The organism is Streptomyces sp. NBC_01450, from assembly GCF_036227505.1.
Lineage (GTDB): Bacteria > Actinomycetota > Actinomycetes > Streptomycetales > Streptomycetaceae > Streptomyces.
In genome coordinates this window covers 1-115,343 of sequence record NZ_CP109481.1, presented here as the reverse complement: position 1 = coordinate 115,343, position 115,343 = coordinate 1, and the positions used below count along the sequence as shown (strand labels likewise).

At 69.8% G+C, this 115,343-nt stretch carries 97 protein-coding genes and 6 pseudogenes (1 of these 103 running past the window's edge); 51 read left to right on the top strand and 52 right to left on the bottom strand.

Annotated elements, in window-relative coordinates; all coding sequences use genetic code 11:
• The 7 genes from OG568_RS48645 to OG568_RS48615 all read left to right on the top strand — a co-directional run.
• Positions 1-693, top strand: partial view of an AfsR/SARP family transcriptional regulator gene (locus OG568_RS48645; protein ID WP_329529785.1) — the end only. Its footprint begins 2,184 nt before the window's first position; 693 of the gene's 2,877 nt are visible here — the last part of the coding sequence; its start codon lies off the left edge, out of view; it ends in the stop codon at positions 691-693.
• 44 nt (positions 694-737) lie between these two features.
• The gene (locus tag OG568_RS48640; protein WP_329529784.1) at positions 738-947 is read left to right on the top strand and encodes a hypothetical protein; all 210 of its coding nucleotides are present in this window, start codon (positions 738-740) and stop codon (positions 945-947) included.
• A 348-nt stretch (positions 948-1,295) separates the two neighbouring features.
• The gene (locus tag OG568_RS48635; protein WP_329529783.1) at positions 1,296-3,221 is read left to right on the top strand and encodes a RiPP maturation radical SAM C-methyltransferase; all 1,926 of its coding nucleotides are present in this window, start codon (positions 1,296-1,298) and stop codon (positions 3,219-3,221) included.
• On the top strand, positions 3,203-3,793 hold the full coding sequence (locus tag OG568_RS48630) for a DUF5825 family protein (protein WP_329529782.1): 591 nt from the start codon (positions 3,203-3,205) through the stop codon (positions 3,791-3,793). The genes OG568_RS48635 and OG568_RS48630 overlap by 19 nt, the downstream gene beginning before the upstream one ends.
• Positions 3,794-3,836: 43 nt before the next feature.
• The gene (locus OG568_RS48625) at positions 3,837-4,178 is read left to right on the top strand and encodes a hypothetical protein (RefSeq protein ID WP_329529781.1); all 342 of its coding nucleotides are present in this window, start codon (positions 3,837-3,839) and stop codon (positions 4,176-4,178) included.
• A complete protein-coding gene (locus tag OG568_RS48620) occupies positions 4,171-5,118 on the top strand; it encodes a hypothetical protein (RefSeq protein WP_329529780.1) in 948 nt (315 codons plus the stop codon). Before OG568_RS48625 ends, OG568_RS48620 begins: the two co-directional genes overlap by 8 nt.
• Positions 5,115-5,897, top strand: coding sequence for a class I SAM-dependent methyltransferase (locus OG568_RS48615; protein WP_329529779.1), 783 nt, complete (start codon positions 5,115-5,117; stop codon positions 5,895-5,897). Before OG568_RS48620 ends, OG568_RS48615 begins: the two co-directional genes overlap by 4 nt.
• Positions 5,898-5,927: 30 nt before the next feature.
• On the opposite strand, the gene OG568_RS48610 is transcribed toward OG568_RS48615, so the two are convergent.
• The gene (locus OG568_RS48610; RefSeq protein ID WP_329529778.1) at positions 5,928-7,241 is read right to left on the bottom strand and encodes an MFS transporter; all 1,314 of its coding nucleotides are present in this window, start codon (positions 7,239-7,241) and stop codon (positions 5,928-5,930) included.
• 382 nt (positions 7,242-7,623) lie between these two features.
• Positions 7,624-8,838 carry an RNA-guided endonuclease InsQ/TnpB family protein gene (locus OG568_RS48605; RefSeq protein WP_329529777.1) on the bottom strand — a complete coding sequence of 405 codons (1,215 nt, stop codon included), beginning with the start codon at positions 8,836-8,838 and terminating at the stop codon, positions 7,624-7,626.
• A gap of 50 nt (positions 8,839-8,888) precedes the next feature.
• Between OG568_RS48605 and tnpA the strand changes: the two genes are divergently transcribed.
• The 4 genes from tnpA (at position 8,889) to OG568_RS48580 (ending at position 12,551) form a co-directional block, all read left to right on the top strand.
• A complete protein-coding gene (tnpA, locus tag OG568_RS48600) occupies positions 8,889-9,317 on the top strand; it encodes an IS200/IS605 family transposase (protein WP_329529776.1) in 429 nt (142 codons plus the stop codon).
• A gap of 208 nt (positions 9,318-9,525) precedes the next feature.
• Complete coding sequence (locus OG568_RS48595; protein WP_329529775.1) at positions 9,526-10,332, top strand: DUF6461 domain-containing protein; 807 nt, start codon at positions 9,526-9,528, stop codon at positions 10,330-10,332.
• A gap of 300 nt (positions 10,333-10,632) precedes the next feature.
• Entirely contained in the window at positions 10,633-11,217 is a 585-nt protein-coding gene (locus tag OG568_RS48590; RefSeq protein ID WP_329529774.1) for a GNAT family N-acetyltransferase, read from the top strand.
• A 593-nt stretch (positions 11,218-11,810) separates the two neighbouring features.
• On the top strand, positions 11,811-12,551 hold the full coding sequence (locus tag OG568_RS48580) for a class I SAM-dependent methyltransferase (RefSeq protein WP_329529773.1): 741 nt from the start codon (positions 11,811-11,813) through the stop codon (positions 12,549-12,551).
• Positions 12,552-12,671: 120 nt separating this feature from the next.
• Here the strand turns inward: OG568_RS48580 and OG568_RS48575 are convergent.
• Positions 12,672-13,396: pseudogene (locus OG568_RS48575) on the bottom strand (transposase); the annotation flags it as partial.
• Between the two features lie 336 nt (positions 13,397-13,732).
• Between OG568_RS48575 and OG568_RS48570 the strand changes: the two are divergent.
• Entirely contained in the window at positions 13,733-14,233 is a 501-nt protein-coding gene (locus OG568_RS48570; protein WP_443077499.1) for a hypothetical protein, read from the top strand.
• Between the two features lie 333 nt (positions 14,234-14,566).
• Here the strand turns inward: OG568_RS48570 and OG568_RS48565 are convergent, their stop codons facing one another.
• The 3 genes from OG568_RS48565 to OG568_RS48555 all read right to left on the bottom strand — a co-directional run bounded on the left by OG568_RS48565 (position 14,567) and on the right by OG568_RS48555 (position 17,360).
• Positions 14,567-14,857, bottom strand: coding sequence for a hypothetical protein (locus OG568_RS48565; protein ID WP_266638831.1), 291 nt, complete (start codon positions 14,855-14,857; stop codon positions 14,567-14,569).
• 230 nt (positions 14,858-15,087) lie between these two features.
• Entirely contained in the window at positions 15,088-16,530 is a 1,443-nt protein-coding gene (locus OG568_RS48560; RefSeq protein WP_329529771.1) for a dihydrolipoyl dehydrogenase family protein, read from the bottom strand.
• 359 nt (positions 16,531-16,889) lie between these two features.
• A complete protein-coding gene (locus OG568_RS48555; protein WP_329529770.1) occupies positions 16,890-17,360 on the bottom strand; it encodes a VOC family protein in 471 nt (156 codons plus the stop codon).
• Between the two features lie 243 nt (positions 17,361-17,603).
• Here OG568_RS48555 and OG568_RS48550 point away from each other — a divergent pair, with 243 nt between their 5' ends.
• The gene (locus OG568_RS48550; protein WP_329529769.1) at positions 17,604-18,179 is read left to right on the top strand and encodes a TetR/AcrR family transcriptional regulator; all 576 of its coding nucleotides are present in this window, start codon (positions 17,604-17,606) and stop codon (positions 18,177-18,179) included.
• 104 nt (positions 18,180-18,283) lie between these two features.
• On the opposite strand, the gene OG568_RS48545 is transcribed toward OG568_RS48550, so the two are convergent.
• Both OG568_RS48545 and OG568_RS48540 read right to left on the bottom strand, forming a co-directional pair.
• Complete coding sequence (locus tag OG568_RS48545; RefSeq protein WP_329529768.1) at positions 18,284-18,808, bottom strand: alpha/beta hydrolase; 525 nt, start codon at positions 18,806-18,808, stop codon at positions 18,284-18,286.
• Positions 18,809-19,121: 313 nt separating this feature from the next.
• Positions 19,122-20,006 (bottom strand): winged helix-turn-helix transcriptional regulator, encoded by an 885-nt coding sequence (locus OG568_RS48540; RefSeq protein ID WP_329529767.1) that lies wholly within the window; start codon positions 20,004-20,006, stop codon positions 19,122-19,124.
• Between the two features lie 128 nt (positions 20,007-20,134).
• Here OG568_RS48540 and OG568_RS48535 point away from each other — a divergent pair, with 128 nt between their 5' ends.
• Together OG568_RS48535 and OG568_RS48530 are read left to right on the top strand one after the other, a co-directional pair.
• Positions 20,135-21,391, top strand: a complete 1,257-nt coding sequence (locus OG568_RS48535) for an MFS transporter (RefSeq protein ID WP_329529766.1) — start codon at positions 20,135-20,137, stop codon at positions 21,389-21,391.
• A gap of 409 nt (positions 21,392-21,800) precedes the next feature.
• A complete protein-coding gene (locus OG568_RS48530; RefSeq protein ID WP_329529765.1) occupies positions 21,801-22,823 on the top strand; it encodes a hypothetical protein in 1,023 nt (340 codons plus the stop codon).
• Between the two features lie 318 nt (positions 22,824-23,141).
• On the opposite strand, the gene OG568_RS48525 is transcribed toward OG568_RS48530, so the two are convergent.
• The 4 genes and pseudogenes from OG568_RS48525 to OG568_RS48515 all read right to left on the bottom strand — a co-directional run bounded on the left by OG568_RS48525 (position 23,142) and on the right by OG568_RS48515 (position 27,251).
• On the bottom strand, positions 23,142-23,396 hold the full coding sequence (locus OG568_RS48525) for a hypothetical protein (protein WP_329529764.1): 255 nt from the start codon (positions 23,394-23,396) through the stop codon (positions 23,142-23,144).
• A complete protein-coding gene (locus OG568_RS48520) occupies positions 23,393-24,595 on the bottom strand; it encodes a DUF6493 family protein (protein WP_329529763.1) in 1,203 nt (400 codons plus the stop codon). The genes OG568_RS48525 and OG568_RS48520 overlap by 4 nt, the downstream gene beginning before the upstream one ends.
• 70 nt (positions 24,596-24,665) lie before the next feature.
• A pseudogene (locus OG568_RS61710) lies at positions 24,666-24,827 on the bottom strand (LuxR C-terminal-related transcriptional regulator); the annotation flags it as partial.
• A gap of 252 nt (positions 24,828-25,079) precedes the next feature.
• The gene (locus OG568_RS48515) at positions 25,080-27,251 is read right to left on the bottom strand and encodes a TerD family protein (protein WP_329529762.1); all 2,172 of its coding nucleotides are present in this window, start codon (positions 27,249-27,251) and stop codon (positions 25,080-25,082) included.
• Positions 27,252-27,496: 245 nt separating this feature from the next.
• On the opposite strand from OG568_RS48515, the gene OG568_RS48510 reads away from it, so the two are divergent.
• Complete coding sequence (locus tag OG568_RS48510) at positions 27,497-28,141, top strand: hypothetical protein (protein ID WP_329529761.1); 645 nt, start codon at positions 27,497-27,499, stop codon at positions 28,139-28,141.
• 21 nt (positions 28,142-28,162) lie between these two features.
• Here OG568_RS48510 and OG568_RS61705 read toward each other — a convergent pair.
• Positions 28,163-28,333: pseudogene (locus OG568_RS61705) on the bottom strand (ISL3 family transposase); the annotation flags it as partial.
• 568 nt (positions 28,334-28,901) lie between these two features.
• On the opposite strand from OG568_RS61705, the gene OG568_RS48505 reads away from it, so the two are divergent.
• Positions 28,902-29,258: a hypothetical protein gene (locus OG568_RS48505; RefSeq protein WP_329529760.1), complete on the top strand. Its 357-nt coding sequence runs from the start codon at positions 28,902-28,904 to the stop codon at positions 29,256-29,258.
• Between the two features lie 116 nt (positions 29,259-29,374).
• Here OG568_RS48505 and OG568_RS48500 read toward each other — a convergent pair whose 3' ends face one another.
• Complete coding sequence (locus OG568_RS48500) at positions 29,375-29,794, bottom strand: hypothetical protein (protein ID WP_329536654.1); 420 nt, start codon at positions 29,792-29,794, stop codon at positions 29,375-29,377.
• 198 nt (positions 29,795-29,992) lie between these two features.
• On the opposite strand from OG568_RS48500, the gene OG568_RS48495 reads away from it, so the two are divergent.
• Positions 29,993-30,697, top strand: a complete 705-nt coding sequence (locus OG568_RS48495; RefSeq protein ID WP_329529759.1) for a TetR/AcrR family transcriptional regulator — start codon at positions 29,993-29,995, stop codon at positions 30,695-30,697.
• Between the two features lie 140 nt (positions 30,698-30,837).
• Here the strand turns inward: OG568_RS48495 and OG568_RS48490 are convergent, their stop codons facing one another.
• Both OG568_RS48490 and OG568_RS48485 read right to left on the bottom strand, forming a co-directional pair.
• A complete protein-coding gene (locus OG568_RS48490; protein ID WP_329529758.1) occupies positions 30,838-31,260 on the bottom strand; it encodes an SsgA family sporulation/cell division regulator in 423 nt (140 codons plus the stop codon).
• A gap of 281 nt (positions 31,261-31,541) precedes the next feature.
• Positions 31,542-32,036, bottom strand: coding sequence for a hypothetical protein (locus tag OG568_RS48485; protein ID WP_329529757.1), 495 nt, complete (start codon positions 32,034-32,036; stop codon positions 31,542-31,544).
• A gap of 244 nt (positions 32,037-32,280) precedes the next feature.
• Here OG568_RS48485 and OG568_RS48480 point away from each other — a divergent pair, with 244 nt between their 5' ends.
• Together OG568_RS48480 and OG568_RS48475 are read left to right on the top strand one after the other, a co-directional pair.
• The gene (locus tag OG568_RS48480) at positions 32,281-33,276 is read left to right on the top strand and encodes a hypothetical protein (RefSeq protein ID WP_329529756.1); all 996 of its coding nucleotides are present in this window, start codon (positions 32,281-32,283) and stop codon (positions 33,274-33,276) included.
• Positions 33,269-33,763 (top strand): hypothetical protein, encoded by a 495-nt coding sequence (locus tag OG568_RS48475; protein WP_329529755.1) that lies wholly within the window; start codon positions 33,269-33,271, stop codon positions 33,761-33,763. Before OG568_RS48480 ends, OG568_RS48475 begins: the two co-directional genes overlap by 8 nt.
• Before the next feature lie 192 nt (positions 33,764-33,955).
• On the opposite strand, the pseudogene OG568_RS48470 reads toward OG568_RS48475, so the two are convergent.
• The 4 genes and pseudogenes from OG568_RS48470 to OG568_RS48455 form a co-directional block, all read right to left on the bottom strand.
• Positions 33,956-35,272: pseudogene (locus tag OG568_RS48470) on the bottom strand (MFS transporter).
• Entirely contained in the window at positions 35,269-35,925 is a 657-nt protein-coding gene (locus OG568_RS48465) for a winged helix-turn-helix domain-containing protein (protein WP_329529753.1), read from the bottom strand. Before OG568_RS48465 ends, OG568_RS48470 begins: the two are co-directional and overlap by 4 nt.
• Before the next feature lie 513 nt (positions 35,926-36,438).
• Positions 36,439-37,224 carry a DUF5995 family protein gene (locus OG568_RS48460; protein ID WP_329529752.1) on the bottom strand — a complete coding sequence of 262 codons (786 nt, stop codon included), beginning with the start codon at positions 37,222-37,224 and terminating at the stop codon, positions 36,439-36,441.
• A gap of 578 nt (positions 37,225-37,802) precedes the next feature.
• Positions 37,803-38,561, bottom strand: coding sequence for a PIG-L family deacetylase (locus tag OG568_RS48455; RefSeq protein ID WP_329529751.1), 759 nt, complete (start codon positions 38,559-38,561; stop codon positions 37,803-37,805).
• Between the two features lie 203 nt (positions 38,562-38,764).
• Here OG568_RS48455 and OG568_RS48450 point away from each other — a divergent pair, with 203 nt between their 5' ends.
• Positions 38,765-39,097, top strand: a complete 333-nt coding sequence (locus tag OG568_RS48450) for a hypothetical protein (protein ID WP_329529750.1) — start codon at positions 38,765-38,767, stop codon at positions 39,095-39,097.
• Between the two features lie 573 nt (positions 39,098-39,670).
• Positions 39,671-41,215, top strand: a complete 1,545-nt coding sequence (gene rox / locus OG568_RS48440; RefSeq protein WP_329529749.1) for a rifampin monooxygenase — start codon at positions 39,671-39,673, stop codon at positions 41,213-41,215.
• A 229-nt stretch (positions 41,216-41,444) separates the two neighbouring features.
• On the opposite strand, the gene OG568_RS48435 is transcribed toward rox, so the two are convergent.
• The 3 genes from OG568_RS48435 to OG568_RS48425 all read right to left on the bottom strand — a co-directional run bounded on the left by OG568_RS48435 (position 41,445) and on the right by OG568_RS48425 (position 43,544).
• Positions 41,445-42,374: an ADP-ribosylglycohydrolase family protein gene (locus OG568_RS48435; RefSeq protein WP_329529748.1), complete on the bottom strand. Its 930-nt coding sequence runs from the start codon at positions 42,372-42,374 to the stop codon at positions 41,445-41,447.
• Between the two features lie 139 nt (positions 42,375-42,513).
• Positions 42,514-42,753, bottom strand: a complete 240-nt coding sequence (locus OG568_RS48430) for an ATP-dependent DNA ligase (RefSeq protein ID WP_329529747.1) — start codon at positions 42,751-42,753, stop codon at positions 42,514-42,516.
• A 35-nt stretch (positions 42,754-42,788) separates the two neighbouring features.
• Positions 42,789-43,544 (bottom strand): transposase family protein, encoded by a 756-nt coding sequence (locus OG568_RS48425; protein ID WP_329529746.1) that lies wholly within the window; start codon positions 43,542-43,544, stop codon positions 42,789-42,791.
• 278 nt (positions 43,545-43,822) lie between these two features.
• Between OG568_RS48425 and OG568_RS48420 the strand changes: the two genes are divergently transcribed.
• Together OG568_RS48420 and OG568_RS48415 are read left to right on the top strand one after the other, a co-directional pair.
• Positions 43,823-44,266, top strand: a complete 444-nt coding sequence (locus OG568_RS48420; RefSeq protein WP_329529745.1) for a hypothetical protein — start codon at positions 43,823-43,825, stop codon at positions 44,264-44,266.
• A 186-nt stretch (positions 44,267-44,452) separates the two neighbouring features.
• Positions 44,453-47,470: an AfsR/SARP family transcriptional regulator gene (locus OG568_RS48415; RefSeq protein WP_329529744.1), complete on the top strand. Its 3,018-nt coding sequence runs from the start codon at positions 44,453-44,455 to the stop codon at positions 47,468-47,470.
• A gap of 109 nt (positions 47,471-47,579) precedes the next feature.
• Here the strand turns inward: OG568_RS48415 and OG568_RS48410 are convergent, their stop codons facing one another.
• From OG568_RS48410 to OG568_RS48390, 5 genes are all read right to left on the bottom strand, one after another.
• Positions 47,580-47,984 (bottom strand): hypothetical protein, encoded by a 405-nt coding sequence (locus OG568_RS48410; RefSeq protein WP_329529743.1) that lies wholly within the window; start codon positions 47,982-47,984, stop codon positions 47,580-47,582.
• 268 nt (positions 47,985-48,252) lie between these two features.
• Complete coding sequence (locus OG568_RS48405) at positions 48,253-49,560, bottom strand: aminotransferase-like domain-containing protein (RefSeq protein WP_329538229.1); 1,308 nt, start codon at positions 49,558-49,560, stop codon at positions 48,253-48,255.
• A gap of 74 nt (positions 49,561-49,634) precedes the next feature.
• Complete coding sequence (locus OG568_RS48400) at positions 49,635-50,762, bottom strand: alpha-hydroxy acid oxidase (RefSeq protein WP_329529741.1); 1,128 nt, start codon at positions 50,760-50,762, stop codon at positions 49,635-49,637.
• Positions 50,759-51,856 carry a 4-hydroxyphenylpyruvate dioxygenase gene (hppD, locus tag OG568_RS48395; RefSeq protein WP_329529740.1) on the bottom strand — a complete coding sequence of 366 codons (1,098 nt, stop codon included), beginning with the start codon at positions 51,854-51,856 and terminating at the stop codon, positions 50,759-50,761. Before hppD ends, OG568_RS48400 begins: the two co-directional genes overlap by 4 nt.
• Positions 51,857-51,969: 113 nt before the next feature.
• The gene (locus tag OG568_RS48390) at positions 51,970-52,182 is read right to left on the bottom strand and encodes an MbtH family protein (protein ID WP_329529739.1); all 213 of its coding nucleotides are present in this window, start codon (positions 52,180-52,182) and stop codon (positions 51,970-51,972) included.
• Between the two features lie 965 nt (positions 52,183-53,147).
• Here OG568_RS48390 and OG568_RS48385 point away from each other — a divergent pair.
• Entirely contained in the window at positions 53,148-54,200 is a 1,053-nt protein-coding gene (locus OG568_RS48385; protein WP_329529738.1) for a helix-turn-helix transcriptional regulator, read from the top strand.
• A 55-nt stretch (positions 54,201-54,255) separates the two neighbouring features.
• Here the strand turns inward: OG568_RS48385 and OG568_RS48380 are convergent, their stop codons facing one another.
• Positions 54,256-54,789 (bottom strand): hypothetical protein, encoded by a 534-nt coding sequence (locus tag OG568_RS48380; protein ID WP_329529737.1) that lies wholly within the window; start codon positions 54,787-54,789, stop codon positions 54,256-54,258.
• A 1,099-nt stretch (positions 54,790-55,888) separates the two neighbouring features.
• Here OG568_RS48380 and OG568_RS48375 point away from each other — a divergent pair.
• Positions 55,889-61,033: a non-ribosomal peptide synthetase gene (locus OG568_RS48375; protein ID WP_329529736.1), complete on the top strand. Its 5,145-nt coding sequence runs from the start codon at positions 55,889-55,891 to the stop codon at positions 61,031-61,033.
• Complete coding sequence (locus tag OG568_RS48370) at positions 61,030-68,292, top strand: non-ribosomal peptide synthetase (RefSeq protein ID WP_329529735.1); 7,263 nt, start codon at positions 61,030-61,032, stop codon at positions 68,290-68,292. Before OG568_RS48375 ends, OG568_RS48370 begins: the two co-directional genes overlap by 4 nt.
• Positions 68,293-68,964: 672 nt before the next feature.
• On the opposite strand, the gene larC is transcribed toward OG568_RS48370, so the two are convergent.
• The 5 genes from larC to aroF are packed head-to-tail and all read right to left on the bottom strand — an operon-like array spanning position 68,965 to position 74,609.
• Complete coding sequence (gene larC / locus OG568_RS48365; protein ID WP_329529734.1) at positions 68,965-70,257, bottom strand: nickel pincer cofactor biosynthesis protein LarC; 1,293 nt, start codon at positions 70,255-70,257, stop codon at positions 68,965-68,967.
• The gene (gene larB, locus OG568_RS48360) at positions 70,258-71,058 is read right to left on the bottom strand and encodes a nickel pincer cofactor biosynthesis protein LarB (protein WP_329529733.1); all 801 of its coding nucleotides are present in this window, start codon (positions 71,056-71,058) and stop codon (positions 70,258-70,260) included.
• Complete coding sequence (larE, locus tag OG568_RS48355) at positions 71,048-71,995, bottom strand: ATP-dependent sacrificial sulfur transferase LarE (RefSeq protein WP_329529732.1); 948 nt, start codon at positions 71,993-71,995, stop codon at positions 71,048-71,050. The genes larB and larE overlap by 11 nt, the downstream gene beginning before the upstream one ends.
• A 6-nt stretch (positions 71,996-72,001) precedes the next feature.
• Positions 72,002-73,537 carry an isochorismate synthase gene (locus OG568_RS48350; RefSeq protein WP_329529731.1) on the bottom strand — a complete coding sequence of 512 codons (1,536 nt, stop codon included), beginning with the start codon at positions 73,535-73,537 and terminating at the stop codon, positions 72,002-72,004.
• Between the two features lie 16 nt (positions 73,538-73,553).
• Complete coding sequence (gene aroF / locus OG568_RS48345) at positions 73,554-74,609, bottom strand: 3-deoxy-7-phosphoheptulonate synthase (protein WP_443077917.1); 1,056 nt, start codon at positions 74,607-74,609, stop codon at positions 73,554-73,556.
• Positions 74,610-75,145: 536 nt separating this feature from the next.
• Here aroF and OG568_RS48340 point away from each other — a divergent pair.
• From OG568_RS48340 to OG568_RS48315, 6 genes are all read left to right on the top strand, one after another.
• Entirely contained in the window at positions 75,146-75,817 is a 672-nt protein-coding gene (locus OG568_RS48340) for a cyclase family protein (protein ID WP_329529729.1), read from the top strand.
• Positions 75,814-77,070, top strand: coding sequence for a DUF362 domain-containing protein (locus OG568_RS48335; RefSeq protein WP_329529728.1), 1,257 nt, complete (start codon positions 75,814-75,816; stop codon positions 77,068-77,070). Before OG568_RS48340 ends, OG568_RS48335 begins: the two co-directional genes overlap by 4 nt.
• 169 nt (positions 77,071-77,239) lie before the next feature.
• Positions 77,240-77,392 carry a hypothetical protein gene (locus tag OG568_RS48330; protein ID WP_329529727.1) on the top strand — a complete coding sequence of 51 codons (153 nt, stop codon included), beginning with the start codon at positions 77,240-77,242 and terminating at the stop codon, positions 77,390-77,392.
• Positions 77,393-77,611: 219 nt separating this feature from the next.
• Complete coding sequence (locus tag OG568_RS48325) at positions 77,612-78,223, top strand: helix-turn-helix transcriptional regulator (RefSeq protein WP_329529726.1); 612 nt, start codon at positions 77,612-77,614, stop codon at positions 78,221-78,223.
• 424 nt (positions 78,224-78,647) lie between these two features.
• The gene (locus OG568_RS48320) at positions 78,648-80,003 is read left to right on the top strand and encodes an acyltransferase (RefSeq protein ID WP_329529725.1); all 1,356 of its coding nucleotides are present in this window, start codon (positions 78,648-78,650) and stop codon (positions 80,001-80,003) included.
• Between the two features lie 287 nt (positions 80,004-80,290).
• Positions 80,291-81,670, top strand: coding sequence for an IS1380 family transposase (locus tag OG568_RS48315; RefSeq protein WP_329529724.1), 1,380 nt, complete (start codon positions 80,291-80,293; stop codon positions 81,668-81,670).
• 173 nt (positions 81,671-81,843) lie between these two features.
• Here the strand turns inward: OG568_RS48315 and OG568_RS48310 are convergent, their stop codons facing one another.
• The 6 genes from OG568_RS48310 to OG568_RS48285 form a co-directional block, all read right to left on the bottom strand.
• Entirely contained in the window at positions 81,844-82,254 is a 411-nt protein-coding gene (locus OG568_RS48310) for a hypothetical protein (RefSeq protein WP_329529723.1), read from the bottom strand.
• A complete protein-coding gene (locus OG568_RS48305) occupies positions 82,251-82,922 on the bottom strand; it encodes a hypothetical protein (RefSeq protein WP_329529722.1) in 672 nt (223 codons plus the stop codon). The genes OG568_RS48310 and OG568_RS48305 overlap by 4 nt, the downstream gene beginning before the upstream one ends.
• A 77-nt stretch (positions 82,923-82,999) precedes the next feature.
• Positions 83,000-85,015 carry a hypothetical protein gene (locus tag OG568_RS48300; RefSeq protein ID WP_329529721.1) on the bottom strand — a complete coding sequence of 672 codons (2,016 nt, stop codon included), beginning with the start codon at positions 85,013-85,015 and terminating at the stop codon, positions 83,000-83,002.
• A complete protein-coding gene (locus tag OG568_RS48295) occupies positions 85,012-85,884 on the bottom strand; it encodes a hypothetical protein (protein ID WP_329529720.1) in 873 nt (290 codons plus the stop codon). Before OG568_RS48295 ends, OG568_RS48300 begins: the two co-directional genes overlap by 4 nt.
• Before the next feature lie 59 nt (positions 85,885-85,943).
• Positions 85,944-86,513, bottom strand: a complete 570-nt coding sequence (locus OG568_RS48290) for a Crp/Fnr family transcriptional regulator (RefSeq protein WP_329529719.1) — start codon at positions 86,511-86,513, stop codon at positions 85,944-85,946.
• A 129-nt stretch (positions 86,514-86,642) separates the two neighbouring features.
• Entirely contained in the window at positions 86,643-87,086 is a 444-nt protein-coding gene (locus tag OG568_RS48285) for a Pycsar system effector family protein (RefSeq protein WP_329529718.1), read from the bottom strand.
• A 205-nt stretch (positions 87,087-87,291) separates the two neighbouring features.
• On the opposite strand from OG568_RS48285, the gene OG568_RS48280 reads away from it, so the two are divergent.
• Positions 87,292-87,816, top strand: a complete 525-nt coding sequence (locus tag OG568_RS48280) for a DinB/UmuC family translesion DNA polymerase (protein WP_329529717.1) — start codon at positions 87,292-87,294, stop codon at positions 87,814-87,816.
• Positions 87,817-88,094: 278 nt separating this feature from the next.
• Here OG568_RS48280 and OG568_RS48275 read toward each other — a convergent pair whose 3' ends face one another.
• Positions 88,095-89,408 (bottom strand): XRE family transcriptional regulator, encoded by a 1,314-nt coding sequence (locus tag OG568_RS48275; protein WP_329529716.1) that lies wholly within the window; start codon positions 89,406-89,408, stop codon positions 88,095-88,097.
• A gap of 223 nt (positions 89,409-89,631) precedes the next feature.
• Here OG568_RS48275 and OG568_RS48270 point away from each other — a divergent pair, with 223 nt between their 5' ends.
• Genes OG568_RS48270 through OG568_RS48245 form a run of 6 tightly spaced genes read left to right on the top strand, consistent with a single transcriptional unit; the run spans position 89,632 to position 95,104 of the window.
• On the top strand, positions 89,632-90,549 hold the full coding sequence (locus tag OG568_RS48270) for a dTDP-4-dehydrorhamnose reductase family protein (RefSeq protein WP_329529715.1): 918 nt from the start codon (positions 89,632-89,634) through the stop codon (positions 90,547-90,549).
• Complete coding sequence (locus OG568_RS48265) at positions 90,546-91,745, top strand: SIS domain-containing protein (RefSeq protein ID WP_329529714.1); 1,200 nt, start codon at positions 90,546-90,548, stop codon at positions 91,743-91,745. Before OG568_RS48270 ends, OG568_RS48265 begins: the two co-directional genes overlap by 4 nt.
• 16 nt (positions 91,746-91,761) lie before the next feature.
• Positions 91,762-92,427, top strand: coding sequence for an RraA family protein (locus OG568_RS48260; protein WP_329529713.1), 666 nt, complete (start codon positions 91,762-91,764; stop codon positions 92,425-92,427).
• A gap of 10 nt (positions 92,428-92,437) precedes the next feature.
• The gene (locus OG568_RS48255) at positions 92,438-93,502 is read left to right on the top strand and encodes a DUF2332 domain-containing protein (RefSeq protein WP_329529712.1); all 1,065 of its coding nucleotides are present in this window, start codon (positions 92,438-92,440) and stop codon (positions 93,500-93,502) included.
• Positions 93,503-93,519: 17 nt separating this feature from the next.
• Complete coding sequence (locus OG568_RS48250; protein WP_329529711.1) at positions 93,520-94,296, top strand: sugar phosphate nucleotidyltransferase; 777 nt, start codon at positions 93,520-93,522, stop codon at positions 94,294-94,296.
• Entirely contained in the window at positions 94,271-95,104 is an 834-nt protein-coding gene (locus OG568_RS48245; RefSeq protein ID WP_329529710.1) for an alpha/beta hydrolase-fold protein, read from the top strand. The genes OG568_RS48250 and OG568_RS48245 overlap by 26 nt, the downstream gene beginning before the upstream one ends.
• 17 nt (positions 95,105-95,121) lie before the next feature.
• On the opposite strand, the gene galE is transcribed toward OG568_RS48245, so the two are convergent.
• Together galE and OG568_RS48235 are read right to left on the bottom strand one after the other, a co-directional pair.
• The gene (gene galE, locus OG568_RS48240; RefSeq protein WP_329529709.1) at positions 95,122-96,117 is read right to left on the bottom strand and encodes a UDP-glucose 4-epimerase GalE; all 996 of its coding nucleotides are present in this window, start codon (positions 96,115-96,117) and stop codon (positions 95,122-95,124) included.
• Positions 96,118-96,165: 48 nt separating this feature from the next.
• Positions 96,166-96,648: pseudogene (locus tag OG568_RS48235) on the bottom strand (nSTAND1 domain-containing NTPase); the annotation flags it as partial.
• A gap of 244 nt (positions 96,649-96,892) precedes the next feature.
• Here OG568_RS48235 and OG568_RS48230 point away from each other — a divergent pair.
• Positions 96,893-97,327, top strand: coding sequence for a hypothetical protein (locus OG568_RS48230; RefSeq protein WP_329536653.1), 435 nt, complete (start codon positions 96,893-96,895; stop codon positions 97,325-97,327).
• 46 nt (positions 97,328-97,373) lie between these two features.
• Here the strand turns inward: OG568_RS48230 and OG568_RS48225 are convergent.
• Positions 97,374-97,460: pseudogene (locus OG568_RS48225) on the bottom strand (ATP-binding protein); the annotation flags it as partial.
• Between the two features lie 6 nt (positions 97,461-97,466).
• On the opposite strand from OG568_RS48225, the gene OG568_RS48220 reads away from it, so the two are divergent.
• The 8 genes from OG568_RS48220 (at position 97,467) to OG568_RS48185 (ending at position 105,415) form a co-directional block, all read left to right on the top strand.
• A complete protein-coding gene (locus OG568_RS48220; protein WP_329536652.1) occupies positions 97,467-97,712 on the top strand; it encodes a hypothetical protein in 246 nt (81 codons plus the stop codon).
• A gap of 65 nt (positions 97,713-97,777) precedes the next feature.
• Positions 97,778-97,966 (top strand): hypothetical protein, encoded by a 189-nt coding sequence (locus tag OG568_RS48215; RefSeq protein ID WP_329529707.1) that lies wholly within the window; start codon positions 97,778-97,780, stop codon positions 97,964-97,966.
• Positions 97,963-98,349 (top strand): DUF6415 family natural product biosynthesis protein, encoded by a 387-nt coding sequence (locus tag OG568_RS48210; protein ID WP_329529706.1) that lies wholly within the window; start codon positions 97,963-97,965, stop codon positions 98,347-98,349. Before OG568_RS48215 ends, OG568_RS48210 begins: the two co-directional genes overlap by 4 nt.
• A gap of 691 nt (positions 98,350-99,040) precedes the next feature.
• On the top strand, positions 99,041-99,265 hold the full coding sequence (locus OG568_RS48205) for a hypothetical protein (protein ID WP_329529705.1): 225 nt from the start codon (positions 99,041-99,043) through the stop codon (positions 99,263-99,265).
• A gap of 572 nt (positions 99,266-99,837) precedes the next feature.
• Positions 99,838-100,182, top strand: coding sequence for a phosphotransferase (locus OG568_RS48200; RefSeq protein WP_329536222.1), 345 nt, complete (start codon positions 99,838-99,840; stop codon positions 100,180-100,182).
• Between the two features lie 126 nt (positions 100,183-100,308).
• Entirely contained in the window at positions 100,309-102,216 is a 1,908-nt protein-coding gene (locus OG568_RS48195) for an AAA family ATPase (RefSeq protein WP_329529704.1), read from the top strand.
• 533 nt (positions 102,217-102,749) lie between these two features.
• Positions 102,750-103,802: a hypothetical protein gene (locus OG568_RS48190; RefSeq protein WP_329529703.1), complete on the top strand. Its 1,053-nt coding sequence runs from the start codon at positions 102,750-102,752 to the stop codon at positions 103,800-103,802.
• A 362-nt stretch (positions 103,803-104,164) separates the two neighbouring features.
• On the top strand, positions 104,165-105,415 hold the full coding sequence (locus OG568_RS48185; protein WP_329529702.1) for a hypothetical protein: 1,251 nt from the start codon (positions 104,165-104,167) through the stop codon (positions 105,413-105,415).
• A 389-nt stretch (positions 105,416-105,804) separates the two neighbouring features.
• Here OG568_RS48185 and OG568_RS48180 read toward each other — a convergent pair whose 3' ends face one another.
• On the bottom strand, positions 105,805-106,770 hold the full coding sequence (locus OG568_RS48180) for a hypothetical protein (protein WP_329529701.1): 966 nt from the start codon (positions 106,768-106,770) through the stop codon (positions 105,805-105,807).
• A gap of 258 nt (positions 106,771-107,028) precedes the next feature.
• Between OG568_RS48180 and OG568_RS48175 the strand changes: the two genes are divergently transcribed.
• Entirely contained in the window at positions 107,029-108,339 is a 1,311-nt protein-coding gene (locus OG568_RS48175) for a serine/threonine-protein kinase (RefSeq protein WP_329529700.1), read from the top strand.
• Positions 108,340-108,347: 8 nt separating this feature from the next.
• On the top strand, positions 108,348-108,497 hold the full coding sequence (locus OG568_RS48170; RefSeq protein ID WP_329529699.1) for a hypothetical protein: 150 nt from the start codon (positions 108,348-108,350) through the stop codon (positions 108,495-108,497).
• A gap of 252 nt (positions 108,498-108,749) precedes the next feature.
• Here the strand turns inward: OG568_RS48170 and OG568_RS48165 are convergent, their stop codons facing one another.
• The 7 genes from OG568_RS48165 to OG568_RS48135 all read right to left on the bottom strand — a co-directional run bounded on the left by OG568_RS48165 (position 108,750) and on the right by OG568_RS48135 (position 114,888).
• On the bottom strand, positions 108,750-109,712 hold the full coding sequence (locus tag OG568_RS48165) for a hypothetical protein (RefSeq protein WP_329529698.1): 963 nt from the start codon (positions 109,710-109,712) through the stop codon (positions 108,750-108,752).
• An 835-nt stretch (positions 109,713-110,547) separates the two neighbouring features.
• The gene (locus tag OG568_RS48160) at positions 110,548-111,330 is read right to left on the bottom strand and encodes an IS630 family transposase (protein WP_266624874.1); all 783 of its coding nucleotides are present in this window, start codon (positions 111,328-111,330) and stop codon (positions 110,548-110,550) included.
• Positions 111,219-111,689 carry a helix-turn-helix domain-containing protein gene (locus tag OG568_RS48155; RefSeq protein WP_266624875.1) on the bottom strand — a complete coding sequence of 157 codons (471 nt, stop codon included), beginning with the start codon at positions 111,687-111,689 and terminating at the stop codon, positions 111,219-111,221. The genes OG568_RS48160 and OG568_RS48155 overlap by 112 nt, the downstream gene beginning before the upstream one ends.
• A gap of 140 nt (positions 111,690-111,829) precedes the next feature.
• Complete coding sequence (locus OG568_RS48150; RefSeq protein WP_329529697.1) at positions 111,830-112,873, bottom strand: DUF1259 domain-containing protein; 1,044 nt, start codon at positions 112,871-112,873, stop codon at positions 111,830-111,832.
• Between the two features lie 341 nt (positions 112,874-113,214).
• Positions 113,215-113,457 (bottom strand): hypothetical protein, encoded by a 243-nt coding sequence (locus OG568_RS48145; protein WP_329529696.1) that lies wholly within the window; start codon positions 113,455-113,457, stop codon positions 113,215-113,217.
• 341 nt (positions 113,458-113,798) lie between these two features.
• Complete coding sequence (locus tag OG568_RS48140) at positions 113,799-114,320, bottom strand: hypothetical protein (protein ID WP_329529695.1); 522 nt, start codon at positions 114,318-114,320, stop codon at positions 113,799-113,801.
• 196 nt (positions 114,321-114,516) lie between these two features.
• Positions 114,517-114,888 carry an ankyrin repeat domain-containing protein gene (locus tag OG568_RS48135; protein ID WP_329529694.1) on the bottom strand — a complete coding sequence of 124 codons (372 nt, stop codon included), beginning with the start codon at positions 114,886-114,888 and terminating at the stop codon, positions 114,517-114,519.
• Between the last annotated feature and the right edge of the window lie 455 nt (positions 114,889-115,343).

Genomic DNA, 115,343 nt, shown 5'->3' with positions numbered 1-115,343 from the left:
GGACAGGCAGGTTCCTACCGCGGTCTGGGGCTGGCGCTGGACCGGCTGAAGCGCCCGGGGCCGGCCCGGGAGCACTACCTGCGGGCACTGGAGCTGTTCGGCACACTGGGCAGCGACGCGGGGCAGGCCCGTACACATCAGCATCTCTCGCGGATGTCGGGGGCACAGGGCCGCCCCCAGCAGGCGCTCGAGCACGCGTACCGGAGCCTGGAGCACTACCGGAGGGCGGGCGACCGGGCGGGACAGGCCGCGGCGTTGAACCACATCGGCTGGCGGCAGGCCAACCTCGGCGACCACCTCGGCGCGCTGGCACACTGCGAGCAGGCCCTTGAGCTCGCGCACGAGGCCGGGGACGTGGACGGGCAGGCCCACATCCTGGACAGTCTGGGCTACATCCATCATCACCTGGGCCGGTACCGGCTGGCGGTCGACTGCTACCGGCAGGCGGCGGAGCTGTTCCGCGCCACCGGCGAGCGCCGCAGCGAGGCCGCCTGTCTGCTCTGCCTCGGCGACACACATCGCAGCGCCCACCAGCCCGACGCGGCCCGCGGCGCCTGGACCCGGGCCCTGTCCCTCACCGGCGAACTCGGCCTGCCCGACGACGACTTCCTGCGCGCCGAAATCCTCGACCGCCTGAGCTCCGCGGCCACCTCCGGCAGGCCCTCCGGCCACATCCCGGTCCTGCCCCAGTAGGCCCGGGCAGCGGACCGGCCGTTTCGGGCCTGCGGTTCCGCTGAGTGGAACAGGGCACGACAGGCCGTTCCACGCCCGCCACACTCTCGGAGAGTTACGACGTGCTGGCGCTGTTTTCGCACCTTTCGAGTGCCGGTTCCATCGAGCGGCGGAGGGGAGGGAACATCATGGAGAAGACCGTCGTGGAGAACGACCCGCAGATCGACGATCCGGATTCTGCCCTGGTCACAGTGGGAGTCAGCGTCAGTTTCTGACGCTGTCCGGAAGGACCCGACCGCATTCCCGGGGGGTCCATCAGACGCTTCCGGTGCAACCCGAAGATCCGGTCGCACCGGAAGCGTTCAAAGAACATCGGCATGGCAGGGCCACCTCGTCGGGGCGAGCCGAATGCCGTGCCCGCCCTGTCACCATCGAGCGGCCGGGGGAGGAGCGCCATGGAGAAGACCGTTGTGCACAACAATCCGCAGATGGAAAACCGTAAAGACGTCGATTCGACAGTGATATCGGTGATGGTGGTAGTCAGCTTCTGACCAGCGCGGCCTCGCTTCCAAGCCTTGCTCCGTGCTTCCGCCCGGGAGACACGGGCTCACGCCGGAGGGCATATGAAGATCACGCTGGTCTGCATGCCGTGGGCCACGACAGCAACCCCTTCGCTCGCACTCGGGATCCTTTCGCGAAGGATCGCGGACACCTTCCCGGAAATCGAGACGAAGACCGTATACGCCAACATCGAGTTCGCCGACTGGATGGACCAGCAAGGAGGACTCGGCGCCCCGGAGTTCAGCTTTTTCTCCCTGCACAGCTATTTTCTGGGATGCGGCGACTGGGTGTTCTCTTCCGCCCTCTACAAGGACCCTTCGTGGCGGGTCGACGAGTTCACCGCCGGATTGAAGGGAAAGATCACGGACAACCAGTTGGAGACATGTCTGCGACTGCACCGGATCGTTCCCGATTTCATTGAAGCCACCGCACAGCAGATCGTCGCCGACGGCCCCGATCTCGTGGGCGCGACCTCGACGTTCCAGCAGAACGTGGCGTCACTCGCACTGCTGCGCCGGATCAAGGAACTGGCCCCCGGCACGACGACCGTCATGGGCGGAGCCAACTGCGACGGCCCGCAAGGGGAGGCGCTGCACCGCAACTTCGACTTCCTCGACTACGTCGTACGCGGCGAGGCGGAGCGGACGTTCCCCCAACTTGTCGAGGCCCTTCGCACCGACGGCGAGCCGGACACCTCGCACATCCCCGGCCTGTGCCGGCGTGACGGCAGCGCCAGCGTGAGCAACCCCTCCACCGAGCGGCTCCTGGCGCCGTCCGAGATCCCCGCGCCCGACTTCGACGCCTACTTCGAGCGCCTCAGGCGCTCGCGCGTGCAGTCCTGGTACGAGCCGGTGCTCGTGGTCGAGGGCGCGCGCGGCTGCTGGTGGGGCGAGAAGCACCACTGCACGTTCTGCGGACTCAACGGTTCGGCGATGACCTTCCGCAGCAAGAGCCCGCACACCTATCTGGAGGAGATCCTCACGCTCGCCGGGCGCCACCATGTGCTGGACTTCTACGCCGTGGACAACATCCTGGAGATGTCCTACCTCGACTCCGTCCTGGACAAGCTCGCCGAGGCCCCCTTCGACCTGCGCATCCAGTACGAGGTCAAGTCGAACATGAAGCTGCCGCAGATCGCCCAGATGCGCGCGGCGGGTGTGGTCAGCGTCCAGCCGGGCATCGAGAGCCTCAGCAGCCGCGTGCTGAAGATCATGGACAAGGGCGTGAGCGGCACCCACAACATCCGGTTCCTCCGGGACGCCGAGACCCACGGGCTGTCGGTGGCGTGGAACTACCTGTACGGGTTCCCGGGTGAGACCCAGGACGACTACCTGCCCCTCATCGAGCAGTTCCCGGCCCTGTACCACCTCCACCCCAGCACCGGAGCGAACAGGATCGCGCTGGAGCGTTTCAGCCCCTACTTCGACCGCCCCGAGCTGGGCTTCGCCGACCGGCGCCCGAACCCGCAGTACCAGATCACCTATGACCTCCCGGAGGCCGAACTGACCGATCTCGCCTACCTGTTCGACACCCCCGCCCAGGGCATTGACCGCAAGCTCGCCGAACGGCTCGCCGAAGCCCTTCAGGAGTGGGCCGACAACTACATCCGCAGCAGCCTGTCCTACGCCGACCTCGGTGACCGCATCACGCTCACCAACTCCCGGCCGGGCTTCTCCTGGCGGTCCATGACCCTGGAGGACCCCGTCGAGGCCGAACTGTTCCGCGCCCTGCACGACCCCAGGTCCGTCGCTCAACTGGTACGCCGCACGGCCCAGGCCGGCCGCGCCTGGGACGAGAGCCGCGTCGAGGCCCTGCTGGGCGACTGGCGACGACAGGGGCTGATCTTCGTCGAGGCCGACCGTGCCGTCCACCTCGCCACCGAGGACGAGAACCAGTTGCTGTGCCGCATCCGGCGCGACTCGCAGAGCGGCGGACCCGAGCTGGCCCTGGAACTCGCCGAGGAGCCCACATGCGTGACGATCTCCTGACCCCGCCGTCCACCACCGCGGACGGCTCGCTCCCCACGCGTCAAGTGCACGACCTGTACGCGCGCGGCGTGCGCTACGCCGAACTCCACGAGCCCGTCAACCTGAGCTCGCCCACCCCCCGCGATCTGCGCGCCCTCGACTTCGTCCGGGTCGCCACCGCCCGCGGCCTGCTGGTGCGCTGGCAACTGCGGGCAGGCCGGCGCGCCGATCCGGCCCTGACCGCACGCGACCTGACACACCTTCAGCCCCCGGCCTCCCTCGACGGCGCCCGCCCGGCCGAACGTCTCACCGAGTGGCGCAACCGGTTCTACATCGGCCGCTGCGTCTGGCGCCGAGGCCCCGGCTTCGTACAGATCCGCGACCGGCGGGACGGAGTACTGCAACGCTTCAACCTGCTCCAGCCCGCATACGTACAAGCGGTGACCCTGCTGGAGCAGCAGCAGATGAGCGGCGTCGATCCCGATGTCCTCGTGGCGCTGCGCGCCGAGCACCTCGTGCTGGACTTCGGCGGCCTCGACTGGTGGGCTCCCTGCCTCATCGACCGGTGGCCCGTCCCGTCCATGGTCCTGTGACCGGTGCCCCCACCTCCTGACCCGACCACCCGAAGGAGCCGGCATGGTCAATGACGTCGCGGCCGCGGTCCTCGCCTGCGGGGCCGTGGCCTGGCTGGTGTGGCGCGGGTTCTTCACCGCACCGGGGTCCTTCGGCTCCTGGGCGATGTTCTCCCACATCGGCGGCTACCGCGCCCGGCTGCACGACGTACGCGACGGGCGGCCCGTCTGCCCCTGGGAGTACGAACTGCGCCAGGACCACTTCGGCTCCGCGGACGCGCTCGCCTCGCTGGTGCGCTACCTCGATGAGGAACACGGCCTGCGTGTGGTCGGGGACGGCGTACTCCTGGTGCCTTTCGGCCACATCAGGATCGCGGTCAGAAACGGCAGGATCGTGCGTGCATGACCTGGTGGCGACCGCTTTCCCGGTCCACGGCACGGCGGCCGGACCGGCGCTGTGCTGCTTCCGCCTGATCCTGGCAGCCGCCCTGCTGTGGAAGATCACCGCCGACCACGTCTACGGCATGGCACGGTTCTTCGACCTCCACCCCAAGTCACTGGTGCGCTGGCGCTACGAGCAGGACGACATGGCCGTCAAGGTGCTGCTGAGCCCCACGGCGTTCAAGGTCTTCTACACCGCCCGGGCCGTGGCGATGCTGTGTCTGCTGGCAGGGGTGCTCACCCCGCTCGCCGCGGCAGTCGTGGCCGCCTGGTGCATGTTCGAGTTCACCTTCGACCGCAAGTTCAACACCCTCTTCCTGGGCATGATGTGCGTCCCCTTCGTCTTCGCCTCCGGGGCCGACGCCTATCTGAGCCTGCAGTCGCTGCTGGACGCCCCCTCCCCGGCCGCGTTCTTCGACCCCGCGCGGGCACCCGCGCCAACAGGACCCTCCTGGCCGCAGGCCGCCGCCGTCGTGCTGATGTTCCAGGTGTACTGGAGCAGCGCCTGGTTCAAGGCCGCCTCCCGCCAGTTCACCAGCGGGGACACTCTGCAGAAGATGTTCGAGCAACTGGCCGCTCTGCGCGACGAACTGCCCCCGGGACGGCGCGAATACTATTTCCCCGACTGGTTCACGCGCCGTGTCGCCACCGCCGACCCCGCGCTCGCCGCCCGCCGCTGGCTCCTGCCCTCACTGGCGACGATCGCCGTGGAGGCCGCGCTCCCTCTCCTGCTGATCTTCCCGGCCACCTGGCCGGCGGGCGCACTTCTCGGCCTGCTCACACACGCCGCCTTCACCGCACTGCTGCCCAAACGCCTCGTACCCTTCAGCCTCGCCTCGGTGGGCACCTATGTGCTCTTCCTTCCGCAGCACACGTTCGTGACCCTGATCGGAGGACTGACGTGACGGACCAAGCGGCCTGGGCACCCACCAGCTTCGGCGCCCGCGCGCACGACTACGACCGACTGCGCCCCGGCTACCCCCTCGAAGCCCTCACCGAGACCCTGGCCGCCCTGGGCGCCGGCCCGCCGGGTACCGCACTCGACATCGGATGCGGAACCGGCAAGCTCGCGGCCGCGCTGACGACGCTCGGCCACGAGGTCACCGGGGTCGAGCCGGACCCACGGATGGCGGAGGTCGCCTCGGCAGGCGGGCTGGCGGTCGAGGTCGGCGCGTTCGAGACATGGGAGCCGGACGGCAGGCGGTTCGACCTGGTGGCATGCGGCCAGGCCTGGCACTGGCTGCGCCCCGGACAACGGACACAGAAGGCAGCACGGTGCCTCGGCGCGAGTGGCCGGATCCTGCTCGCCTGGAACTTCGGCTCCTACGCGCTGCGCGACGCGCCCCGTCTCAACGAGGTCTATGCCGCTGTCCTCCCCGGCGGCCTGCCGGCCGGGCCGGGCGGCCGGGTCTCCCTGTCGGAGTCCGACCTCGACGGCTACGCCGAGGAACTGCGATCCCACGGATTCAGGCACGTGACCCAGACCGCCGTGCCCTGGCAGACCCGCCTCACCTCCCGGCAGTTCTGCGAACTGCTGGCCACCGAGAGCCGCCACCTCGCCCTGCCCGAGGCGCTGCGGCGGCGGCTGCTGAGCGAGGTCGCCGCCTTCCTCGACGCCGAGAAAGGCGGCGAGATCGGCGTCGACTACACCTGCCTGGTCGTGGGAGCGTCCGCCGCCGGGTGACGCCGCCGAGCCCCGGCCCGGCGGCCCGTCTCACACGACGCTCTGCCCGTCCGGGTCGGCGCGGGACTCCGATTCCCCGCCGCCCTCCGGCGGCTGGCCCAACTGGCGCACGACCGGCACGACATGGTTGGCGACCGCCAGCAGCGCCAGGCCGACGGCGATGGCGATCAGAGGGACCTGGACTCCGAGACCGTCCGCCAGCGCGCCGCACACCACCGGGGCGAGCCAGCCGCACGACTGCGAGGCCATGTTCGCCGATGTCATGACGCGTGCGGTCATCGCGTCCGGAACCATCGCCACCATGCCACTGGCGAACACGACGTTCAGCGGAGTCACGAAGAGGATGCTCGCACCCAGACACAGGGCCGCCAGCCACGGCCGGGACGCCAGCAGCACGATCCCGCCGACGCCCGCGGCGACCATCCAGGAGACGATCAGGATGATCCGGTAGCCGGACAGGCGTCGCACGACCCATCCAGCGGCGAGCGCGCCGCCGAGACCGCACGCGGTGGCGATCGACTCGGCCGCGCCGATCTGCGAGGGCGACGCGCCGTGGTGCCGCAACGTGACGACGAACATGAAACCGATTCCGGTGAAGAACAGGTTCATCAACGCCATCCACAGCAGTGCGTACCGCAGGAACGCGCTGCCCCGGATGAACGCCAGCCCCGCGCCCAGGTCGCGGCGCAGCGCAGGGCGGCCGGCGGACCGCTCGGTGGCGTCGGGTCCCAGGGGGGTGCGCAGGAACAGGCAGGCGAGGGCGACGGCCCCGAAAGACAGGGCGTCCACGAGGAACGGCGCCCAGCGCGCCCATGAGAACAGCGCCCCGCCGAGCGGTGCTCCGGCCAGCTGGGCACCGTAGTCACGTGCCTCGACCCGGGCGAAGGCGGTCCTGACCTGTGACGCGGGGACGATGCGTTTCACCAGCGGTGCCGCCGCGCCGGCGAACGCCGCCGACGCCAGACCCTGCACCAGCGCCACAACCGCGATCAGCGGCAGCCACAGGCGCCCGGCGGCCACGATCCCGAAGACGACACCCATGGCGGCCAGTTGGACCAGTGAGGACCCGATCAGCAGAGCACGTCTCGGATAGCGGTCGGCGGCCACCCCCGCGGGCAGCAGACCGGCCACCAGACCCACACTGCCGCAGGTACCGACACCCCCGGCAGCGGCGGCGGACCCGGTGGAAGCCAGCACCAGCAACGGGAACGCCAAGGTGGAAACACTGGTGCCCAGCCTCGACACCGCCACCCCGGACCACCAGATGTTGTAGTCCCGGTTCCGCCACAGCGGGGTGGGCTCCGGCCCTTGTGGATCGGCTTTGCGTCCGTCGTGTTGGGCCACGGTTCAACGTATCAGCCGCCCACCGAAGCGTGTCGACCCGCGAGCAGACAAGAATGGCCCAACTGGCCTTAGAAGGAGGCTAGTTGGCCGAATTGGTCACCGCATCCTCGGCGCGGGCGGCGGAGCCGTGGAGCAGGCTGAGTCCCGGCTCGGCGGCCTCTTCACTTCAGCGCCCGAAGCCGCTTTGTGAGACTGGCGGGCGGCGTCGCGACCCGCTCCGGACGCGGGCTCACCCGAACGCGCGTACGTGTCGGCGGGGCATCGGCAGCGGGGCGTGGTGAGGTGATGCGGGCGGCGGCAACCGGGCCGGGAGCGCCGGCTCGCCGCCCGTCTGTTCCTTGTCGAGGTGACTCCTCCCCCGGCTGAAGCCGGGGGCTTCTCGTTACGCCGGGTTGGCGTCGCGACGGACCAGCCCGGCCCGTAGAACGTTGAGTGCTCCCACCGTGTCGGCGTGCGCGTGGTGGCCGCAGGCGACGCAGTGGAATTTTTCCTGTGTGGGCCGGTTCTCCTTGGCGGTGTGCCTGCATGCGGGGCAGGTGCGGGAGGTGTTGCGGGGGTCGACGGCGATCACTTCCCGTCCGGCGCTTTCAGCCTTGGCGTGCAGGATCGTCAGGAACACCCCCCATCCGGCATCGTTGATCGACTTGTTGAGTCCGGCCTTCGCGGCGGCCCCGTTGGGCAGGAAGGTGCCCGGCCGGCCGGGGTCGGGTTTCGGTGCGGGGGCCTTGCTCATGTTGCGGATCTTGAGGTCTTCGTGCGCGATGAAGTCGTGTGCGCGGACCAGGCCGAGCGCGGTCTTGTGCGCGTGGTCGAGCCGCTGGCGACGCACCTTGCCGTGCAGCTGGGCGACCTTCTCCACCGCGCGCCGGTGGTTGGCCGTGCGGTCCTTCGCCTTGCAGCGCGGGAACCGGGACAGAGCCTGCTGCGCTGCTTCGAGCTTGGCGGCCGCACGGCGGCCGTGGCGCGGGTTGGGCACGAACCCGCCGTTCGAGTCGGCGAGGAAGCTCGCGATGCCCAGATCGATGCCGGCCGCGGAGCCGGTCGCGGGCAGCGGTTCGGGCTGGCCCTGCTCGGCAGTGACCACGACGAACCACTTACGGCCCTCGCGTTTCACGGACACCGTCTTGACCTTGCCGACCACGGCGCGATGCTGGTTGACCTTGACGTGGCCAACGCCCTGGAGACGGACGCGGGTGACGGGGTCGTGCGGGGTGGAGTCCCACCGGCAGCCGTCGCCGTCCTTGGGGAACTCGACCGCGTCGAACCAGTTCACCCCACGAAAGCGCGGGTAGCCGGGCGTGTCGCCGGACTTGACCCGGCGGAAGAACGCGGCGAACGCCTTGTCCAGTCGGCGCAGTGTCGCCTGCTGCGAGGAGAACGACCAGCGGCCCTGACGTTCCGGGTCGAACGCCCGGATCTCCTTCAACTGAGCGGACTGCTGCCCGTACTTGACGCTCGTCTTCGACACGTGCCGGTAGGCGTCGCGGCGTTCCTGCAAGGCCCCGTTGTAGAGGGAGCAGTGATCCCGCAGCATCTCGCCCAGCGCCTGCCCCTGGCGGACGGTGGGCCGCAGGAGGAACTTGTACGCACGGATCATCCAGCCCACCCCCTCCGGCCAGGTTCGCTTGATCCTACTACACTTGGCGTATGTCACCACGCTGGGAACCAGATCCCGATATCCGACGGGGAAACCATGTCATCTACAACCTGCATGCCCACTTGGTGTTTGTCACGAAGTACCGGCGAGAGGTCTTCAACGACGAGATGCTGACGCGCTGCGAGGCGATCATGCGGGACGTGTGTGAGAGCTTCGGCGCCCAGCTGCACGAGTTCAACGGCGAAGGCGATCACGTCCACCTGCTCGTGCACTACCCGCCGAAAATCGCCCTGTCCAAGCTCGTCAACTCCCTCAAGGGCGTCAGCTCCCGATACCTGCGGGCGGAGTACACCGGCCGGATCAACCGGATCGGCACGGGGTCCGTGTTCTGGTCCCCGTCGTACTTCGCGGGGTCCTGCGGCGGCGCACCGCTGAGCATCGTCAAGGACTACATCGAGAACCAGAAGCGGCCAGTCTGACCGTCATCCCCGAAGACGCAGAGAACTCCGGCGCTTCGCGCCTCCGGATCAAGGATCGCATTCCCGCCCGGTCTGAAGGCCGGGATTCCCTGCGAAGATCAGGCGATGGGGAGCGTTCCTGTACGGCGTACTCAGATCCGTTGCCGTGACGGCCGAGGACGTACGAGGCGGGGCGGTCTTGTCAGTGGCAGCAGGCAGACTGCGGTGCATGACATCGGTGACCGCACATGACTATGCCTGGATACGTTCCTCTCCGCTGTTTCGCTACGCACTTGAGACCGGGTACACCCTGACCCTGGTGCGGGGCGTCGCCCCGAGGGAGGTGCTGCGGGTGATGGAGGCGGAGCCGCAGGGCACATGCACAGGAGCGGACGCGCTGATCGGGCGGCAGGATGAACTGCTCGCCCCGACGGACTACTGGGACGAGTCCTTCATCGCGGGCGCGTTCACCGTCCCGGGCGAAGGTGGCGACTGGACGCTCGTCCTGCACGTAGGAGACGGGGGCATGGGGATGCAGCCGCGCTTCCTGGAGGCCCTGTCGGCCGGCGGGTGCGCCGCGGTGCACTCCAGCAATGGAGGCAAGCCCATGCACTTCTTCCACTGGTATGAGGACGGCGAACTCCGGACCACCTTCGAGTGGCCCACAGACAGGGGCGGCAGCACGCCCGATGCCCTCAACTCGGCGATGCGTGACGTCGGTTTCGAACTGTCGGACGACGAGGGCGAGACGAACGGGCGCGTCGACACCAAAGCGGCGGTCTTCGCCCTCGCCGAACGTCTGACCGGGGTTCGGGTGACGGAGGAACTGCTCCGGGATGCCGAATACCAGCTCGGGCATGTACCCGAGGAGCCCGCCGAGGAGTGGACCAGCATCGTCATCGACATCACCGACGCCCACGGGGAACCCTTCTACAAGGAAGTCACCCGCGACGAGGTCGAGCTCGCTACGGCCCGCGCCCGCGCCCGCGCCGTAGAACCGATCGTCATCCGCGGGCCTTCATCGCCCACTACCTGACCCGCGGTCTCGTTTCCCACGGCTGCGAGGCCTTGCCGTCCGGGTCCGGCCCGGCAGTTCGTGGCCAGTTGCTTCGCGCCGGCCATCGACGACGCCTTGCTGGAGCGGCTGTTCCTTGCAACGATTTACGTCCTTGAAGTCGAGAACCAGCAGCTGCGAGAGCAGAGCCAGCCCGGAGACACGGTCCGGCCGATCCCCAATAGGCGCCGTCCGCAGCCCGTCCGTTAGGGCGTGTCCGGCCGATCATCGCTGTCATGCCGGACCTTGACGAGTGGGGCAACCGCCGGGTGACCATGGCTTATGACTCGCGCCCTCTCGACGCCGTCCGTCATCACCCCAGGCTTCCTCGCCGCCTCTCCGCAGCCCGTGCTTACGGCTGCCCGAGGCCTGCTGCTACGGCCGTGGAGAGGGGCCGACACGCCAGCATTCCTCGCCGCGTACCAGGACGAGGAGATCCGGCGCTGGCACACGCGCCGCCCCGCATCCGAGGTCCAGGTGCGGGAGTGGTTCGAGGCCTACCGCCAGGACTGGGAACACGAGAAGGGGGGCCACTGGGCTGTCACCCGTGACGGCGGCGACGTGCTCGGCCGGATCGCACTGCGTGGCATGGACTTCGACGACGGCACTGCCGGTGTCGCGTACTGGACACTTCCGGCCGCCCGCGGTTCCGGCGTAGCCACGCTCGCCCTTGCGGCGCTCACTACCTGGGCCGTGGATGAAGTCGGCTTTCACCGCCTGGAACTGGACCACTCGACCCGAAACCAAGCCTCATGCCGGGTCGCCACAAGAGCCGGCTATCGCCTGGAGGGCACCAAGCGCAGCGCCGCTGTGCACGACGACGGCCGACACGACATGCACCTGCACGCCCATGTACGGGGCGATTGAGTCTGTCCAGACGATCGGTGGGACAGGCTCTGGCCGTCAGCCGATGCCGCCTGCCGCGAGCCGCGGTCGCCCTGCTGACGCAACGGGCCTTCAAGATCGGGATGATCACCCTGTCCGACCGTCACCAGCAGTTCCGCCGCGGCGAACAACTGGGTCTGACGGGCCGGGCGGGGTGTCGAGCACAGCGGCGAACGTTTCGAAGACACGAGCGGCAACGTCGGGTACCAAGAGTGAGCACGCATGCAGCACCACTGCATTCGGCCTCGCCGGCCCCAGGCCCTTGCCACGGACCGCCACTGGGCGAACCTCACTGCGCCCCTGCGGATCCTGGACTGGGAGGGCTGGGGCCAGGCTCCGCAGGGCTTCGAACGTTGCGATGCTCTACGCCTACTCGCTGCTGCAGCCGTCCACGGCGGCCCGTGTCCGCACCGTCTTCCCGGTCCTGGGCAGTCCGGCATAACCTCACCCTCGCCGACCCGTTCCGGAACTGGCCCGAGGAACTCCGACGCTGTTGCCCGTGAGAAATTGCCAATACCTGTGGATGGTTCACCGGCAGCGGCAGATGGTCATGGGCGAAGCGGCATACTGTCGTCGTGACGACTTATGACGGCATTGGTGCGACCTACAGTCAAACCCGACGACCGGATCCCCGGGTCGCTGTCAAGATCCACACGGCGCTCGGCAGTGCTGCGACGGTGATCAACGTAGGTGCCGGCACCGGCTCCTACGAACCGCCGCAAACGGTGCTGGCAGTTGAACCCAGTTCAGTGATGATCGCCCAGCGTCCGGCCGGATCCGCGCGGACCCTGCAGGCATCCGCGGAGTCGATCCCTCTCGCCGACGACTCGGCCGACGCGGTGATGGCCCTCCTGACCGTGCACCACTGGACCGACCTGGAAGCCGGTATCGGGGAACTGCTTCGGATCGCCCGGCGGCGCATCGTCATCTTCACCTGGGACCAGATCACATTCCGCAGGTTCTGGCTGGTGGACGAGTACCTGCCGGAGGTAGCCGCGTTCGACGACACGCGGGCCGTCGCGGTCGACCGGCTGGCTGCACTGCTGGGAGGCGCCCGCATCGAGACGGTTCCAGTCCCGCATGACTGCACCGACGGATTCGGCGCCGCCTTCTGGCGCCGACCTGAGGCCTACCTTGATCCGGAAGTGCGAGCCGGCATTTCGATGCTCGCCCAGACTGGCGAGAAGGTCCTCCGTCCGGGTTTGGCCCGGCTGTCCGACGACCTGTCTTCCGGCCTGTGGCACGAACGTCATGCCGACCTCCTCGACCGCGAAACACTCGACGTCGGCTACCGCCTTGTCATTGCCGACCTGTAGGAACAGGTGAGCGACCCGACTCCACACTCAGGTAGGCGCGGGCCTTCAAGTAGGGAATTGTCAATACCGTGAGGGTGGTTGAGGTCGGTCATGCCGCGAGGGTCTCGGGGCGTTCGGCGGATTCATCGTGCGCAGGTGAACCCAGTGCTCGGCCGGGAAGTCGTAGAACGCCGGCAGTTCGTCAACGTCGTCGGTGATCTCCCGGGCGGCCTTGGGCCACTTCGCGCCGTACGTCTCTCGAACGCGGCGACGGCCTGGGCCGACGCAGGCAAAGCATTGAGGACATCGGCCGTTTTGTGAACCCAGCACCGCTGGTGGCGGGTTTCGGGGAACACCTCCGCGAGGGCCTTGCAGAAGCAGATCCTTGGTGCCGTCCGCGCGCACGCCCACGACGACCAGGACGCAGGACTCGGCCAGGCGGATGCGCAGGTGGATGCCGTCGGCCCGGACGTAGACGTAGTCGCTGCCCGTCAGGTCACGTTCGCCGAAGGCCCTGTGGTCGGCCTGCCAATGGCCGGTCAACCGAGTGACCGTGGCGGGCGTGAGCCCGGCCGAGCTGCCGAGGCACTGCTCGAGCGCGGGCGCAAAGTCGCCGGCGGCAGCATCTCGCTGATCTATGGGGACTTGCGGCACCAGGGCGGCAGGATCGCCGAGGAGAACCGCTTGTGCTCACGCGTGGCCTCGTCGACGCGCTTGTCGTTCACGCGCGGGGCCTTCACCTCGGTTGTCCCGGCGGCGGTGGTCACCTCCCGCGGCTGGTGGTGGCTGTTGCGCACCATCAGACGGCGGCCGTCCTTGTGGCGCTGGTCGGCCAACTCGGCTGTGTTCGCGTCGACTTCGGCTCGATCACTCGGGAAGGTACGCCCTTCGCGTGCTCCCCGAGCCCCGAGCCCCGAGCCCCGAGCCCCGAGCCCCGAGCCCCGATCCGCAGGTCCTGAGCATTGCTCGTTGCCCGCGTTTCCTTGAAGTACTGCTTGATCGCACAGCGGTGAGCCGCTGTCACTCGGGCGTTCCGTGCGGGTTCGATCGGATGATCGGAGTGTTGATGCGGAGTTACGGCGCGCGAGCGGCAGGGCAGTGCGCCTGATGCCATATCGCGCCCCTGAGTGAGAAGTTCGTTGGGCAGAAGGTGCGGACAGGGTGCAGGGGTCAAAACCCCGATCCGGAAGGAAGCCCTGTTGATGAAGCACCATGCCACTCTGACGGCGTGCGCGTCCCTGCTGGCTGCTGGGATGCTCGCAGCGGCAGTGCCCTCTGTCAGCGCTGATCCGGCGAAGTACCCTACGCACGAAGCCGCCGCGCAGCAGCTCAGGCAAGCGGGCATCACCTGGTCCTCGTCCGGTCGCTGCAGTGACCGGAACAGGAGCACCTGTACCTCCTTCACGCAGATCAACAAAGCCACCATCGCGGGTGTGATCGCGTTCAAGAAGGCCAGTAGGTGCACGGTGAACATCACCGGTGGTACGGAGAAGGGACATTCGCCGGGCACCTACAGCCACTGGAACGGCTACAAGGTGGACGTCAGCCCGAACCAGTGCGCGGACAACTACATCATCGGCAACTTCCGCTACGCGGGACGGCGGGGTGGTGACAACGCGAAGATGTACAAGTCCCCGGCAGGCAACGTCTACGCCAGGGAAGGTTCCCACTGGGACATCCTGTACTACAACGGCAACCGGTGAGACGAGTGAGGGTCCGGCCACCAGGGCCGGACCCCCATGTGCGGCGATGGTGGCGGTGTCCCGACCGTTCGGCGGGATCCGGCCCGAGTCGGGTTCGATCATGCGGTTGCTCATGCGCGGCGACGTGGTCTTGCCGTATCCGGAGGGCCCCATCAGGACCGGATCCGTCCTGACCCGGCCTCGAAGCTGAGGTCGTTCAGGGCCAGGGCCCCGTCAGGGTGGTCCCTGCTCACCGGTTCGAAGCGGATTGTCGCCCTTCCTCGCGCGGGTTCGGGACCGCAGCCCGTGGTCGTATCGCCACGTGCACGCCCTCCCGTGAGAGTCGATCGCGCATTACCGATGACCGAGGTCGCCGTAGTGGGCGAACAGCGCCAGCTGATCTTGGATCCAGGGGTTGAACGCCAGCAGCTGGCCCTGTACCCAGGGGTCGAGGCGGTGCTGTGCGACCTGGCCGCTGTCCAGGCTGGTGGTCTTCGTGTCCGCGGTCACGACGACCCGGGCGGGAGTGAGCCCGCCATCGGGAAGAGTGGCCGCCGCCGCGGAGCCGCCGGTGGCGAGGAGTGTGCCTCCGACGAATACCGCGGAAACGCTCGCGGTCGCGATACGCCGCATGAGCTTCTTCATGGTCTTTCCTCCTTGCAGTGTCCGCCGCTCATGGTTGCGATGGCGGACCTGCCGTTCTTTAGGCGCTGTCAAAGCTACGCATCGACATGTAGTTGAACAATGAACTAGTGTGGTGAATGAAATCACCTGAATGTTGAGGAATAGGAGGGCGATGTCCTGAAGGGGCGCTGAGTGCGGAATCGTTCGATTGGCGCGCCTGCGGCAGGGGGGCGCGGGCGGGCCGTAAATGCTCAGCCGCGGTAGGTCTCCAGCAGCCGCAGCCAGACTTCGCCGAGGGTGGGGAAGGCGGGGACGGCATGCCAGAGCCGGTCGAGGGGTACCTCGCCGGCGACCGCGATGGTGGCTGAGTGCACCAGTTCCCCGACGCCGGGGCCGGCGAAGGTGACGCCCACCACGGTGTTGCGGTCGGTGTCGATGAGCATGCGGGCCCGGCCGCGGTAGTCCTCGCCGTACTGGTGGGCGCCGGCGACGCGGGCGAGGTCGTAGTCGACGACCTCGATGCGGCGCCCGCTCTGCTCGGCCTCGCGGCTGGTCAGGCCGACGGAGGCGACCTCGGGGGTGGTGAAGACGACCTGGGGGACGGCCGCGTGGTCGGCGGTGGCGACATGCGCGCCCCAGGGGGCGTCGTCGATGGGCTCTCCCTTGGCGCGGGCGCCGATGACGGTGCCGGCGATCCGGGCCTGGTACTTGCCCTGATGCGTCATCAGGGCGCGGCGGTTGACGTCGCCGACAGCGTAGAGCCAGCCGCCGTCGACGCCGATGACACGGAAGGTGTCGTCGACGGTCAGCCAGTCGCCGGGGGTGAGACCGACGGTCTCCAGGCCGACGTCGCGGGTCTGCGGGGCGCGGCCGGTCGCCAGCAGGATCTCGTCCGCGGCCAGCTGTCCGCCGTGGGAGAGCGTGATCCGCACCTCGCCGTCCCCGCCGCCCTCGCGGGCCATGGAGGTGACGGTGGTGCTGAAGCGGATGTCGACGCCCGCTTCGCGCAGTCCGTCGGCGACCAGTTCGCCGGCGAACGGCTCCATCCGCTCGAGGAGCCCGTTCTCGAGGACCAGCATGGTCACCTGGGAGCCGAGGGCCTGCCAGGCGGTGGCCATCTCGACGGCCACCACACCACCGCCGACGACGGCGAGGCGGCCGGGCACCTTGTCGGCGCTGGTGGCCTCGCGGCTGGTCCAGGGGCGCACGGTGTCGAATCCGGGGATGGGGGGCAGGGCGGCGCGGGTGCCGGTGGAGACGGCGACGGCGTGCCGGGCGGTCAGGGCGATGGTGTCGCCCTCGGGGGTCTGCACGGCCACCTGCTTGGGGCCGGTGAGGCGGCCGTGGCCGCGTATGAGGTCGACGGAGACCGAGTTCAGCCAGTCGACCTGGTCCTCGTCCTTCCAGTACGAGGACATCTTGTCGCGGTGTGCGAGGACCGCCTCGACGTCCAGCGGACCGGCCACCGCCGGGCTGAGTCCGGGTACGCGGCTCGCGTCGGCACGTGCCACCACCGGCCGCAGCAGCGCCTTGCTCGGGTCGCAGGCCCAGAACGAGCACTCGCCGCCGAGGAGTTCGCGCTCCACGATCACGGTGCTGAGCCCTGCGGCGCGGGCGCGTTCGGCCACGTTCTCGCCGACCGGACCCCCGCCGATGACGATCACGTCGTAGGTGCGGGGTGTCTCGTTCCTCACTGCTGCGTTCCTCACTGCTGCGTTCCTCACTGTTTCGTTCCTTATTGCTTCCGTGACTCGGTCGGACACTCCGGCGGCCGCGGCCCATTGCCGACCGCGCTTGCCGTTCCCCGCCGCCGGACGGCCCCGGCGGCCAAGCCATCTCTCGGCGCCCGCGGCGCCCGCGGCGCCCGCGGCGCCCGTTCGGCCGGCGCGGGCCCGTGTCCGCCGGGCCGCCGGGCGGCGGAGAGCAGGCTTGCCCTCGCCCTGCGGTGTGGTGCCGGCCTTCGGCCCGGACCGCGGGAACCGCTGGGCCGGACCGGCTGCCATCCGGCCGGACACGGCCCGTTGCAGCGCTTGGACGGTGGCTTGCGGGGTTGTCAGCGGCCGGGGAGGCGCTGCGAGATTTCCTGGAGCACCCAGCCGTTGCCGTCCGGGTCGCTGAAGGTGAGGAAGGAGCCGTAGGAGGCGCGCTCGGGGTGCAGGCCGGCCCGCCGCTCCTGGCCGGGGCCGCGGTGGGTGACGTCCCCGTCCTCGTGGCCGTGGAAGAGGCCGCCTGCGTCGTGAAAGATCTCGCTGACCTCGATGCCGCGGCCGGCGAGCTCCGCGCGGGCCTCCTCGATGTCGGAGACGATGAGGTACAGGCCCTGGAACGAGCCGGGTGCGATGGGTGTCATCCCCTCGCCGAAGATGATCGAGCACTCGGAGCCGGGCGGCGTGAAGTGCACCACCCGGATGTCCTCGCTGGCCGTGTGGTCGACGTCCAGGCGGAATCCGACCTTCTCGTAGAAGGCCTTGGCCCGGTCGATGTCGGAGACGGGCAGCACGATCATTTCGAGCTTCAGATTCATGGGGGGTGTCCTTGTTTCTTGACGTCGATGGATTACGCCCAATGCGTCACCGGTTCGACAGGTAGTGGTCGCAGCCGGAGTGCCTCGCCGCACCCGGCTGCTGCGGCGGACGGCGGTGACGGCCGGAGGGGGACTCGTCCGCCGCCCGCGGCGCGGGATAGGCTTATTCGGATCGGTGGTCCATATACCCGGACCACTGATCCGAATATATGGACCACTGATCCGAATAGTCAAGGGGGACAGATGCGGGCCGACGCCAGGAAGAACCGCGATCACCTGCTCGCAGTAGCGGGCACCGCCATCGCCGAGCAGGGCGTCGACGTGTCACTGCGCGACATCGCGCGCAGGGCCGATGTCGGACTCGCGACGCTGCTGCGTCACTTCCCGACGCGTGAGGCGCTGCTCGATGCCCTGCTCCATACGAGCTTCGACGAGCTGACCGCTAAGGCAGGCGCCCTCGAAACGTCCAGCTCGCCCGGCGATGCCCTCGTCACGTGGCTACGCGACTGCGTCGCGTGGACAACCGAGTATCGGGGCGCGGTCGTGCTGATGGCAGCCGCCATCGAGGACACCGAGTCCGCACTCCACGCTTCGTGCGTCACTCTGCGCGCGGCCGGTGCGCGGCTCCTCACCCGCGCCCAGGCCGCGGGCATGGCGCGGGCCGACATCGACGGCGTCGATCTGTTCGCGCTGGTAGAGGCGCTCGCTTGGCTCGGCGATCAACGCTCGCTCGCGCCACGTGCCGATCACCTCTTCGACGTCGTCGCAAGCGCGATCCTGACCGGCACGGCGAGCAGTGACGCCGAGGGGGAACGCTGACCTCGCGCCCGTGGCTGAAATCGTCGCGCACGCGGACCGGCGAACCCGGCCGCGCGCTCGGCAGGAGCGGGTCGACGCCGAGTTCGCCAAGGCGGTCAAGGCGGTCAAGGCCACCGGCATCCCAGTTCCCCGTCTGTCCGGGCGATCTTGTCCAGTGATTTCTCACAACCGAGAGAGCCGATGAAGCGGTCCAGTCGTGAGACGGCTTGCTGCGATACGTCAACGGATCCCGCGGCGTCGTCCGCGAGCTCCAGGGCGTGATCCGCTGAGGGAGCCTCCAGGACGTCGTGCCGTAGGGACTCGGCGATCCGTGAATCCCGCAGGTTGTCGGCGCTACCGCCGATGAGGAGAGTCGGCGCTTTGGCTCGCGGGAGAGCACGGGCCACATGGTCGGTGGTCAGGACAGGAGTGAGCCAGGCTGCCGCGATGTCCCGATCGGCTGCGACGCCGCAGGCGAGTGAGCCCAGGGACTTGCCGACGAGGAGGCGGCAGGCTCCTGCCCCGGCGTCGATGGCCTGGGTGACTTGCCGCTCCACCCACGCGATCCGGTCGTCCACGGTGAACTGTGGGAAGTCATCCGGGACCTGCCACCACAGCTCTTGGACCGTCCAGCCGTGCTGGAGCGGCACGCCACGAGCGAAGTGCTGCAGCGGCCTGGCGGGCGAGTAACCGACGCCGGTCGGTTCCCCCCTCCCGCGCCATCCGCGGAGCCGCGATCGACGCCCTGCTCACCGACGCCGAGAAGATCACCAAGAAGATCCCTGGGTGTGGCTCCTTTGCGGGGACTGCGGGGACTGCGGGGACTGCGGGGATCAGGTGCACGGCACGGCAGGCCCCGTCAGGTGCGGAGCAACTCCGGGGGACGGCTGGCGGGGTGGGAGCGGCTGTCGCCGTGACGGACTCGGCGGGCATGCCCGGGGCTGTCCCCGCGCCCGCCCCTCTTCAGCGCCCCGCCGCCACCCGCCGTACCACCGCCAGCGCCTCGCGCACTGCCCCCGGGATGTCCGTCACCGGGAAGCGCGCCTGGCGCACCACGCGTTCGCGGTCCACCACCAGCACCGCCCGCTTCAGCCGCAGTGCCTGCCCGGCACGGAACACTGGTAGCCGCAGAGCGGCGGCGAGGCGCAGGTCGACGTCTGAGAGCAGGGTGAAGGGGATGCCCTCCTCGACCGCGAACACCCGCTGCTCGTCAGGACGTTGAGTGCTCACGCCGCGCACCTCGGCGCCCGCCGCGCGGAAGTCGTCGTACGCGTCCCTGAACAGCCGGTTTTCCAGTGTGCAGCCGATGGCGCCCGGGATGTCGGCCCAGCCGTCCGGCAGCGGGCCGGGGCGACCGGTCGCCGGGTAGCAGAACAGGACGGTGGCCGCGGCCTCGGCCACCGGGTCCAGCGGCTCACCGTCCCGGTGCCCCGGCAGTTCGAGGCGCGGCAGCCGCTCGCCCACCAGGCCCGCCACCCGCAGCGCCTCCGCACTCTCCTCGTCGGCCGTGCCGCTCAGCGAGCCGTCGCCGAGCAGCCAGCGGTCCGCCCAGTCCTGCATCGAGAGCAGCACGGGCAGCAGCCCCCGCCCGCTCTCCGTCAGCCGGTACTCGTAGCGCACCGGGCCACTCTGGTACGGCACCTTCTCCAGGACCTCCGCCTCCACCAGGTGCGCAAGACGCTCGGTCAGCACCTTCCGGGAGATCCCCAACTCCTCCTGAAGCGCGTCGAACCGGTGGTGCCCGCGTGCGGTCTCCCGAACCAGGAGCAGGCTCCACCAGTCGCCGACCACCGCCGCCGCCTGCGCGATCGCACAGGCGGCGTCCCGCTCGGGCACCGACCTGACCATGGGTCTCCTGTCTTGCGGATACAACGTCCGGTCTTTGAAGCCATCTTGCGCCATGAGGTCAGTTCCGGATAGGAACTCAATCGCAGCATGTAAGTTCCCATAAGAGACTCACGGGGGATGGGCGCAGTATGAGCGAGACACCGACGGTCCCGGAGCGCGATCGCCGCAGCACCCACCACACGACCTCGCCCCCGGCCGTCTTCTGGCGCTACTGGGCCGCTGCCACCGTCAGCGACGCGGGCACCGCCGTCACCGCCCTGGCTCTGCCCCTGGTCGCCCTCACAGTCCTCGACGCCACCGCGCTCCAGGCCGCCCTGCTCGCCGCCGCCGGACAGATCTCCTGGCTGCTGCTCAGCCTCCCGGCCGGAGTGATCGCCCAGCGCGTCCCGCTCCGCCGCCTCCAAGTCACCCTCGATCTCGTACGGTTCGTCGCCGTCGGATCCCTCCCGCTCGCCTGGTGGCTCGACCGGCTCAGCTACCCGCACCTGTTGCTCGCCGCGCTGGTCACCGGCGCCGCGACCGTACTCTTCGACATCGGCAACTCGACCTTTCTGCCCGCCATCGTCCCGGCCCGGCAACTCGCCGACCGCAACAGCCTGATGTCCGGCACGCACGCCGTCACCGAGACCGGAGGGCCCTCCGGGGGCGGCCTCCTCGTGCACGCCGCAGGCCCGGTCGGCGCGCTCCTCGTGGACACAGCCAGCTACCTGCTCTCCGCCGTGCTGCTGCGCACCCTCCCCGAGCGCCGTCCCGCCGCCCGCACCGGCGACGGCACCCTCCGGCTGATCCGCGAGGGCTGGACGTACGTGACGCGGCACCCAGTGATGCTGCCCTGCATGCTCTGGGCCACCGCCACCAACTTCGTCTGCGCCGCCCTGGTCGCCCTCACACCCCTCTACCTGGTCCGTGAGGCCGGACTGACGCCCGTACAACTCGGCATGGTGCTCGCCATGGACGGAGTCGGCGCGCTCGCCGGATCCGCCCTGGCGGTCCGGCTGACCCGTCGGTTCGGCACCGCCAGGGGGCTCGTCGGGACCGCGCTGGCCGGCGGAGCTGCCGCCCTGCTGGCCCCGCTGACCACGTCCGCAGCCGACGCATACTGGTTCGCCCTGGGCAACGCCGGCTTCGCCTTCGGCGTCGTCATCGGGTCGATCACCACCCGCACCCATCGCCAGACCGAGTCCCCGCCCGAGCTCCTCTCCCGTGTCATGGCCACCGTCCGCTTCATCTCCTGGGGCGCCCAGCCGGTCGGCGCCCTCACCGCCGGCCTGCTCGCCACGTACGCGGGGACGCACGCGGCCCTGTGGACGGTGTGCGCAGCCGCGCTCCTGCCGCCGCTGTACCTGCTCGCGGTCCCGGTGGGCCGCCGCCGGGACTTCGCCTGACGCGGTCCTGGAGCCGGCGTGTTCTTCGTTCGACACCGCGCCGACGGCGCTCATGCGCCGCTGCGGGCCGGTGATCGGCAAACGGCAGGTCGAGGACCCGGCTGGCCGTCCAGGCCGCGGTGGATATCGGTGCCTTCTGCCGGGCCCGCATCCCCGCGCCGTGCACCGCCAACACGCTGCTGGTGCTCCCGGCCGACGGCAAAGGCATCGTGAGGCGGCCCGACGCCCTGCGGTCTACGACGCTGAACCCGCCCCCGGCGTCCACACGACGTGACCCCGCCCGGGCGGCGGCCACGGCAGCCGCACACACCGCCCGGCCCGATCTCGTCGAGGCACCGCACTCCCTCAGGCAAGGGTCAACATCCTATATTTATGGCGGGAGTTGGCGTCGGCAGCGGGGCGGGGCAACGTGAGTCACGTCGAAACGGGCTATCCCGAGCGGCAGCTCGACGATGCTGTCGAGAAGCTGCGCGGCGGGCAGGGCGCGTCGGCTCTGGTGAGTGCCGAGAACGGGCTTCAGGCCTGGCTGGAGCGTTTCGAGGACAATGACCCGTTCACGGTGGACATGGCGAGGGCACTCTCACAGCACGCTGAGGTGCTGCACCGCTGGGGCGATCCCGACCTCGCGGTGGGTGCCGCGGACCTGGCGATCCGCACCTTCCTCAACCGGCGTGACGAGATCAATGGAACTGCCGCCGCACGCACGAGGTATGTACCCGCCTTCATGAAGGCCGGACTGATCGCCGCTGACATCCACCAACGGTTCGGCCGGTCCAGCATCGCAGCGAGCGCCCGAGGCCTGGTCCAGGATGCCGGCCCCAGCGTGCCGTCCGTCAGCATCGAGGCCCCCGTGCCGCTGCTGGCCGACATGACACTGGCCCGGGCGCTGAAGCAGGTCACACCGGCAGGTGATGAACGGGCGGGCGAGTTGAGCCGGGAATTCGCCCGTGCGGTGACCGCCCCGGCCACCGACTGCTCTCTTGTCACGTCGTCCCTGCGGTGCACGAGCGACGACGCCCCCATGGTCGCCGGCATGTTCGCCGCCGCCGCAACGGCGACATGGGATCGCGAACCGGCCGCGAGCCTGCGGCTGGGGCTGGAAGCCCACGTTCTCTACGCGCACCAGTCCGAACGGCAGTCGCCCGAACTGCGCCACAACATGGGCGAGCACGGCCCGTCCTGGGCGTATGTCCTCCTCATCTGCTCCCAGATCTGCGCGCGTCACGGCCTGCGTGAGCTCACGCTCGACCTCTCCTCCTGGATGGCCGGTACTGTGGCCGCGCTGATCCCGTTCGCCGTGATCGACCTGGAAACCCGCTCGGTCGCGCACGCTTGTAGCTCCTGGCGCGCCGAGCTGATGAAGGCCGCCGGTGACAAAGCGGGCGCGGCCGATGCCCGCAAGGTAGTGAGAACACTCGATGCGATGCCCTGAACGGCGCCTTTACGAGACATCGTTGAAGGCCGCGCCGGTCCTTTCGGCGACAGACACCCACACCCGACGGTACGGCGTCACGCTGGGGACATGACCCACCTCGGATGTCCGCCACGACTCAAAAACGGAAGCTCGCGGGTTCCCAGTTCGAAACGGCGGAGCCGGACCAGAGCGGCTGAGACCACATCCGGCATTCACCCGCCCGGGACCACGTCACCTGAGATTCCCTGCACCTCCACATCTCAGCTGAACCGGTCGCCGCAGGTCAGGAATCCGACTCGGGGCCAGATCACTGCGGAGACAGCGAGGTAGGGCCGCTCAGCCCAGTACGTCACGCAGCAGCCGCGCGTTCTTCACCACCTGGCTCGACCCGGTGCGCACGGCGGCCGTCGTGACCTCGGGTATCCGGCCCTTCGCCGCGCAGCGCGAGGCGCAGTCGACGCCCAGGGCGAGCAGCGCTCCGGTGCCCCGGACCACGGGGTCGCGCAGCAGGCGGGGCAGGGCCACTTCGAGCACGGACCAGACGGTGGCGTACGCGCCCGTCTCGGCCGCCGTACGCAGGGAGGCGGTCACCCGGTTCGCCTCGATCGCCCTGCCCGTGCCACCACGAGTTCGCGGTGGTGTGGCAGCTGGGCGAGCCAGAAGGGGACCATCGGGTCGCAGAGACCGCTCTTCCGGTACGGCCAGATCAGGGCCTCGGCGGCCGGGAGCAGCGGGGGACCGGGGGCCGGCTCGGGGCGAATGTGGCTCACCCAGTCCGCCAGGTGCACACCCGAGTGGGCGTCGGGCCAGTTCGCGGGACCGGATTCCCAGTGCGGCAGACCGCCCTCGCGCAGCCACCGCGCCAGCCGCTGCCCGGCGTCGGACTCCAGCCGCCCGGCCGCGCCCAGCACCTTCTCGTCCGCGGTCGGGGTGACGCGCAGCAGTGCCTGGGCCAGGTCGACCGGCGCGGGCGTGATGCCCAGCCCGTCGAGCACCGACAGACGCCTCACGAGTTCGGCGGCGTCCAGCGCACCGGTGGCGTCGGTCGGCACGGCCAGCAGGAACGGCTGCGCGTCGGCCTTGATGATGTCGACCGCCTCGGCCAGGCGCGCCCTCAGCAGCTCCCCGGCCGGGGAGAAGGCGTTGAATTTGAGGCGGGCGGTGAAGTCGCGCTCCCTCGGCTTGTCGCCCCGCAGCGCCGCGGCCACGTCGTACACGTCGGACTGGGTGAAGCCGACGGCCTCACGGGGTTCCTTGCGCATGACCGGCTTCAACGCCCGGGCCAGCGCGACCCGGTCGAGATGGGCGTGCCGGACCAGCCCGTTTAGGACACGTTCGAACGTCACCACGTCCTTGTCGTTCGCGACGACCGCCGCGAGCTCCTCGGCGACCTCGACGCCCGTCTCGATGGGCGCCGGCACCGGGCGGGGTTCGGACACGGCGGGCAGCAAGTCGGCGTACTGGCCCGTGAGTTGGCCGGTGAGCCGGTCCGGGGCGATGCCAAGCAGATCGGCGGCTCGTGCCGCGAGAGCGGGGTTGATCCGTGCGGCGGCCGTGCGCAGCTCGGGCAGTACGCGGTCGCCCGCGGCCCTGAGGTGCCGGGCGATCACGTCGAGGGCGCGCTCCTGCAGGTCGACGTCCCGGTGGTCGAGGGCCGTCGCCGCATCGAGCACGGTCCGGGCGGCGCGCGCGGTCTCCCGCCGGGCCGCGCGGTCGAGCCGGGTGAGCTGGGCGCGGACCAGCTTCTTCTCCGGTCTCAGCAGAACCCGTTCGCACACCTCGGTGAGCACGTCGGGCTCCAGCAGCCCGGCCTCGTCCAGGCCGATCAGGACCTCCTGGGCGTAACGTTGCCGAGGTGCGATGCGATTCCACCGTGCGTGGGCTGAGGAACAGCTGGGCAGCGATCTCCTGGTTGGTGTGGCCGTCCTTGTACTGGTTGGAGCGGCGGAGGAGTCGAGCGGTGAGCGCGGGTACCGTCCGGAGCGACGTCAAGGGCGAGGAAAGCGAAGGGACTCTTTGCATTTAAGCCGCTTTCACGGCGGAGGAGAAGGAAGCCCTTTCATGGCCTCGCCTCAGGCAATGCTATCAGTCGGCTCGGGACCAAGTCGTGTGCGTTTTCCGGGGTGATGGCCGTCGGCGCACACGAAAACTGGGAGGCGCCGCGCGGGCGCCTCCCAGTCGAAGCCGACGGCGAGGAAAGCGAAAGAACTTGTTTTCAGAAAAGGAATTGAGAAGGAAGCCCCTTCATGGCCTCGCCGTGGGCAACGCTAGCACTCAGCCCGGGATCAAGTCGCGTAGATTTTCGAGGGTGATGACTCGGGAGTCCGGGTGCAGCCCCTCGGGACGTTCGAGACCGATGTACATCACGGGCTCGTCCGGGACCGGGCCGCCGTCCCACAGATCCACGGTCGTGGCGCCGCCGGACATCAGGCCGATCAGGTACCGCACCGTCAGGTACTCACGCTCCACGATGGCGCGCACCACCTTGGACGCCGACACCTGGTTCTCCTCGACCCGGTTGGCCGACGAGATGGCCTTCAGATACAGGTGCAGCCACTTCGCGTGCCACCGGCCGTCGTCCTCGCGCCGGAACACCAGCGGCAGCGCCACTCGGCCCACCCCGCGAAGCTCCGACTTCATCCGCACCGTGCGCGGCTCGAACGGCCGGCCCTTCTGCTCACCGTCGCGCAGCATGAAACCGAAGAACGACTCCTCGACCTCCTCGAAGCCCTCGCCGGCGTAGATGTTGACCTGCGGAACGATGAATGTGCTGCGTACCCGGTCCAGGGACAGGTTGATGAATTCCGAGGCCCCGTCGGGCGCCTCGGTGACATCGCCCGAGTGCTCGCCCCCGACGGCCTTGAGGGAGGTGTAGGAGAGCCAGGAGTCGGTGCTGTAGTCGGTGTGGAGAAGCAGCGCCGAGAGGTCGTAGTCGGTCCGGTTCTCGGTCTCCTTCCAGTACACGAAGAAGCGCAGCTGCTCGCCGTCGACCGCCGAGACCGAACCCCGCGGCAGTACGCCGAGTCCGGCCGCGGTCGCCCTGCCGCTGAGCGGGAGCGCCACGTCGAGGACGTCGGGTCCGAGCAGCAGCCGGCCCGGCGCCGGGAGCCTGCGGCGCAGCTCGGCGTCGAGGGCGGCGATCAGACGATCGCGGTCGGCGGCCGGGCCGGGCGGCCGGTAGTCGGGGGTCACCCAGGCGCGGCCCCGGCGGTTGACGAAGATGCGGGGTTCGTCGGTCTCCCGCTCCCGGTTGTGGAAGTGCTCGCGGACCGAGAGCACGACCCGGCCGGAGACCTCGGGGGCGACCCGTACCGCGGCGGCCACCACCGCGTCCCGCTCCTCCTGGCCGGCGGCGATACGCAGCAGGAGGTCCAAGGCGCGGAACAGCTTGCCGGGAGCGGACTCCAGCAGCTTCACCGCACCGAGGACGTCGAACTCGTCGAGCAGCTTCTCGACACGGCTGTCGAAGGACCGGGCCTCCTTCTCGCCGCGCGCTACGGCGAACACATCGGCGGCGTGCGGCCAGCGCGGGTACTCGTGCGGGTGCAGACGCTCACCGAGCCGCTTGAAAGGCTCGCGGTGCGCGTGCACATCGGCCAGCTTGGCGGGGTTCGCCGCGACCACGGCGTCGAGGCCCGCCAGCAGCGCACGGCGGGCCGGCCGCGAGAGTGCCCGAAACCGGGTCGGCTCCTGCAGCGTCACGTCGCCGCCCGACAGCGCGCAGGCCAGCCGCAGCACATCAGTGACGGTGTCCAGAAGGAGGTTCGCGCCGACAGCGAGACGGGCCTCGTTGACGACCGCCCGGTTCTCCCGGACCGGGATCGACTCCGGCTGGGGGCCGGGCGCGCACCGCTCGGCGAGGGTCTTGAGGTCGCGCAGGTGGTCCTCGCCCAGTGGCGTCGTGCTGCCTGCCAAGGCCAGGTACAGGTCCGTGAGTTCGTCGTCCAGGTCCCGCCCGAGGTGCAGGACGGTCACCCGGTCGCCCGCCGAGGCGATCAGCTCGTCCTGCGCCGCGAGCATCTCCTCGTAGGTGTGCTGGTAGCGGCCGTACGTGGGGAGGCTGAGCAGGTCCAGCACCCCGTGCGCCAGCTGCGTCAGCACGTTCTCGCGCGACTTGTCGTCGCCGAGCGCCTTCGTCACACACCGCATCCAGAACTCTTCGGTGTCCGGCACGTTCGCTGGAAAGTCGATGAAGTACGCGTTGTGCTGAGCGTGGTCGCCCACCATCTCGCTCACGGTGCGCAGCGTTCGCCCGGCGGTGTGCACGACCGCGGCCTCGGACAGCCCCGACAGCCGCTCCAGCAGCTCCGCCGAGAGCTTGAAGCCCACGGACGTCAGCGCCGCGTCGAACTGCCGTGCGGCGGCGGCTCCTTCCCCGGCGGAGCCCTTGGGGGAGGCAAGGCGGTGGGTGTGCCGGATGACCAGCGATTCGAGACTGAGCGCCATTCGGGGATGATCGCAGAGGTGTGCGAGCTGGTGCACAGGAGTTTTTTGTACGCGCTCCGACGGCCGGCTGTTCGGGCTTGGGTACTGGACCAGCCTGGGAACGTGCGGTGTGCAACCTTGTGGCCGCTGATGGGGGTGCCCGAAATTGGTTCTGGCAGCAGTTTCGGGAGGGGTACTGCCGGGGCGAGACCTTGGGCCGTCAAAGTGAAGTGCGATCCGTGTTCCGCAGGCCGTAGCGTCCTGGGATGAGCAGTTTCAACACGCACCGGAGACGGGTCTACGACGAGGGCCTGCCCGCGCGTGTCCGGCATACGAATCTGCGGTGTTGCCTCGTCCACTTCGCGCCCTATGGCTTCCGAGCCACCTATCACCACCTCTGCCTCAGCGCGGGGATTCCCAAGAATCTGGAGAAGGATCCGAACTCGCTGATACGCGCCGTCGAGGAGCTGCACCACGCCCGACAGCTCTGGCTCGCCGACGAACGTGCCTATGCCGACAGTCGCCGAGCGGACAAAGCACGTGGCTTTCGGCAGGTGAAGGCAGACGAGTCCTGGCGCGGCTGGCAGCGTGGGTGGGGGAACATCGCCTACTGCCCCGAGCCGACAATCCATCCCGACGAGCCGCTGCCAGTGGTCGTCGAGCGGGTGCTCCGATCGTCGGTCCCGCCCGGTGAAGCTCCTGCGCTGACGTGCCGTGTATGCGGAAACCGGGACAACACCAGCGCCTGGCACGACGGCGTCTACCGGATCCATCAGCTGTGCAGGGAATGCGGGGTCAGCCTCGCGGTGCGGCGGGCCGACGCGCCCGACCCGCTGTTGGCGGCCGATCACGCCCGACAGTGGAAGGAAATCTGGAGGCTGCGCAACGCATCTCCTCGCAACCCGAGCTGAGTTTCGGCACGGGGGCCGGCATCACGGTGGGGTGAGAATCCGCGCTCGGAGGAGTGCGAAGGACGCGCGGCCGTACATGCCCCGTTTGAGGAGCCTGATTCTGCAGACGTGGCCCTCGACCGCGCCGGAGCTGCAGGACAGGGTGAGTGCGGCGGTGACGGCATCGATGTCCTGGCGGAGGAAGCCGGCGAAGGAGCGGACCGGCCTCAGGTCGCAGTTCGGCCCGCCGGATCCACTCGCCCACGTTCCTGCGGTCGCGGGCGGATGCCGGCAGGACGGGGCCAGACGACGATCCCCGCGTCTTCTGCAACCTCCCACAGCTCAGCTTCGGTACCGCCGAGGGCCTCATCCCCCTCGCCGCCACGGATCAGGGGGCCGCGGTCTTCGGAGCGCCGCGGGTCTACGGGTCCTCAGATGACGTGGTGGTACAGGGGGCAGAAGGCGACTGGGTCGGACACGCGATGGGCTTCTCCGAGTGGCTGTGAGTGGCTGTACCGCTACCTGATCGGCGAGGAGATGGCCGGCTGGGACAGCGCGGCGTTCTACCCGGGCCCCGTTCAGCTCGAGTACCCGCCGACAGGACCGGGCCAACGCACCCAGGAGGCCTACGGGCCCGAGCGTGGAATGTGAGCTGCACACCAACCGGGACAACCTGTAAGCGGACCTTGGCTGTCGCCAGGTCTGCTTGCCCCTGGTGCGCGGCGCCTTGATCAGTGAGTGTGTGCGCATGATGCTTCCGCCCGCTCAGGAGAAGACCGAGTTGATCGAGGTCGTCCGCATCACCGACCCAATGAGGCATCTCAGCGCCGCGAACCTGGTGGGTGACGATGTCGCGATCTGGGAGGCGGCTCAGGTCAGCAACGCCCTGACGTTGATCAGCTCTGCTCCGGATAGTGAGCTGCACCGCTGTTTCATCCCGGGCTGGGGCATCCGTGCTCATAGCGCCACCGACCTGCTCTTCCAGATCGCCTTCTGCTTTCAGTGCCATGGCGCCCGCCTGTGGGGGCCGGACGTGCCCGCCGAGTTGGATGGGATCCACGGCTTTGATCCGGACAGTCCTCCGGCCCTTGAACTGCTTCAACGATTCCGCAGCTCCACGCCGGGCCGACGCGGTTGAGGGGCGCCACACCTTCCCGGTCGAAGTACCGATCATGAGGCGGCCGTCTTCAGCACGCGGGGAAGACGGACGTGGAGGTGCTCAACTGCAACTTCACGCCCGCGTGCGCGAAGTACTCAGGCAAGGAATTCAGTGAGGCCGCCGGCCCTTTTCCGGTACTGCTGGATGACGGTGAAGGTGCTGTCCGCGTCGTTGAGTTCGCTGATCAGGTCGAACAGGGCGTCCTCGGACGGGTCGTCGATGTGGTGGCCGTTCTCGCTGTCGAAGTCGCCGATCGGACCAGCTCGGCAAGGCTCTGCCGGCAGTCTCACGCCTGTCGTCGCCCGGCTGGCCGAGACAGCGGCGGACGGCCGCTGCGTCACGCTGAGGGCCACACACGGATCCTGCGACGACGGCCCCGTCGTCAAGGCGCTGGAGACGGACGAGAGCGTGGTGCTGTACGCCTCCGTCGCGGGGGAGCGGAGCGGCCCCTGCCCCGCCGTCATGACCGAACAGAGCGTGAAGGCGGAACTGGGGAAGCCGCTCGGCGACCGCATGCTCCTGGACACCTTCACCGGCCGACCGGTGCCATACGGAGAACCCGACGGGCCATCACCCAGCTGGTCCTAGCGGCCTGAGCCGGAGGCTCGTCGTCTTCGGCGCACCCTGAGTGCGTGCCCCTGGACCACGTTCCGTCCGCACCGTGAGTAGGATCACAACCTAATTCGAGGGGTCCCTCATGTTAGTCTGGATGCATGAGTCACCAGCACGTCCCGCCCGCGCCCCAGGCGCCGGCCAAGCCGTTGCGCCGCGACGCGCAGCGCAACAGGGACGCGATCGTGGCCGCTGCCCGCAAGGCCTTCGCCGAGCAGGGGCTGGACGCTTCCCTGGAGGGTGTTGCCCGCGAGGCGGGTGTCGCGATCGGCACGGTCTACCGTCACTTCCCCCGCCGGCTCGACCTGGTCGAAGAGCTCTTCACCGCGAAGTTCACGGATCTGCTCGCCGCAGCCGAAGAGGCCGCGGCCATGGACGACGCCTGGGAGGGGTTCTGCTTCTACCTGGAAAAGCTCTGTGAACTGCAGGCCTGTGACCGCGCCTTCAATGACCTGGTCTCGGCTCGGCTGCCGGTCCATGCGCTCGGCAGGGGAATGTTCGAGCGCACGAAGGAACGGCTTGCTCAGATCTTCCGCAACGCCCAGGAGCAGGGCGTCCTGCGTGACGATGTCACTCCAGAGGACATCGCTTTCGTGATCTGGTCCCAAGTGGGGATCATCCAGGCCACCCGTGCCGTCGCCCCCAACGTCTGGCGCCGCCACCTGCACCTGCTGCTCGACGCCTTCCGCGCCGAGTGCGCCCACGAGCTGCCCGAACCCCCGCTGACCCCGCAGCAGGTCGAGCGGACCCTCACCACTCTCGAGTGCCCCGAAGAGGAGTGCCGCGAGTGCGGCGAGGAGGCCTGAGCCGCGGCTGACGGCGTCGGGCAACAGGGCCACCACGTCGGGCAATACGGCGTACGGCGGGACATGCGGCGGGCCCGGTGCCGCGGTCGGCATCCGGGCCCTCGGTCCTGCGAGGGGCGTCACCATCCAGGGGATGGCGTTCAGTTTTCCGCCAGCAGCTGTGCCAGCTCGGCGTCCAGGTCGAGCCGGCTGGATTCGGCCCCCGGCGGCACCGCGGACCACGTTTCGCGCAGGAAGGATTCCACGTCCTGCGCGGGGAACTCGAGCAGGGCCGACCCGGCAGGCGAACGAAGAGCCATGCGCACCGCATCGCGTCCCGAGCCGCCGGTCGGCCACATGTGCACGTCTCCGTGCCCGGTGTGCTCGCTCAGAGCCTGAGCCAGCGTGTCGCGGCTGAGGAACCACTCGACCGTTCCGCTCTGGTCCAGGGTGTGGAAGACGGCATGCACGGCATAGGGATCATCCGCGTCGTACCGCAGTGCTGCGCGTATCGGCACCGACAGGTCGTGCGACACGACAAGCCGCACGGGCAGCTCATGTGCCACGGTTCTGACCGATCCCACTGTTCCTCACTTCCACGTCCCCGCTCGCCCGGCACTGCGATCGCTCCCCATGTGCTTCGAGACGCGGGGCGTGGCAGTGCCACGGGAGCGACCAGTAGCGCCGGAGGACGGGAGTCGCACACACGGCTCCCGCGTGCTGTTCCCGTTCGGCCGGGCGGCGATTTCACCGGCTCGCGCTCGATGTCGGCTCGGCGAGCGGTCGGTTTGACGAGTCGCAACGGCACAACCCAAAGCCACGTCGTTGCGGCCGGTCAAACCGACCGTGTCGGCCTGCGGCCACATCAGCGCTGGTCCGCGTACCACGCGACCTGGTCGAGGTGCCAGCGCTCGGCGCTGACGCGGTACCACGTCGTCGCCTCGTCCCAGCGGTACCCGTTCCAGACGTACGCGTGGCTGCCGTTCCAGCGCTCTTCCCCGTAGTGGCCCTGGCGGTCGTCGTTCGTGTACCAGCCGCGGGGGGTGCCCCAGCTGTCGTCCTGTGCCTGGTGGTGAGCGCTCTGGTATCCGTCCGCGCGGTCGCCGCTGGTGGTGAAGGCGGTGATCGCGGACTGCGTGTGCTCCCCGGGCGCCGAGGCCGTCGCCGCTGACGCCGTGCCGCTGACTCCGAGAAGGGCTCCGCCTGCCAGTGCCGTAGAAGCGACAGCGGTCGAGACGCGCTTGATCCACTTGTTCATGGTCATCTCCATGTGATGTGCCGCGATTCCGTTGACCGGGCGGCTGTCCTGTCCGTGATCCGGGGGATCCGGATCGGCCGGGTGCCGAACGGTGAGGATCATCCGGAGGGGTCCCTCATGTTCGACGTCGCCCAGCGTACTCGAGGGGGCCCTCATGTTTGCGGTGAGGCTCATCACAGCACGTCGGATGGGGTGACTGACACGCGTGGCGTGACGGCGGCCGAGGCGGCGGGCGCCGGGTCTGACCTGCAGGAACGGGCATCCGGGACCCGGGGCGCCGACGCCAGGCTCGCGCTGGGAGCCGCCGGGATCAGGCGCCGCCTGCGCCGCGACCTGCGCATCGGGGATGTCGTCCAACATCACCGCCCGGCTCTCCCGCGGCCGACGCGCCACCTTCGCCCTTGTCGCACCGCCCGCCCCCGGCACCGACGCCCGGGCCGCAGGCGCCGCCCTCAGCGGCAAGAGGGTGCCCATCGGTGGTGTCCGCCACGAGTTCCGCGACGTACCGCGAGACTTCCGCGCGCGCCTGTGCGTCGAGTTCCCGAAGGCGACGCTCCCGCGGAGCCTCTCCGTGCACCGCCGGCACCTGGCCGCCGGGTTCTCCAACGGGAAGGACACCGCCTGCCCTGTCCACATCGACCCGTCGGTCGGACTGGGCGTCTCGGAGCGCACGAAGCTGTTCTCCGACGGCGACAAGTTCTGGATGTCCGACGGCGACAAGGGCGTCGGCAGGTGCGGTACGGCTGACGGCTGCTCCTGCGGCTGCGTCGACCGCATGTACTTCGAGTCCGCCCCCACAGACCTTGCAGGTGCCGAGAGCCACGTCCGTGCTGGTTACGCGGCATGTTGGTACTCGCGGGGATGCCGCCGAGGCGGTCGTGTCTGCGGACGTCGAGAGGGACGAGTCGGTCGGATTCGAGCGGTGGCGGGAGCGGGAGCAGGGGTGCGGTGCCTCGGCGGCGCAGGTGTGGGTCACGCGGCCAAACACCACCTCGTGACCCAGACGAGCAACCCCACCAACTCCCCCTACCAGCGCGGCCTCATCGAGGACAAGATCTACCGGGCCGTGGACGACAGGGACGAGGCCATCCGGTACGACATCACTCCGATCTACAGGGGAGCCAACTCCGTCCCCGTCCGCCTCGAGTACTCCGCCCACGGCGACAAGGGATTCGAGCTGACCGGCTGGCTCGACACCCCTGCACCCGCGCCGCGGCACCCCCACGGCACGCGACAGTTCGGTCGGCGGACCGATGCTGTGGCCCGCCGACGAGCCCTGGCCGATGTGCGCCATCCCCCACAAGCGATCCAGCGGCTTCCACTACGCCGAGGTAATGCGTAAGCGGGACATCCTGGAGCAGGCCCGGTGGCGCGACTCGCGATCCGGACCGACCGCCGGAGAGATCGAGATCATCGACGGCTTCAGACGCGGCCGGCACGCCCCGCACCTCGCCGACACCCGCCACAACCTCCACGTACGACTCCTCCGGCGCCACTCCGAGGACATCGGCACGCCGCTGACCGAGCAGCCGGTCCCCGAGGCCGTCGGCCGCGAAGAACTCGTACCGGCCCCCTGCGTGCTGCGCCCCGAGGAAATGGTCGAGCACCCCTACCTCGAGGCCCTTGCCCCCTCCTTGCAGGCCCGTATCGACGCATGGGAGGGGCCAAAGGACGACGAAGGCCCGCAGTACATCTACGACCTGTCCACGGCCCCCGGCTGGAGGATCGGCGGATACATCGCCTGGAACCTCACCGGGCCGCAGTGTCTGGCCTGCTCCTCTCAGAGAATCGGGCCTCCATCCGGGCTGTCAGGCGGCCGAACAGGGTGACGGTTTCGGTGCGGTTGCAGTGCTGCGGCCACTCCAGCCACTCCGGGTCATCAAACGTACGAAGCAATGTCAGCAGACCTACTTCGCTCTCAGTCACTCGCACGTCTTGGCGCGTGAGCTGCACGAGCATCCGCACGGGCCTCCGCCGAGCGTGCCCGTGCACCCTCCTGTCCCGGCAACACCCATTCAAGTTCAGTAGCCGGGCGAGGGTGAGGAGGCGGGCGCCGATGCCGATGGTGCGCCGTGTGCCGGCTCTGGCGGGGAGTCGGGCAATTCGCGGATACGTGGGACCGGCGAAGGCAGCACCCAGACCAGGCACATCACGGTCCCGGCTGTTGCGATTCACAGTGTCGGGCGTAGCCCGATGGCCGTGCCGAGCGCTCCTCCCGCGAGCGCGCCCAGCGGGCGCATCCCGTGGGTGAGGGTGCGGTAGGCCCCGTTGACGCGGGCACGCAGGGCGTGGGGGATGAGGGCCGTCTGAAGTGAGCCCAGCGAGATGTCGACGATCATCGCGCCCGCGCACGAGCCGAATTCGGCGAGGAAGAGGAGGCTGAGGACGAGGGGGTCGGGGCCGTCCGCGAGGGGTACGAGCAGCAGCGGAACCGGGAAGGCCGTGAAGCCGACGACGACGGCGGGTCCTATGCCGAGGCGGCGCACGAGACGGCCGGTGAGGGACGCACCGATCAGCCCGCCGATCGCACCGATGCCGAGGACCGACCCCAGCACGCCTGCGCTCAGGCCGAGTTCGGTGGTGGCGTAGAGCACGAAGAGCGTGTGAAAAATGAAATTGAAGAACTGAATCGTGGCGGATGCGGCGAACGTGGCGCGCATGACGCGCGAGTGGAGGATCCACCGCAGGCCTGCGGTGAAGTGTCCTTTCGCGGGTGGCACGGCCGACGGTTCGGCGGGGGTTATGCGCGCCAGGCAGTAGGCGGAGGCCAGATAGGTCACCGTGTCGGCGAGGAGTGCCAGCGGCGCGGTGAACAGCTGGACGAGGAGACCTCCGGCGCTGGGGCCCGCGACGAAGGACATGGCGCGGCTGCCGTTGACGAGGGAGTTGCCCTCGATATAGCGCTCGGTGGGGATGAGCGAGACGAACAGGATGGTGTTGCAGACGTCGAAGAGGACGGTCAGCGCGCCGATCCCCGAAGCGACCGCGTAGAGCTGCGTGAAGGTGAGTGCGTCGAGGGCGTACGCGAGGGGAACCGACGCGATGAGCAGGGCCCGCGCGAGGTCCGTGGCGATCATGACGCGGCGGCGGTGCGCTCTGCTGTCGGCCCAGGCGCCTGCGGGAAGAGAGAGCAGCAGGGCGGGCATGAGCTGGGCCGTGGCGAGCCAGCCCATCTGGGCGGCGTCGGCGTGGAGGGCGAGGACGCCGACGAGTGGGAGGCCGATCTGGGATATCTGGTCGCCGGCGAGGGAGATGCTCTGGCCGGTCCAGTAACGGCGGAAGGATCGCTTGCGCAGGAGGTCGGGAACGGCTGCGGATAAGCGGCCCGAGGCCGTCATCGCGGGCTGCCCGTGCCGTCCGGAGCGATGGAAGTCTCCTCGTTGCCGGCGGGCTGCCGGGGCAAGGGAAAGGCGGCCCGGACGATCTGGACGAGCCGTGCGCCCTGGGGGCGGGCGGCCGGGTCGCCCTGCCGGTCCTCGTAGGGGCGCAGCAGACGGTCGAGTTTTTCGCCGAGGTCAGCGAGCTCCTCCGCCGTCAGGTAGAGCACCTGGTCGCCGATGTGCTCGGCTTCCTGCCACTCGCGCGGCAGATCGCGGCGCTCTTCGACGGCGCGGGTGATCAGCTCGAAGTAGCGTTCGGCGACCGCGGTTTCCAGTGCCCTGCTGGCCTCTGCGACGGCAGGGTCCTCGGAGTAGTTGGGCCATTGAGTGAAGCGTGCGGTGGCGCGCCAGGGTTTCTCGCGGCCTTGGCCGCCCGGTGCGACCTCGACCAGTTGGTACTTGGCGAGCATCCGCAGGTGGTACGAGCAACTGGCGACGGATTCGCCGGTGAGCTCGGCCGCGCGGGTCGCGGTGAAGGGGCCTTCGGTACGGAGCAGGCCGACGAGGCGCATACGGGTGGGATGGGCGTAGGCGCGCAGAGCGCGGGGGTCGGTGAGCCGGGCTGTGCGGGCAGGGGCTCCTGATGGCTCGTCCCTCTGACTGTTCGACATGTTGTAAAGGTATCTTTAGAAAGATTCCTTTACAACATGTGCTCTGCGTGACCCTCGCGTTGGCGCCGGGGTCTGATGCGGCCCGCTGCGGCGCTGGAGGGTGAGGAACTGAACCTGCTGTGCGAGGACGTTGGTGCAGGACCGGAGTTCTCGCACCTCGCGCGTGTGCTCCTGGCGAAGCCCGCGCTCGGCCGCCTTCAGAGACTGGACCTCCTGCCGGAGGGACGCTGAGGGTGCGGCTGCGTCTTCTCGTTCGGGTCCGAGGTTTCGGAACTCCGCCAGAACACGGGGGTAGCGGTAGACGCCGGCTCTGCTGACGGCGGCTTCAACGGCGAGGGAGGCGACGGTGAGGGAACCGTCACTACGGGTGGGCTCTTCGCGAAGCAGACGCTCGGATGCCGCTTTGAGGCTTGAGTTGATATGCCGGCGCTCCAAGCACCCGGCGGCGGGGCCCGGCCTCCCTTCTGGCGGGCGCAGCGCCACGCGCCGGCGGCCCGGCCCGCTGCCGGGGCCTCACCCCGTTGACTGCCGGGCGGAGGGTCGTTCCATGGCGTTGTCCAGATGGGTGATGACAGCCGGCACGTCATCACTCTCGGTGCTCCGGATCAGCTGCAGGGCCGGCCGGACGAGGCCACCCGGTCGCGCTATCAACCGTGCGAGCACGGCGGCCCGGATGTCGAGCCGCTCGATGGCGGCCTCGCGCTCCTCTTCGTTCTGGCCGGCGAGCAGGACGGCGTTGTGCCACGCCTCCTCGCGGGACTGACGGACACTGAAGTCGAGGATCCGCTCGTCGGTGCGGGCTCCGACCTGATCCAGCAGCGACAGCAATGGCGACAGGGCGCCGACCGAGTCCTGCACCGCCAGCACCACCCGCCCAAGGATGTCGTTGATCAGCAGAAAGTCGCGCCGTAACGCGTGGATGGCCTTGCCCGGGCTGGTCCGCGCGGCGGCGATGGCCAGGTCGAGGTTGATGTGCGCGTTCACGCCGAGTATCAGGTGCTGGACGATGATGGTGTCGGCGTCGTCGAGCAGCCCGAACGCCTCGCGCCAACAGCGCGGCCCGCTCCGGTCACGACGCCAGGCGTCATACGCGTCGAAGTAGCGGTTGCCGAAGAACGTGTCGAAACGGTCCATTCGGACGCCGTCGTCGAACAGCCCCCCGTGAATGGCCGTGCGGACCTCAACGGTCACCTGTCGGTACAGCGCCGCGAAGTACCCGACCCGGTCACCGGCGCGGCCGGCCTCCCGTACGATCCCGGCAAGCCTGTCCACGACATCGTCGATGTTCTCTGCCGCCATGCCCAACTCCCTCTCGCGGCCCCGTCGTTCGGCCCGCACTCTTGCTGCTGTCCGCAGCGCCGACTACAGCCCCGTCCTACCACCGCACACCGGGGAACGGGACCACGCGTGGGACCACGGGAGTTACTGATCTCGGTTCGGCAGGGTGATGCTTGCTGAACTTCCTGCTTCGGGCTCGTTGCCTGTCGTAGTGGCGGCGGGCTCCAGACGAGACCCTCAGAGCGCCGAAGGCACTGGTCTGGAGCGCGTCGGCCAGGCGGTTGTCGCGGACGCAGCGGGCCTGGACGGTGCGGCTCTTGCCGGAGGCCCGGGCCCCTCGACCGGGGTGAGCTGTGGCGAGCAGGCCGGCAGCAGGAACACCGTCAGCCACTCGCGTTCGGCAATCCGCCGCTGTATCGCCTGGAGACGTCCTCGACGGGTTCATAGCCGGAACCGGCCTGCCCCTGGACACCCCGACATCACCCTGCCAAGCCGAGACCAGTATCGACGGCTTCGGAAGCCACCCCGGCGGCTCTTCGCTTGACCAATGTCGGCGAGTTGGGGAGTCGCGGCAGTCTGCCTCATGGACTGACCGCAGGTCAGGCGGTCAGTTCCGTCTGGGCCGATGTCGCGGTAAAGGGGATGTGGCGGATGTACCACTCGGTGGCGAACAGCCGTTCCCGTGCATCCGGCGGAAGGTTGGCGATCACTCCCGGCAGGGCTCCCCGCTCGACCTCGGAGCGATGCGCCAGTACGGCGGCGATCTTCTGCTCCATCCAGGGGCCGACATCGACAGTCGCGGTGACCTGTTCGTCCGGAACGCTGTACACCGCCTTGCGCGCACCGATCACGTCTCTCAGCGCCGGCACGGCCGAGTGCGGGTGCGTGGCCAGGTAGAGGGCACGCGGCTGCCAGGGGGCACCGGCATCCGGGTAGAGCAGCTCAAGGCCGGCTGCCTTGGCAGCGAGCATGGTCACCCGATGGGTGTGCACGTGATCTGGGTGACCGGGCAGCCCGCCGTAGGCGTCATGGGTGACCATGATGTCCGGGCGCAGCTCCCGGATGTGCGCCACCAGCCGCCGCACCGCCTCGTCGAGCGGCGCATCGCAGAACCGCACACAGCCCGGGGCCGACTGCGGTACACGCGCATCGGCGTAGCCGAGCATTCGCGGCTTGCCGGCGTCGAGGATCCGCAGCGCCTCGGCCAACTCCGCGGCCCGCGGGGTGTCCGCGGCCCAGGTCGCCGTGACAACTGCGGTACGCGCGCCCGCGGCTGCGTGACGGGCGAGCACTCCGCCGGCCGACAATGACTCGTCGTCGGGGTGCGCGAAGACCGCGAGCAGGCTCGGCACGGGCATGGACAGACCACCTTCCAGGGCGAAGGGAGCCTGATCGTACGTCCCCCAGCGCGTCGACCGACGCCGTGGTGAACAGCGGCACGTCGGCCGCCCCGGCCTGCGACATGCCGAACCGCACCCCACACCACTCGGTCGCGCGCCTCAAATTGATCAAGGCGGTCGGCTGCACGGAAGCCGGGCGGTGACGGGCGATCCCCGAGCTCGTGGGCATCCCGGCCCCGGCCGTGACCCGCTGGACAACAGCCCATGTGGATCCGCACGGGGCTGACGTCACCGCGCCGCTGAGGCTTCTGGACTGGGAGGGCTGGGGTCAGGCCCCGGAGGAGTCCGACGCCGCCACGCTCTACGCCTACTCGCTGCTCCACCATGACGTCGCCACCCACGCCCGCGACGCCTTCCCCGTCCTGGACAGCCCGGCCGGCCTCGCCGCCGAAGCGACCGTGGGCGCCCAGCTGCTGCAGACCGTGAGCCGTGGGGACAACCTCGCCCTCGCCGACCAGCTCCGGGACTGGTCCGCGGAACTGCGCCGACACTGACGGCTCTTGCGTCCGGCCAGCCAAGCCTGGAGATCAGCCTGCCCACCCGATGCCACGGACCCCGATCGCTCCGGCGTGCGGTATGGCCGCATGCAGCCTCACCGGTGCCCGACTTGGCGTCCACTGCGCTCTCGAACGCGGAAGCCGATTCATTCGGGTCGTCTTGCTGTGCGTCGTCATCGTGCTGGCCGGCAAGCTCGCCAGCTCGCCTACCACCAGTTCGCGCAGTGGCCACGAGCGAACCTCATCAGGAAAGCGCCTTCCGAGATCCGGTCCGCCTCGGGGCGGCCGGGATCAGACCGCCGACCATGACCGGGACCAGCCGGCCCGCCACGCCGGATTCGCCCTGCGACCCCACGGGCCCGTTCGGAGTCGTCTCACGTGGCTGGGATAAGGATTGGACGGTGTGACGCTGGGCTTGTAGCTTGCACTGGACCGCGACACCGCCCGAGGAGGTGAGACCCATGAACGCTGTATCGATATGGGTGCTCCCCCTTCCCGTCACGGCCGGCGATTGACGTAGGTGTCGCCGGGAGCGCCTCGCCAACAAGGCACTCCCGAAAGGCAACACCTATGGACTCTCCACAGTTCACCACCGAGCCGTCGTCGAACGATACGGTCGAGCGCGACTCCACCGTGGGCGACCTCCCCGGCCTCCGGTCGCCGGCCTCCGGCGCTGATCGCGCGCCCCTCATGTTCGACGTGATCATTGCCGGGTGCGGGCCGACTGGCGCGATGCTGGCCGCCGAACTGAGGCTGCACGATGTGCGGGTACTCGTTCTGGAGAAGGAAACCGAGCCCGTGCCGTTCGCCCGCATCGTCGGTCTGCATATTCGCAGTCTCGAGCTGATGGCAATGCGCGGACTGCTGGATCGCATGCTCGAACACGGAAGACAGCGTCCGGCCGGCGGATTCTTCGCCGCCATCACCAAACCCGCACCCAAGGGCCTGGATTCCGCGCACGCCTATCTGCTGGGCATCCCACAGCCGGTCATCGTCCACCTGCTCGAAGAACATGCGATCCAACTGGGTGCGCAGGTCCGGCGCGGTTGTGCGGTGGCCGACTTCGAGCAGGACGACGAGGGCGTGACCGTCGAGCTGGCCGACGGCGAACAACTGCGCTCGCGCTACCTCGTCGGCTGTGACGGCGGGCACAGTACGGTACGCAAACTCCTCGGCGTCGGCTTCCCCGGCGAGCCCTCGCGGACCGAGACGCTGATGGGCGAGATGGAAGTGGGCGTGCCGCAGGAGGAGATCGCCGCCAAGGTGACCGAAATCCACGAGACCGACAAGCGATTCAGTCTCAGGCCCTTCGGCGAAGGGGTCTACCGCGTCGTCGTCCCCGTCGCGGAAGCCAGCGATCGCGCGGAACCGCCCACCCTCGAGGATTTCGAACAACAGCTGCGCGCCATCGCCGGAACCGATTTCGGCGTGCACTCCCCGCGCTGGTTGTCCCGCTTCGGGGATGCCACCCGGCTGGCCGAACGTTATCGGGTCGGGCGGGTGCTGCTGGCCGGCGATGCGGCACACATCCATCCACCCACCGGCGGACAGGGCCTCAACCTTGGCGTTCAGGACGCATTCAACCTCGGCTGGAAACTGGCCGCACAGATCCGCGGCTGGGCGCCGGGAACACTGCTGGACACCTACCAGGCCGAACGTCACCCGGTCGCCGAGTACGTGCTGGACAACACCCGCGCCCAGATGGAACTGCTGTCCACCGAACCGGGCCCGCAGGCCATGCGCAGGCTGCTCACCGAACTGATGGACTTCGACGAGGTGAACCGCTTTCTGATCGAGAAGATCACCGCGATCGGCATCCGCTACGACTTCGGCGAAGGCCCCGCCCTGCTCGGCCGCCGCCTGCGCGACATCGACGTGAAACAGGGTCACCTCTACGGTCTGCTGCATCGCGGCCGCGGCCTGCTGCTGGACCGCACCGAACGCCTGACCGTCGGCGGCTGGTCAGACCGGGTCGATCACCTCTCGGATCCCACTGCGGCACTGGATGTTCCGTGCGTCCTGCTACGCCCCGACGGCCACGTCGCCTGGATCGGCGACGATCAGCAGGACCTGGACGACCACCTCTCCCGCTGGTTCGGCAAGCCCGCCAACTGATGTCCCCTGAGCAACCCAAAAGGCCCGAGGATGATCGGAACGGCCAGGAGCGACTGACCATCGGAAGGCTGGAGGCAGCATCAGCCGTGGTGCTCTGGCGCCAGGGCCGGCCTGCGAGGAGGGTCAGCCTCCGAGTGGCGACCGGAAGACGGCGCAAGAGCACCGCGGAGGGGATCGGCGCAGACGGCCGTGCGTTCGTCTGACGGCCGGTTGATGAGCAGGACCCGGTTCAGCCTCCGAGGCTGTGTGCAAGGTGGAACAGCTCTGCCAGGCGCAGCACCCGTCCGTTGAATCCTGGCAGGGGGACATGGAGCGGCTGGGTCCAGTGGGCGGGGATCGCATCCAGCCCGTAGTACGCCCCCGCGAGGCCCCCGGTCACCGCGGCGACGGTGTCCGTGTCACCGCCGAGATCGATCGCCGCGCGTATCGCGTCTTCGAAGCCGGTGGTGGTGCGCAGGGCCCAGACGGCGGAGCCCAGACAGGGCCAGACGGCACCGTTGAACTCGGTCGCCTGATCGGGGTGCCAGTCGGGCGCGAGGACTGTGGCATAACGGCCGCGATGGTCGGGGTGGACAAGAGCCAGGATGTCCGGGAGCGCGGTGAGAGGGTCGGCGTCCTCGAACGTGACGCGGATGAGTTCGTGGAAGATCGCGGTGCCTTCCCAGGCCGCGCGGTCACCGTGGGTGAGGGCAGCGATGCGGCGGGCCGCGTCCATGGTGGCTTCCTGGCCGGCGGCCGCGAAGTGGACCGCGGAGGTCGATGCCCGCATCAACGAGCCGTTTCCCGCCGCTCGTTGATTGACCTGGAAATGGATCGCGGCGGCGAGGTCCCAGGGCATGCCGTTGGTCAGGACGTCTTCGGTCTGCAAGCCGATGTCCTTCGGTTCTGATGCGGCCCACCGCTGGAAGCGGGCGAAGACGTCCGGCAGATCCAGCCCGCCCCGCTCCAGCAGCGACTCCGCGACCAGGACGGCCATCTGCGTGTCGTCAGTGGCCTCGCCGGGGTCCCAGCCCCCGCCTCCGCACATCTCGCCACCGGCACCAGGCGCGGGAAACCGCGCGGAGAACGCTCCCCGGGGACCGAACTCGAAGGGGCCGCCCAGAGCGTCACCCACCGCTGAGCCGACGACCGCGCCAGCGGCCCGCTGAATCCGCTTCATTCGCGCAGGTTATCCGTGCCGCGCCGACGACCGTGCGGCCCTATTCCTTCTTCGGCTCCCCGAACCATCGGCAGCGAACGCGTCTCGTCTACGGAGGCGCGCCGCGTGAGACACCCTGGGTCTGAGACACCCGTACTGGTCACATAACGCCGTCCAGCCCGGTGTCCGCCGGCAGCTGTGTGAGGGCGGCCGCCCGGATCTCGGGGAACGAGGCCGTCATGTCCGTGCCGTGCCGGGAGCGCAGCAGCACCCGTCCGCTCGCGTGCATGGCGAGTTGGGCGCGGTAGCCGTCCCACTTCGCCTCCCCTGCCCACCCGGCGGGCAGAGCGGGGCTGTCCACGGCCACGGTCAGCATCGGCTCGGGCAAGGACCACGTCATGCGGAGATGCCTTCCACACCGAGCCCTTTCCAACCTCAGGTTGAGGCGTGGTGAAGGACGACGACGGCCTTCACGATGTTGTTGATCCGGTTGGTGCTGCAGCGGAGCTTGCGTAGCAGGCGCCAGCCCTTCAGGACGGCCATGGCCTGCTCGCCGAGGCACCGGATTTTGGCGTGGGTGCTGTTGTGCCGTCGCTTCCAGCGCTTGAGCCGGCGGCCCCGGAAAGGTACGCGGACATGGCGGCCGGCCCCTTGGTACGCCTTGTCCACCCAGCACTTCAGCCCTGCCGTTGCGAGCGCGTCGATGATGCCGTGTTCGCGCGCGGCGGTCAGGTCGTGGGTGGAGCCGGGCAGGGCCGCGGAAGCCCACAGCAGTCGGCCGAAGGGATCCGTGATGACCTGGACGTTCATGCCGTGGCGCTGGTGTTTTCCGGAGTAGTACGGGGTGTCGGCGGCGATCCGGTCGATGGGCAGGAGGGTGCCGTCCAGGATCACGTACGCCTTCGTCCGGACGGTCGTCATTGCCTCGGCCAGGGTCTGCGCCTGGGCGGCCAGCACTTCGACGGCCTCGCGTATGTAGCGGTAGACGGTCGCGATGCCGATCTCGAACCCTGCGGCGAGCTGGGCGTACGTGTCGCCGCATCGCAGGTGGGCCAGGGCGAGCAGGGCCTGACGGCCGACGGGCAGACGCCGCCATCGCGTACCTATCTCCCGCCGGTGAGCGGCCAGTTGCCTCGTCAGGTGCCACAGCGGGCGGCTGGACAGATCGATCGACGACGGGTAGACAAGCACGCGAAGCTCCTGGCGGACACGGGTGATCTTGGTCGAGAACCCGTCTACCAGGAGCTTCGTCGTTCCGTACAACCCATGCCCACCAACACCCCGACGCCACAGCCAGGTTGGAAAGGGTTCTTTGTTTGACCGGGCTGGATACCTGCTGTGTGATCTTCGGGTACACGTTGTGGAAATCAGGTGAGAAGTCTGGGGTTGGGGGCATGGGTCGGGACGTTTCGCGCTGCCCGGGTGGCGGACGGGCCCGGCTGAGGGAACGTTTCGTCTCGGTCGCCGCGGTGACCGCGCTGGTGGCGGCTCTGTCCGTGCTGGGGGTGTCCGGGGCAGTGGCCGAGGCCCTTTTGTCGGACGGGACGGGCGCTGCGGCCGCGCTGCGCAAGGCCGCTGCGTCGGGGGAGTGGGTGGAGGTGCTCGACGAGCGTGCGGAGTACTCCACGACCTACGCGAACCCGGACGGTTATGCGCTCACGTTGGAGCAGTCGGTTGTGCCGGTGCGTGTGGCGCGGCCTGACGGTTCGTGGGTGGCGCATGCTCGCCTCCGGGGGCTCGAGTTCGATCCCGCGTGGCCCGCTGCGTGCCCTTTCATCGCGACGGGTACGGCAGGACCATACGGCCGACGGGAAACCGAAGGTTTGACGGCGCATCCGTGGCGGGTAAATTTAGCCCGACCAACCGGGGGAAGAATCGGTCACGAAAAGAACGCAATTTACTACCGAGCGTGATCGCAAAGAATGTTCAAAGATTACCCAGCAGCACCCTCGAGTTGCCGCATTCCCGAAGCTATCCTGATGTCGGCTGGACCTAGGAGCGGGTGGCAATGGCCGGGCGATTTGGCCACCCCTTGCTGGAGACCTCTTCATCGTAGATATGCAGTTTTTTCGGGCGAGGGGTGACGGTTGAAGCCGAGTATGCTGACGCGACCTGCCGGGCAACTTCGCTTCAATATCCTGGGCCCGCTGGAAGGCTGGTTCGGCGACCAGCGGTTGCGACTCGGAGGCGCCGTCCAGGAACGGGTGCTGACCACACTGCTGCTGGAACCGGGAAGGGTGCTGCCGGTCTCCCGGCTGGTGACCTCCGTCTGGAGCGACGATCCGCCTGCTACCTCGTCCCATCAGGTGCGCAAGGCCGTCGCGATCCTGCGTCAGCGCATTCCCCAGGGCGACCAGGTGCTGGTCACCGACGGCCCGGGGTACCGGGCGGTGCTGACCGACGGCCAACTCGACCTCATCGAGTTCAATGTCCTCACCGGCGTCGCGAAGGACGCGGCGGCGTCCGGTCGCACGAGTGAGGCGGTCGGCGCGCTGCACGAGGCTCTCGCCCTGTGGCGTGGTTCGGTGCTGTCGGGAGAGGGCGGCCCGGTCATCGAGGCCGCCGCGACCGCTATAGAGGAACGCCGGCTGGCGGCGCAAGAGCGCCTCTTCGAGCTGCGACTGGCCCTCGGTGAGGCCGCGGACCTGGTCGTCGACCTGCGCGAGGTCGTCGCCCTGCACCCCCTGCGCGAGACCCTGCGCGGCCAGTTGATGATCGCGCTGTACCAGTCGGGGAGGCAGGCCGAGGCCCTGGAGGAGTTCGCCAAGGTCCGCGAACTGCTGGTCGAGGAGCTCGGCGTCAGCCCCGGTGGAAAACTCGCCGCCCTGCACGAGGGGATCCTCCGCGAGAGCCCCGAACTCGCCGGTCCCCGGCCAGCGGTCCCTGCTCCCGCCTCACCTCCCTCCCCCGTCGTCGACCCCCCGTGCACGCTGCCGTACGACATGCCCGGATTCACCGGCCGCAAAAGGGAACTGCGGAAAATCCTTGACCTCGCGCAGCGCAGCGGAACCCGCATCATTGCCATCGACGGTATGGGCGGCAGCGGAAAGACCTCACTCGCGATAAAAGCCGCGCATCTGCTTTCCGGCGACTACCCGGAAGGGCAGCTTTATGTGGACCTGCGCGGTTACGCTCCCGAGGGGGATCCCGTGGTCCCGGTCAACGCGATGGGCGTCATGCTGCGTGCCCTCGGAGTGCCCGAGGAGCGAGTACCCGACAAGGCCGCGGGACGGGCGGATTTGTGGCGGCGAACGGTTTCCGGCAAACGCCTGCTGATCTTCGTGGACAACGCGTCACGAGCCGACGACGTGCGTTCGCTCATCCCGGTGGGAACATCCGGCTGCCTGGTGCTGGTCACCGCCCGCAGGCGCCTGTTCGACCTCGACGGCGCCGAGTGGATCTCGCTCGGCGTGATGGCGCCTGAGGAGAGCGCCGACATCATCGCCGAGACCCTCGGCGCGGAGCGCGTCGCGGGCGAACCCGAGGCGGCGGCCGAACTGGCAAGGCTGTGCGGTCATCTTCCGCTCGCCCTGCGCATCGCCGTCGCCCGGCTCGGCAACCGCCCGCGGTGGACCGTGCGGTACATGGCCGACAGGCTGCGCGACGAGACCCGCCGGCTGGACGAACTCAGCGTGGGGGAACGGAGCGTGGCCGCTACGCTCCGGCTGTCCTACCAGGCGCTCGACGAGGAGACCCGCGCCGCGTTCCGGCTACTGGCCCTGCACCCCGGGGGCAGCATCGACGCGTACGCCGCCGGAGCGCTGCTGGGCGGGTCGGCGCGGGACGGCGAGGACGTACTGGAACTGCTGCTGGACGTGCACCTCGTCCAGCAGCCGGAGATCGGCCTGTACGCCTACCACGACCTGGTCGGCGCCTTTGCGCGCAGGCTGCTCGGGGGTATCCCCGGGGACGGCGCCGCGGCCGCCGTGGAGCGTCTGCTGGGTTACTACTTCACGGTCACCGAACGCGCCTGCGCAACGCTGTTTCCGGGACGCCGCGAGATCGCCACTGGCATCAAGGCCTCCGACGTCGATGTGCCCGACGTCCGGGACACCGATCCGGCCCGCGCGTGGTTCGCGCGCGAACAGAACACCCTGATATCGCTGATCGGGCTCGCCGTGCAGTACGGAGACGACAGGTACGCCGTCTGCCTTGCGCGCAACCTCGCCTTCTACCTCAACGCCCACGGACTGCTCGACGACTTCGAGAGCGTATGCCGCAGCGCCGTGGACACCGCGCGGCTCCTGGGTGACGACCTGCTCTTGGGGGTGAGCCTGGCCAACCTCGGCGTCGCCTACTGGGAACTCGGCAGGTTCACCGAGGGCATCAAGGTGGCCGAGCAGGGGTGGAGCGTCGCGGCCCGTATGGGCGACCGCGCCACGCAGGCGCACAGCGACAGCACGCTCGGCCTCTACAAGAGCCTGCTGGGGCGCTTTCCGGAAGCCCTGGAGCATCTGCTGGCGGCCGTCGACGGCGAGCGTGAACTCGGTCTACGCAGGGCGGAGGCGGAGTCCCAGACGGTGCTCAGCACGCTCTACGAGCAGTGGGGACGGTACGCCGAGGCTGCTTCCGCCGCCCGGCGTGCGCTGGACCTGTGCCGGGAACTCGGCCAGCCCGAGAACGAGTTCGTGGCCACCATCGACCTGGCCATCGCCCAGGTCGGCCTCGGCGAGTACGCGCAGGCCGAGGGTCTGATGAAGCGGGCCCGCGCGATGTGCGACGACACCCGGGAGCCCGGCATGGTGGCCATGGCGATGGCCCTGTCGGCGGACATCGCCCAGCGGCTCGGGCACACCGACCAGGCCGCTCAGTACGCACGCACCGCACTGGAGTACGTCGGCGCGAGCGCGTCACCCCTGCGCCGCGTCAAGGTCGAGAACATGGTCGGCCGGCTGTTCCACCGACGCGGGGAGCACGTGGAGGCCAGGGCCCTGCACGAGCGGGCGTGGGAAGGGGCGGCGGAGCTGGGTTACCGCCCTGAAGAGGCGTACGCCCGCCTCGGCCTCGCGCAGGTCTGTGACGCCCTCGGCGATGACGCGACGGCGGCCAGGCACCGCGAGGTCGGCGAGGAGATGTTCGCCGACATGGGCGTGCCGGCCGGCCGGCGCCGCCGGTAAGAGCGGAACGGCCGCGCTCCCCTCGCCCGACGGGGCGGGAGGGCGGGGCCGTTCGGCGCTGCCAGGCGCCGCCGAGGGTGCGGCCCTGGGTGCGGGACCCGGCTTCTGCTCACTCCGCCCCCCAGTGGGCGGCGTCCAGCCAGATCGCGTTGATGCGGGGGCCCTGCGGCAGCAGCACGACCTCGACCCGGGCGGTACCCGACTCGTATCCCGTGAGGTCCAGCAGGCCGCGCACGGCGGAGCGCAGCACGGCGCTGTCCGCCTCGCCGGGCGGCGGCAACACCTCCTGCTGGTCGGACAGTTGCCGGGGTTCGATGCCCACGATGTGGTGCATGCCGTTGGCGCTGCGGGTCTCGATGCTGAACACCGGTCCGTCCGGGACGTCATGCGTGACGTAGGAGCCCGAGCTCCGCATGACCTCGATGTATTCGGCTAAGCGTTCGGCGTCCTTCATCTCGCTGAGGGCAGCGTTCAGACCCGTGAGGGCGCGGGGCTGGTCCGGGGTGGTGGTCATCGGGTGATCTTTCTCGTAGGCGAGTGGTACGCAGAGGAACGAGCCTCCTTCGGAACGGTTCTGGTTCTTTCCCGAAACGTTCCCGGCAGGTTCCCCCCGGGCGGATGGGGACCGTTGCGCGTTCCGTGCGAAACAGGGCTGCTGCCCGTTGTCACGGGGTTCGAAGCGTGTGTGTTGCTCGCGTGCGGTGTGTCGGCCGCCGAGGTACGGGGTGGTTCGCGTGAGGTGTGGTGGTCGCGGGGCCCGGCGGTCGGCACGCGACATCCGTTCAGGCGGCGGACGATCGCCGGTAGGCGTGGACGAAGGCGGCGAAGCGGTCGAGGGCGTCGTCGACCTCGTCGGCCTCCAGGCCGCTGATCGACAGCCGCAGCGAGCGCAGCGCGGGACGGCCGTCGTAGAAGTGGTGCAGCGGCGTCCACAGCACGCCGTGCGTCGCGGCGGAGTACTCGAGGGCGGCGTCGGTCGCTTCGAAGGGCACGTCGACCACCACGAAGAAGCCGCCCTCCGGTGTGTTCCAGGTGACGTGCGAGGGAGCCGGGAAGCGCACGGCGAGCCCGTCGACGAGCCGTCGCAGGTTCCGCTGGTACACCTTCCGCACGTCGTGCGTCGCCCGCACGAGGCTGCAGCCGTGCTCCACCAGCCAGCCGCCCGCTACCGCCTGGCTCAGCGGCGCGGTATTGACCGTGACCATGCTCTTGGCTTTGGCCAGCACGTCCGCGAGCAGGAACCGGTCGCCGTCCGCCTGCAGGACCTGCTGGTCGGCCACGGCGAAGCCGATCCGGACGCCGGGGAAGACGGACTTGGACAGCGAGCCGAGATGGACGACGCGCCGGCCGGCGTCCAGCGACTTGAGCGTGGGCAGCCGCCCCTCGCCGAGCGGGAACAGACCGTACGGGTTGTCCTCCAGCAGCAGGATGTCCTCCCGATCGGCCAGTTCCAGCAGGGCGTGCCGCGAGGCCAGGGACAGCCGCAGGCCCGTGGGGTTGGCGAAGTCCGGCACGAGGTAGCAGGCGCGCGGCCGCAGACCCGCGGCGCGCGCCCGGTGGATACGGCGCCGCAGGTCTGCGAGGTCGATCCCGTCGGCGCCTCCGTCCACCGGGTGCACCGGCATGTCCAGTAGCCGCGCGGCCCCGGTGACGCCGACGTAGACGGGGTTCACTGCCAGCAGCACGTCCCGCTCGTCGCGCCGCAGCGCCCTCATGGTCAGCAGGAGCGCTTCCTGGCACCCGGTGGTCAGCACGATCGACTCCGGGTCGACGTCGATGCCTTCGTCCACGCTCAGGTACTGGGCGATCAGGTCGTGGATGATGCCCTTGGTCCGGCCGTACTGCAGCAGGCGGCGCCGCACACGCCGTTCGTCGAAACCCCGCTTGTCCCGCAGATGCGCACAGTATGCGCGGAGCGCGCGGTGCACGTCCTCGACGTCGTAGAAGCCTTCGTACGGCGTCCCCGCGGCCAGTGACAGCGCCTCGGGGTAGCGGCCGGCGACCTCGTTGAGGAAGTTCATGGCGGACAGCAGCGGATCGGCGAGGGAGCCGTGGAGGTCCGACAGATCCAGCTCGGCCCCGGCGGCCATGGCGGGCGGCCCCTGGGCATGCGCGCCCGCCGGCGGCAGTACGCGTCCGGTGATCGGCGGGCGCACAGGCGCGGTCATCGGCTGCCGCCCTCGGCTGTGCCGGGGACCGGCCCGTCCGCGGTGGCCAGCCCGGTCACCGCCTCGAGATCCGGACAGCCCGCCAGCGCCATGGCGCTGTGCAGTTCGGTCCGGAACAGGTCGAGGACGCGGTGGGCCCCGGCCTGTCCGCCCACGGCGAGCCCCCACAGGACGGGCCGGCCGAGGAGTACCGCGCCGGCGCCGAGCGCGAGTGCTTTGAGGATGTCCGTGCCGCTGCGGACCCCGCTGTCGAACAGCACCTCACACCGACCCGCGACGGCGTCGGCGACCGTCGGCAGGGCCGAGACGGCGGGTGGCGCGCCGTCGAGCTGGCGGCCGCCGTGGTTGGACACCACGACCCCGTCCACGCCGAGGCGCGCGGCCGTCGCGGCGTCCTGCGCGTCGAGGACCCCCTTGAGCACCAGGGGCAACCTGGTGTGCTCCCGCAGCCATTCCAGGTCGCGCCACGACAAGGAGGGGTCCACGAGGTCGGAGGTCTGGGTGGCGATCGCGCTGACGCCGGTCCGCGCGGCGGCCGGTATGCCGTCTGCACGCCGGTCGAAGTGCGCGGCCCGCACGCCCTCGGGCAGCCGGAAGGAGCCGCGCAGATCAGCCTGGCGACGGCCCATCCGCGGCGTGTCCACGGTGAGGACCAGGGCGGTGCAGCCGGCGGACTCCGCCCGGGACAGCAGCTCGGCCGTCATGCCCCGGTCCCGCAGCCAGTACAGCTGGAACCATGTCGTCCCGCCGACGGCGGTGATCTCCTCGACCGGCACGCTGCTGAAGGTACTGACGGTGAAGGGTACGCCGGCATCGCGTGCGGCCCGGGCGACCGCCAACTCGCCGTCGGGGTGGACGGCGTGCTGGTAGGCCATCGGCGCTACGGCTGCGGGGATGGCGCACGGCGTGCCCAACAGATTGGTGGCGGTGCCGGTCGCCGAGACGTCCCTGAGCACTCGGGGGACGACGCAAATCCGGTCGAGCGCCGCACGGTTGGCCCGCAGGGTCAGACCCGCGCCGGCGGCTCCGTTGACGAACCGTTCGATCATCGGGGGCAGCGCGGCCGACGCCGGACCTTGGGCGTCGGCCGGTGCGAGCAGGTCGGTGGGGGCTGTGTTGATCACAGCACGCTCTGCAGCGATGCGTCGCGCTCGGCCTGGACGGCCTCGTACAGGGCCCGGACGTTGCCGTTGCCAAAGGTCTCGGCGCCGATCCGCTCGACGACCTCGAAGAACAGCGTCCGGCGCGGGTGCGTGGTCCGCGTGAAGATCTGGTACAGCTGGCCCGCGTGATCCTCGTCGGCGAGGATGCCGGCGTCGCGCAGCGCCCGTACCGGGTGCTGGGTGTGGTCGAGCCGGTCGGGCAGACGGTCGTAGTAGGTGTCCGGGGTGCTGAGGAAGGCAACGCCGCCCTCGCGCATCCTCGCCGTCGCCTCAACGATGTCGTCGGTGGCGAAGGCCAGGTGGTGCACGCCGCCGCTGCCGTGCCGGTCGAGGAAGTCGCCGATGTGGCCCGGGTCGTGGTCCGGGCTGGGGGCGAGGACGGTGAAGGTGAGCTCCCCCGACGGGCTGCGGACCGCCTTGGAGTCCATGGCCTCCTTGTCCTGCACCATCAGCTCTTGGTAGACGCTCTCGAAGCCGAAGACGCGCTCGTACCACTCGGTACTCGGCGTGAGCTGTCCGACGGGCACGCTCACCGCGACGTGGTCGAGGAGGGTCAGGCCGGGGGTCCCGCCGGGGGCGTCGCCTCCGGTCGCGACCGGGGTGAACCCGGGGAGCGGGCCGGGCTGCGCGCCACCGGCGGGGGGCTGGACGAGGGTGTGCCGCACGTCGTCGAAACCGGAGTGGAGGGTCGCGGTGACCCAGCCGTCTTCATCGGCCGGAGAGGTGTGCGGCAGGGCCGAGCGGGACAGGGCGCGCTCGAAGGCGGACCGGGCGTCGGAGGTGAGCAGGGCGATGTCGACGACGCCGTCACCGTGCCGGTCGAGGTACCCAGCAGCGGCGTGCGCCGCGTCGAGGGGCTGGGTGAGGACGAGCACGATGCCGCCCTGGCGCAGGGCCAGCGATCGGCTACGGCCGCCATGGTCGGTGCGCGCCGCCTCCGCGTAGACGTGGAAGCCGTAGCCGTCCACGAACTGCTCCGCAGTGGCGGTGACATCGGAGACGTACATCTCGGTGTGGCTGACGTGCAGGTCCTCGGAGGGGTTCGTATACGTCATGGCGTGTCCTCTTTTCCATTTCTCGCAAAGGGTGCTGATCCGGAAGGGGATTCCGTGGATGCGCGATCGAAAAAGGCCGTCGGGGTTCACACGGCCGGAAAGGTGGGCGGAGTTCAGTCCCGCGCCATCTGGTCGGCGAGGCTGCGGGGCCGCATGTCCGTCCAGTTCGCCTCGACGAACGCGATGCTGTCCGCTCGGCTGTTCAGGTCTTGGGCGACCGTCCAGCCGGCCGGGACGTCTGCGAAGGCGGGCCACAGCGAGTACTGGTGCTCGTCGTTCATCAGCACCCGATACTGCGCCTCGGGATTGTCGAAAGGATTGGTCACGACTGACCTCCTGTCAGTAGTGGGACGGTGGAGTCGGCATGCGCGCACGGACGACGCGGCCGGCGGCGGGAACGAGCGGAATTCCGGGCCGGTCAGCCGCCCCAGGACGTGTCCCCGCCGACGGACACCGGGCCGCTAGGAAAATTCGCGCCACGGCCCCGGGAGGGCAGTGCAGAAACTCGTGTGATCTCGCGGACACCGGAGGTGGAGAAAGGCATGGGGGACTCCCGATCTCGGGCAAGGTGGAATGTCGATGTGACGCCGCGGGGGAATGTTGCGCTCGGCCGGCGCTTTTCCTGCCGCATTCAGGCTGCCAGCCCGGCCGGGCGCGGTTCCAGCCCCCGGGCCCTTCACCAAGGTGCCGATCGAGCGGGTGTCCTGTCCTGCCCGGCCGCAGCGCCCCCGGGGCAAGCAGCCGAACTGCCTGCGGCGAACGCCCGATACGCCGGGGCGGCCGATGCGTCCAGGTTGAGCGGCCGGCCCGGCGGCGTTGAGCAGCCGTGACCGCAGGCGCGCTGTGCAGCCGTGCCCCACCCGCGCGTGCGCCGGGGCGTGTTTCGAAAGTGGCGTCGTCCGCCCGGAGGGCGGGGCCCGCGGCGTCTGGTGCCGGGGGTACCTCCCACGCCTTTCGGGCAGTGGGGGAGCATCGCAGGCGGAGGGTCGTCCGCGTGCTGGGCGTACGCGGACGATCCCGACAACGCGGCGAGGCGCCGTGCCAGGCGCCGCGGGCCGGACGGGACTTTCGCAACACGCCCCAGGTCCGCCCGGACGCAGGACCGCGCCGGGGCCCATGGGCCGGAGGGCCTGCTTTCCCGAGCCTTTCGTGCACATCGCTTCGGGGCGGATGTTCCGCCTGGCTACCTTTTCCGTGACCCCGTACGGCACCCGGACAGCGGCTGCGACCCGGGATCACCCGCGTGGTGAGGGTCTTCACCCTGCCAGGACCACAAGGCACGGAGGCTGGCATGCAGTTCGGCGGCACCCACGACGTACACGACCTGCCGCCTCGGTTCGACCTGCCCACATGGCTGGCCGACGACGAGGTCGCGCTCTACGGATGGGCGGCGGTCCACGAACAGTTCGACATGCGCGCCGCGGCGCGGGACCTGGGTATGGACCCGGAGCGCCTCGACGGCTCCCTGGCCGCCCTGACCGAGCGGGGACTGCTGCACGTCCTGCCCGGCGACCCGCCGCGGCTGCAGGTGGTGGACCCCGACCTGGCCGCCGAGGTCGTGATCACGCCGTTCGAGGAGACGATCAAGCGGCACCAGGCGGGTCTGCGCGTCCTGCGCGACCACGTCGCCGGGCTGCGGCAGCACTACGTGGAGGGCATGCGCGGCAGGACCCCGGGGGCCGAGCTCATTCCCCGGCTCGACGAGGTGCGCGTCGCGCTCAACCGGGCCTCGGCGCGCTGCCGTTCGGAGATCATGACGAGCCAGCCCGGCGGCAACCGCGACCCCGAGGCACTCAAGGACGCCCTTACCCGTGACACGGAGGCGCTGGCCCGCGGTGTGCGGATGCGCACGCTCTACCACCACACCGCCCGGTTCAACGCGCCGAGCCAGTCCTACGTCGCCCAGGCGTCGGCACTCGGTGCCGAGTACCGGACGGCGCACGAACTCTTCGGCCGGCTCATCGTCTTCGACCGCGAGGTGGCGTTCATCCCGGACACCTCTGGCGCCTGGGGCGCCGTCGTCATCCGGGAGCCGAACATCGTGCACTTCCTGTGCGAGGTGTTCGAGCAGGTCTGGACCCTGGCCCAGCCGTTCTCCAACGCGGCGGCCGACGGACTGGAGATGATCTCCCGCGAGATCGACGGGAAGATCGTCAAGATGCTCGCCGCGGGGCTCAAGGATGAGACGATCGCGCGGCGGCTGGGCATCTCGCTGCGCACGGCGCGCCGGCACATCGCCGACATCATGCAGTCCCTCGGGGCCGGCAGTCGCTTCCAGGCGGGCGTGCTGATGGCCTCGAGCGGTCTGCTGGCCGATGACGGTGGCCCGGTCCTGACGGACTGACCGTGCCACCGTGCCTTCCTGACCGGCCGGACCGACCGTCCCCGTCCGCCCCGGGTCACGCCCCCAGTTGGAACTGGACGAGTGTGCAGTGGCTGTGCACCTCGGCGAGCGCGTAGCTTCCGCGTCGCGCGACATACAGCGCCTCTCCCGCGCGGAGCCGTACCCGGACGCGGGGCCCGGCCGGCCCGCTGTCCCCGCCGGGCCCCGGCCCCGCTCCTGCTACCCGACACTCGCAGGACCCCGCGAGCTGGAGCAGGACGGCGTCGTGCTCCAGCGTGTGCGGCGCGGTCCGCTGGCCCGCCCCCAGGCTCCAGTACCGAGCGTGCACCGGCCGGCGTACGAATCCGCTGAGGTGGTCCGCCATCTCCCGCATGGGCGGCTCCGCGGCGCGCAGGGCCGGCGGCGCCGCGCGCCCGTCCAGCGCCCGTCCAGCGTCCGGATCCGGTGAGCGGCTGTCGCACGCACCCACGACGGTGGCGGCGCCGGCCGGCCAGACCATCGCCGGCCCGCGGCCCCGGTACGTCGTGACGCACAGTGCGATGTCGCGGAAGAACCGGTCGGCGTCCGGATGCGGATACTGGATGTTCACATCGATGCCCTTCGTAGTCGGTCACGGCCCGGCACCGACCGCCGCCTGTGTATGTGCGGCGTCGGGACCGGCCGGCGCAGTGCCGGCGGCGTGCGTGGGGAAGCCGCCTGTCGGCCACGCCCCGCACCGGGCGGTCCGGATCCGCGGCTGCCCGTCCGTAGGACGGGTTCCGCGGCAGTCGGCCACGGGGAACGTGCCGGATTGCGGAATGCAACCGCCGGACGCCCGAGTGGCGAGAGGCCCCGCATTCATGATCGCCTCCTGAGGAGCCGTCGGGCCCTGCGGCGTACCCGCGTTGCGCGCAACGGTCCCGGCACGTCGCACCGCGGCCGCGGTGGTCACGTGTTCCAGGCTGGCAGCGGGCTCACCGCACCTCAACCCCTGGCCCCCCTCATCAACCGGCCTCTCCCCGCCGCGCCTTGCCGTCTCGCGCGAGCGCCGGAGTGCGTCCGCGGCAGGCCGACACGGCGCGATGTCCCTTTACGGACATGGCCGGTTGCAGAGCGCGGCGGACATGTCATACCGAAATGCCGCAAGTTCGGTACTGGGCAGCCCCACGCGCGGGGTGTTGTCGCAGCCGAGTTGCCTGGTGAGACGCGGTCCTGCGGCCACGCGTCACCGGCGGCGGGCCGCCCGGCGAGCGGGGCTATGAATGCCCGTGGACGGCGTGGCAGCATCCAAGCCGTCACGGGACGGGTCGGTGCCCCGGGGAGCGGACCGGCCACCGAACGGTCCCGTGCCTCATGGGCGGAAGCTCACCCGCTTGTCCCGTGGCACGCCCGGGACATCGGTGATCACAGGCCCGCAGACGCAGTCGACGCACCGCCGATCCGCATGCCCTGAATCCGCGTTCCCCGCATACGCACACCCCCACACAAACATGTCCCACAGTCCCGCATGTTCCGGCACACCCATCGGCGGACGCCCCGCCGGCACACACCCACCAGCGCGCCCCCGCCGGCGCACACGCGAGCGGCCGAGCCACCGTCCGGACGGCCGACACCGCAGCGCCGTGCGAGGAAGGGCCGCCCCACCCTTGCCCGTCCAACCCCTTCACACCTGACCCCTCACCACTCGCCCTGTCACGAGGAGGCACCACGTGAGTGACCCGTCCTGCCACGCCGCACCCCCGCCGCTGGACCCAGCCCCTGTGTCCCGGCCCCCGCGCCTGGCTGCGCACGGCGTTCCCGCCGCGGACGCGTGGAACGACACCTCTCGCGGGATCGCTCCGGCGACCGTCTCCGAGCTCTTCGCACGGCAGGTGGCCCGCGCACCCGACGCGATCGCCGTGACCTACGGGGACACGGCATTGACGTACGCGGAGCTCGACGCGCGCGCGGACCGGCTGGCGCGGGTGCTGGCCGACCGCGGGGTGGGGCCGGAGTCGTTCGTCGCAGTGGCCATGGACCGGTCCGTGGAACTCGTGGTCACCCTGCTCGGGATCGTGAAGGCCGGCGGCGCCTATGTGCCGGTCGACCCCGGGTACCCGGCCGAGCGGATCACCGCGATGATCGGCGACTGCGACCCGGCGCTCGTGCTGTGCACGCCCCCGCACGCACGGCCCGGCGAACTCCTGGCCGACAAGGCACTCGTGGTCGACGACGCGCTGATCGAGGCCGGTGGGGCCCTGCCGGCCGTCGGGGCGGCCGTGCGTCCGGACCACCCGGTCTACGCGGTCTACACCTCAGGGTCGACGGGGGCGCCGAAAGCTGTGGTCGTGCCCCACTCCGCGGTGGACCGGCTGGTGCACGAGGCTTCGTACGCGCCTGTCTTCGGTGACGACGTCGTGGCCCTGCTGGCGTCCGTGTCGTTCGACGCGGCGACGTTCGAGCTGTGGGGCGCCCTGCTCAACGGAGCCACGCTGGCGATCGCGCCGCCCGGCCCGCTGTCCGTGTCCGCTCTCGGTGCGTTCCTGCGCGCGCGCCGGGTGAGCGTGCTGTGGCTGACCGCGGGGCTGTTCCACCAGGTCGTCGACGCCGATGTCGAGGTGCTCTCCGGGGTGCGGTGCCTGCTGGCCGGCGGTGACGTGCTGTCGCCCGCGCGCTGCCGGAGCGTGCTCGACCGGCTCCCCGGCACCCGGCTGGTCAACGGCTACGGCCCGACCGAGAACACCACGTTCACCACCACCCACGAGGTGACCGGGACCAGGGCTGGGGCGAGCGTCCCGATCGGCCGACCCATCGCCGACACTCGCGTCCACGTCCTGGACGCGCGGTTGCGGCCGGTGCCCGTCGGGGCCACGGGCGAGCTCTACGCGTCCGGCGCCGGCCTGGCCCGCGGCTACCTCGGCCGGCCCGGACTGACCAGTGAGCGCTTCGTCGCCAGCCCCTTCGGTACGGGGGAGCGGATGTACCGCACCGGCGACCTGGTCCGCCAGACCGCCGACGGCGTCCTGGAGTTTGTCGGGCGCGCCGACGCCCAGGTCAAGCTCCGCGGCTTCCGCATCGAACCCGGCGAGATCGAGGCGGCCCTGCTGTCCCACCGCGACGTGGCCCAGACGGCGGTCGTGGTCCGGGAGGACTTCCCCGGCCGTCAGCACCTGGTCGCCTACGTTGTGCCCGAGAGTGTCGATACCACCGCACTGCGCCCGTACCTGCGCGAGCGGCTGCCCGCGTACATGGTCCCGGCAGCCGCAGTGGCCCTGGATGCCCTGCCGCTCACCGCCAACGGCAAGCTCGACCGCAGGGCGCTGCCGCTCCCGCGGTACGGCTCGGTAGCCGGTGGCGGCCCCCGGACCGTGCGGGAGGAGATCGTGTGCACCGCCTTCGCCGAGGTCCTGGGCGTGCCCGAGGTCGGCGTCGAGGAGAGTTTCTTCGATCTGGGCGGGACCTCGCTGTCCGCGATCGCGCTCATGGAGCGCCTGCGGTCCCGGGGCGCGGCGGTCGACATCGGGACGCTGTTCGCCGAGCCGACCGTGGCCGGGCTCGCGGCCTCGGCGGCCCCCACTGAGGTCGACGTGCCGCCGTGCCGTGTTCCGCCGTCGCCCGGCCGCATCACCGCCGAGATGGTGCCCTTCGCCGGCCTGTCCACCGAGCAGCTGGACGCGGTGGTCGCGCGGGTCGAGGGGGGCGCGGCGAACGTCGCCGACGTCTACCCGCTGGCGCCCCTGCAGGAGGGCCTGCTCTACCACCACCAGCTCATGGCCGACCAGGGCAGTGACACCTACGTCGTACGGGAGTTGTTCCGCTTCGGCTCGCGCCGCGCGCTCGACGCCTTCCTCGCCGCGTGGCAGCAGGTCGTCGGCCGGCACGAGATCCTGCGGACGTCCCTGGCGTGGGAGGGGCTGCCGCATCCGGTGCAGGTGGTGCACCGTCGGGCGACGATGCCCGTCGTCGAGGTGGCCTCCGACGGCGGCGACGTGGTGCGGCGGCTGCTGTCCGTCAGCGACGGGCTGATGGACCTGCGCCGGGCCCCGCTGATGGACGCCTTCGCGACATCGGACCGCGAGGGCTGGGTGCTGGCTCTGCGGCTGCACCATGTCACCCAGGACCACACCACCTTGGAGGTGATCCTGGACGAGGTGGCCGCGATCATGCGGGGGGACGGGGCAGACCTGCCGATACCGCTGCCCTACCGCGCCTATGTGGCGCAGGCGCTGCTCGCCGTGCCGGCCGAAGAGCACCACGCGTACTTCGCGGGGCTGCTCGGCGACGTCACCGAGCCGACCGTGCCGTTCGGCGTGCCGGGCGTCCGCGGCGACGGCCGGGACGTCGTCGAGCGCACGCAGGCGCTGGACGCCGCTCTCGCCGCCCAGGTGCGGGTCCAGGCGCGGCGGTTCGGGGTGAGCCCCGCCACGCTCTTCCACGTCGTGTGGTCACGCGTGCTTGCCGGGATCTGCGGCCGAGACGACGTGGTCTTCGGCACCGTGCTGTTCGGCCGCATGCAGGGTGGCGCGGGAGCCGACCGTGTACCGGGCCTGTTCATCAACACCCTCCCGGTGCGGGCGCGGGCACGCGAGGGGGGCGTGTCGGACGCCGTGCGCGCCATGCATGCCCAGCTGGCCGCGCTTCTGGTCCACGAGCACGCGTCGCCGGCCGCGGCCCAGCGTGCCTCGGGGGTCCGTGCGCCCGCGCCGCTGTTCACCTCCCTGTTCAACTACCGTCACGAGTCAGGGACTTCGGGTGCCTCGCCGGCCGGGTTCGAGCGCCTGCTCGAGAGCGAGCGGACGAACTACCCGCTGACCGTGTCCGTGGACGACGACGGCACCGGCTTCGCCTTCGTGACGCAGGCCGCCGAAGAGATCGACCTCGAAGCGGTCGGGCGACTCCTGGCGGCGGCGACCGAGAACGTGGTGGCCGCCCTGGCCCAGGAGAGCGCCGGCCCGCGCGCACAACTGCCGGGGGCCGGGGGCCCGGACGGAAACGGCGAACCGGACGGGCTGTCGGAGGAGGATCTGCACCGGGTCCTGGTGGAGTGGAACGACACCGCGGTGCCGCCGCCCGCCGCTTCGCTGCCGGAGCTGTTCGCTGCCCGGGTCAGAGAGGCGCCGGACTCCCCCGCGGTGGTTCTCGGGAACCACGAGGTGTCCTACGCGGAACTCGACCGCCGGGCGAACCGGCTGGCGCTGCAGCTGGTCGAACTGGGGGTACGCCCCGGCGCACCGGTCGCGCTGTTCCTGGAGCGCTCGGTGGACCTGGTCGTGGCGACTCTGGCCGTGTCGAAGGCGGGCGGGGCGTATGTGCCGCTGCACGCGGGCCATCCCGCGGACCGCCTCTCCTGGGTGATGGCCGACTGCGGGGCGCGGGTGCTCGTGATCGACCCGGCCATGGCGCGGCGGGAGTTCGACCACGACGCGCACGTCGTGGTCCTGGACGGCGCAGCCGGTGCCGGTGGGCGGGAGGACGCACCGGCCGTCCGGGTGCTGCCCGGGGAACTCGCCTACATCATGTACACCTCGGGCTCGACCGGGCAGCCGAAGGGCGTGGCGGTCACCCACCGGGACGTGGTCGCGCTGGCCACCGACCGGCGCTGGGAGGGCGGCAACCACCGGCGGGTGCTGATGCACGCCCCGCACGCGTTCGACTCCTCGACGTACGAGATCTGGCAGCCGCTGCTGAACGGCGGCACCGTCGTGGTGCTGCCGCCGGGGGAGTTCGACCCTGCGGCCCTGCGTCGCGCGGTCGTGGACGGCGGCGTGACGGGGATCCTGCTGACCGCCGGGGTGTTCAACCGCCTGGCGGAGGACGGCAGCGACCTGTTCGGGCAGGTGCGGGAGGTCCTGACCGGCGGCGACGTGGTGTCGGCCGCCGCGGTGCGCCGCGTCCGCGCGGAGTATCCGGGCACGGTGCTCGTCGACGTCTACGGGCCGACCGAGACCACGCTGTTCGCGACGTCCTACCGGGTGGGGCCCGACAGTCGCCTCGACGAGGGCGTCCCCATCGGCCGGCCGCTGGACGGCATGCGGGTGTATGTCCTCGACGACGGCTTGCGACCCGTCGCGCCCGGCACGACCGGAGAGCTCTACATCGCCGGCGTGGGTCTCGCGCGGGGCTACCTCGACCGGCCGGGGCTGACCGCCGAACGCTTCACGGCATGCCCCTTCGGTCCGCCGGGCGAACGGATGTACCGGACGGGCGACCTCGTGCGATGGCGAGCGGACGGGCAGCTGATCTTCGCTGGGCGCGCGGACGACCAGGTGAAGGTGCGCGGCTTCAGGATCGAGCCGGCCGAGATCGAGGCGGTCCTCGCGCGGCGGCCCGAGGTGCGCCGCGCCGCCGTCGTCGTCCGCGAGGACAGGCCCGGGGACAAGCGGCTGGTGGGCTACGTGGTGCCCGCCGCGGGGGCGAGCGCGGTGCCGGCCGAGCTGCGCGCCGCGGTCGCGAAGGTCCTCCCCGACTACATGGTCCCGGCCACCGTCATGGTGGTGGACGGGTTCCCGCTGACCCCCAACGGCAAGCTCGACCGTAACGCGCTACCCGCGCCGGCGTACGCGAGCGGCGCGAAGGGCCGCGGGCCCGCCGACCGCCGCGAGGAACTCCTGTGCGCGGTGTTCGCCGAGGTCCTCGGGGTGGCCTCGGTGGGTGTCGAGGACAGCTTCTTCGACATGGGCGGGCACTCGCTGCTGGCCGCCCGGCTCATCAACCGGATCCGCTCGGCGTTCGACGCGGAGCTGGCCATCGGCGCGTTCTTCGAGGCGCCGACCGTCGCGGGCGTCGCCGCCCGGCTGGCCGCGGCACCCGCGTCCGCCACCGCCGGACGCCGTCCCGCGCTCCGCCCCATGGCACAACTGAAGGAGTCATCGTGATCGCACCGTCATTCGCACAGAGCCGCCTGTGGTTCCTCAACCAGGTCGAGGGCGGCGCCACGTACAACCTGCCGGTGGCCGTACGGCTGACGGGCCCGCTGAGCGCGGACGCCCTCGAGGCCGCGCTGGGCGATGTCGCCGACCGGCACCACAGCCTGCGCACCCGGTTCCCCGAGCGGGACGGTGGCCCCGTGCAGGAGATCGTCGCCGGTCCGCGTGGCCGGCCGGTCCTGCGCAGGGCCCGCACGACGCAGGACGGGCTGGCGCTCGCGCAGGAGGAGTTCGCCCGGGCCGGCTTCGACCTGTCGACGGACCTGCCGCTGCGGGCCCTGCTGCTGGAACTCGCGCCGCACGACCACGTGCTGGTCCTGGTGGTGCACCACATCGCCTGTGACGGCTGGTCGTTGAAGCCGCTGTGGCACGACCTGTCCGTCGCGTACGCCGCGCGCAGTGCCGGCCGGGAGCCGCAGTGGGAGCCGCTGCCGGTGCAGTACACCGACTACACGCTCTGGCAGCGGGAACTGCTTGGCGCGGCGGACGACCCGGGCAGTCTCCAGTACCGGCAACTCGCCTACTGGCGGGAGGTGCTGGCAGGGGCGCCCGAGGAGCTGGCGCTTCCCGCGGACCGACCGCGCCCTGCGGTGGCCGGCCACGCGGGCGGGCGGGCGGCGCTGACGATCCCCGCGGAGCTGCACGGCCGGCTGGCGCGGATGGCCCGCGCGCACGACGTGACGTTGTTCATGGTGCTTCAGGCGGCGGTGGCGGCCCTGCTGTCCCGGATGGGGGCGGGCACGGACATCCCCATCGGCACCCCGGTGGCAGGACGCACCGACGAGGCGCTCGACGACCTGGTCGGCTTCTTCGTCAACACCCTGGTCATTCGCACCGACCTGTCGGGTTCCCCCACCTTCGGTGAGCTCCTCGCCCGTGTGCGGGAGCGCAGCCTGGGCGCCCTGGACCACCAGGACGTGCCCTTCCAGCGGCTGGTCGAGGAGCTGTCCCCGGCCCGTTCGATGGCCCGGCACCCGCTGACGCAGGTGCTGGTGGCCCTGCAGAACAACCAGGTGGCGGCCCCGGACCTGCCGGGGGTTCAGGCCCGGCCCTACCTGGTCGGGCAGCCCGTGGCAAAGACCGACCTGACCTTCGACTTCGGCGAGCGGGCGGATGGCCAGGGCCGTCCGGCCGGGATCGACGGCGTCCTGTTCTACGCCACCGACCTGTTCGATCCGGGCACGGCCGAGTCCCTGGTGACGCGGCTGGTGCGGCTGCTGGCGTCGGTGGCGGCCGACCCGGGCCTACGGGTCAGCTCCATCGACCTGCTGTCGGACGAGGAGTGGCGGGATGTCCTGGCGCCGTGCAGCGACACGGACAGCGCGGTGATGCCGGGCCGCACGCTGCCCGAGCGGTTCGAGGCGCAGGCCGCCGGAAGCCCGCACGCACCGGCGGTCGTGGACGCCGACGGTACGCGGATCACCTACGGTGAGCTGAACTCCCGCGCCAACCGCCTGGCCCGGATGCTTGTTGCCTGCGGCGCCGGCCCCGAGACCCGGGTCGCCGTCTCGCTGCCCCGGTCCGCGGAGCTGGCGGTGGCGCTGCTGGCCGTGCTCAAGAGCGGTGCGGCGTACGTGCCCCTGGACCCGGACTATCCGGCCGACCGGGTGGCGTACATGCTGCGGGACGCGGACCCGGCGGTGGTGGTGGCGTCGGGCGATACGGCAGCGACCGGCCGGGGACGGCCGACGCTGCTGCTCGACGACGTGCGGACCGCCGCCCGCCTGGCGCTGCTGCCGGACGGCGATCTGACCGACCAGGAGCGGACGTCGGCCCTGTTGCCGTCGCACCCGGCCTACGCGATCTACACCTCGGGATCGACCGGCCGCCCCAAGGGTGTGCTGGTGCCGCACGCGAGTGTGCTCCGGCTGTTCACGGCGACGGACGGCTGGTTCGGTCCCGGCCCGGACGACGTGTGGACGTGGTTCCACTCGTTCGCCTTCGACTTCTCGGTGTGGGAGATGTGGGGTGCTCTGCTCCACGGCGGGCGCCTGGTCGTGGTACCGGTGGACGTCGCGCGCGCACCGGCCGAGTTTCTCGCGCTGCTGGCCCGTGAGCAGGTGACGGTGCTGAACCAGACGCCGTCGGCGTTCTACCAGCTGGCCCAGGCCGACGCGCAGGATCCACGGTCGAGCGCCGCGCTGGCCCTGCGCAGCGTGGTGTTCGGCGGGGAAGCTCTGGACCTCACCCGCCTTGCGGACTGGCACGAGCGCCACGGCGACCGGACGCCGCAGCTGGTGAACATGTACGGCATCACCGAAACCACCGTGCACGTCAGCTACAAGGCGCTGAGCGCCCTGCCTGCGGGCAGCGGCCCGGTGCCCGGCGCGATCGGCCGTAGCATCCCGGACCTGAAGGTCCACGTGCTGGACGACGCCCTGCTGCCCTGTCCTCCCGGCGTGCCCGGGGAGATGTACGTGTCCGGAGCCGGTCTGGCGCGCGGGTATCTGGGACGCCCGGATCTGACCGCGGGCCGGTTCGTCGCCGATCCCTACGGCCCGCCCGGGCGGCGGATGTACCGCAGCGGCGACCTGGCGCGTTGGAACGCCCGCGGGGAGCTGGAGTACCTGGGGCGCGGCGACGACCAGGTCAAGATCCGCGGCTTCCGGATCGAGCTCGGCGAGGTTGAGTCGGTGATCGCCGGGCACCCCGCGGTGGCCGCGGGCGCCGTCCTGGTCCGCGAGGACCGGCCCGGCGACAAGCGTCTGGTCGCCTACCTCACCGCCACCGCCACCGCCACCGACGCTCAGTCGCCAGCCGACCGCGGCCGGATGGCGGCCGAGGTGCGGGCCCACTGCGCCGCGCTGCTGCCGGACTACATGGTTCCCGCGGCGTTCGTGGTGGTCGACGCGTTCCCGCTGACCGTGAACGGCAAGCTGGACCGGCGGGCGCTGCCCGCGCCGGACGTGTCGGCGCGGGCAGCCTCGCGGGCCCCGCGCACGGCCGAGGAGGAGGTCATGTGCGGCTTGTTCGCCGAGGTCCTGGGCGTGGCCGGCGTCGGCGTCGACGACCACTTCTTCGAACTCGGCGGCCATTCCCTGCTGGCCGTCCGGCTCATCAGCCGTATCCGCGCCACGCTCGGCGTCGACGTCGAGGTCCGTACGTTCTTCGAGGCGCCCACTCCGGCCATGCTCCTGGCCCGCGTGGCGGCCGCGGCCGCGGGCGGCCCGGCGCGTTCGCGCCCGGCGCGCGGGCCCAGGCCGCCGATCGTGCCGCTGTCATCGGCGCAGCGGCGCCTGTGGTTCATGGCCCAGCTGGAGGGGCCCAGCCCCACGTACAACATGCCGGTCGCGTACCGGCTGACGGGCGACCTGGACACCGCGGCGCTGCGGGAGGCGCTGGCCGACGTGGTCGGCCGGCACGAGAGCCTGCGCACGGTCTTCCTCGAGGCGGCGGGCGAACCCCACCAGCTCGTGCTGCCACCCGAGCAGGCCCGCCCCGGACTGCCGGTACGCGACGTGGCCGCCGACGCGGTGGACGCCGCCGTCGCACAGGCCTCCGCCCGCAGCTTCGACATCGCCACCGAACCCCCGCTGCACTGCGAACTGCTGGCTCTCTCTGCCACCGACCACGTCCTGGTCCTGGTCCTGCACCACATCGCCGGCGACGGCTGGTCCATGCTGCCGCTGCTGCGCGACCTCGCGGACGCCTACACCGCCCGCCGCACGGGCGAGCAGCCCCGATGGACCGAATTGCCACTGCAGTACGCCGACTACGCGCTGTGGCAGCAGGAGTTCCTCGACACGCTGGACGACGCGGGAAGCCCGGGCGGCGGTCCGGTCGACTACTGGCGCCGGCACTTGGCAGGGCTCCCGGACGACCTTCCGCTGCCCACCGACCGGCCGCGACCGGCGCTGCCGTCCTACGCCGGGGCGAGCGCCCCGGTGGAGATCGGCCCGGAGCTGCACGACCGGCTGGTCCGGCTCGCCCGCTCGCACCGGGTGAGTCTTTTCATGGTGGTGCAGGCGGCGTTCGGTGTCCTGCTTTCCCGGCTGGGCGCGGGCACCGACATCCCTATCGGCACCCCTGTGGCCGGCCGGCGGGACGACTCCCTCCACGACATCGTCGGGATGTTCGTCAATATGCTCGTGCTGCGCACCGACCTGTCCGGGGACCCCCGGTTCTGCGACCTGCTCGGCCGCGTCCGGGAGACGGACCTGGCCGCCTACGACCATCAGGACGTGCCGTTCGAGCGGCTGGTGGAGCTGCTCAACCCCGGCCGCTCCGCGTCGAGGCACCCGCTCTTCCAGGTGATGTGCGCCCTGGACAACACGGCCGCTGCCGAGTTGCGGCTGCCCGGGCTGGCGGTGCAGGAGCGGCCGGGCACCCGCGCGGCGGCCCGGTTCGACCTGTCGCTCAGCCTGACCGAGCACACCGCCCCCGACGGCGGCGCGGGCGGGGTGTGGGGGGTCCTGCAGTACGCCACCGACTTGTTCGACACCGGTACGGCCGAGGCGATGGCGGCCCGGCTGGTGCGGGTGCTGGAGGCGGCCGCCGCGGATCCCGACGCCCGGATCGGCTCCCTCGACATCCTGTCCGCGCAGGAGCGCGACACCCTCCTGGTGGGCTGGAACGACACGCGCGCCGACGTGCCGGTGCGCACCCTGCCCGACCTGTTCCAGGATCAGGTGCGGGCGGACCCGGACGCCGTCGCGGTCGTCTGCGAGGGCTCCCGGCTCACCTACGGGCAGCTGGACGCGCGGGCCAACCGGCTCGCCCGGCTGCTGGCGACCCGCGGGGCCGGACCCGAGCAGATCGTCGCCCTGGCGCTGCCGCGCTCCGTCGAGTCCATCGTGGCCCTGCTGGCCGTGGCCAAGTCCGGCGCCGCCTACCTGCCGCTGGACACCGACTACCCGGCTGAGCGCATCGCGTTCATGCTCGCCGACGCCCGGCCGCTGCTGGCGGTGACCACCACCGCGACGGGAGACCGGCTGCCCTGCGTCACCGCGCTGCCGCACCTCCTGCTCGACGATCCAGCGACGATCGAAGCCCTCGACGCCGCCTCGCCGCAGGAGGTGACGGACGCCGAACGCCGCTGCCCCCTCCTGCCGGCCCATCCCGCCTACGTCATCTACACCTCCGGGTCCACCGGGCGCCCCAAGGGCGTCCAGGTCACCCACCGCGGCATCGCCGGCTTCGCGACCACCCAGCGGGAACTGCTGGGTATCGGGCCGCGCAGCCGCGTCCTGCACTTCGCCTCGCTCAGCTTCGACGCGGCGACCGCGGAGATCTGCCGCGCCCTGCTGTCCGGTGCGGCACTCGTGGTGAGCCGGCGCACCGTGTTCGGGCCGCACGGGCTGGCCGAGACCGCCCGCGGGGAGGCGGTCACCCACGCTTTCCTGCAGCCGACGCTGCTCGCGGCGGGGGCCGACCTGTGCCTCGACGGTGTCGAGACCCTGACTGTCGGCGGCGAGGCGTGCCCGCCCTCCCTGGTCGGGCCCTGGGCGCCGGGTCGCCGGATGCTGGTCTTCTACGGTCCCACCGAGGCGACCGTCCTCGCCACGCATCACCTGATCCGCCCCGAGGACGCCGCGCACCCGTCCGCTGCCCTTCCCATCGGCAGGCCGCTGGCCAACACGCGGGCCTACGTGCTCGACGCGCTGTTGCAGCCGGTGCCCGCCGGAGTGACCGGTGAGCTGTACCTCGCGGGCACCGGTCTCGCCCGCGGCTACCTCGACCGCCCGCAGACGACGGCGGAGCGGTTCGTCGCCTGCCCCTACGGGGCCCCGGGCGAACGGATGTACCGCACGGGGGACCTGGCCCGGTGGAGCGCGGACGGGGAGCTGCACTTCGTCGGCCGCACCGACGACCAGGTCAAGCTCCGGGGCTTCCGGATCGAGCTGGGCGAGATCGAGTCCGCGCTCGCCCGCCACGACGGCGTCGCGCAGGCCGTCGTGATCGTCCGCGAGGATCGGCCCGGCGACCGGCGCCTGGTCGCCTACGTGCTCCCGGAGCCCGGCGCGGTCCTCGACCCGGCGGGATTGCGGGCCTTCGCCGCGCGGACGCTGCCCGAGTACATGGTCCCCTCGGTCGTCGTGCCGATGGCGGCCATGCCCACGACGGCGAACGGCAAGCTGGACCGGCGGGCGCTGCCCGCGCCGGACGTGTCGGCGCGGGCAGCCTCGCGGGCCCCGCGCACGGCCGAGGAGGAGGCCATGTGCGGCTTGTTCGCCGAGGTCCTGGGCGTGGCCGGCGTCGGCGTCGACGACCACTTCTTCGAACTCGGCGGGCACTCGCTGCTCGCGACCCGCCTCATCGGCCGTATCCGCACCGCCTTCGGCACCGAGACGGACGTCCGCGCCATCTTCGAAGCACCCACCGTCGCCATGCTCACAGCCCGCATGGGCGCCGCGCCCGCCTCGTCTTCCGCTTCGTCCGCGCTGGAGGCCGTGCTGCCGATCAGGGACCGGGGGGTGGGTGAGCCGCTGTTCTGCCTCCCGCCGGCCGGCGGACTCAGCTGGGCCTACGCCCGGCTTCTGCGCCACCTCCCGCCCGAGCAGCGCCTCTACGGCCTCCAGGCCAGGGGTGTGGCCGGGAACGAGCCGGCCCCGGAGACGGTCGAGGAGATCGCGACGGACTACGCGCGCTGGATCCGCCGGATCCAGCCGCACGGCCCTTACCGGCTGCTCGGCTGGTCCTTCGGCGGCGTCAATGCCCACGCCGTCGCCGTCCGGCTCCAGCGGGAGGGCGAGCGGGTCGAGTCGCTCGCCCTCCTGGATGCGTACCCGCACAGCGCAGACGGCGAGGCGGACGACACCGCCCTGCTCGCCGACCTCGCCCGCTCCCTCGGGGTCCCGCCGTCGTCGGCCGGCACCGGCGACCTGTCGCCCGGGTGGATCCTGGGCCGGCTGCGCGCCGGTGACCATCCGCTGCGGGACGTCTCGGAGCAGACCCTGAACGCCATGCTCCACGACTACCGGATCGCGCGCGATGCGCGGCGCACCCACGTGCCCGGGGTGTTCCGAGGGGACGTCCTCGCGTTCACCGCGGCGGCGAGCACCCCGCTGTCGGTCACGGCCACCGGCACATGGTCGCGTTACGTGGACGGGCGGATCACCGAACACCGCGTCGAGTGCCGGCACGAGGACATGCTGCAACCCGCGCACATCGGCGTCGTCGCGGCTGCGGTGGCCGATGGGCTGCGGTCCGGTGGCCGCGCCCGCGAGCGCGCGGAGGCCGAACTTGCGGCAGCGGGCGGCCGGGTGTGATGCCGGCGGCCTGATCGCGGAGGGGGTGGGGTCCCGGCCGGCCGGGACCCCACCCCCTTTGGCATGGTCCTCGTCGGGGTGTGCTCAGGTAGCAGATCCGACAAGCCGGCGTTCGCCACGGGCCAAGACCCTCAGCCGACAGCCGACAGCCGACAGCCGACAGCCGACAGCCGACAGCCGACAGCCGATAGCCGTCCGCGGGTCGCGGCAGCCGGCCTGGGGAGCGGGTGGGCCGGAGCCGACGACCGGCCGGCGCGGTCGCCGGCTCCGGCTCGGGTGGGGCTCCGGCACCGCGTCTTCGACGCATGGGCTGTCGCAGGGCGGCTCGTTGCCTTGCCCCGGCCCGTCCCCGGGCTACGCGGCCGCCCCGCCCGGTCCCAGCCCACGCGGCCACGCCCCCTTGGGCCCGCCCGGTCCGGGCCCGCGGCCCTGGCCGTCCTCGCGACAGCACGCGACGGAAGCCCTGGCCGCCCGTGCCACCGCGCTCCGTCGGTAACCGGCCCCACGACGGCGCTCAGCCTCGCACCCCCGCGACGCCCAAGGGGTCGCGGGGGTGCGAGGCGACAGCGGGAGCCGGCGCGGGGTTTGCCGCCGTCGGGGCAGCGGTCGGGCGGGGGGCACAGGTTCGGCCTCGGCGGGCTGCCGCCGGGGCCGGGCGTTCTGCCCGCGGGGTCAGCTCCCCCCTCCGCCGCCCTCGCCGTCGGGCGGGAGCGGGGTCGCGGTGCTCCACGACGAGGCGCTCGGCGCGAGTTCCTGAGCCTTTGCCGACGCCCGGGCGAGGGCGGTCTTGAGGGGGATGCCGAGCGCGGACGCGGCGGCGGCGACGTCCTCGTACTCAGGTTGTCGGTTGACAAGGCGGTGGCGGTGGCTGGCGAACTTGATCCGGACCGGGTGCCCGTCCAGCGACACGGTGGCGAAGTGCCGCGCCAACTCGTGCTTCCCGACCGGGTACTCGCGCAGGCCCAGGGTCGAGGTCTCGGTCAGCACGACATCGCGGAGCGCGGCCAGCCGGGACGGCGGGCACAGGACCGACAAGGTGTGGGCGGGGCGCCCCTTCTTCATCACGATCGGGGTGAGCCAGGCATCGGCGGCGCCCGACTCCAGCAGCCGGGACAGGACGTACGGCCAGACGCGGGGGTCGAGGTCGTCGATGTTGGCGTCGACGACCACCGCCTCCGTGAGCCGGGGCTCACCGCCCCCGCCGTCCTCGCCGTCCTCGACCTCGCCGCCTGCTGCTGTGACGGAACGGCCCAAAACGACCCGGACGACGTTGGGCGTCCGCGGCAGGTCGCGGGTGCCGGCGCCGGTTCCGGTGGCCCGTACCCGCAGCAGCGGCAAACCGCCCCACGAGCCGCACAGGGTCAGCAGCAGGGCAGCCCCCGTCGGCGTGCACATCTCGAAGGGCTGGTCACCGGAGCGGACCGGGGCCCCGTGGTCGGCGGCGAGGCGCAGCACGGCGGGGACGGGCACGGGGATTGATCCGTGCGCGCTGTCGACCCGGCCGTGGCCCAGGACCAGGGGGGTCGAGGTCGCCTCGGTGATCCCTAGTTCGTGGTGCGCGGCGCAGACGGCCGTCACGTCGGCTATCGCGTCGAGCGCGCCCACCTCATGGAAGTGCACGTCGTCGACGGGGACGCCGTGGACGGCCGCCTCGGCGCGGGCCAGCCGCGAGAACACCGACAGCGCGGTGTCGCGGACGGGCGCGGGGAGGGACGCCCTGGCGAGCAGGGCGCGTACGGCGTGCCAGGTGCGGTGCGGGGGGCTCGGCTCGGTGTCAACGTGCGCCTTGGTCGCGGCGAGCCCGCCGCGTACCACGCGCTCGGTGCGGAGGCGGATCGCTCCGGGCACGACCGCGTCGACCGCCCGCTGCAGGGTCTCCACCGAGGCCCCGGCGTCGAGCAGCGCGCCCATGAGCATGTCTCCGCTGGCCCCTGACGAGCAGTCGAACCACGCTGAGGCGGCCATCTAGGTCACCTCCTGGTGCGGCGCCCCCGCGGCGCGGCGGGCGATCCGGGCAGCGGCGACGGCCGCCCCGAATCCGTTGTCGATGTTGCAGACGGTGATGCCGGGCGCGCAGGAGTTCAGCATCCCCATCATGGCGGTCAGACCGCCGAGTGAACTGCCGTAGCCGACGCTCGTCGGAACCGCGATGAGGGGGACCCCGACCAGGCCGCCGACCACGCTGGGCAGCGCGCCTTCCATGCCGGCCACCACGATGAGGCAGTCGGTGTCGTGCAGTTCGCCGAGGACCGCCAGGAGCCGGTGCAGGCCGGCCACGCCCACGTCGCGGATGCGGCGCACCGCGCAGCCGTACTCCGCCGCGACGAAGGCCGCCTCGGCTGCCACCGGCTCGTCGGAGGTGCCGGCGGAGAGCACGGTGACCGTGCCGCGGTGCGTGGGGCGTTCGCCGAGCGCGGCGCAGCGGGCGACCGCGTCCACCCGGGCGTCCGGCAGGGCCGCTTCGACGGCTGCCAGCGTCTCGTCGGACAGCCGCGTGGCCAGCGCCGGCCGCGAGCCCGGCTGCTCGCGCAGCGCCAGCAGCAGGGCGACGGTCTGCTGCGGGGTCTTCCCCGCGGCGTAGACGACTTCGGGGTCGCCGGTCCGCAAGGCCCGGTGGGTGTCCAGCCGTGCGAAGCCGAGGTCCCTGACGCCGCCGCGCCCCGCGCCCGACAGCGGTCCGTCCCGCAGGGCGCGCAACGCGTCCTCGACCGTGCCCGCTCCCGACGCGACGCGTTCCAGGAGTGTGCGCACCTCGTCAACGTCCATTCCCGTCCTCCCGGGGTCGTCCGACGGCCATGGTGTTGAGGGATCCCGAGCGGAATCCGAGGGGATCGACCTCGACCTGCCCGAACCCGGCCGCGCGCACGGCGTCCAGGGCCGGGTCGCAGCCCAGCACCGCCGGGACCGCGGGCCGGTCGACCTGGATCAGGGCACGGTCCCCGAGATCGCGGACGCGCAGATCACCGGAGGTGATCCCGGCGTTCCGCAGCGCGTTCCGCAGCGCCTCCTCGGCCTGCTCGACGCGGGACAGCCGTTCCCGGGTGATGGTCAGCCCGTACGCGATGCGGCTGGACAGGCACGGGGAAGCCGGTTTGCTCCAAGTGGCCAGTCCCCACCGGCTGCTCGCGGCCCGCACCTGGGCCTTCGTCAGGCCCGCGTCGGCCAGCGGGGTCAGGGCGCCCTGTGCGGCCGCGGCCTTGATGCCGGGGCGGAACGGGTCGAGGAGATCGTCGGCGTTGGTGCCCGTGGCGATCTGGCCGATCCCCTCTCCCGTTGCGAACGTCCGCAGCCGGTCGAGGAGTTCGGTCTTGCAGAACCAGCACCGGGACCGTGCGTTGCGCCGGTATCCGGTGCGTTCCAGTTCATGGGTGGTCACGAAGGCGTGGCGGACCCCGAGGTCCTGGGCGATCGCGCGGACCGCGCCGCGCTCGCGCTCCGACAGGCTGGCGGAGTCGCCGGTCGCGGCGAGGACGCGGCCGGGGCCGAGGGCGCGCGCGGCCGCGGCCACGACCAGCGTCGAGTCGGCGCCTCCGGAGAAGGCCACCAGCAGCGAGTCGAGGCCGGCCAGGCGCGCGTGCAGGTCATCCAGGCGCGAGGCGAGTTCGGCGTCCTCGGCAGCAAGGGCGGGGCGGGGCGCCGCAGCCAAGGCGGTGAGAGCCGCCGGATCGGCGGTCGGAAGGGTCGAAGGCAGGGGCGTGGGCATCACAGGTCACCCAATTCCGAGGGCGTGGAGCATAGGGCGCAGCTTCGCGCAGGTCTCGACGTACTCGTCCTCGGGGTCCGAGCCGGTGACGATGCCGCAGCCGGCGTAGAGCGAGGCGGTGTTGGAGTCGACCAGGCCGCTGCGGATCGCGACCGCGAACTCGCCCTGGCCCGCAGTGTCGGCCCAGCCGACCGGGGCGGCGTACCAGCCGCGGTCGATCCCTTCGTTGTCGGCCAGCCAGTCGAGGGACTGGGCCCGGGGGTGGCCGCCGAGCGCCGGGGTGGGGTGGAGGCGCTCGACGAGGTCCAGGATTCCGGCGGAGGTGTCGGCGAGTCGCCCCTCGACGGCTGTCGACAGGTGCTGCACGTGGGGGAGTTTGACCACCCGGGGTGCCTCCTCGTCCAGGTGCGTGCAGGTGGCGCGCAGGGCGTCCCGCAGGGCGCGTACCACCACGTCGTGCTCGTGCCTGGTCTTGGCGCTGTCGGTGAGTTCCCGCGCCAGGGCCGCGTCCTGCTCGGGGGTGGCTCCCCGGGGCGCGGTGCCGGCGAGTCCGAGGGTGTGTACGGCACGGCCGGTGAGCCGTACGAGATACTCCGGGGTCGCTCCGAGGAAGGTCTGGGTGCCGCGGCCCACGGCGAACACCGTGGCGTGCGGGTGCGTCCGCTCCAGCCGCCGAAGCGCCGCCGGGAGGTCGAACGGCGCACCGGCGGTCACCCGCACCTCACGGGCGAGCACGACCTTCTCGAAGCCGCCGGCGCCAATGCGGCCGACAGCGCGCCGGACCAGGTGCTTCCAGTCCTCGGCCGATGGAATTTCGGTCAGGGCCGCGGCTGCGCCGCTTGGTTCGCCGGACGCAGAGGTGGCGGGCGGCGCCGCGGCAAGACACCGTGCCGCCAGGCGGATCAGGGACCGGGCAACGTGGCGGGGGTTGTCCCCGGGGTGGATGACGGCGTTCAGGCGGACCTCCGCCGTGCCGGCGGCGGTGGCGCCGCGTATCTGGAGTGCCGGCACCCACATCAGCCCGTCGGGCCAGGCGGAGCCCTTCGGTGTCCTGGCGGGGGCGAAGGAGAAGCCGCCCACCAGCACGGGGCCGATCCCGGTGGGTCCTTCGCCGGGACGTCCGCCGAGCACCGCGCCCGAACTCAGCCGCTGCCAGGACTCCCGGGTGACCGCAACACGGCTGTCACCGTGGGCGGTCACGTCGTGGGCGGTACCGAAGGCGACGAGGAAGCCGCCGTCCCATGCCGACTGCCAGAGCAGGGAGCGTTCCGTCTGCGTACGGCCGTGGCTCCACAGGTCGATGGGGCGCGGTTGCGGTGACCGGGTGGCACAACTGGCGAGCACGGGGCGCGCCTCCCGGCGGGCGGCGGCGGCGGCCCGTCGGCACACGTCGAGGAGGTCTTCGTGGAAGGAGCGGCCGAGCGGGCCCGGAGCGGTGTCCCCGGGGAGCGCGGGCGCGGCGGCCGGACCGCAGGCTGTCCCTGGGCGGGACAGGTGCCGGCCGGGCAGCGGACGGGGGGGCAGGTGGGTATCGACGGACATCGTTCGCCTCCGGGGGTCAGACACGTGTCAGGCCGTGGGCGCGCGGCTGCCACAGGGTGCGGCCGACGGCCTCCGCGACCGGCCGGAGCCGGTCCATGAGTTCGGTGAACTGCGCGCCGCTGAGCGCCTGGGCACCGTCGCAGAGAGCGGCCTGCGCGTCGGTGTGCACGTCGATCAGCAGCCCGTCGGCCCCGCACGCGGCGGCGGCCAGGGACATGGGCCCGACGAGGTGGGGCCGGCCGGTGCTGTGACTGGGGTCGACGATCACGGGCAGATGTGTGAGCCGCTTGGCCTCGGCGACTGCGCTCAGATCGAGGGTGAAGCGGGTGCTGCGGTCGAAGGAGCGGATGCCCCGCTCGCAGAGCACCACGTCGCCGTTGCCCATGTGCATCAGGTACTCGGCGGCGAGCAGCCACTCCTCGATGGTGGCCGCCATGCCCCGCTTGAGCAGCACCGGTCGGCCGGACGTCCCGGCCTCACGGAGCAAGGCGAAGTTCTGCATGTTGCGCGTGCCGATCTGGAGCATGTCGCTCTCCTCGGCGACCCGTTCGACGTCCTGCGGGGTGACCACCTCGGTGACGACGGGCAGCCCGGTGCGGCTGCGCTGCTCGGCCAGCAGGGCCAGGCCCGCGACCCCGAGGCCCTGGAAGCTGTAGGGCGAGGTGCGGGGCTTGAAGGCGCCGCCGCGCAGCATCGCAGCGCCGGCGGCCACGACCGAGTCGACGACGCCGTTCATCTGGGACTGACTCTCCACCGCGCAGGGTCCGGCGATCACCACGAACCCGTCGCCGCCGAAGACGGCCCCGTCCGGGCCGCCCACCTCGACCCGGGAGTCGGCGGGGCAGAAGTCCCGCCCGGTCAACTGCTGGGCCCCCGAGACCATGACCAAACGGTCCACGCCGGCGGCGGTCTCGACGGCGAACGCCACCTCGGGCGCCGCGGCCGCCTCGGTGATCACCAGAGTGGCGCCCGCGAATTCGCCGATCACCGGATCGAGGCCGATCTCCCTCAGCAGGGCCAGCACGTCTGCGATCTGGTCCGGCGTCGCGTCTGCGCTCATGACAGCGATCATTGGTGCCTTCCCTAGGTGTGTGCGCCGCGCACCTCTCTTTGCGGGAGGTTTCGCGGACGGAGGCGATTCCCGCAAGTCGCGGGGCGCCGTGGTGAATTCGGGCTCGAGAGGGCCGGCCCGCGCGTGGCGGCGGCGGCCCGGAATTTTCCGGAAAGGACGTGTGTCGCACCCTTTTTGCGGGGTGCCGGTACGGTGGCCGGCGATTCCGGGGCCGCGGGCCCGGCGTGCCCGTTCGGTGATGAGAAGGATGCTGCCACGTCGGCGCGGCCTATTCCTAGCCCCGCCCCCGAGCCGTCCGGCCCACCGGCCTGTCGACCCGGAAACCTGCTCCCACCAGGTACGACGTCTCGTACGGCGCTCCTCACGCGGCGCCGCGTTCCACCGGTGTGCACCTTTTGCCGCCGATGCACCCCCGCTTTCCCCATACGGCCATGTCCACAAGGAGACGAGAGGCAGAACGAGGTTTCTGGCCCATGCTATTGATGCGCCCCGGCAGGAGGGCGGCCTGGAATTCCGACGCATACGGAGGCAGGAAGATGAAGATGATTGACATCAGTCAGGGTTGGTACCCGGGGATGCCGTCCTATGACGCCCCCTGGTATCCGGAGTTCGGTACGCGCCGGGCCATGACGCCGGCCACCGACCCCGCTAACGGCGGCCGCACTTTTTCCGACCTGAACCTCTTCCCGCACAACGGCTCCCACGTCGAATCCGGATTCCATTTCTACGAGGACCGCGAGAAAATCGACGAGGTCCCCCTGGAGATCTTCGTCGGCCGGGTCTGCATCGCGGATCTCTCGCACAAGGGGGACCTGGACCCGGTCACCGGCGAGGATCTCGACAAGGCGCTGGAGGCCGTGTGGCAGCCCGGGGACCGGCTGCTGATCAGGACCGACCACCCCAACCGCTACCTCGGCCGCGCGGACTACTGGGACAACCCGCCGTACCTCACGGTCTCCGCCGCTGACTGGGCCGTGGAGCACCAGGCGGTGCTCGTCGGCATGGACTGCATCACCGAGCGCCCTGACGACCGCAGCGGCCAGGTCCATCGGCGGCTGCTCGGCGCCGGGATACCGATCCTGGAGAACATCCAGAACCTCGACCGGATCACCGGACCGGTGGCCCAGCTCATGGCGCTGCCCATCAAGATCGCGGGGGTCGAGGCGGCGCCGGTGCGCGCCGTGGTCTTCGAGGACTGGCCGCTGTGAACCCAGGCCGGACCGACGCCACCGGACCGTCCAGACGTCCTGCCACCGGCGATACCGCCACGGTCTCGCTCACTCGCACCCGCGCGCCGACGGCGGAGGCCGTGGACCGCGCGGTCGAGGACGCTCTGGGGCTCGTCGGCGACCCGCTGGACGCGCTGGGACGCGGCGACCGGGTCGTGATCAAGCCCAACATGTTCCAGCGCAAGCCGGGTTTCCGCACCAGCCCCGAGGTGCTGCTCGCGCTGGCCAGACGCGCCTCGGCCCGCGGAGCACAGGTGTTCGTCGCGGAGCGCACCCGGGTGCTCCAGGAGATTCTGCGGGACAGCCCCGTCCACCGGTACGCCGAAGTGGTCAGCTTCGACGATCGGCCGCTGCGCATCGTGCAGATCCCGGGGGCCACCTCGCTGCGGGTGCCGATCGCGGTGCCCGACCTCGTCACCGACTGCGACTTTTTCGTTGGAGCCCCGCAGTTGCGTACCCACTCCAGTGTCGTGTTCACCAACGCCATGAAGAACCTTGTCGGCCTGCTGCCGGGGCTCACCACCCGCATTGTCCACATGGCGGGGGTCGAGGAGAGCATCGTCGACCTCAACCTGCTGCGCCCGCAGCACCTCGTGGTGTGCGACGCGACGACGGTCATCGAGGGCAACTACCCGATGGCCGGCCGGAGCAGGACGGTGGGCGTGGTGGCCGCCTCCCGCAACGCCGTGGCCCTGGACGCGGTGACGGCAGCCATGGCCGGGATCGACCCGTCGGAACTCGCCTACCTCCAGGACGCCTGGAGGCGTGGGTTGGGCCCGGCCGACCTCCAGTCCATCGGGGTCCGCGGGGAGGAGCTTCGCGACGTGTCCTTCCAAATCGAACGCGGACCGGTGGATCTGACCCCGCCCAGGGCGGGCATCCACATCCATGCCGAAACGGCCTGCCCGGACTGCCGCCGCTGGATCGCCGCGGCGTTGCGGCAACTGCGCGGCGAACTGCTCGCGTACGAGGGGGAACTGACCGTCGTGTCCGGGCCCCGGACCGAACTGCCCGAACTGCGCGGCGCGGTGGTCCTCGTCGGCAACGCGACGTACGAGCACCGCGAGGCGGGAGTGTACCTCGAAGGGTGTCCACCGCGGGCGATCCAGGTGGCCGGGTTCCGGCAGGCCATGGGTCTGCCCGTGTCGGAAGCCGAGCTCAGTCAGTCACGCCTGCCGGTGTCAGGCACCGCCCTCGACCCGGTCTGGCCCGAACTTGAGGAGTCTGTCTGAACGTTGACGACCTCGCGTGGAGCCCGGCGCCCGGCAGTCCCCGGCGCCCGGGCTCCATGCCGTTCCCGCCCCGGTACTCGTCCCCGGTAACGCGGCGGGAACCCATCGGGAAAGGCCACGCCCAGCATCAACGGTGTCAACAGCGACCACCACGCGAAAGGCAACCACCATGGGACGCAAGCGAGCCGGACTGGTCGGAATCCTCACTGCGGTGCTGGCCTTTGGACTCACGGCGATGGGCACGGCGGACCACGCGCCGAAACCGTCCCCCGCGCACCACGCGCTGGCCGAAGACAAGGGCCCCACCTTCGCCACCGCGTAGCCGGGGACACCCCGGCATACGCCGCCAAGCCGCACTGTGACGCGCCACAGCGCGGAACACCGAAGCACGCACCACCCGACCGCCCCGCGCGGAAGCACGCATGATGCCCCGGGGCGCCGCGCGGACCCGGTCACCACACCGGACCGGCCGCGTACCGAGCCCTGAGGGACGAACCATCGCCAGGCGCCGGCAAGCACCTAAGCCCGATTTGGAGGAGCAATGCCTCAGCCCACCGTCGTCGTCATCGCTGACGATCCCATCGTCAAAGAAGGCACGGACGCCTATCTCAGCCGCGTCGACGGGTTGCGCCTGAGTCCGATCGATGCCCTGCCGACCGCCGACGTGCTCCTCCTCCTCACCACACGCATCACCGAGAGCACCCTGGCGCTGCTCCGCAACGCCGCGACCGTCAACCGCAACCGGAGTCGACGCGTGGTGCTGGTGGTGAACGACATCAGCGAGCGGGAGCTGGTCCGTGCAGTCGAGCTGGGCCTCACCAACCTGCTGCTGCGCCCGGACAGCACCTACGAGCGCATCGTCGAGGCCGTCTGCCACCCGGGCGACTGCGTTCTGCCTACCTCGGCGATCCGGCTGCTGGCCGAACACGTCAAGAACGTGAACTCATGCGGTGCTCAGCTCCACGGCCTCTCGCACCGCGACATCGAGATCCTGAAGATGATCTCCGACGGCGCCAGGACGGCGGAGATCGCCGCAGCGCTCCGCTACTCCGAGCGGACCATCAAAAACGTCCTCCAGGCCATCATGAAACGGCTCAGCGTGCGCAACCGGGCACACGCCGTCTCGTGGGCGGTGCGCGCGGGACTCATCTGACTGTCCGGCGAGGTGAGACATGGGCCCACCCGCCCTGTAATCATGCGGCTCCGGGGCCGGATTTCGGCCCGGAACGCAATGTCCACATTGGATTTGTAACCGAGAGCTGACACCGTTTGTTGCCGAATTCGAGCAGCACGTGTTGATTCGCAGAGTCGGAAAATGTCACCGAGAAATGACACCGGTGCGGAGGGGCGCTTCACATCGGGAGGGAGGAAAGACGCACTGGCTCTGAAGGCCAGGACGTGTTTGTCATGGTTCGACGAATACGTCCTTGTTGAGCAGGTGCGGCGGATCCGCTCACCCGCCGGAGGTTATCTCGGACCAGGGGCAGCGACTGGCCACCGGCCACTGAGACCGCTGAGGTCATACACGTGTCGACACGGGTTTACCTTTCCGGTGACGACAATAGGGGGAAGACGGTTTGAAACTGCGGATAACCGAGCGTAGAGCGGAGACGGTCACAGCGGGCCGCACATACGACAGTATTAAATGCGGCCTTTTGGATATAATCCACAGCAATTACGTCTCGGTAGGATTCATCTTCGAGAAAGGAGTAGACGAGAAGCGACTTTTGGAGGGTCTTCGTCGCGCTCTGTCCCTTGTTCCGAGCTTTGCGGGGCGACTCCGGCTCCGACCGGGCGGGGCAGACATCGTTTGCTCTGATGCCGGCGTTCCTGTGTCAATCTTTGACGTCGAAGCGACACGTAATGAAGCTCTGTCAGACATGTCGAACCCCAACACGAGCTTCGGTGACACGGTCGACCTGGAGAGCCTGCCTGTAGAGCTGCGCCCTCTCCTGACGGTACGCATCTACTGGTTGGCGGATGGCGCACTTGCTCTCGGGTGCAGCTGGCATCACACTGCGGGTGACCTGCACAGCTTCATATTGTTCATGCAGGCCTGGTCGGCATTCGTTGAAGGCGATGCACCGCCGCAGATACTCATTGTCGATGATCGTGAAGCGCATTTCGACAGATTCCTTCCGCTGGAAGATTCGAGTAAGCCTGGCTACCGGCTGCTGACCCCGCGTGAGCTCGAACTACACAGCCACCTGCGCGAGCTGCCGGACGAACAAAAGAGAGTCACGCAGATCCACTTCGCCTCAGAAGAACTAGATCGAATGCGCCGAACGTTCAGCGAAACGGCCAAAGGAAAGCTTTCATCAAACGATGTGGTGTGCGCCCATCTGGTGACATCGGTTCGTCAGCTGCAGTGTGATGGCGGAGTGAATATATCGAGTATTGTCAGTCTGCGCACCCGGCTTGGCATGCCTGCCGGACTTATTGGCAATCCTCTCTGGCCCATGGTTATATCCAGTTCCTCGTCGCAGACACCTGTGGGCCTTGCGCATCAGATCAGAGAGGGCCTTGACGACTTTTCGAGGCTGCATCTCAATATACGCACGAGCCGCACATTCATCAACGAGACGGGAAAATCCTGGCCTGGCGATTACGGCCGTGTTCTAGGTGTGCCAGGGGACCCGATCTTCAGGATTACGGACTGGAGAAATTCTGGCGTCTATAGCATATCATTCGATGGTCAATTCCCGCGCTTCTTCAATTTCTTGCCGACGGGACTTTCTCAACTACCGCCTTCACTTGGCCCGCTTATTTCAATTATCGAAGCCCCCGGGCGCAGTGGACTGCTGATTACTCTCATCACGTCGGCGGCACTTGCGGAAGATTTGCGCAGCCCTGCAGGGGGGGAGATGATCCATCGGTTCAGGGAGCCGGGAGACGTTCAACCGACTTTTTTATCGGCCGTCGAACTGGCCTGATGTCAGTTATCCATGTAGTTGGGACACTTCCATCGCAGTGACCTGCAGAATCCCAACTGTGCTCATGAGTTGGGGATGGAGGGGCTGGCGCTCTGACCTGGCCATATGTCCAATCTCGCCCCAAGGGGACTCCGGACTGCAGTCGTCTGACCTGTGATGCCTTAACCTCGTGCTTTCGCGAGTGGGCCTGTCCGGGTCTTGATCAAATAAGTGGAGAGTGCTGCTGACCTGCAACGATGGGACTTGTCGAGGGTCCTGTCAGTTGCGAGGAAAGAAGCACTCTCCAGGTGAAGAAGCGTAGCGGGTCGTATCCGCGTGTTCGTGTCGAGGGCGGCGGCCGTGGGGTGGTCTCGCAGGCCGGGGCGGTGCTGCTGGTCGAGACGGTCCGCAAGTCCGGGCTGGACACCGCGATAGCGGCGGCACTGGCGCCGTGGCGCAAGCCGCGGGCAGTGCACGATCCGGGGAAGATTCTGCTGGATGTGGCCCTGGCCGTCGCGCTCGGCGGGGACTGTCTGGCCGACGTCGGCATGCTGCGGGCCGAGCCCGACGTGTTCGGCCCCGTGGCCTCCGATCCGACGGTCTCCCGTCTCGTCGACGCTCTCGCCGCAGCCGGCCCGAAGGCGCTCACCGCGATCCGGTCAGCGCGGGGCGAAGTGCGGTCGCGGGTCTGGGAGTTGGCCGGTGCGGATGGTTCGGCCGCCGGTGGCAGCGTGATCGTGGACATCGACGGCGTCCTCGTCCTGGCGCACTCCGAGAAGCAGGATGCCACCGCGACCTGGAAGAAGACCTTCGGCCATCATCCGCTCGTCGCGTTCGTCGACCACGGCGAGGCCGGGTCCGGGGAACCGGTGGCCGCGCTGCTTCGGCCCGGCAACGCCGGCTCCAACACCGCCACCGACCACATCGAAACCGCCCGACTCGCCCTGGCCCAGCTGCCCAGACACCTGCGGCGGGGACGGCAGACACTGATCCGGACCGACCCCGCAGGCGGCACCCACGCCTTCCTCGGCTGGCTCTCCCGCCGGGGCCGGTGGCTGTCGTATTCCGTCGGAATGACCATCACCGACGCCATCCACCAGGCCGTCCTGAAGATTCCGAAGAAGGCATGGACGCCGGCCTGCGACGCCGACGGCACCGAGCGGCCCGGCGCCTGGGTCGCAGAGATCACCGACATCCCCGACCTGAGCACGTGGCCCAAGGGCATGCGGCTGATCGTCCGCAAAGAACGACCGCACCCCGGCGCCCAGTTGCGCTTCACCGACCTCGACGGACTACGACTCACCTGTTTCGCGACCAACACAAAAGGCGGCCAGCTCGCCGACCTGGAGCTGCGTCACCGCCGCCGGGCCCGCTGCGAGGACCGCATCCGAAACGCCCGCGCCACCGGACTGCGCAACCTGCCCCTGCACGACACCGCCCAGAACCGGATCTGGCTGGAGATCGTCCAGATCGCACTCGACCTCCTCGCCTGGATGCCGATGCTCGCCCTGATTGCACAAACCCGCCGCTGGGAGCCCAAACGGCTTCACCTGCGCCTGTTCTCTGCCGCCGCCCAGCTGGTCACCACCGGCCGCCGCCGCTGGCTCCGCTTCACCGCCCGATGGCCCTGGACGGATGTGATCACCCTCGCGATCCAGCGACTCGCAGCCCTGCCGAACCCCGGCTGACCAGCGACTCCGACCATCCCGACGAACCAAAGCAACATCCCGGAGCCGTGGAACCCCGGCGCCCACCCGACGCGACAGCCGGGCCACCAACCTGCCCCAGCCCACGAAAATCCGCACCACCCAAGCACAGAGTCCCCGTCAGCGAACCGACGAGGACTCATGAACGATCGAGGTTAGGGCTGTTCGCGGGTTTGTGACCAGGGGGGTGGCGTCGCATGGTGCTGGTCGGCAGGGATCGGCGGGCGGCCCCAGTCCAGGACGTGGAGGCCTGTGCTGTGGATGAGGCCGGCGTCGAGTTGGAGGAGCTGGATGGGGGAGTGCCCGTGTCTGCGCAGCCACCTGAGGCGGCGTTGCTGTTCGGCTTGGCTCAGTGTGTGCCAGTGGTCGTAGTGGATGCCGGGGGCAGCGCCGGGGTTCTCGCGGGCCCAGGCGCGCACGAGGGTGGTTTCGTCTGGTGCGCTGTGCAGGGTGATCAGGGCCCAGGCGGTGTCATACGCCAGTGCCAGCCCGTGTCGGGCCATGAGCCGGCGGGTGCGCAACTGGCGCACAGGGGCCAGGAACCAGCGTGCGGTATGGAGTTTCATTCCGGTGTGCTCCCGGGATCGTGAGGGCGGTGCCGGAGGGCGGCGGCGGTGGTCAGGTCGTGGTGGCCGAGGGCCGTGAGGGTCTGGACGAGAGCCTGGACGAAGACCTCCCGCTGCTGCGGGGTGTGCAGGGTGGTGACGAGGTCGTCGGTAAAACGTCGGATGTCACCGCGCAGGTCGTCGTCCTGCGCTTCCTGCGGAGCAGGCAGCCCCTTCAGCGCCTGGGCAAGGTCTCCGAGGTCGTTGAAGCGGTTGGGGAACTGGGCCATCCACCACACGCGGCGTAGGTCCGGGTCGGCGAGCACCCGCTGCAGCTGGGCCAGGCGATGCAGCTCCTCGCCGTGTTCGAGGTCTGCCGCCTGCTGCCGACGGGCATGTTCCTCGGCCAGGGCGCGGTCCGCTGCCGCGACGCTCAGCTCGGCCATGCCACTGACCTCCAGCCCGGGCATGGGGCAACCACATTGTGCTAGGGATGAGTTGATGGCGTCGTGGGCCGCTGCGAGATCCAGAACGGAGTGCTGGCACAGGATTCCCGCGGCCTGCCGGCGCAGGTGCGCACGCGCCGGCATCGCCAGGTCGCCCTGGCCCGTGTCACCGGGGTGCGTCGTCCACTGCCAGCTCCCTGTGATGCGGACGGTGAAGCGCACACTGCTGATGCGGCTGGCCATCCGCTCGTCGCTCAGCAAGAGCGGATGAGCCGTGCTCGCGCCTGCCGCATCTGCTGTGCTGCGCCGGCGCAGCAGCCTCACGCCGTCACGGCGGCGCAGTCACCGCCGGACCGCGCCATGGTGCTGGGGCTAGCAGGGGAGGCCACCTCGGAGATCAGCTGGGCGAACAGCTGTGCGCGCCGGGCCCGTCCCAGCTCGGAGCTTTCGCGCGAGCCCACCAGCAGGCCGGAGGGGCCTTCCTGGCCCAGATAACCGCGCAGCACCTGCGCCGCCAGGGGCAGGACCTGGTCGTCCTGGAGCTTGGGCGAGTCCAGCCAGGCCGCCAGATGCCGGTACGCCGCCTGCGATGCCGTGGGCTCCTGCAGGGCCGCGCGCCAGCCGCGGACGAACAGCTGACCGGCCAGCACATCAGGAGCGTCGACGGCCTCGCCGGTGCTCTCCTGGTTCGCAGACAGCGGCAGGAGGATGTCGCTGGTGATGTCGGTCAGGGCCAGGAACGTGCCCGCTCCGGCCTTACGAATGGTGCTGTCGCTGGATTCTGCCCATTCCACGATCTCCGACAGCACCAGGACGCGTTGCTCGGGAGTGCTCACCAGGGTACGCACCGCGTCGGCGACGGTGTCCCGGGCCTGGTCGTCATCGCGGGAGGCCAGCAGCCGCAGCCGGGTCAGGGCGACCCGGGGATACCGCTGGCCCAGCTCGCCCGCGCAGACCGCGGCGACCGCGGCGATCAGCTCTTCGCTGGTTGTCTTCTGCTGGGCCCAGTCGTACAGCTGCTTACGTACAGCGACGCCAGAGACCGGATGGAGCGCCATGGTCTCCAGGATGTGGATGGCAAGCTGACGGTGCGCCACACGGTCGGTCTCGATCCACCGCCTGGCCACGGACAGCACGGTCGAGCCGCCGGGCAGCAACGCCAGCGGCACCAGACAGTCGGCGATGCGCTGCAGATGACGCACGGCGATCTTGTTGGGTGCGCTGATCTGGGAGGCCCACTCCAGCAGCACGGGCCGCAGCTGCGGCCGCTGCCGCCACACATACTTCAGCGCAGCCCCGGACAGCCCACGTTGCTTCTCCTCCAGGGAGATGCCCTCGTCATCCCTGTACGAGGCGTCGATCGCGTCCAGCCGCTTGTCCAGGTCACGGCCGGACAGCGCACCGCCACGCGGCAGCTCACCACCGACTTGCGTGAACAGCTGGTCCGCGGCCCCCAGTACGACGGCGGCCGGAGCTCCATCCAGCAGGGCGGCCGCGATCAGGAGCGCGCGCTCCTGCAGGTCTCCCGGCGCGGAGTGCCGCTCGAACCAAGTTTCCAGATGCTTCTGCCAGTCGGTGAACTGCTTGCCGACTGCGGACTGGTCGTCGTCCTTGGCCTCGGCGATGAGCCGGGCCAGCCGGGCGCCGTCGGATGCCGGCGCCTCGGGGGCGAGCAGATCGTTGAGCGGATCGTGCGTCAGCCAGTCCACCCGGCCAGCAGCGAGGTGGCGCAGATGGGCCTCGGCGACCTTTGCGGCCGAGGGGCGCGCGAGGTGCACGGTCGGCACGGTCGCGAGGGCCTTGGGGTTCCAGCCGTTTGGGTCGGCCAGGATGACCAGAACGGCGTCGGCGGCCTGTGCCTGCTTCTGGTAGTCGGCAAGTCCGGTGTAGAAGTCCTCCGACAGATCGCGGTAGTCCGTCAGATCCAGGACGAATGCGCGCCCCTCGGCGTGGGGGATCTGCTCGGTGCGCGGCTGGTCCCAGTCCAGGATCAGCCAGTTGATCTGCTTCCTGGGCACCCCCGCCTTGCGCAGCGCATGCAGCGCGGCGGTGCGCCGTCCCGTGCCGGCCTCCCCGCACAGCACCAGGACGTGGATCTTGCCGTAGGGGCGGCTGAGCATACTGACGGCCTGCGCCACTTGGCCGGGGGGATCGACGAACGCGTGTTCCGCGAGGTCCAGTTCGCCGTCGTCGAGACTGGCGCTGCGCAGGTACTGCCAGCCCCGGACGTACTGGTGGTGGTGCTCTTCGTAGTCGCCGGCGACCTGCGTCACCTGTGCCTGGCCGGACGCTTCGATCTGCTGCTGCACCGCTGCGGTGCCCTCGGCGTCGGTCATGACTGCTCCTGGCTGGGGATGTAGTCGCGGCCGACCTGGATCAGCCGGGCCTTGCCGCTGGCCTTGCCCTTCTGGCGTACCCCGCCGCTGCTCTCGTTCGCGGTGGTGGCCTTTGTGCTGTGCTGAGCGGCCTGGCTGGGGCGGCCGTCGGGTACGGCGCCGCTGTCCTGTGTGAGGTAGGGGGCGAGTACCGAGGGGACCAGCCCGGGGACGAGGAGCCAGCAGACCTGCTCAAAGCCCGGCTTGCCCTCGACGCGGGCGGTGGCCCGGTGGAAGTGATGCTCCTTGAGAGCTGGTGTGCGGCCCGCGGCGACCGTGCGGCCAAAGACGGTGTCCGACACCACGGCAGCCAGCAGCACTCCGTGGTCCACCGCGGCGGTCATGGCCCGGCGGGCCGCGTCGCTGTCGACCAGCCGGCAGGCGTCGTTGACCGCGTCCCCCCGGTGCTCCGGCGGCGCCAGGGGCCCGACGTGCACGCTGGCCCGCAGCCGGATCGTCGGCGCGCTGGCCAGCCGGGTCTGCTCGCGCCGCTCGAGTGCCTGACCGAGGTGGACGAGGAGAGGGTCGATCAACCGTGCCGCGTGCCGGGCCGGCAGCACGAAGATGGCACCGTCTCCACGGTCCTTGACGGCGCCGAGCAGCGTCGCGTCACCAATCCCGCACTGAGCGAACACCGTCGACAGCATGCTGTCCAGATCGGCCCGCGCGGGCGCCATCTTCGCCTCGGGGAGCTTGCTGTACTCCTTCATGTCGACGGTCAACAGAGCATGCTCCGGCGGCACATCGGTGACGTCGGACGGGACGAGAGAGGGCATGGGCAGCAGCCTTTCCATCGTGTCGGGGAAATCCGAGTGGGTGTGCTGCCTCATGCTGGACACGCCCGGGCGACGGCGGTGCCCAGTGCTGGGCACCGCGCCGGTGCGGTCGGTCACGTCTGCGCGTGAGCGTGTGACTGGATCGATGTGATGTCGCGGATGATGAGTCCGCCAGCGGCCTCTGTGGCGAGCCATCCCTGCTCGCGCCACGGTTTCAAGGCCGTTCCCACGGCGTTGCGGGACGCGCCGATCAGCTGTGACAACTCCAGCTGCGTCAGCCGCACGAGGCATTCGGCGCCGCCCGCCGACGCGGCCTGGAGCAGCCGTCCGAGGGCCGAGGCCAGGCGCATGGGCACGGCCGAAGTGGCCATCTCGAGACGTACGGTGTCCGCTTCGCGTACCCGCGCGATGGCGTGACGCAGCAGCGCGGCCTGCAGATCGTGACGGTCCACGAAAGCCAGGAAGTCAGGGGCAGGGATGATGTGCACCCGGCAGTCCTCCGCGGCGATGACCGACGCGGTGCGTGGCTGGTTGTCCAACACCGCCAGCTCGCCCAGCAGTTCACCTGCGCCGCGTACCGCCAGCAGCGTCCGTTCGCCATGCGATCCGGTGAGCGTGATCAAGGTTGATCCGGAGACCAGCAGGATGACGTGGGTGCCCGGATCCCCCTGCCGTAACAGCACGCTCCTGGCCGGGCGCACACGGACCGGAGCCAGCTGACACAACTGCGACCAAAGATCACCACCGATGACCGAGACATGCGGCTGATACATACACCCCCCGAGTGTGGTACCCGTCACGCCACGATGTTCTCAAGCAGTGATGTATCCGCTCAACAATCCAATTCTGGCCATGCCGATGGCAGTTGCCGTTAAATCGACTGCCCACTTCACCGCACGGAACTTCCGCTGCGCCAAGCCAGCGAACAACGCCAGCCGCTCCGCCTCCGCCCGCGCAGGACGGCCAGAGCCCATCGCCGAGAACGTCGACACGAGTTCCTCGGCTCCGCCCTGTTCCGGGACAGGACCTACGAACACCCTGAATCCACCGCGCCGTGGCAGCACAGGGCGGATCGCGGACAGGGCAACGACGAGTGCCGCACCAAGAAGAGTCGCAGCACACGCCAGCGCAGCCACCGAGAGCCAACTGGACCCCGGCACAGTCGACAGCGTCGCAGCGTCCACGGCCAGCAGACCGCCAGTCACGCCGCACAACGTCGTCGCCTTCGTGTCCGCCCGCTGCATCTCAACGAGCATCTCCGCTGCCGCATCCCCAAGCCGCCGGCAACCCGTGCAGTCAGCTGGAGTGAACCCCCCGCCCATGTCAGCCACGTCGTTCCTCCATCGGGGCTTCGGTTCTGCATCGCTTGGTTTTGCTCCACACCGTGCAGGAATCACGTCGGGGCCTGGGCACACTGCAGTGCATCACGCATGCCGAACCCGTCACAGTCCGGCTGCGCCCATGCGCCAGGCCGGACGCCAGGCCGCTGACCGGGCCCGCGGTATCGACCCCCGCCCCGTCACCTCGCGCGCCCTGCCCGCCTCCGCGAGCGTGAGCCGCACCTTCCCCCGGCACACCCTGGACGGCGCCGCCGTCCGCGCGGCCCTGCTCGACCTGGTCGTCACCCTCGCTCTCCAGCTGCGCCGCCGGGGCCAGGCGGCCCGCGGCCTGACACTGACTCTGCGCTTCGCCGGGGGCACCACGTGGGAGAAGACCCGTCGGCTCCCGGAGGCCTCCGCCCACGACGACGACCTGCGCACGCTGGCCTACCGGCTGATCGATGCGGCGGGACTGCAGCGCGGCCGCCTCACCGGGATCACGCTGAAGGGCGAGGACCTGATCGCCGCCGACCAGATTGCCGAGCAGATCAGCTTCGACGGGGCGCGCGAGGCCCGGCTGGTCGCCGAAGAGGTCAGCGACCGCATCCGCGCCAAGTTCGGTCCCGGCGCGATCCGCCCCGCCACCACGCTCCTGCGCGTCTCCTGACCGGCATTGCGGCGCCTGCACCTTGACTGGTCGCCACACGTCCGGAGGGCGGCGCGGAACCAGATCATTTAAGGACGGGACACCAGGACGTTCGTCGACTTCCACACAGTGCGCTCGTGGTGGTGCTCGGTGGGGATCGCCTCGGCATGTAGACCCGCGGGTGGAGCTTTACACGGTGCGTTCCAGGAAGTCCCGGACCAGGGGGACTTGGCAGTGGGCGCGGAGTTTGCCGCGCAGGTCGGCGAGGATGCGTGGACCGTCGGCCGTTGCCGGAGCTGTCACGCGGCGACGGCCGACGACAGTACTTCGTAGCGGTGGGCCATGCGCTCGGAGCTGACGGTGCTGATCAGCCCATCGGCCTGGTCGAGCAGTTCCCGTGCCCTGTCGCTGTCGCCGCACTTGTGGACGCTGTCGGCCAGGTCGAGAACAGCGTGGAGGTGGTCGCGCTGGTGGTCGGGCGAGGACGCTTCGACGCGCCGGCTCAGGAAGGGCACGGCCTGGGACGGCTTGTCGCAGGCGAGCCAGGCCCGCCCGGTGGCGGCGTCCACGGAGTCCTTCGTCAGCCAGGTCGCCCACCACGGCGGGCGCTCATCGGGAGAGGCGAGATGCAACAGCGCTTCGTCGCGAAACCGCAGGACTGCGTCAGGGTCGTGCCGACGTCCTGCGGCGTAGACGTTCCTTTCGGCGATGACCGCTGCCACCGCGGAGGGCAGATCCGGCGTCCGGGCGGCGATGTCGAGCAGTGCGGCGGCATCGTTGTGGTGACCCAGCCATGCGGCCTGATAGGCGGCGGAGGCAACGAGGTTGGACGTCGCGTGACGGGCGGTCAGGGATGTACCGGTCTCGCGGGCCAGCCGCATCCCGGTGTGGTAGACGCGCTGAGCCTGGGGGTGTCGTCCGGAGTCGAAGAGCATCCAGCCGGTCTGCTCGCTCAGCTCGATGTAGGCGGTGTGGAGCCGGTCGACCAGAAAGCCGTGGTCGCGGGCCTGCGCGACGACGCGGGACGTGCTCTGCCAGATGCCGAGACCCCACGTGAGATCGCCGCTGGCGCTCCCGGTGGAATCGTCCATCTCCCTCAGGTCCCGGACCGCGCTCTCGATCGAGCCGACGAGTTTCTCGTTCAGGCGCGTGGCGCCGGGCGCGTCGGCGGCCTGCGCGATCGGTCCGAGCAGGAGTGAGAGAGCGGGCGCGGTGGCTGCCGCCCCGGTGAGCATGAGCAGGTTGCGGCGGTCCATCATGTCTCCTTGGCTGATTTCGTGGAGCAGAGCCTCCAGGGGTGCGTCGCCGGGCGCGTCGAGATGACGGTGACGAGTCCGGAGACGGGGAACGTCCCAGCCGATGTCGGAGGCGGTAATGCACCGCCCTGCCCTGGCGGTGAGCACCGCCAGGGCATCCGCCTGGTTGTCAGGATGCGGATGAGCGGGGCACTCGCGCAGCCAGGGATAGGCCGCCTTCAGGTGGAGAGGAGAGCTGCCGCGGCGGGCCCGCCTCTCGTTGATGCGGCCGATGAGCTGCTCCGGCCGCATCCCCAGCTGCTGTAAGAGGGCGGCGAGCACGGTGGCCGGCGGGGCGTCTAACGCTGCTGGCTCCATGGGCACTCCAAGTCCGGCGGGGTCCTGGCCGGAAGCTACCACCGCGCGGGATACCGGAACCGGGCAGCGCAAATGGGACTTGGTGTACGTACACCGGACGTCGAGTCCGGTGTGTCTACACCGAGTTGGTGCATCCACCTCGTACACCGCAGCAGCCCCTCCCGATCACGAGTGCGGCTCGGCTTGGCTGTCTCACCTCGCAGGACTTTGCAGGGGGTGAGTGATGCGAGCGGTGATCTTCGGATCCTCCGGGCTGCTGGGGCGCAGCGTATTGCGGGCGTTCGGCGACACGGCCGTGACGGGCACCGGCTTCAGCCGGGCCGTCGGCGGGCTGGTCAGGGTCGACGCCACGTCGGCCGACGACATCGACCGGCTGCTGGGACGGCACCGGCCGGACGTCGTCGTCAACTGTGTGGGCGAGCGCCGGCCCGAGGTGTGGGAGGGTGCCCCGGCTCAGGCTCTCGGCCGGAACGTCGACGCCGCCCGGCTGATCGCCCGGGGTGTTCACCGGTGCGGGGCCCGCCTGCTGCACATCTCCAGCGACTACGTCTTCGACGGGACGGCGCCCCCGTATCGGCCCGACAGCCTGCCGAACCCGCTGAACGCCTACGGTCGGTGGAAGCTCCTTGCCGAGCGGGCTGTGCGCGCCGCCTGCCCGGACGCGGTGATTCTGCGGCTGCCCGTGCTCTACGGGCCCGCGCAGTTCGCCGCCGAGACGAACCTGACTGTGATCGCCCGCCAGGTGGGCGCGGGGGCTCGGGTTGAGTTGGACGACGTGTGCGTGCGCTACCCGACGCACGCGGACGAGGCCGCCGAGGTGTGCCGCCGGATCGCCGGGGCCCTCTGGCACGGGCAGTGCCGGGGCTCGGTCGTCCACTGGAGCGCGGAGCAGGGCTTCGCCAAATTCCAGACGGCCCTGTTGATCGCCCGCAGGTTCGGCCTGTCCGCCGGCCACATCCACGCCGGGGAGACGGACGCGGCGTCCGGTGACCGGCCGGTCGACTGCCGTCTCGACTGCCAGGACCTGCCCGCAGGCCTCCGCCCGGTACGGCGTCGGCTGTTCAGCGCCGAATTCCCGCCCGTGGTGGAGCCCTGGCTGGCTCCCGCCCGACCCGCTTTGAGCCGAAGGGAAGAACCGTGACGTCCGCTGTGTACGAGGACTTCGCCCGCGCGTACCTGACCGAGGTCGCCGCCAGTGTCCGGCACATGTTCACCCGCGGCACCGAGGCCGCCGCCCTTCTGAAGTCGGCCGTCGACGGCGGTGCCCGGGTGCGCGCCTTCGGCAACGGCGGCTCTTCGGCGATCGTTCGTTCGGCCCTTCTCCAACTCCGTGCGCACGCCGAACTGTTGGTGGACGACGCGATGATGAGCCCGGCGGCCATGGCCTACGGCGCCCAGCGGCAGGACTACCGCACGGTCTTCGCCCAGTCGCTGGCCAGGGACATCGATCAGGCGGGCCTGGTCATCGTCGCGAGCGTCAGCGGCCGGTCGGCCAACATCCTCGAGGCCGTCCGGCTCTGCGGCGAGACCCGCGTGCCGGTACTGGCGGTGGTGGGCGGGGACGGGACCCAGATGGAGCCGGTGGACGGCATGGTCTGGGCAACAGGGACCACCGACCAGCAGATCAGCGAGGACGCCACGCTGACCGCGCTGACCTGGGCGACCGACAGCGCACTCGCCCCGCCCCAGGAACCGCTGCCGACCGGTCAGGAGCGGGCCCTGCACGCCCTGGCTGCCGTCGACGTCCCCCTGCTGGCGGGCTTCCTGCAGGGGGCCACCGAGGCCGTCGCCGACGCGGTCCGCAGCAGACGCCGCATCTATGTGCTGTGCCCCGACGGCGGCCCCCTCGCCCTCGCCGGCGAGCACTTCGCCCACAACCTCAGCTGGGACGCCCCGCTCGGAGTTGAAGGCGTACGGCCTCCGCTCGTGGTCTGCGATCCGTCACTGGCCGACATGAGCGCGATCTACAACGACCACCCCGACCCCGCCCACGGCGCCCGCCACCGGCTGAGCAGCGCCTTGCCGCAGGATGTGGTCTTCCTCCTGACCTACGACTCGGACGGCAGGACAGCCCAGGAGGCCGTCCGCGCCGCCGCCGCGGCGGGTACGCGGCTGTTCCTCCTGCACCGGGACGGCCCCGCCCTGCCCGGCACCGGCCAGGCCTTCACCCTGCCGCCGGCCGACGACTTCACGCAGGCGGCCCTGGTGCAGTCGGCCGCCCACCTTCTGTGCCGGACCACCCGCGCCACGCTGGCCGCCGGGCCCTCGCCCGTCGACCTCATGGCGCAGGACCTGGCGCCGCTGCGCGAACTCTCCAACGCCCCGCAGTCCCTCTGAACGAAAGGTTCCCGGCATGTCCGCACGTGAGATCCACACCGAGATCGCCCGCCCCGCCCGAAGCGAGATCGCCGCCCTGTCCCGGCTCCCGGTCGCCTCGATCGTGGACGCCCTCGGCAAGAGGGGCACCCTCTCGTACTGCCTGAAGTTACAGACCCCCGGCCTCATCCTGTGCGGCAGCGCTGTCACGGCCCTCGGCCCGGACGTGACCGTGCGCCGCGCGGCGATCGACCTCGCACAGCCCGGCGACATCGTCGTCGTGGCGGCCGGCGGCGGCAAGGAACGCTCCTGCTTCGGGGGCGTGACCGCCGCGCACATGCACAGCCGGGGCATCACCGGCGTCCTGGTCGACGGCATGGTCCGCGACGTCGCCGAACTGCGCCGCGTCGCCTTCCCGACGGTCGCCCGCGGCATCACTCCGCTCAACTACGACTACCCCGCGAGCCGGGAGCAGGGCGCGGTCAACGTTCCCGTCGACATCGACGGCGTCCACATCACCCCCGGGGACGTCGTGGTCGCCGACGACGACGGCACCGTCATCGTCCCCCGCGACCAGGTGACGGCCGTCATCGCCACCACCCAGGCCGCCCAGGCCGCCGAAGCAGAGAAGTGGTGGGGCCGCCGCGGCCAGAGCCTCGGAGCCGTCCAGCAGCTCACCGACTCCGGCTACACGATCATCTGAGGAGAACGCCGTGGCCGACCACGCCCGACTCGCCGACACCTTCGAGCGGTTCGCCGCCCAACAGGCCGCAGGCAAGTCCCCGCTGTACGAGACCCTCGCCCGCACCATCGCCCGTACCCCCGAGCTGCTCGACCTCGCGGCCGCCACCCGGCCGGGACAGCCCGCCCCCAACATGCTGCTCGGGGCTGTCCACCACATCCTGCGCCGCGGCGTCCAGCACCCGCTGGCCACCCACTTCACCGGCCACGAGGAACTGCCCCCGTCCCGCGCCGACGCCCTGCTCACCGACTTCTGCCGACAACACACCCGGCAGATCAGGCGGATCATCACCACCCGCTCCGTCCAGACCAACGAAGTCAACCGATGCGCCGTCCTCGTGCCGGCCTTCGCAGCGCTCCAGCAGCAGCTCACCGACGGCCGCCCGGTCAGGATCGTGGACGTGGGCGCCAGCGCCGGGCTGAACCTGCTCTGGGACCACTACACCTACGACTACGGCGCCCACCGGCTCACCCTGCCCGACAGCGACCCGGACACGGTCCTCACCTGCGAGATCAAGGGCGGGATGCCGCCCCTGTCCCTGGACGTCACACGGTTCGCCCCGCCGGTCGGGATCGAGCCCAGCCCGGTGGACGTCACCGACCCCGAGGCGACCGAGTGGCTGGCCAGTCTCACCTGGCCGGAACAGACGACGCGGATACGCACCCTGAACAACGCCCTGGCCCTGGCCGCGCGCACCCCGCCGACGATCCTGGCCGGCCGCGCCCAGGACCACCTCGCCGACATCGTCGCCCAGACCCCGCCCGGCGAACATCTCTGCCTCGTCTTCTCGTGGTCGATCTACCAGATCTACGGATCACCCGGCGGCCGGGAACGCCTCGCCGCCACCCTCACCGACCTGAGCCGCAAGCGCCCGCTCCATGAGATCTCCATCGGCCACTTCGGCCACGAAACCCCTCGCATGATCATGGCCAGCTATGACGGGGGCGTGAGCCGCTCCGACGTCGTGGCCCACTGCGACGTCTACGGCACCTGGCTCAACTGGCTGGCCGAACCGGCCGACCAGCCACGCACCTGACAGGACGGACAACCCCCATGACACACACGATCACCAGGGCGGTCGTAGCCGCCGCCGGGGCCGGGACGAAGATGGCGCCGATCACCCGCATCATCTCCAAGGAGATGCTGCCCGTCGGACAGCGGCCGATCCTGGAACACCTCGTTCACGAACTGGGCGACGCCGGGATCCGCGACGTCCTCTTCGTCATCTCCTCACACAAGAGCCAGATCCCCGCCTACTTCGGCAGCGGCACGGCCTACGGAATGGACTTCTCCTACCGCGTCCAGGACGACGGCGCCGGCCCCGGCGCGCCCGTCCTCGACGCCGAAGCCTGGACACAGCAGCAGCCGTTCGTCCTCGCCTTCGCAGACAACCTGATCCGCCCGGCCGCCGGAGAGGAGACGCCACTCGCGCGCCTCACCTCCGGCGCCGCGGCGGACTGCTCCGTCCTGACCCAGCTGTTCCCCACGGACAGCATCCCGGCGGAAGAGACCCTCCTGGGCGCGGCGGCCCCGCCCCGGACAGACCCCGCCCCCTACGCCGTCGACTTCGGCCGCGACCTCCTGGACCACACCGGCGCAGCCTGGGTTCACGCCTGCGCCGCCCGCTGGGTCCTCGGGCCCTTCGTCTTCGAGGCCCTGCGCACCTGCCCTCCCCGACCCAGCGGCGAGCTCTACCTCATCGACGCGGTGCGCCGCTGGATCAGCACCGGCAACCAGCTCAGGGCCGTTCCCCTCCTGCCGGGCGAACTCCGGTTCAACTGCGACAACTGGGAGACCTACCACGATGCCGTCACCGCCCTCCGAGCCTGAACGCCCCACCCCACACCGCCGGGCCGGCCTCCGCGACGCCACCGCCCTCCGTACAGGCACCCGGATCCTGCTGGACAGCCCGTTCCAGCAGCCCGGCACGCAGGTCACCGTGCTCCTGCCCGAACAACCGGTCCGCAGGATCGTGCTCGCCCTGCCCGTCGAAAAGGGCGACGGGACGAAGTACGGCCGCAGCCTCACCGAGATCGCACGGCTCCCCGCGACCCTGCGCGACGCGACCGCCTTCGCGGCGCCGACCTTCAGCGAGTCGCCCTGGCTGGTCAACCACGCCACCCGGGCCGACTGCCGACAGGAGGACCACCTTGTCCGCGTGGTCGTGCCGACCGTCCTCGCCGCCCTCGGCACCCAGGCCCGGCCGCCGGTTCACCTGCTGGGGTTCAGCAAGGGAGGCTTCGCCGCCCTCAACCTGCTGACACGGCACCCCGACCTCTTCGCCGCCGCCAGCGTCTGGGACGCCTCGCTGCTCAGCGACCGGCCACCCCACCCGCAGCTCGTGGACGTCGCGGGCAGCACCGCACGGCTTGATGAGTACGACGTCCGGAAGAACCTGCGCCGCCACGCCCACGTCCTGTGCGGAGCCTGCCGCATCGCGCTCGGGGGCGTCGGCACGCTGGAGGCCGACTGGACCGCCGGCCGCCAACTCCTCGAAACGCTCGGCATCCCCCACCACGCCTACCGGAACGCGCCCGCAGACCACCGGTGGGACGTCGCCTGGCTCGCACCGGCGGTACAGCATCTGCTCGCCCTCGAAGCCCTCCAGCACCCAGGCCAGGACCACCCGAAGGAGTGACAGAGAGAAGGGGGGATTCAGTCCTTCAGCATCGCGTTGCGCACCGGGATCCAGTCCAGGGCGGAGCGGATGCTTTCCTCCAGGGACAGCTTCGGTGTCCATCCCAGGAGCGTCACGGCCCGGTCGCTGGCGGTGTACCCGCCGGCGACGTCGCCGGGGCGCGGATCGGTGTCGACGGTTGCCAGGGGCGTGCTCACGACGTTGTTGAATGCCGTGTACAGCTCCCGGACGGTGGTGCCGGATCCGGTGCCCAGGTTGATCGCGGTCGACGGCTTCGACCCGGTGAGGATGGAGTCGAAGCCGTCGACCGCCGCGATGTGGGCCGCGGCGAGGTCCCAGACGTGCACGTAGTCACGGATGCCGGTCCCGTCGCGGGTCGGGTAGTTCACCCCGGTGACCGGGAACGGCGTGCCCTCCTGGTGGGCCTGGATCAGCTTCCCCAGAGCATGGCTGGGCCTCTTCAGCTGCAGACCGGTGCGCAGCAACGGGTCGGAGCCGACCGGGTTGAAGTAGCGCAGCGACAGCACCCGCATCTTCCCGGCCGCCGCGATGTCGGCGAACATCTCCTCGCACACCGCCTTGGTCCGCGCGTAGGGGCTCTGCGGCACCAGCGGCGTGTCCTCGGTGACGGGCGAGCCGTCCTCCGCCTGGTAGATGGAGGCCGAACTGCTGAAGATGAGGCGGTCGCAGCCGTTGCGGTGCAGGTGGCCCACGAACGCCAGACTCTTGGCGACGTTCGCCTCGTAGTAGCCGATCGGGTCCGCCACCGACTCCGGCACCACGATCAGCGCCGCACAGTGCACCACGGCGGAGATGTCCGGGTGCTCCGAGAAGATCCGGTCGACCAAGGCACCGTCCGCGATGTCACCCTCGTAGAAGATCCGCCCCTTGGTGAACTCCCTGCGGCCCCTTACGAGGTTGTCCAGGATCACCGGCGTGATCCCCGCGTCCAGACAGGCCGAAGCAACGGTGCTTCCGATGTACCCGGCCCCACCCGCGATCAGGACAGACACGATGATCCTCTTCCCGGCCTCGTTCTAAACCCGATAGGCAACGAGCAGCAAGGCTAGCGGTGTTCCGGCACGCAGCAGGGAGGACTTGCCACTGCCGGACGGCCCGAACACCGCCCCGAACCTCTGCCGGCGCAGCAGGACCAGAAGGCCGGCGGTGAGCCGGTCGCGGCCGAAGAACCGGTCACTGTCCCCGGTCTCGAACCGCACCAGTCCCTTGTACGGCGGTTCCGCTCTGTCCTCGTGATCCGCCTGGCCCAGGACGGCGATCTCGTCCACGGCCTGCTTCCACCGGGCCTCCCACTCGGCCGCATCACCCCCACACGCCGCCGCGTAGGCCAGTACCACTGGCAGCGTGGGCAGCTGCTCACCGCCGGCTGCCTGCGACAGCGTCGTGATCGAGTAACCGGCCCGATCCGCCAGCACCCGGTAGGTGACCCCGCCCGACTCGGCACGCAGTCTCCGCAGTTCGAATGCGAACTGCTGCACCGGGCCGGCTCCCGGATCCACCGGCACCTCACGACGCCCCGCCACGCCCCCACCCCCGTCAGCTGCTTTTGCACCAGACCGGCCAGCCACGCTACGGACTCGCCACAAGCCCCGGAAAGATCGCGTCCGGCCATTGTTTGGCCGCCTGACCTGCACTGCCAAACAATGCGCCGGCCGCTGAACTCGGTGTTGCGAGCGGCGAAAGGTCGCTCTAGGGGGAAGCACCTCTGCCTCGTTGTGGCTACCTGGCCAATATCCATCGGGTCTGCATGAAGGAAGAAGGACGACTGTGAACCTCAGACGCGCCCTCGGCACAGCAGCGACCGCTGCCCTCGCCGTCGGACTCATAGCGATTCCCGCCCAGGCGACGCCTGCAGCTCCCACGGCTCTGGTCACGTATGCGGGCAACAGCCCGGACGGCAGTTACGCGCAGGTGGACTACGAGTACACGGCCCGCGGCGACGGCTGGTTCAGCACCAAGGTCCGCAATGGCTACGTCTACAACATCTCTGGAGGCTACGCGTACACGTACCTCATAATGAAGCAGACGGTGCCCACCAACCCGCGCGCATCCTCCGTGCTCGCCTGGGCGCCGGACGGAGCGTCGGATACGCAACTCTTCTACGGCGACGAAAGCAAAACTAAGGACGTGCACTTCTACGTGTGCCTTGGGAGTAGCTCGGACGAAGAGCAAGGCGGCTGTGTGCAACTGCGCAAGCTTTAGCCTCAATCTTGCGTGACGGTCTGTGGCTGGTGGCGGGCAGACCAGTGGCCCGGCCCAGCGCGACCGACAGCATGGTCTTGCCGACCCCGGGCGGGCCGACGAACAGCACGTTGGAGGCGTCGTCGAGGAACCGTTCGTCGTGTTCGAGAACGCCGACGCCACCCTGCGTAGGCTGGCCCGCCACTGGGAGACGGTCTGCCGGCCGGGCGACCCGAGGGTGTCCCCGGCCTTCACCGCGCTGACCGACGTCCTGTTCGCCGGCGGCATGGTCCGCATGAACGTGCTCTACGACGGTGACCCCACCCTCAGCGTCCTCGGACCGGAAGGCCACGAGCAGTTCTCCACTGTCATCCTGGGGCAGGTCCCCACCGGCACCTTTCGTTGAGGACGGAGCGGCGGCCTCCGTAGCGTCGAACGACACCGACGCACCCAGCAACGGAGGCGGTGCCCATGAGCGCACCCACGCCCGCCGGCCCCGCACCACACGGCCCCGGCCTCCAGCCGCCCGACTTCGGCCGGCCCTCCCCGGCGCTGATCGCCCGCGCCGACCGCGGCTACGCCCGCTTCCTCGCCGTCCAAGCCCCGGACGCCGCCCCCGGCGACCACGACCAGGACGACGACGCGGCGGGCCCCCGATGAGCGACACGCACGTCGTGCTCTACGACCCCCAGGGCCTGATCGAGGCCGAACTCCCCCTGGACCGCGCCCCGTACGAGGCACTGGTCACCGCCGTCCTCGCGTGGAAGAACCCGGACCTCGAACCCCGCGACTACGAGCAGATCGCCCTCCAGCTCACCGGCCACACCCGCGCAGTCGCCGCCGACGTCCGGCGCCACGTGGCCGCCCTGCCCAAGAGCGACGGCCGCGGCGCCCTCGCCGAAGTCATCCTCCGCGAAGCCGACAGGCGCCTGTCCGCACCGCTCAAGGGCACAGCCCAGTGCGTCCAGAACCGCGCCCGACTCGTACGGGCGCTCTACAGGCAGCTGGACCGCCCCACAGAACCCCTCCCGGCCGCCACATAGCCCGAAGAGGGAGCAGCCCAAGATCCCAGGGCCTACACGCACGCCAGTGCGATTGATGGTCTACACGGGAGTGCCAGTGGTCGTTCGTCTGAATCCGGCTACTGAGCCGTGGTGACGCACTGACACTTGCTGCCGATCGGCGGCGACGCGTGTGGCGAATTCCCAGGTCAGTCTCGTGCAGACCAGCAGCCACGACGATCGCACTCGTCAGCGCCGGGTCTGGTTTGAGGCGGCGGCCACAGTCCAGGACGCCGCCCGCTACGCCCGAGCCGAGTGCCTGAACCGTTTTGAGGTCGCGCAGGAGCTACGGCGTGCCGTGGGGACTTCCGCAGCGCAAGGGGCCAGTAGGACATCCCATGTAAGCGGGCACGGTACGCCGGTGGGCACCGCGCGCACGCTGCTGGCCGGCGGTGGTGCGCTCCAACGTCGGACCGTCTCGTATCACGGACTGGCTGGTTGTGCGGTGATGTTGAGGCAATCCGGTCTTAGAGCAGTGCGGTGCGGTTGGCTGGTGGTCGGTAGGCGCAGGGACTGGCGAGGCCGGCATATCGTCGATCCCTGTTGTGATCCGTGAACCACGACCCGGACTCCTACACCAAACCGGCCGCCTGCGGACGCCCTTGCTTCCGCCTGACCCTTCTCAGCTGTACCTGAGCTTTGCTGTCGGCGCGGAACTCAGTTCTGACCGTTTATGGTCGAACTGAGCAATATCCGTCGCCGGTTCGACCTCAGTTACGAAGGTGTCGAATCGGTGGATGCCCTGACGTTGTTGATCTTGGGTGCGGCAGGCGCTCTGAGCGTCCTCTTGTTCACAGTGCGCGGCCTTTTGGACCAGCTTCCCGAGGTTTTCGAGGCTTGGCATCGGGCTAAACGGGCGATCCGCGATCGAGCTGGTGACGACGACAGGCCCTCCTGATGCCTCTTCAGGTCCACCTCGACCTGGCGGCCGCGCTCGCGGCCCTCGCCAAAGGCAGTGCCCGCGCCGTCGCCCTCTGCCTCGACCATGCTGACCTGCCCGACCTCTCACCGTGACGTACCCGCACAGCGCCCTCAGCGTCCTGTACAGCGCTGTCGACCCTTTTGCGGCCCGAGTGCACCGGGGCGGCGATCGACGCTCACAGCGCAGGCGATCAAGGATGGGATCCCGGGTGGGCTCACGGGAGAGGGCCTGGGCCGGGCCGCACAGGGAGCGTTCACCAGCCCCGCCCCGAAGACCGCGCTGCGTCGGCCAGACTGCCTGGATGACCACCAGGCGGCGCCGTCTCGGCGCGGGCCCGAACACCACCCCAACCGCCCCGGCCGAAACGGTCAGCACCCGCCGGCTGCCCGCCGAACGAGTCGAGCCCGTCGTGCTCCTGGAGGACCAGGGCACGGCTGGGACGAACTGCTCTCCGATCCGTCGGCCGACCTCGCCCCTGTCGCCCGTGACCGACTGCGGCAGCTCGCCGAACTGGAGCGGCCTGGCCAGCCCTCGCTCACGGGGACCGGATCATCCACGGCGACCTGCGGGCCGACAACATGGTCCGCGACCACGACCGCGGCGTGACCTTTGTGGACTGGGCACACGCCACCACCGGCCCGGCCTGTATCGACGCCGCCTCCCTCGCGCCGCAACTCGTCCTCGCCGGACACGCGCCCGCAGACATCGCCCGCCTGCTCCGCGACCACCCCGCCACCGCCAGCAGCCCCGACACCACCACCGCGTTCCTCGCCGCACTCACCGTCCACTGGCACCGCAACGCCCGCAAGCTCGCGCCCCCGGCGCCCCCGGACTGCGCGCCTACCAGCACCGCGCGGCCGCCGCCGGTCTCGCTCTCCTCGGCTACCGACTGAGTTGGAACGCCAGCTGTCTCGCTCTCGTGTCAGTGGCTGGTTGGCCCCGTGTCAGTGACGTGCCAGCCTTGCCCGGTACCGGCAAATGTCTCGAAGTGTGGGGTCAAGTAGGAGCAGACTGGTCGGATGCAGCTCACTCAGGTGCGAAGTCGCCTCTTTCGCAACATCGTTGACAGCGGCGACGTCGCTATTGCGCCGGATGTCACGGCGCTGGTCGGCAAGAACGAGAGCGGGAAGACGGCCCTGCTGACGGCGGTCTACCGCTTCAACCCGGTCTATCCCGAGCACTCCTTCAACCGAGGCCAGGACTATCCGCGCTGGCGGAAGGTCCAGGACACCCGGTCGGGGGAGATCGACAAAGCGAAGCCGATCACCTGCTCCTTCGAGCTGGACGACGACGACCTGAAAGCCATCGCCGACGTGCTCGGCCCCGGTGTGGTGACGGATCGTTCCTACTCCCGGTCCATACCGTATGAGGGCCGACACACGGCCGACCTGCTGGTCGACGAAGGCGTGGCCCTGTCGAACCTCTACGCGGACAAGGACGTGCCGCCCGCCCTGCGCAGCGTCCTTGGAACCCGAAGCATGGCTGCGGCCGTGGAGCAGGCCGAAGGCCTGGAGGTCCCGGAGGACTGCGGCTACACCTCGGAGGACGTCACCGGCTTTGTCGCGGCCGCACACGAGCGGCTGACTGACAGCGCAAGCGCGTGGCAGCGCGCGGTGCGCATCCTTCGCACGCGCGAGCCGAAGTTCTTCTACTTCAGCCTCTACCAGAATCTCCCTGGTCGGATCGCCCTCGCGGACCTCAACGGTCAGGAGGAACAGCCCGGTGCCTCCCCGAAGCAGACCGCCCGGGCCCTTCTGGAGCTTGCCAGCACTACGACCGGGGCGTTGTCGGCCGAGGACTTCGAGGAGCGCAAGGCCGAGCTCGAAGCGGTGAGCAACGACCTCACCCAGCAGGTCTTCGAGTACTGGAAGCAGAACCAGGACCTGTCCGTGGAGATCGACCTGGACAAGACCACGGTCAACACCCCGAACGGGCAGCAGGCCGTCGCCACCCACCTGGACATCCGCGTCAAGGACCGCCGGCACGGGTTCACCAACAACTTTTCCGCCCGCTCCAGCGGCTTCCAGTGGTTCTTCAGCTTCCTCGCCGCGTTCTCCGAGTTCGAGAAATACCCTCACGGCGTCGTCGTCCTCCTGGACGAACCCGGACTGAGCCTCCACGGACGCGCCCAGGCCGACTTCCTGCGCTTCATCAACGAGCGGCTCGCGCCCGTCGCCCAGGTCATCTACACGACCCACTCGCCGTTCATGGTCGAGACCGCCCGGCTCGACCGCGTACGCATCGTCGAAGACCGCGGACCGGACACCGGCGCCGTCGTCACCGACGAAGTCCTCTCCGTCACCGACGACTCGCTCTTCCCGCTCCAGGCCGCCCTCGGCTACGACATCGCGCAGAACCTCTTCGTCGGCGCTGACAACCTCCTGGTCGAAGGAACGAGCGACTACACGTACCTCACGCTGATCAGCGACTTCCTCAAGGAGAAGGACCGCACGCACCTCGATGACCGGTGGCGCATCCTGCCCGCCGGCGGCGCCACGAACATCCCCGCCTTCGTCGCTCTCATCGGCAGCAACCTGCAGGCCACGGTCCTCATCGACAGCACGCCCGCCGCCGTCGCCAAGCTCAAGAACCTCACGGGCAAGGGACTCCTCGCCCCCAAACGCCTGCTCACCGACACGTTCAGCGATGGCGTCAAGGGCAGCGACATCGAGGACCTGTTCTCCCCGGGGGACTACCTCAAGCTCTACAACGCCGCGTTCGGCACCGGGCTGAAGGTCAGCGACCTCAACGGCAACGACCGCATTATCGCCCGGATCGGCCGCGCGACCGGAGCCTCATTCGACGAACACGGACGCCCCGCTGACGCACTGCTCCGCAAGCGGGACACTCTCCTGCCCAAGCTCTCCGAGACGACCCTCAGCCGCTTCGAGCAGCTCTTCACCGCCATCAACCAAACCCTCGCCTGACCCCGCGGGAAGCACACGAAGCAGCGGGCCGTCAGTCGCTGACGGACCACCCATGCAAAAGCTGCTTCTACGCCGCCCAGCCGAGACCGAGGCCAGCCAGCACCTGTCCTCGGATCCGCCGCCCGCGAGCAGTTCGCCACCGTGATCCTCGCGCGGGTCGGCACCAACACCTGGCAGCGGCTCGCCCCGATAGCCGGCCCCGCCCCGAAGCACAGCGCGCATCCGGGCCGCGTCCACGTCGTCCAGGACGGCACCGCCCACCAGACGCAGGCGCTCCCTCCTGACCGACGCCGAAGCCCCCAACTGGCTCGCCGCCACGGCGGCCGGAGAGAGCTGACCCCGCCTCGGACCCACCACGGGCCCCGGAGGATCAGCTTGCCCCGGGGCCCGACGCGAGTGCGACAGCCGGGTGTCTCGCTCTCGTGTCAGCGGCTGGGCGGCTGCGTGGCAGTGACGTGGTCGTCTCGCGTCAGCCCCGTTGTCAGTCCCCCTCCGTAGCCTTGGCGCAGAGTCATCTGCGACAGGAGGGCAACGTGGCCCGCAACTCCATCAATCAGCGTGCGATCGAGAAGCACCTCAAGGAGATCGCCAAGGGCTATGAACGCGCGGCCCGGCGAAACCCGATCCGCGTGCCGATCCAGACGGAGGCGTCTGCAGAAGGAGGCGCGTTGCCTGGCCGTGACACCGCCGAAGGCGCTCCGGTCCTGTCCCGGCTCCTGCTCTGGCTGGAGGAGAAGGCCCAGCTCAGTTCCGGAAGCTACGTCAACGTGGCCCGGTTCGTGGAGGAACAGCAACTGGATGGCGAGGACCCGTTGGTGCTTGCCTTCGAGTTGGAGAAAGACGACCTGGTCAAAGTACTGCGCGCCTATGGGGGCATGCCCCACGTGTATCTCACCGACGCGGGACGCGCCGCGATCCACCGGTTGAAGAAGCTGCGGACAGACCGCGCCGCTCGTCTCCGCTGCACCATGGACGCCTTCCTGCGGTGGCTGTTCGACACCGCCGGCAACCAGCAGCCCGCCGACCCGGCCCTCTTCCTCACCTCGCCTGCTGCCTATTTCGCCGGGTCCGCCATCTCCAGCGACGACCTGCACGAGGCCCTCGCCCACCTGGTAGAGCACAAGCTGATCGAACTCATCGACACCGACCCCGCCACAGTCGCCATCACACCCCAGGGCGTCAGCTGCGCCCTGGCAGGAGGAAGCGTGCAGGACCACATCAACCAGCCCCGCCCCGGCACCACGTACAACAACTACATGCCGAACGCCAAGGGCGTCATCATCGGCGAACAGCAGCACTTCACCCAGACCAACACCGACGGCGTCGACCCGACGTTGTTCGCCCAGCTCGCCGGGTACATCGGCCAGGTCAGCACCACCCTGGGCATGTCCGACGCGGACCGATCCGAGCTGGAGCGCGTCGCCCAGGACCTCCACACTGAGGCGACCTCCGAGAACCCTGAGCCGGGCCGCCTGCGCCAGTTCGCCACCCAGCTCAAGGACAAGCTCCTGGAGGCCGGTACCACCATCGCGGCCACGATGGGCGCTCAGATGGCCGACCAGGCCCTCGCCGCGCTGATCCAGTAGCCCTTACGGCAATGCCACGAGCCCTGGAGGATCCGTCATGACATCCCCGGGGCCCGGCTCGGGGGGCGCAACGTCCAACGACGTTCGACGTTGCGGCTCCCGCCGTCGTGCGTGGGTATTCGACTCTGGCGGTCCGCGCCGTCATGGCCTGCGCTGCGGCGCATCAAAGCTCGTCAGCGGTCACGTTGTGGCCACCTACCGGGAAGGCCGACGACCCGTCATGCTGAACTGGGGCGAACCAGCACACACCACATGACCGAACTCTCGTGACCAGCATGAATCACGCTCCGCCCTAGCTCTAGCCCCAGCGCCGCCTGTGCCGCAACGGCAAGGCCCCGATGCTCGCTGAAAGGAGCAGAGCCGTGCTGGACAGTCACAGCGAAGACGATATTGAACCCGAGACCGATGAAGAACTGTTTCGAAACCCCGTCTGCTATGAGCCGGCGGGACGCAACCTGGACCTTGAGCGGGACGACCTCGGGATCCCTGAAGTGCCGGGACTGCTGGCGACGCTTGTGAGCATGCGCGGACGGGTCCCCGTCGACCGGCGGGGACTCATCTGCCCCGACTGTCGGGACCTTCGAGGCAGGCGCGTTGCCATGTATCTCGTCCAGCGTGACGGCGTGTGGCTGGCATCCCACTACCGGAAGCCAGGCGAGAAGCCCATCAGTCACGAGTCCGACGAGCATCTGGCCAGGAAGGAACGGGTCGCAAAAGATTCAGAAGACCATGGCTACCGAGCCGACATCGAGTCGGCCACGCCGGACGGCCGTGCTCGGCTCGACGTTCGCATCAAAGGCGATAACGGAATTGTCCTGGGCTACGAGCCCCAGCTAAGCCTTCAGTCCGCCCGCACCATGCGTCTCCGTGAGCGATTTCGCCGCCGCGCCGGCATCCGATCCGTCTGGGATTTCGCGGATCCCGATCACGACGGCCTCGGCATGGTCCCATACGTGCGCACGCCTAACCTGCCGGCGTCTGTCATACGTGTCCAGAAGAACCCGATCGAGGTCCGAGACGGGAACTATGTGCTCGAAGATGTGCGATGCAGCCCTGGCGGAGCCATCGCCCGTTGCCCAGGGAAGCCGTATGACCCGGAGAACCCGCTTTCCGATGCTTACTGCGGTCGCCAGCATCTGATCCTCATGCCTGAGCACCAGTCCAGCGCCGCCTACGACACGAGTAAATCGGCACTGACGCTCACCCGATTCATTGTGGAAGCGGCCGGCGGAGCGCGTGTGCCCTTTCGTCGAAATGGCATGTACGGCTGGCTCCCCTCCGACCAGTGGGACCGATATCTGTCAGCGAACGGGCCGGAAGAGCAGTCCTCGAGCGAAGACCGTAGCGCAGTCCGCCGCGGCGACAGGCGAGCCTTGTGCACGGAAGACCGGCCAGCCACGGAAGCTCGCAACGAGCCCAAGAAGCGTTACGAGAGTCGCACCGTCGTCCTCGAGACCCGCGAGGTGACACCCCAGCCCGCTCTGCCCGCGATCGACGCCTCCGGCCAGCCGATCCCGCCTTGCCACATCTGCGGTCAGCCAGCCAGCCTCCGAAATACAGAAGATAAACCCGAGCACTATTCGTGTCGTCAACGGCAGGGTGCTCCCTCCTGAGACTCCAGGACGCACGCCCAGAACGCCCGCTGCGCCCAGAACCGCGCCCGCCTCGTGCGGGCCCTCTACGGAACGGCTGGACCGGCTCACCGAAGCCGGATGGGGCCACCTTTGCCGTCCCGTCGCCGCAGAAACGAACACGGCGCCCGCCCCGGGCATCACTCGGGACAGGCGCCGTTGTCGATCCGTCAGGCAGCCCAGCCCAGCCGAGCCCGAGGGCGGCCAGTACCTGGAGTTTGTCCGCAGTGAACTTGGCGCGCCTGCTTGGTGTTGGACAGAAACACCCCGAGCTTGACCTCTCTACCGCCCTCAACGCTCTACGTGGGCCTGTGAGACCGTCACAGAGCCCGTACGCGCCTTCGTCTTGGCGCCGTCGTCCGGGCGCTAGATCATCGGCCGCCGGCATCGTATCTGTCTGGATCCCAGTTCGCATCGATTGTGGGATCGTCAGGATCATCATCGGGGAGGAACTTGGGATCCGGTTCCCAGTTCACGTAGAAGTCTTCCGGTGGGACATCGAGGATGACTTCGTCACCGAGGTCTCCCAGCTCCCAGAACTCCTCATTCTCGACATCGATGCCGCATGCAGAGCAGGCGAAGATGTAGGGGGTGAAGACCACGACGGGCTCGTTCGTCTCGTCGAGGTGGGTGTCGCCCACGAGCCAGCCCCTCGAACCGCAGGCAGGGCACGGCCTTTCCTCGTCGTATTCCATGTAGCCCGGGGGCTGCTGTGTGATGGTGGCGAGCACGACCTGACGCTCCTTCGGCGCCAAGTGCCCGTAGCGCTGCTCGAAGACGGCCCGCGCCTTGGCGAGCTTTCTCTCTAGCTGGATGCGGGCGGCTTTGACACGTTCCTCAATCAGCCTGTCGTGCAGGGACGTGTAGCTGCCCCAGTAGCTCTCCGGAGCGATCTGCAGCTCAGTGAGCAACGGGTCGATCAGCCGAAGACACGTTGTGAAGACGGTCTGGACTTCGGAGACGTCGTGAACGCCGCTGTGCGCGACCCCATTACGCGCGTTCGCGACTGGCTCGAGGGCCTTCCTGTCGATCGGGATCTGCTTGCGCAGGATCTTGTGAACACGAGAGTGAGCCTCAACGAGGCCGATCGTCTTTGCCTGACTTGCCGGAGCAGACGCATGCGTGCCATGGCCAGTGGCGTGGAGCAGCGAGTCGAAGTCCCTGGCCTCGACTATGAGCGCCGGGTGCAGCGTCGCGAGGTAGGCCTTCAAGAGATGCTCAGCGGCGATCCCGGCATGATGCACCGCGAAGTCAAAGGACTCGGTCCCCTGGCTGAATGCCGTCAGCGCCGCGGTCATCCACTTCTGCGAAGACAGTTTGAGCTGTTTGGCATCCATGGAAGGACCCTAGGGCTGATGAGACAGCGGCGAGGTCCACTTTCCGTGCTCAGCCAGCAGTCGCGCTCACCGCCACGGCGGCCGGAGAGATCTGACCCCGTCTCGGACACGCCACGGGCCCGGGAAGCAGACACCCGGGGCCTGGCTCGGAGCGCGCGGGACAACACGGATCCACCGATGTCAGTGGGGGCTGAGACCATAGAACCGGGCGAAACCGCCCTCACGGGACAGTAGTTGACGATGGAGACAATGCGCACCATGAGACTGGCACTGAATGAGGAATGGGCTGTCGGCGCCCGCATCGGGGGTGGCGGCTTCGGTGCCGTGTTCGAGGCGGAGAACCCCGCCGGCGAGAAGGCGGCGGTGAAGCTCGTGCCCAAGACGCCGGGCACCGAGCGCGAGATGCTGTTCACCGACCTGGACGGCGTCCGCAACGTGGTGCCGGTCATCGACAGCGGTGAGCACGAAGACCAGTGGGTGCTGGTGATGCCCCGCGCCGAGAAGTCCCTGCGCGACCACCTCCAGGAGCACGGTCAGCTGCCCCTCAACGAGGCGGTCGCCGTCCTGTCCGACGTCGCCGAAGCACTCGCCGACCTCAAGGACCGCGAGGTCGTCCACCGCGACCTCAAGCCGGAGAACGTCCTGCTGCTCGGTGGCCACTGGTGCCTGGCCGACTTCGGCATCGCCCGCTACGCCGAAGCCACCACAGCCCAGCACACCTACAAGGGCGCGGGAAGCCTGCCGTACATGGCACCCGAGGTCTGGAAGTACCAGCGGGCCACCGGCGCGACCGACATCTACGCCTTGGGCGTCCTGGCCTACGAGCTCCTGGAGGGCGCCAGGCCCTTCACCGGACCGGCCGAGCACGACTACCAGGAGCAGCACCTGCACGGAACCCCGCCACCGCTCACTACTGCTCCGCCCCTCCTGGCCGCGCTGATCACCGAGTGCCTCTTCCGGGCCCCGCAGGGCCGCCCCGCGGCTGGCAACGTGCTCGCCCGGCTGGGGCAGATCCCCGCGGCCCCGCTCTCCGGCGGGCTGGCCGCGCTCGCGCAGGCCAACCAGGGGGCGGTCGCGCGCCAGGCCGAAGCTGACCGCCGGGCTTCGGCACACGCCACCGAGGCCGACCGCCGCAAGACCCTGGCCGAGGCCGCCACGACCTCCTTCTCCTTGATCGCCGACGCCTCCCTCACAGCCCTCACGGCTGCCGCTCCGAGTGCGGAGGTCCGCAAGGGCAATCAGGGAGGCTGGGCCGTCCGGATCAACGACGCCCAGCTGACCCTGTCCGGACCGAGGGAGACCGCCCCCGAGGTCTGGCGCACCACCTCGACGCCGGCGCCGTTCGACGTCATCGCGTCCGCGATCCTCTCCCTGAAGGTCCCCGCCAACTACCACGGGTACGAAGGCCGCAGCCACTCCCTCTGGTACGCCGACGCGCAGACGGAAGACCAGTACCAGTGGTTCGAGACCGCCTTCATGGACACCCGCTGCGCCCCACCACGGGAACCATGGAGCCCTTCGCGCTCGACCCTCACCACGAATCACGCGCCGCCGTCAGCCCGGGGATGATGCATCAGGTGGCCTGGCCCTTCATCCCGCTCGTCATCGGGGACCTGGACGAGCTCATCAGCCGGTGGGCCGACTGGCTCGCCCAGGCGGCGACCGGCCGACTCACCCACCCCAGCACCATGCCCGAACGCGCCCCCCAGGGCTCCTGGAGGCGATGACCACACGGGGCCGTCTCACAGCGGCCCCGATCCGAGCGCAGAGCGAACGGCTAAACGGCGATGGGGCCGTACGTCCTATCGCACGGCTGGCTCGTTGGACCGGGCATGACGACGACGTACGACACGGCTCCGCGGCCCGTCCCGAAGGCAGAAGACGCCATCCCGGACGGTCCGCTTCGACCCGAGCGAGTCCCGGGAGATCGACCAGCTGTCGCGATCCTTCTCCGCCTTGTCGGGACTTGGCAGAGGCGGTCAGGGGCCTCGATGGCCGTGGCGTCGAAGGAGGTCGGTGAAGAACTCGGTGAGCATCTTCTCAGCCGATGCGCGGTCGGATAGTTCCTGCCCGCCGATGCGGTACACCTCATACCCCTGAAGGGTGAGCCGTCGGTCCTCCGCCATCATCGCTCCGTACCGACCGGAATCGGCAAGCGGGGGCGCGTTCTTCTGCGGATTGTCGCGGGAGTAGTGCTGGATCCCGTCCACCTCAATCACGGCTCGGGCCCGGTGGTTCATGAGCATCAGGAAGTCCATCCGCTGGCGGGCGAGGGCAGGCCGGCCCTGCCGCTCGGCGACGGTGTAGGGGTCATAGTGCAGGTACACCTGCGGGATCAGCGCCGGGACATCGAACCCGAGTTTGACGTAGGTGTCGAAGACCAGCTCCTCGGCGCCGTTGCCACTGAGGGAGCGGCGCAGCCGGCCGCGCAGTTCGCGACGAGCCTCGTCCGGGTCACCGGCAGAGTCGGGCCGTCGGCTCTTCCACCAGGCGGCCAGGTCCGCCCAGCTCAGCCCGTGCTCGCCCAGAGGCCGGTCGTACACGAGGCAGAACTCCTCGTTCTCGACGATACGGATCGCGTTGCCGATGGAGTCCGGGAGCACGATCCGTGGTTTGGGACCGTCCGCGGCAAAGATGAGGTTCTTCATGTCCGTACTGACACCGTGCAGGCCCAAAGGCGCCAGAACCCGGTGCAGGTCCTCGTTGCTGTACTCGCTGACCACGCGCCGGGCTACGGTCACGAGCGCAGGGAGGTCCATGTCCTGGAGCCGCGCCCTGACATAGGACTTCTTGCTGTTGTAGGGGTCTTCATCCGGCTTCTGCGGTGCCAGCCCCAAGTACTCGCACACAGCTGCCAGATCCTGGGCCTTCACGTGTTTCCACAGAGCCTCAGCGATGGCATTGCGAACCTTGAACAGCGGCACTCCGCCCGGTGAGGTCATCACAACATCATGGACGGGACGCTGACCCCCCGGAAGACGCAGTACGGCAAGGGAGCCACGGCAGGAGCACGACAGCAGCATCCTCCGCGTCAGGGTGTACACGCAGCAGCCCTCGCCGGCCCTTCGGCTCGCATCCGCGTACACATAGTCGGCAGGGGGAGTGGTCAGAAGTTTTGGGGCAGCGGGCAGTTGCCTAACGGCCCGCCGCAGCTCCTCGTCCTCGGACGTCCCGACGCATCGGGACGGCTGCGTACGCGGTGGGCCGGACCGATTGTCGCTGCTCCCGGGCCGAGGGCGGGGTATTTGTATGGGGGTCGGCAGTTCCGGTCTCAGGCCCCGCCACCGTTACTTGAGTCCGTGTGCGGCGGCGATGTGGGGGCGTTGCGCGAGGAGGGTTTCGAGGCGGCTTTCGGGCCACAGGTCGATGTGGGGCGCTGTGCCCTCAGAGTTGTGGCGCTCAGCCCAGCTCACGGCGTCGGCGGTGAACCGGCCGCTGGTGGCGATCACAATTCCGCGTACGAGGGGTGGAGGGCGGCTGAGGACACGGGGTAGTCGTCGTCTTGCGTCGGGGGTGGTGTGGTTGGGTTGTGGGGGCGGCGAGCACGGCGAGCTCACGCGGCGGCCGTACGCCGGTTTCGCGTACTCGAGTGGAGGGGTGGTCAGCGCGGCTCCGCCGTCGCCCAGCCACACGGTCTTCCCGGCGCACCAGAGTGATCGAAGTGGAGTATGAGCGGCCGGCCAAGTCCCGGTAGTCGAGGAGCAGCTGAACCGGGACCGAGTGGTCTCGCACGTCCCCAAAGATGAGTTGTTGCACGTCACTAGTAGACTGTCGCAGCTAATTCCTGGGATAGAGGTGGCGCAGTTTGATGCGTGCGTCGTGGGTGGTGAACTGCCAGTCCACCTGACGTTGGTCGGTGTTGGTGGCGTTCTGCCAGGCTGAGAGTTCGGTGTTGAGGGTGTCGAGGTCGCCGATCCGGCGGTCGAGACATTGCCTGGTCAGCGCGGAGAGTTCGATCTCGGCGATGTTGAGCCATGACCCGTGCTTGGGCGTGTGGTGGATCTCGAGGCGCTGAGCCAGGGCGAAGGCCTCTTCTGGTTCGAATGCCTCGTACAGTGAGGCGATGCCGTGGGTGTTGAGGTTGTCCATCACCAGCACAACCGTCTCGGCATCGGGGTAGTCCACGCTCAGCAGCTGCCTGACCTGGCCGGCCCAGTCGATCCGGGTCCTCTGGGACAGTGCCTGAACTCGACGCCACCCGCGCAGGGGTTCGACCCATACGAAGATCGAGCACGTGCCGCAGCGGATGTACTCGCTGTCCTGGCAGGCGTCGTGACCTGGGCGGGCCGGGAGCGGGTCGCGGACATGGCCGAGGAGCTGGTAGGGCTTCTCGTCCATGCACACGACCGGACGTGCCGGGTCATAGGGCCGGGCATAGACGGCCAGTACGTCTTCCATCCGGGCCGCGAACTCCGCGTTCGCCCGTGGTGGGATGGTCCAGCACTTCTTCAGGTGAGGACGCAGTTCCGTTTTTTTAAGACCCGGCCGATGGTGGAATGGTCCAGATCGGGGATGTCCTCGACCAGTGCGACGTGCTTCTCCAGCAGCCGCAGCGACCACCGGGTATAGCCCTGGGGTGGCTGTGAGCACGCCATCGCGATCAGCCGGGCTTCGACCTCACCGGTCACCGGTGAGGGCACCGGCGGGAGGTCGCGCTTCTTCCGCGCGATGGTGGCGTGAACATCGCCACCGGTTTCGGTGAAACGCTTGGCGACCAGCCGCAACGTCTCACCGGAGACGCCGAGCCGGGCCGCGATCACCTCCTGCGAGCCGATCCCGCCTGCAGAGGTGTCGAGTGCGAGCAGCACCCTCGCCCGCCTGATTACCGAGGCCGGATGAACCCCCGTCGTGGTCACCCGGACCAACTCCTCGCGGTCCTGCGCGGTCAGCACCACCGGCCTCTTCTTCTGCGAACCCATCGCACCAGTCCTGTCCGGCAGAGCGGGAGAGGAATCTGCCAGACGCAAGCCTCTCAATCAAACAGCCCATACCTAAGCAGCGACACGCTACTAGGGCTAGAGCACCACCACCCCAGTCAAGGGGCCGGTGCTCATGCTCATCAGGCACCCGTCCCCTTCATCGGCGCGACATTGGTGGCGTCCACGACGGGGCGCAGGCGCCGCGCCAGGGTCACGGCGTCGCCGACGGCCCAGTAGTGGACGAAGAACAGTCGGGGCTGGTCGGTGAGGTTGTGGTGGTGGAGCTCGACGAGGTCGGCACCGCCGCGCCGGAGCCCGGTGAGGACGTCCTGGACCTCGTCGGCGATCACGGCGAAGTCGCCGCTGACCGCGGCTCGGCCGCGGCCGAGCGGCTGGAAGTTGAACGAGGTGGTCGAGCCGAGGCCCGGGGGAAGGAGGAGGTGGCCGTCGGTGATGGCCTCCCGGCGGACGAACGTGCTCTGGTAGACGCCGCTGTCGGCGGTGCCCTTCGTCCCGAGCGCGGCGTCGATGGCCGCGGTGTCCAGGTCGAAGCGTACGGCGAGGGGCACGCCGGGGGGCACGGCGAAAGCGGCATGGGCCTTCGGGAACGGGGTGGCGGTGCGGTCCAGGGCGGCGCGCAGACCGCGGGCGACGGCCACCGGGTCGGTGCTGTGGGCGTGGAGGTGACACCACCAGACGTCGGGCCGCTGGGCCAGCAGGTGCTTGTGGATCGCGGTCTGCCCGATCCCGTGCTCGTACAGGGCGTCGCTGAACGGCTGGAGTTCGCGCTCGGTGACCACCGCGTCGCCCATCAGGAGCGAGCTGCCGTCGGCGTACCGGACGAAGGACACATGGGAGCCCAGGGCGAGCGCGGGGTCGATCATGATGCCCCGGGAGACCACGTGGAGGTCCCGGCGCAGCAGGGGCGTGTGGTACATGAACCGCTTCATCCCGCCCGGTGCGCCGAGGGCCGCGCCCACGTCCGCCCAGTCGGCGAGTTCGGTCATCACCGGCGGGACCGGGGTGTGGACCGGTTCGGCCCCCGGTCCGGCGGTCGCGGCACGGGCGGGGGGAACCGCCCCGATCGCTCCGGTCAGTACGGGCGCAAGGGCGGCGGTGGCCAGCACGCAACGCCGGGACGCTGTCGGTCTGGGGTCGGCGTGCTGCTGTCGGTCATCAGTCATCTCATATGCCTCCTGGCGCGATGGAAGCACGGGAGGACACCCGGACCCGTGATCGGCACCGGCACATGGGCCCAGGTGGGCTAAGCGGGCTGGAGCGGTCGGATGAGCCCACCGCACTCCACCGGACGAGCCCGGGTCTAGCCGTACAGCTCTTCGACCTGTCCCGAGAAGTCGCGCATGACCGTCTCCCGGCGCAGCTTCATCGACCCGGACGGCTTCGCCTACCGGCCGCTGCACCCGCGCTGGCACACCGTCATGGACGGCGGCCTCGACCCACCATCGGCGACGTCATCACCCGGTTCGGCACGTGGGCGAAGCTCGGATTCAGGCCCACCGGCCACTCACCCCGCCGGGGCCTGGCCACCAGTGGAGTGACCCCCGAAATTCCGACACCATGACCAAAACGGGATCGCGGCGTACTGGTGGTCTTCCGGTGTGGGCACCGGGCGACCGAACTCGTGGTGGAAGTAGTCGACCAGATCGGTGCCGTAGCAAATGATGTCCGTCTGGTACATCGACAGCACGGGCGTGCCCGTTCGGTTCGGATCCGCCAGCAGACACCGATGCGAGTAGATCGGCACCATCACCGGGACCTTAGTCAAGTAGATGCGAGCCACCTCCAAGGCGTCCTGAGTGCCCGTCGGCCGCGGATCCCACTCCGGATGCCAGACCGTGGTGTCGGCTAGGGTCGGCAATCCTTACGACGCCGTGGAGGCCCGCGTGGTCACCCGAGAGTAGGACTTGCCGGCCTCGCGGATCCGCTCGACGGACACGGAGAACCAACGAAGCCCCTCGATCGTCGGCGTGTTGAATGAGATCACCACACCAACGACGAGGGGCTTCGCCTTGTTACCTACCCTGACCCACCGGATTCACCCAGCAGGTCGAGATGAAAGGGGTCCGGTCGGTAACGTTTCTTGAACCCTCAGTCTCTGAGATGAGATGGCAGGGAGAGCTTTCCCGAAGCCTTCAGGGCATGGAGTCGCTCGCCAGGATCGATCACCTGGAGAATCTGGTAGGCGTATGCGACCAGAGCGGGCGAGCGATTCGCTACGACTTCTGCATAAAGCCCCCACAGTCCTTCCCTGGCGATGTCCACACATGCGTCAGAGACATCGGCATCCTCATTGTCGACGAGACCGAGAAGTAGGTCGAGAGATTCGACTCGCGCCGCCAATGGTATGTCGCTTGCCAGTCCCGCCATTAGTACAGAAGCGACAGAGGGTGCCGGCTCATGCGGGAAATACTGAGTGAAAACATGTTCAGTGATTCCCGTGTTCAGAGCTTCTTCGCGAGTTTGAGCTCTGAAAAATCGATAGAGATTGGCCGGCAGGTGGGCGGCACTCGCGGAGCAGCCACACTTCAACTTTGCCCAGTCTACTAGGCTGATCTCATTGTCGACGAGTTCCATCACGCTCATTTCTTTCCCCATCTTCCGCCCGGCCATCCCACCCACCTACGGATTCGTGTATGTGCCTCTACCTGGTGTTCCCGAAGCTGAATCGCAGTCATTTACAGCCTTCCTGACGAGTTATTTCCCGACGGTTCATCAGGCCGCGATGTCACGTGTGCAGGGTGCGTGGCGGCACGGCTCCGCACAAAGATGCTGCACAGATTTCAGCTCCAGGTTTCTACCGGGCGGTTCAGTTCTCAGACTTCTCACTGCGTGCGAGGAAACGTTGGAGCAGCCGCATCGCTGGTTCGTGGTTGTAGTGCTCAGCGATCTGCAGGGGGGTCTCCCCATCGGCAGCCGGCAGGCGCGGATCAGCGCCGTAGGCCAACAGGATCGCAGTGGCAGCAGTGTTCAACAGGTGCCCCGATTGCAGATGACCGTCTCCCTCGACGTCGATCGAGTGAGTGAGCAACGTATGACCGAAGCACAGCTCGTTCGGGTCTGCTCCGGCGTCCAGGAGCGCGGTGAGCACCTCGTACTCACTCATTTCCACGGCCGTGTGCACGGGCGTCCATCTCTCCACATCACCAAGAGGATTCACAAAATTCCTGTCATCATCCACCTACGCCTCCAGTCCGCTTTCAGTGTTTTCTCTGGAATCGAGCATCAATACCCAGAGGGTGTCCCTTCATTCTCCCAATCCTACATGCTGCATCAAATTAGAGCAGGCGTTGCACCGACACCCGACCCGGACGAGAAACCCCCACCCTCATAGCCAGCCCGGCCCGCGCCAGCGGGCCCCAAGGTTCTGGAGGCGCAGCCGGAAGGACCGTCAGGCGGGGGAGCGCAGCGGACCCGCCCAAGAGTGCGCAGCACCCCCCAACTCCCGTACAAGAAAGCTAAGTAGCGGGACATGACACACCGTCACCTCAGACAGCGCGCAGCGCGGCTCGCCGGACGCGAAGCGGCCGGCCCCCTCAACTCCCGAAGCGAAGCGAAGGGAGTTGGCCAGGCGAAGCCCGGGCGCGGTGAGCGAAGCGAACCGCGCCGCTTGCATATCGCGTAGCGATATGGTAC

Excerpts from the sequence above, each read along its gene's own strand:
- OG568_RS48635 (WP_329529783.1), top strand. The coding sequence starts at position 1,296 with ATGAAGATCACGCTGGTCTGCATGCCGTGGGCCACGACAGCAACCCCT.
- OG568_RS48630 (WP_329529782.1), top strand. The coding sequence starts at position 3,203 with ATGCGTGACGATCTCCTGACCCCGCCGTCCACCACCGCGGACGGCTCG.
- OG568_RS48625 (WP_329529781.1), top strand. The coding sequence starts at position 3,837 with ATGGTCAATGACGTCGCGGCCGCGGTCCTCGCCTGCGGGGCCGTGGCC.
- OG568_RS48605 (WP_329529777.1), bottom strand. The coding sequence starts at position 8,838 with ATGATCCGTGCGTACAAGTTCCTCCTGCGGCCCACCGTCCGCCAGGGG.
- tnpA (WP_329529776.1), top strand. The coding sequence starts at position 8,889 with ATGTCACCACGCTGGGAACCAGATCCCGATATCCGACGGGGAAACCAT.
- OG568_RS48595 (WP_329529775.1), top strand. The coding sequence starts at position 9,526 with ATGACATCGGTGACCGCACATGACTATGCCTGGATACGTTCCTCTCCG.
- OG568_RS48590 (WP_329529774.1), top strand. The coding sequence starts at position 10,633 with ATGACTCGCGCCCTCTCGACGCCGTCCGTCATCACCCCAGGCTTCCTC.
- OG568_RS48570 (WP_443077499.1), top strand. The coding sequence starts at position 13,733 with ATGAAGCACCATGCCACTCTGACGGCGTGCGCGTCCCTGCTGGCTGCT.
- OG568_RS48565 (WP_266638831.1), bottom strand. The coding sequence starts at position 14,857 with ATGAAGAAGCTCATGCGGCGTATCGCGACCGCGAGCGTTTCCGCGGTA.
- OG568_RS48555 (WP_329529770.1), bottom strand. The coding sequence starts at position 17,360 with ATGAATCTGAAGCTCGAAATGATCGTGCTGCCCGTCTCCGACATCGAC.
- OG568_RS48550 (WP_329529769.1), top strand. The coding sequence starts at position 17,604 with ATGCGGGCCGACGCCAGGAAGAACCGCGATCACCTGCTCGCAGTAGCG.
- OG568_RS48540 (WP_329529767.1), bottom strand. The coding sequence starts at position 20,006 with ATGGTCAGGTCGGTGCCCGAGCGGGACGCCGCCTGTGCGATCGCGCAG.
- OG568_RS48535 (WP_329529766.1), top strand. The coding sequence starts at position 20,135 with ATGAGCGAGACACCGACGGTCCCGGAGCGCGATCGCCGCAGCACCCAC.
- OG568_RS48515 (WP_329529762.1), bottom strand. The coding sequence starts at position 27,251 with ATGGCGCTCAGTCTCGAATCGCTGGTCATCCGGCACACCCACCGCCTT.
- OG568_RS48510 (WP_329529761.1), top strand. The coding sequence starts at position 27,497 with ATGAGCAGTTTCAACACGCACCGGAGACGGGTCTACGACGAGGGCCTG.
- OG568_RS48500 (WP_329536654.1), bottom strand. The coding sequence starts at position 29,794 with ATGCGGTCGCCGAGCGGCTTCCCCAGTTCCGCCTTCACGCTCTGTTCG.
- OG568_RS48495 (WP_329529759.1), top strand. The coding sequence starts at position 29,993 with ATGAGTCACCAGCACGTCCCGCCCGCGCCCCAGGCGCCGGCCAAGCCG.
- OG568_RS48485 (WP_329529757.1), bottom strand. The coding sequence starts at position 32,036 with ATGATCCTCACCGTTCGGCACCCGGCCGATCCGGATCCCCCGGATCAC.
- OG568_RS48480 (WP_329529756.1), top strand. The coding sequence starts at position 32,281 with ATGTCGTCCAACATCACCGCCCGGCTCTCCCGCGGCCGACGCGCCACC.
- OG568_RS48475 (WP_329529755.1), top strand. The coding sequence starts at position 33,269 with ATGCGTAAGCGGGACATCCTGGAGCAGGCCCGGTGGCGCGACTCGCGA.
- OG568_RS48465 (WP_329529753.1), bottom strand. The coding sequence starts at position 35,925 with ATGTCGAACAGTCAGAGGGACGAGCCATCAGGAGCCCCTGCCCGCACA.
- OG568_RS48460 (WP_329529752.1), bottom strand. The coding sequence starts at position 37,224 with ATGGCGGCAGAGAACATCGACGATGTCGTGGACAGGCTTGCCGGGATC.
- OG568_RS48455 (WP_329529751.1), bottom strand. The coding sequence starts at position 38,561 with ATGCCCGTGCCGAGCCTGCTCGCGGTCTTCGCGCACCCCGACGACGAG.
- rox (WP_329529749.1), top strand. The coding sequence starts at position 39,671 with ATGGACTCTCCACAGTTCACCACCGAGCCGTCGTCGAACGATACGGTC.
- OG568_RS48435 (WP_329529748.1), bottom strand. The coding sequence starts at position 42,374 with ATGAAGCGGATTCAGCGGGCCGCTGGCGCGGTCGTCGGCTCAGCGGTG.
- OG568_RS48430 (WP_329529747.1), bottom strand. The coding sequence starts at position 42,753 with ATGACGTGGTCCTTGCCCGAGCCGATGCTGACCGTGGCCGTGGACAGC.
- OG568_RS48415 (WP_329529744.1), top strand. The coding sequence starts at position 44,453 with ATGCTGACGCGACCTGCCGGGCAACTTCGCTTCAATATCCTGGGCCCG.
- OG568_RS48410 (WP_329529743.1), bottom strand. The coding sequence starts at position 47,984 with ATGACCACCACCCCGGACCAGCCCCGCGCCCTCACGGGTCTGAACGCT.
- OG568_RS48405 (WP_329538229.1), bottom strand. The coding sequence starts at position 49,560 with ATGGCCGCCGGGGCCGAGCTGGATCTGTCGGACCTCCACGGCTCCCTC.
- hppD (WP_329529740.1), bottom strand. The coding sequence starts at position 51,856 with ATGACGTATACGAACCCCTCCGAGGACCTGCACGTCAGCCACACCGAG.
- OG568_RS48385 (WP_329529738.1), top strand. The coding sequence starts at position 53,148 with ATGCAGTTCGGCGGCACCCACGACGTACACGACCTGCCGCCTCGGTTC.
- larC (WP_329529734.1), bottom strand. The coding sequence starts at position 70,257 with ATGGCCGCCTCAGCGTGGTTCGACTGCTCGTCAGGGGCCAGCGGAGAC.
- larB (WP_329529733.1), bottom strand. The coding sequence starts at position 71,058 with ATGGACGTTGACGAGGTGCGCACACTCCTGGAACGCGTCGCGTCGGGA.
- larE (WP_329529732.1), bottom strand. The coding sequence starts at position 71,995 with ATGCCCACGCCCCTGCCTTCGACCCTTCCGACCGCCGATCCGGCGGCT.
- OG568_RS48350 (WP_329529731.1), bottom strand. The coding sequence starts at position 73,537 with ATGTCCGTCGATACCCACCTGCCCCCCCGTCCGCTGCCCGGCCGGCAC.
- aroF (WP_443077917.1), bottom strand. The coding sequence starts at position 74,609 with ATGATCGCTGTCATGAGCGCAGACGCGACGCCGGACCAGATCGCAGAC.
- OG568_RS48340 (WP_329529729.1), top strand. The coding sequence starts at position 75,146 with ATGAAGATGATTGACATCAGTCAGGGTTGGTACCCGGGGATGCCGTCC.
- OG568_RS48330 (WP_329529727.1), top strand. The coding sequence starts at position 77,240 with ATGGGACGCAAGCGAGCCGGACTGGTCGGAATCCTCACTGCGGTGCTG.
- OG568_RS48325 (WP_329529726.1), top strand. The coding sequence starts at position 77,612 with ATGCCTCAGCCCACCGTCGTCGTCATCGCTGACGATCCCATCGTCAAA.
- OG568_RS48310 (WP_329529723.1), bottom strand. The coding sequence starts at position 82,254 with ATGAAACTCCATACCGCACGCTGGTTCCTGGCCCCTGTGCGCCAGTTG.
- OG568_RS48305 (WP_329529722.1), bottom strand. The coding sequence starts at position 82,922 with ATGGCCAGCCGCATCAGCAGTGTGCGCTTCACCGTCCGCATCACAGGG.
- OG568_RS48300 (WP_329529721.1), bottom strand. The coding sequence starts at position 85,015 with ATGACCGACGCCGAGGGCACCGCAGCGGTGCAGCAGCAGATCGAAGCG.
- OG568_RS48295 (WP_329529720.1), bottom strand. The coding sequence starts at position 85,884 with ATGAGGCAGCACACCCACTCGGATTTCCCCGACACGATGGAAAGGCTG.
- OG568_RS48285 (WP_329529718.1), bottom strand. The coding sequence starts at position 87,086 with ATGCTCGTTGAGATGCAGCGGGCGGACACGAAGGCGACGACGTTGTGC.
- OG568_RS48280 (WP_329529717.1), top strand. The coding sequence starts at position 87,292 with ATGCGCCAGGCCGGACGCCAGGCCGCTGACCGGGCCCGCGGTATCGAC.
- OG568_RS48275 (WP_329529716.1), bottom strand. The coding sequence starts at position 89,408 with ATGGAGCCAGCAGCGTTAGACGCCCCGCCGGCCACCGTGCTCGCCGCC.
- OG568_RS48270 (WP_329529715.1), top strand. The coding sequence starts at position 89,632 with ATGCGAGCGGTGATCTTCGGATCCTCCGGGCTGCTGGGGCGCAGCGTA.
- OG568_RS48260 (WP_329529713.1), top strand. The coding sequence starts at position 91,762 with ATGTCCGCACGTGAGATCCACACCGAGATCGCCCGCCCCGCCCGAAGC.
- OG568_RS48250 (WP_329529711.1), top strand. The coding sequence starts at position 93,520 with ATGACACACACGATCACCAGGGCGGTCGTAGCCGCCGCCGGGGCCGGG.
- OG568_RS48245 (WP_329529710.1), top strand. The coding sequence starts at position 94,271 with ATGCCGTCACCGCCCTCCGAGCCTGAACGCCCCACCCCACACCGCCGG.
- OG568_RS48215 (WP_329529707.1), top strand. The coding sequence starts at position 97,778 with ATGAGCGCACCCACGCCCGCCGGCCCCGCACCACACGGCCCCGGCCTC.
- OG568_RS48210 (WP_329529706.1), top strand. The coding sequence starts at position 97,963 with ATGAGCGACACGCACGTCGTGCTCTACGACCCCCAGGGCCTGATCGAG.
- OG568_RS48205 (WP_329529705.1), top strand. The coding sequence starts at position 99,041 with ATGGTCGAACTGAGCAATATCCGTCGCCGGTTCGACCTCAGTTACGAA.
- OG568_RS48195 (WP_329529704.1), top strand. The coding sequence starts at position 100,309 with ATGCAGCTCACTCAGGTGCGAAGTCGCCTCTTTCGCAACATCGTTGAC.
- OG568_RS48180 (WP_329529701.1), bottom strand. The coding sequence starts at position 106,770 with ATGGATGCCAAACAGCTCAAACTGTCTTCGCAGAAGTGGATGACCGCG.
- OG568_RS48175 (WP_329529700.1), top strand. The coding sequence starts at position 107,029 with ATGAGACTGGCACTGAATGAGGAATGGGCTGTCGGCGCCCGCATCGGG.
- OG568_RS48165 (WP_329529698.1), bottom strand. The coding sequence starts at position 109,712 with ATGACCTCACCGGGCGGAGTGCCGCTGTTCAAGGTTCGCAATGCCATC.
- OG568_RS48155 (WP_266624875.1), bottom strand. The coding sequence starts at position 111,689 with ATGGGTTCGCAGAAGAAGAGGCCGGTGGTGCTGACCGCGCAGGACCGC.
- OG568_RS48150 (WP_329529697.1), bottom strand. The coding sequence starts at position 112,873 with ATGACTGATGACCGACAGCAGCACGCCGACCCCAGACCGACAGCGTCC.
- OG568_RS48145 (WP_329529696.1), bottom strand. The coding sequence starts at position 113,457 with ATGGTGCCGATCTACTCGCATCGGTGTCTGCTGGCGGATCCGAACCGA.
- OG568_RS48140 (WP_329529695.1), bottom strand. The coding sequence starts at position 114,320 with ATGGCCGGGCGGAAGATGGGGAAAGAAATGAGCGTGATGGAACTCGTC.